Raw genomic sequence first — 110,898 nt, 5'->3', positions numbered from 1 at the left:
GACGCGTCGCTCGCCGGTTTCGAGCGGCAGGACGTCGTTGGCGCCGATCCGGATGACGCGGACGACCTGCCGGCCGCGCTCCCCCTCGATCCGGTAGATCACCGGATCGGCCACGGGCGGGCGCGGGATGCCGACGGCGACCGGGATCGACGGTTCGGCGCGCTCGAAGCGATAGTCCGGCTGGCTGGTCCGCACCGAAAGTCGCGGCGAGGGATCGTAGAACCCCGGCCAGTAGCCGCCGAGGCCATAACCATAGCCCGGACGATGGAAGCCGCGTCCGCGCGGGCCTCCCTGGAACGGCCGCCCCGGCATCGCCAACGGGCGAGCCTGCGCCGCCGAGGCCAGGGCCGGCGCTCGCACCCCCGCCGGAGCGGCGGGACCACCTGCGGGCCTCGCGAAGGCGCTCGAGCCCAGTGCCAGCAGGCCGCCCGCAATGCAGGCCAGACGGAAAACCGGGATGCCGACCATGTCGCTCCCCTCCTGTCCTTCGGAATCGCCGCTGGAAGGAGACGCTAGCCGCCTTATGCCGGGAAGGCGAGTCGGGCGCCGGATGACGGCGGAAAGCAGGCCTCACCCGTTAATGAGTCGTTAGTCTTACACCCTTTGGTGCAAGACCAAGTGCCTGCTTGAAGCTTGGGGGCTGTGGGCTCATTCGTTCCCCATCAAACTTGTCTTTTCTAGGGCCTTTGGTGAGTCGGCAACGCCCGGCTCCAACGCAAAGACCGCTGCAAGGCGGCGTGGAGGCGTAGCGGGTGGTCCGCTGCGCCGGGGGAACGAACTACGGGAGCGGATCATGAGCATTGCACAGGCATCGGGGGCCGCCGGCCCACGCCCGATGACCAAGGAAGAGAAGCGAGTCATCCTCGCCTCCTCCTTGGGCACGGTCTTCGAATGGTACGATTTCTATCTCTACGGCTCGCTCGCCGTGATGATCGGCGCGCATTTCTTCTCGGCCTTCGACCCGAACACGCGCGCCATCTTCGCGCTGCTCGCCTTCGCCGCCGGCTTCCTCGTCCGTCCCTTCGGCGCGCTCTTCTTCGGTCGCCTGGGTGACCTGATCGGCCGCAAATACACCTTCCTCGTCACCATCGTGATCATGGGCGCCTCGACCTTCCTGGTCGGCCTGCTGCCCAGCTACAACTCGATCGGCTGGATCGCCCCGGTCATCCTGATCATCCTGCGCATGCTGCAGGGCCTCGCGCTCGGCGGCGAGTATGGTGGCGCCGCGGTCTATGTCGCCGAGCACGCCCCTCCCGGCCGCCGCGGCTTCTACACCTCCTGGATCCAGACCACGGCGACGCTCGGCCTGCTGCTCTCGCTGATCGTCATCCTCGGCATCCGCACCACCATGGGCGAGGCCGAGTTCACCGCCTGGGGCTGGCGCATCCCGTTCCTGGCCTCGATCTTCCTGCTGGCGATCTCGGTCTGGATCCGCATGCAGATGCAGGAATCCCCCGCCTTCAAGAAGATGAAGGAAGAAGGCACCGGCTCGAAGGCGCCGCTCTCCGAGGCTTTCGGCCAGTGGAAGAACGCCAGGATCGCCCTGCTCGCGCTGTTCGGCCTCACCGCCGGCCAGGCCGTCGTCTGGTACACCGGCCAGTTCTACGCCCTGTTCTTCATCCAGAGCATCCTGAAGGTCGACCTCTACTCGGCCAACGTGCTGATCGCCTGGTCGCTCATCCTCGGCACCGGCGGCTTCATCGTCTTCGGCGCGCTGTCGGATAAGATCGGCCGCAAGCCGATCATCCTTGCTGGCTGCCTGATCGCGGCGCTGACCTACTTCCCGCTGTTCGGCGCCCTCACCAAGGCCGCCAACCCCGGCCTCGCCGCGGCCCATGCCAACGTCAAGGTCCAGGTCGTCGCCGATCCCGCCACCTGCGGCTCGGTCTTCGATCCGGTCGGCGTGCGCACCTTCACCCAGCCCTGCGACATCGCCCGCCGCACGCTCGCCACGCAGGCGATCGTCTACACCCAGGCTCCGGCCCCGGCCGGCACCCCGGCCAAGGTCACGGTCAACGGCAAGGAAGTCGCGATCGACGCCAGCTTCGCCGCCAACATCGCCAAGGAAGCCGTCGCTGCCGGCTATCCGGCGGCTGGCGACGCCCGCATCGTCAAGACCGGCTTCATGGGCGCGCTGTTCGGCGGCCAGTCGCTGACGGTCATCGCGATCCTGACCATCCTCGTCATCTATGTGACGATGGTCTACGGCCCGATCGCCGCCGCCCTGGTCGAGCTCTTCCCGACCCGCATCCGCTACACCGGCATGTCGCTGCCCTACCATATCGGCAACGGCTGGTTCGGCGGCCTGCTGCCGGCGACCTCGTTCGCCATGGTGGCCGGCACCGGCGACATCTACTACGGCCTCTGGTACCCGATCGTGATCGCGATGATGACCTTCGTCATCGGCATGCTCTTCGTGCCCGAGACCAAGGATCGCGACATCATGACCTACGACCACTGATCGGCTTTACGATCGGCCGGCACCGCCGGCTGCCGAGCCCCGCCCTCGTGGCGGGGCTTTTTTGTTGGAGACAGCAATGGGTCGGCACAGTCTCGGCGAATGCTTGAAGCCAGCGGAAGATGACCTGCCGACCGGAAGTCGATGCGACGCGCTATAGCGCCGGCTCTTCTTAACATCTGCGCCCTATAGAGTTTTCGACGCAGGCCATCGCTCTCTGCCAGCCTGCAGGAGGCTGCGCGTGAAGAACTTGATTGCCTGGTGGTGCTCGCTGTTCGGCTTGAAAGACAAAGTCTTGATCAATCTTGTGACGGCCATCGTAGCCGCGGGCACGCTGATCTGGGCGATCTCGACCGCACTGTCCTTCATCGTCGGTGTTCTCTTCACATGGAGCATCTGGCGCTGAAGCCAACGCAGAGGGAAGACGAAGTCGCCATCTCGGCAGCGAGCGGGAGTGGCAGCCGGAGCGCAGGCTGGCGGCAAGGCCGTTTCAGCCGAGCTGCATTCCGACGCCGCTCCAGCCTTAAGCGCCGCGTCCATCGCATCTTCGGCACGGTCTCGCTTGCTCTCGCGGCGCCGGGCTGGTACCGCAGCGCCGGAGCCGGCGTAGCACAGCGGTAGTGCAGCGGTTTTGTAAACCGAAGGTCGGGAGTTCGATCCTCTCCGCCGGCACCATGCTCCCCGGCTCATGCCGGAAAAATCCCAGACTGAGCCTAGCGATTATGCTGTGCGTGCCGGTTTCCGGCGCCATTCCTGTGCCCGCAGCTTTGGCAAGCTCGCTGGCGTTCGCGCCGCCCTGAAATCCTCACTGGATCACCCCTGATTACCAGCCGGCATTGGCGGTTGGGAGAGCGCTTTCGCGCGTCCGTTTCCAGCTCTCGCCTTGCGCCTTCTGTATCGGAATTATGGCGCAGCCATCTTTTCGCCTTGTGCCAAATCTAGATGCACCGGCGAGACGGTTCGGCCAGACCAGGATTTGGTGGCCTGAGCTTCCATTCCCCCTTGTAGAGTAGAGCATGCGTCGCGTTGTTTTGGCTGCACTCGTTGCGGCATCCGTACCCGTTTACGCCCAGGCGAACACCACCATCGATAAGGTCTCATTTCAACCGCAGGTCAAAGGACTAGCCTGCCTCCAGCCGGAAACCCTGGCGATGATCAAGGAGCTCGTTGCCCAGATCGGTCCGATCCAGATCACCTCGACCTGCGGCGGCCGCCATGCAAGGCGCTCCCAGCATTACCGCGGCAACGCGATCGACTTCCGCCCGCTCGCAACCTCGACCCGCAAGGCCGTCGCAGCCACCAAGGCTCTCGCGAGCACCGGCGGCGTCGGCTCCTACTCGAACGGGCTGATCCACGCCGATGTCGGCGATCGCGAAATCTCCTGGTACGGCCATAAGCGCGCCAGGAACCGGGTCGCCTACGCCGCCCGCAGCGGACGTTAGGCCCAAAGCACGACCGGCGCCTCTCGGCACCGGTCGATCACTTTCAGAACCTGACCTCGAGCCGCCCCTTGAGGGCGTGGTCCCTGGTGCGTTCGCCGATCGCTGCGGAGTAGGCGATGCCGACCGTCGTCGCCTTGCTGACGCGCCAGTCGAGGCCGGCCTCGGCGACGAGTGCGTTGCGGTCGATCTGCGCCGCGTAGACCCGGGCCGGGGTGGTGCCGGCGACGAAGCCGGTCAGCGCCTGCGGAGTGAGGTCGCCAAAGCCGTAGCGCCAGCCGACGAGGCCGCGAGCGAAGAGCGGCATGGCGCCGAGCTGCGCCTCGGCCCGCAGGCCGAGCGTGGTGAAGCCGAGCGACTGGTCCTGCGAGGCGACCCGCAGCGCCGCCGCCCCGCCCTGCTCGATCGCCGAGCCGGAGGAGACCCGCAGCAGGGCGATCTGGGCGAAGGGCTCGAGCGCGAAGCTCTGGAAGCGGAAGGCGTAGCCGAGCTCGGCGAAGGCCTGCAGCACGTCGGTATCACGCTCCGAGCGCAGCGTGTCGCCAAAGCCGCGGATCCGGACCTGGCGGGTCAGATTGGTCTCGCCGAAGGAATAGCCGACGCCGCCATCGAGCCGCCAATTGCCATGGCGCGCCCCGGCATAGATGAGGACATGGCCGCTCTCGAGCCGGCCGCTCGACAGCCGGGCATCGACGTCGAAATCCGAGCGGGTGTAGCCGCCGGCGATGCCGACCCTGAGCGAACTCAAGCCGCTGTCGTAGAGCTTCATGTCGGCGCCGACCACGGCGCCGCCGGTGCGGCGCGAGAGCGAAGCGGCATTGCCGTCGCCATCGGTGTTGGCATGGGCGCCGAACGCCTCGCCCCAGAGGGTGAAGCGCTCGTCGAGCCGCGGCGCCGGCATCACCACCGGGCCTTTGGAGCTCGGCAGATCGGCCGAGAAGCCGGCCGCGATCTCACCACCCGCAACCGGCAGCAGCGAGCCGCGCAGGCGCCCGAGCACCGCCTCGCGCACCAGCCGGCTTTCGCCGACCGCGACCGCGACGCCCTGGGCATGGGCCTCGCCCGAGAGCAGATCGAAGCCGGCCCGCGCCTCCGCCGCCGTCGCCGAGACCAGCGTGTCGTAGACGGGGTTGCCGACGCCGAGACGCTCCGCCGCATTGGCGATGTAGCCCTGGTTGCGGGTGACCGCGACGAAGGGGCGGTTGCCACCGCCATCCGGACCGAAGCCGGTGTCGTTGCGGGTCATGGTCAGCACCACATCCTGCGCGCCATGGACCAAGGTCGGCGTCAGGAAGGCGAAGTTCGACGAGACGCCGGCGAACTGACCGCTGACCCCGCCCGCGGCGGTGAGGATCGTATAGCTGGTCGCCGCCGCATAATTGCCGGCTGCGGCCAGCACCTGAACCGTGCCGCCCGACAGCGTCGCCAGCCCCGTGGCATTGATCCGGTCACCCTGGCCAGCCGCGTTGATCTCGAGTTGATAGACCGAGCCGGGCGCGAAGGCGACATTGCCGGCGACATTGAGCGTCCCGATCGAATTGCCGGGCGCCACCGTGCCGCCACCCGCGACCACGATGCCGCCGACCGTGCCGGTGCCGGCCAGGATGCCTGCGCCAACCGTCACCGCCGAATTGGCGATCGAGCCGTTCACCACCAGCGTCCCGCCAGCGATCGTCGTTGCACCGGAATAGCCGCTCGTTCCGCTGAGCGAAAAGGTCCCCGAGCCGGTCTTCGTCAGGCCGCCCGTGCCGTTGATCGCTCCCGAGAAGGTGGTGGAACTGCCATCGCCGCCCGTGCTCAGGGTGCCCGCGCCGAGCGCAACCGTGCCGCTGCCGGACAAGGAAGCAACCGTCTGGTTGAAACCCGCCAGATCGAGCACCGCACCGGATCCGACGGTGAAGGCCGAGCCGGCAGCGAAAGCGCCGACGGCCCCGGCCTGCAGCGTTCCACCCGCAACAGTCGTCGCACCGGTGTAGGTGTTGGCTCCGCCCAGCGTGAAGGTGCCCGCCCCCGCCTTGGTCAGACTGCCCGTGCCGCTTATCGCACCGGAAAAGCTGGTCGAGCTGCCGTCTGAACCGGTGGTGAGCGTGCCGGCGCCGAGCGTGACGGCACCGGCTCCGGCCAGCGATCCGATGCTCTGGTTGAGGCCCGCGAGATCGAGCACAGCCCCGGAAGCGACCGTGAAGGCCGAGGCCGCCGAGAGCGCGCCGGCCGCACCGGCCCGCAACGTCCCGCCCGCAACCGTCGTCGCGCCCGAGTAGCCGTTGGTGCCGCTCAGCGTGAAGGTGCCCGCTCCCGCCTTGGTCAGGCCGCCCGTCCCGGTGATCGCGCCCGCAAAAGTGGTGGAGCTGCCATCGGAACCGGTGGTGAGCGTGCCCGCGCCGAGCGTCACCGCCCCGGCGCCGGCGAGCGAGCCGATGCTCTGGTTGAAGCCGGCGAGATCGAGCGACGCGCCCGAAGCGACCGTGACGGCCGAGGCCGCCGAGAACGCGCCGGCAGCGCCGGCCCGCAACGTCCCGCCTGCAACCGTCGTCGCGCCGGTGTAAACATTGGCCCCGCTCAGGACCAAAGTGCCCGCCCCGGCCTTGGAAAGCGCCCCCGGCCCGGAAAGCGGCTGCGTCACGGCAAAAGCGTTGCCGGCATCGGCGATATCGAAGCCGCCGCCGGCGGTGCCGAGGACGACATTGCGCGAAAGCTGCGTCAGCGTGGTCCCGGTCACCTGCAGCACGCCGCCATTCAGCGTCAGCGCCCCCCCAGCGCCGAGATTGGCATCGGCCGCGATGCTGACGGCTCCGCCAGCGATCGTGGTCCCGCCTGCATAGGTGTTGGTCCCCGAAAGCGTCAGCGTGCCCGTGCCGGTCTTCACCAGCGAACCGCTGCCGCTGATCACGCCACTGACCAGCGTCGAGCTGTTGTTACCGCCGACCGTCAGCTCATTGGTGCCGAGCACATAGGAACCAGCGCCCGCGATCGAGCCGGCGCTCAGCCGGCCGTCATTGTTCGGCCCGGTGCTGAACGAGAAATCGGTGATCCCCCCGGAATTGGTCACCAGGGTCGCGTTTCCGCCCGTGGCGTTCTGGACGAAATTCAGACCACCATTGTTGACGATGACAGCATTTCCGGCCGTGCTGCTGTCGCGAAACGCAACGGTCTGGCCAGCATTATTTGTTATCTCAGCATTTCCAGCGGTACTATTATTGAAGAAGGTAAGAATATGTCCGTTCGTTATAGTTGCATTCCCGGCTGAACTTGATCCTTCGAACCGCAAGTCACCGGCACCAGTGACCGTGAGGGTCGCGTTCGCCGCGCTGCTGGTGTCATGGAAGATCATGAGACCGGAATTCGTGATGTTCGCAGTCCCGGCATTGCTCGAGAAATAGAAGTCCGCGTCAAATTGATTATTGATCGTCGCGTTGCCGGCCGTGCTCGAATCGACGAAGTGCATGATGTTCGAGTTCGTGATGTTCGAACTCCCGGCCGTCGCCGTGCCGCGAAAATTCAGGTTCCCGCCATTCGTGATGACCGCGTTGCCGGCACTGGCAGCAACCTGAAATTCCATGACGCTGACGCCAGCGGTGGGGTTGGCGAAGCTCTGCGTCTGGGCCGAATTGTTGACGATGCCCGCGCCGGTGAAGATCAGCCTGTTGTTGTTGGTGATCGTATAGACGTCGGCACCGGCATTGAAGGTGAAGCCGCCGAGCGTGGTGTTGCCGGCGTTGGTGAGCCCTGTCGCGGTCGACGTGCCGAAGAACCCTGTCCCGCTTGGAACCCCGACCGGGGTCCAGTTCGTGCCGGTCGACAACTCGCCGCCACCGGGAAGGGGACTACCGACCCAGGTCGCGTCCTGCGCCAGAGCACTCGTCATCGGCGCCAGGCTCAACGCCGTTCCCGCCAACAGCACGAGCCGCAGCTCCCTGCAACGAAGCATGCGATCCGATCGAGTTGAAGGCATGGGCGCTCCTCCTGACACTTACTTCTCCGACAGCGCCGGACCTTGACGCAACCGTAAAAACAGCACGCCGCGCACTTGCTTGCGCGGTGTTGCGAATAGCCCTCATGCGTAGGGTAAGGCAGCGACGTTCACCGTTCAGCTGCGCAGGATTAGGACGAGACGACCTCCGAACACCCGAGGATTATTCACGATAGTAGGACGATCGAACAACGTAACCCCCTCGTTGGAGGTAACAGCAAAAATTTACATCTTCTTAAAGCGGCGGATGGAGAGCATTCGCCGCACCGAATTGCCTCGCCGACAAGGCGGAGCGGGCATGATTTCGTTGCCGTTCCGCTCGATACCAAAAATCGCAGCGCCGATATCGTCCTGATCAGCTCTAACGGGGTAGCGGGCGCAGCATCCGGCACAAGAATGGGTACCCCGGCGCAACCGAACCCGCAGGACACACGATCTGGTGAGCCCCTCCGTCGCCGCAGGTTCGCCCGCACCGCGCGCCATCGTATAGCTCTGCCGCTCGAATCGCCCGGAGACGGATCCATGCCGAAGCTTTGCAAATTCACCTCGCCGATCGACGGCAAGCCCGTCTACGTCAATCCGGCCCAGGTCAGCGTCGTCTACACGCACAAGGGCGAGCCACCGGACACGATCATCGGCTTCGGCAAGGACTTCATGCTCGGCGTCAAGGAAAGCCTTGAAGAGACGGTCGCCATGCTCGACAAGGCAGCCGCCGACGAGACGGCAGGGAGCTAGGCTCCGGCCTCGCCGCAGAGGCCAGCCGGGCCGCCGCGCGGCCGGCGCGGCGAGCGCCGGCTTGGCGTACGGGCGCAACGGCCATAGGTTCCAGCTGAATCGGCCCGGAAATTGCTCGGCCGAAACAGCCCTGGCGCGGCAAGAACGGAGCGCTCGAAACGATGACCCCTGCCGAGCGGCGCGAGAAGCTCCTGGCTCTCGCACAGCAATGCGAAACCACCGGTCGCCCCGACCGCAATCTCGACACCGAGATCTACGAGGCGCTGGGCTTCACCGTCCGCCGCAAGCCGACGCTGCTGGCCGGGCCGCGCACGCCGCCGGGCGGCATCTACCAGCAGGGCGCGCTCTGGAAGGCGATCGGCAAGATCAGCGCCGAGATCGACGTCGCCGTCAGCGTGCTCAGGCAGAAGGCGCCCGACTGGAACTGGAGCCTGCACTCCATCGTCGCCGAGGAGCAGTCCTTCGAGGCGCTCGTCGCCGGCTCGAGCGGCCAGGGCGCGCTCGCCTCCCTCGCCCTCTGCGCCGCCCTGCTCAAGGCCTTTGCGGCGCGCGGCGGCAAGATCACGGAAAGTTGACCCTGCGCCAACCGGCGACGGTTGAAGCCTCCGCCCCTCCGGCTAGTTTGCTGCTCAGGCTGAGCCCAGCCCAGGACACGATTCCGGCTGGCGGGCAGCGCCACCGGGGGAGGCGTGCCCTCACTCACCGGTTGGAGCCCGTTCATGACCCGTTTGGACCTTTCGCGCCGCACTCTGATGGCGGGTGCCGGCGCGCTCGCAGCAGCTTCTTCCCTCGACCTGCCCTTCGGCATCGCGCCGGCCCATGCCCAAGGAGCGCCCGTGAACCAGAATCCCGGCTTCTATCGCTACAAGGTCGGCGACATCACCGTCACCGCCATCAATGACGGCTTCGCCAGGCGCCCACTCGAAGGCTTCGTCCGCAATGCCGAGCTCGCCGACGTCAAGAAGGCGATGGAGCAGGCCTATCTGCCGAGCGACGCGCTCTCGATCACCTTCACCACCCTCGCCATCCAGGCCGGCGGCAAGCTAACCCTGATCGACACCGGCAATGGCGATTCCGGCGCGCCGACCTCCGGCGCCTGGCAGAAGAATTTCCGCGCTGCCGGTTTCGACCCGAAGGATGTCTCCTCGGTCGTGTTCAGCCATTTCCACGGCGACCACATCAACGGCTTCCGGCTCAAGGACGGAACCGCCATGTTCCCCAATGCCGAGGTCATGGTCCCGGCCGCGGAATGGGCGTTCTGGATGGACGACGCCAAGATGAATGCCGCCCCGGACGCGATGAAGGGCGCCTTCGCCGGCGTGCGCCGCGTCTTCGGCCCGGTCGCCAAGGACGTGAAGCAGTTCGAGGCCGGCAAGGAGATCCTGCCGGGCATCACCGCGGTCGCCGCCCCCGGCCATACGCCCGGCCACACCGTCTTCGCGGTCGCCTCCGGCTCCGGCAAGCTGATGATCATGTCGGACACCACCAACCACCCGGCGCTGTTCGTCCGCAATCCCGACTGGTCGGCGGTCTTCGATATGGACGGCCCGCAGGCGGCCGCCACCCGCCGCAAGCTGCTCGACATGGTCTCGGCCGAGAAGATGCAGGTCGCGTTCTACCACGCGCCCTTCCCTGCCACCGGCCATATCGCCAAGGACGGCAACGGCTTCGAACTCGTCCCCGTGCAGTGGAGCAGCGCGATCTGAGGTCGCCGCGGCCTGCCACACGAACTTCCCGGCCGGGGCACTCGCCCCGGCCGTTTCTTTTCAGCGCCATGGCTCGCGATCCGCGGCTGGCCCATGCTATGGCAGGGCTCGACCGGCGGCAGGGAGGATGGCGCTAGGAATGGCACGGGTTTTCGCGCAGCGCGTGCGCTCGCCTGAAGTGTTTCCACGATGACCGAACGCAGTGGGACCATCGCCTTCGTCGCCAGCGAGACGCCGGAGGCCCAGGCCGCTCGCGCCAAGCTGGTCGAACGCTATGGCGACGCCGATCCGGCGGCGGCGGATGTCGTCGTCGCCCTTGGCGGCGACGGGCTGATGCTGCAGACGCTGCATCGCTTCATGGGCACCGCCAAGCCGATCTACGGCATGAATCGCGGCTCGGTCGGCTTCCTGATGAACGAGTTCAAGGAGCGCGGCCTGCGCAAGCGGCTCGAGGCGGCGCAGCGCAGCATCGTGCACCCGCTGGTGATGACCGCCATCGACCGCGACGGCCACAAGGTCGAGGCCCGCGCCATCAACGAGGTCTCGCTGCTCCGCCGCTCCTATCAGGCTGCGAAGCTGCGGCTTTCGGTCGATGGCCAGGTCCGGCTCGAGGAACTCGTCGCCGACGGCGTTCTGCTCGCAACGCCGGCCGGTTCGACCGCCTACAACCTCTCTGCCAACGGGCCGATCCTGCCGCTCGACGCGCCGCTTCTCGCGCTGACGCCGCTCTCGCCCTTCCGGCCGCGACGCTGGCGCGGTGCGCTGCTGCCCGATCAGGCGCAGGTGACGATCGAGGTGCTGGAGGCACAGAAGCGCCCGGTCAGCGCCGTTGCCGACCACATCCAGATCGACAACGTCGCCTCGGTCGCGATCGCGATAGACCGCTCGCTCGACCTCGTCATGCTGCACGATCCCGGACACAGCCTGGACGAGCGCATATTGCGGGAACAGTTCGGGTATTGAGGCTGCCGTCATTCCCGCGCGAAGCGAAGCGCAGCGCAGACCCGGGTGTCTCGGGAAGGCAAGGCGCAGGCCGGAGCCACTTCCGGCCTGAGATGCTCGGGCGAAGCCCGAGCATGACGCACTCTCGGCTACGCGACCTCGCGCAGGTCGCCGAGATCGAGTTCCACCAGGAACTGCGGATCGGCCTCGACCAGCAGCGCCAGAGCGGCATCGTCGGCAAGCGAATCGGCGAGCCCCCTCGCCTCCTCGCGGGCCGCTTCCGCATCGAGCCGGCGCAGCAGCGCCATCAGCGCATAGGATTCGGTGCCTTCGAGGCCATCGCAGGCGATCAGCACCTCGGCGAGCAAGGCCCGGTTGATGCCGCTCGCGCCGGAGGCGGCGGCATGGCCGCCGCGCTTCAGCGCTGCCACGACCGCGGCGAAGGCCGGCAGCAGCACGGCCGGCATCGCCGCCTTGCGATAGAGCGCCTTCAGCCCCGAGCCGTTCCTGTCCCAGAGCAACGCCCGTACGCGCGCCAGCGGCAGCTCGGACAGCGTCGCGAACGCGGCTTCCGCCAAAGCGGGCTCGCCACTCAGCAGCGAGCGCAGGATCACCCCCGGCGTCAGCCGTCCGTTCTCGCGCAAGCATTCGACGATCGCCGGCGCATCGCTGTCTTCGCCGCCGGCGGCGAGCGCCACCGCGACGCGCTCGGTCGCTTCCCGCGCGAGCCTTGCGCTGCGTTCCTCGGTCAGCCAACCGCAACCAGTGACGAAGGCGGCGAGCGCATCCGAGACCTTGGCCGCGATCGACTGGCGCAGGCCGGTCGGCAGGTCGAGTCGCGCCAGCAGCGCCTCGCGGATCGCCCCGGATTCGCCCTCGCGCTCGAAAATGCGTTCCAGCGAGAATTCCGGAATCTCGGCCGTCGGATTGGCGAGCAGCGCCAGCAGCGCCTCCTCGACACCGACCTCGGCGAGCGCCGCCGCGACGCTGACCGGCAGATGCGGCCGCTGCGCGATGGCGCGCTGGGCCAGCCCGTCGCCGACCGCCGCCGCATCGACGAGATCAGCCTCGCCGAGCACCGGCGACTGCGCCAGCAGCAGGGCGGCGATGTCGCTCTGCTCGGCGATCAGCGCGAGCACCAGGGTGCGCGGTGCGCCGGTCGCCCCGGCAAGCTCCTCGGCCAGCGCCCGCCTAACCAGCGGCGAAGGATCGTCGACCAGCGAGATCAGCGCCGTCTCGGCCTCGCGCCGGTCCTCCGGCGACATGGCCGAGCGCAGATAGGCACCGGCCAGGGCCGCGGCGCCGGCGGCACGCGCCTCGGCCGGAGCGGTACGGGCCCAGAGAAGAAAACGGCGTACGATCATCCGCGCCTGCCATGCGTCATGAAGGCGCTCAGATCGAGCGGGCCGCGGCGGGGCGAGGATGCCCGCGCCGCCTTGTCCGTCACCGTCGCGACTGCCGGCTGGCTGTCGGCGGCGAGTTCGCGTGGCCGCGCCGGCGGCAATGGCGCGCGCATCGCGATCGGCGCCGGGGAAGGAGCCTGGGCTTCGCCGGCCGCAGCCGGCTTTGCGGCGACCTCGCCCTCTGCCGCGGCGCTGCGGCGCGGAAAGTAGCGGGCGGCCGGATCGGCATCGATGGCGCGCGAGGCTTCGCCGCTGCGCGGCGTCGTCCAGAGATTGGCGACGGCCTTAGAGACCGGCGTGCGCGGCCCCTCGGTCGAGAACAGTCCGATCAGCCCCTTGGCGCGCCCCGGTGCCAGCGCGGCGGCGATCGGCACCACCGCCGGCTCGGACGCATAGGCCGTCGCGCTCGTCCCATTGGGACGGGCTTGTGCCAGCATGGCGCCGGTCGAGGCTGCGACCTGGGTGTTGGCATGGCTCGCGGCGAGCACGCCATAGACCTCCTGGACACTGCGCGCCCGGCCGCTCTTGTCGAAGAAGATCGCCTTGTTGGCCGCGGCCGCCTCCGGAAACTGGCTGGCGGCGGATCGGCCGGGATCGCTGCTCGCAGTCCGGATCAGGTCGCTGGCGCCGCGCGCGCCCAACACATGGGCGATGTAGAGCTCGCCGGCATGCGGCTGGCGGCCGAGCGCCGCGCCGAGCTGCTCGCCATTCTTCTGGGTCAGGGCACCGGCCATCACGGCAGCGACCTGCGGATCGTTGCGCAGTTGCAGGATTTTTTCGCGCATGGCGGGGTCGGCGACGGTCAGACGGCCATTCTCGCTTTCGCTGATCGCGCCGGCATAATTGGCCATGCCCTGCTTCGGGCCTTCCTGGCGCATGATCGAGAGCCAGGTCTGCTCGATAAACTGGAACAGGCCGGTCGCACTCGACGTGCGTGCCTTGGCATCCGGCTCGAGCGAGGATTCGCGTTGCGCCGTCTTCAGCAGATAGTCGAAACCGGCACCGGTCCGGTCGGCGCCCTCCTTGATGGCGCTGACGACCGGATTGGCGGGCGTTGTCTCGCGGGCGCTCGGCGTGCTGAAAAGGAACATGAAGACCACTCGGGCTGCAGCCGCCCCGGTCGGACGGAAGCACCTGAGAAGACTGGACCGATTATGGTAAGCGAACCGTTAAGGCGCCTGCCGTGAGCCGGCTGACGGACGCAGAAAAAGGCTTTGGGAGCAGGATGATGACGGAACCGAAACGACACCGGCGCGGTGGGCTCTATTTCGAGGACTTCACCGTCGGCGCCTCGATCGAGCATGGGCTGACCCGCACGGTCACGCAGATGGACAACATGTTGTTCTCCAACATGACCCTAAACCCGCAACCCCTTCATATTGATGCGCATTTCTGTGCGACAGAGACCGAGTGGGGCAAGCCGCTGATGAACTCGCTGTTCACCCTCGGCCTGATGATCGGCATCTCCGTCAACGACACCACGGTCGGCACCACCATCGGCAATCTCGGCATGACCGACGTGACCTTCCCTGCCCCGCTCTTTGAGGGCGACACGATCAACTGCGTCACCGAGATCGTCGCCAAGCGCGAGTCGCGCTCGCGGCCCGACGCCGGCATCGTCGAGTTCCACCACCGCGCCTACAAGCAGGACGGCACGCTGGTTGCCCAGTGCCGGCGCCAGGCCTTCATGAAGAAGCGGCCGGTCGACGGGGAGCTGGTCTGATGCGCTCCCTCCTGTTCGTACCCGGCGACAGCCAGAAGAAGCTGCAGAAGGGGCTGGAGAGCGGCGCGGATGCGCTGATCCTCGACCTCGAGGATTCGGTCTCGCTCGACGCCAAGCCGCAGGCGCGCGCGCTGACCCGCGAATTCCTGAACGAGGCCGGCAAGCTGGCGCGCCGGCCGCGCCTGATCGTGCGGGTCAACGCCCTGTCGACCGGGCTGACCGAGGCCGATCTCGACGCCGTCATGCCCGGCGCGCCGGACGCGATCATGCTGCCCAAGGCCGAGGGCGGCCCGGACCTCACCCATCTCGCCGCCCAGATCGCGGTGCGCGAGGCCGAATCCGATTTCGCCGACGGAGCGACCCGGATCATCGCCATCGCCACCGAGACCGGAAAGGGCATCTTCGCGCTTGGCAGCTATGCCGGCGCCAGCCACCGGCTCGCCGGCCTGACCTGGGGTGCCGAGGATCTCTCGGCCGATGTCGGGGCCGAGACCAACCGGCTGGAGAGCGGCGACTATACCGATCCCTACCGGATGGCGCGCTCACTCACTCTGTTTGCCGCCGCCGCCGCCCAGGTCGACGCCATCGACAGCGTCTTCACGGCCTTCCGCGACAGCGAGGGCCTGCGGGCCGAATGCCTCGCCGGCCGGCGCGACGGCTTCACCGGCAAGATGGCGATCCATCCCGCCCAGGTCGCCGTCATCAACGAGGTCTTCTCGCCCTCGCCCGAAGCGTTGGCGAGCGCCGAGGCGATCATCGCGCTGTTCGACGCCAATCCCGGCCTCGGCGTGATCGGCCTCGACGGCGAGATGCTCGACCGCCCCCATCTGATGCGCGCCCGCCGGCTCAAGGCGCGCGCGGACAGGCTGGGGTGATCCGGGCCGCCGTCAGCCGTCCCGCTCAGCGGAGGCGACGCAGGTCGTGACTGCGCCGCCTTCCGCCCGGAGCCGGACGCCACCGAAGATCAGCAGGCTGATCGCGGCGAGGACGCCGGCGCTGACGCCGCCATACAGCATCACCCAGCCGAAGCCGTCGACCAGTGCCGCATGCACCCCGGCGCTGGAGGGATCGTGCAGGGCCAGGACCGGATAGCCCTGCGGCAGCGCCCCGAGATTTCCGGCAGCGACCGAAGTCGCCAGCGCCTGCAGCTGCGAAGCGTCGAGCACGCCGGAGAGACCTGCAGGCAGCGACCGACGGATGCCCTCGACCAGGATCAGCCCCATCACCGGGATGTTGATCGCCAGCGCGATCAGGCGGGCGCTGATGTCGATGCCGGACGCCATCCCCGCACGGTTGCTCGGCACCGCGCCGGTTGTGGTGTTGGTCACCGCCGTATTGGTCAGGCCGAGCCCGATGCCGGCCAGCAGCGCGCCGGGCAGCACGGTCAGCCAGCCCGGCTGGGCAACCCCGCTGCCGAGCCACATCGCGATGAAGCCGGCGCCCATGGTCAGCATTCCGAGCGGAACGACCAGCTGCGGACCATGGCGGCGCAGCAGATGGTCCGAGATCACCGGCATCACCATGAAGGGCACGGTATAGGCCAGCAGCAGCAGGCCCGTCGCCTCGGCGCCGAGACCGAGCCCGCTCTGGAAGTAGATCGGCAGGTAGATGATGAAGGGCCAGTAGCTGAAGTTCATCGCGGCGCAGCCGATGATCGCGCCGCTGAAACGGCGGATCCGGAACACCGAGAAATCGAACATCGGCTGCGGCGCGCGCTTCTCAACGAGCAGGAAGGCGACGAAGCTGGCCAAAGCGAGGCCGGCAAGCCCGAGCGACAAGGGCAAGCCGAGTTCGGCGCCCTGCGTGATGACGAAGGCAAGCCCGAAGACCGCGAGGGTCAGCGTGACGATGCCGGCAAGGTCGAGCTGCTTCGCCTGCGGATCCCGCGATTCGCGGATGCCGAGCGCCGCCGGCACCAGTGCCAGCGCAGTCAGCGGCACATGGATGAGGAACACCCATTGCCAGCCGGCCAGCGCAGCGATCATGCCTCCGACTACTGGGCCGAAGCCGAGGCCGACGCCGCTGACGACGCCCCAGAGGGTGAAGGCCCTGCCGCGCTCGCGCCCGTCCGGAAACTGGTGCGAGATGATCGCGATCGCGCAGGTCAGCATCGCGCCGCCCGCCATGCCCTGCAGAAACCGGCCGGCGATCAGGATCGGCGCGTTCGGCGCCAGCCCGCAGACCAGCGATGTCAGGCCGAAGGCAGCGGTGGTCGCCATGAAGACGCGCTTGCGGCCAAAGCGGTCGGCGAGCGTCCCGGTCGCCATCAGCACCGCCGTGCAGGCGATGGTGTAGGCGTTCATGATCCATTGCAGGGCGCGGAAATCGGCCGGAAGCGTCGATTCCAGGATCGGCAGGATCACCGGAATGCTGGAAATCTCGAGGCCGAACATCAGCGAGGCAAGACAGACGCCGGCCAGCGCCGCCCTGTCTCGCGCATTGGAGGAGATCGTCATCGCAAGCACCTTTCGCGATCCGCCGCAGCGGCGGGATCGATGGAGGCACTGGGTCTAGGGGCAGTCCTGACATGACAGAAATGATTTAATTTCTCGTCTTTCAGTGACTGTGGTAATAAATCTTGATCATGGATTTTGCTCCCGAGCTTTTGCGCGCTCTCGTCGCGGTCGAGGAGGCCGGCGGCTTCACCCGCGCCGCCGAGCGCCTGCACCTGACGCAGTCGGCGGTCAGCCATCAGATCCGCCGGCTGGAGGAGCAGGTCGGCCGCCCGCTTCTCGTGCGCACGACGCGCAAGCTGGCGCTGACCGAGGATGGCGAGGATTTTCTGCGCCATGCGAGGCAGATCCTGCAGGCGCATGCGGCCTTGGCCCAGCGCTTCCAGATCTCGGCGCTCGCCGGCTCGATCCGCTTCGGCGTGCCGGAGAATTTCCTGGGCGACGAGCTGCCGCAGCTCTTGTGCCGCTTCGCCCGCGCCTTCCCGGCCGTCCGCCTCGAAGCCTCGGTCAGCGTCTGCCAGGATTTCAGCGCCAGGATCGACAATGGCGAGCTCGACCTCGCGGTCGCGATGCGCCGGGCCGGCGAGAGCGGCGGAACGGTGCTGCGGCGGCAACGCTTCGTCTGGGCCGCGTCCGATGACTTCGCGGTCCCGCCGGGGGCCTCGCTGCCGCTCGCGCTCTCCAATCCGCCCTGCCTCTGCCGCACGGTCGCGATCGAGGCCCTCGCCGATACCGGCATCGAATGGCACACCGGCTTCACCTCGGCCAATCTGCACGGCTTGCGCGCGGCGATGCTGGCCGGGCTAGGCGCCTCGATCATCGCGCATGACGAGCTGGAGCAAGGCATGAAGGTGCTCGGGCCCGATTATGGCCTGCCGCCGCTGCCGGACCTAGAATTCGCGCTGATCTGGTCGCCCGGCGGCAAGACGCCCTGCGCCCGCGAGCTCGGACGGCTGATCGGCGAAGCCGCACAAGGTCCTGGCGGCGCGACGTTGCGCCGGCTGCGGCCGGCCGCACGGGCTGGCAAGCCGGATTAAGCGCAGGCGCCAACCGATTCCGAAGATTCAGGCTTTGGCGATTGCGGCCCGGCCTCGCGGTCGTTGCCTCGCCCTGCCCCGGCAAGCCGTCACGGCGTCCTGATCTGCCGGCAGCTGCGCTGGCCCGAGGACAGGCAATCCTGCGCCTTCCCGGCCTGATGCAGCTCTCGCAGCAGCCAGAAGCCGAGGCCGAGCAGCGCCAGCACCGCGACGATGGCGAGCAGGTTGACGGTCATGCGCCAGTCAGGGTCCTGCTCGTCATCGGGCGGCGGCGTCATGCCCGCCTAGCCTCCGGGCGGCCGCGCGATTGAGAACAGCTCGGTAACCTCGGCATAGTCGGCATAGCCGCAGCGCGCGATCGGATTGGCGCCGGCGGTGTCGAAGCGGCCGTCGCGGACATAGGCCTCGTCGATGAAGACGCCGACCACCTGGCCGAGCACCATCCAGCGCGGCACCTCCTGCCCGTCGAGATCGCGCAATTGCTGCACCGAGAGCAGCTTGCATTCGAGCGCGGCCGGGCTCGCCGCGACGCGCGGCGGCTTGACGAAGCGCGACGGCGCCATTGCGAGCCCGGCATGGGCGTATTCGCTCTCCCCCCGCGGCAAGGGCGCCGAGGTCAGGTTCATCTGCTCGGCGAGCGCCCTTGTGACGAGGCTGCAGGTGAACTCGCCGGTCTCCTCGATGAAGGCCACCGCATCCTTCCGGTTCTCCGAGGAGAACATCACGATGTTGGGACGCGAGGAGATCGCGTTGAAGAAGCTGTAGGGCGAGAGATTGACCTCGCCCTTGGCGTTGAGGGCGCTGATCCAGCCGATCGGCCGGGGCGCCACGATCGCCTTGAACGGGTCGTGCTTGAGGTCATGCGGCTCGCCGCTGCTCGAATAGATCATCGCCGCGCTCACTGCCTGTAATGGCTGACGATGGCGGCAAGGTCCGGCCGCTCGCGATCGGCGGGCTTCGTGTCGGCCGTGCCGAGATGGACGAAGCCGGCGATGCGCTCGTCCGCCGCGACGCCGAAGGCGTCGAGCACGTCGCGGTCGAAGGCGAACCAGTTGGTCAGCCAGGAGCCGGCAAAGCCCATCGCCTCGGCGGCGACGAGCAGGTTGAAGCAGACCGCGCCGGCCGAGAGTTCCTGCTCCCAGAGCGGGATCTTCTCATGCTGGCGGGCGCGCGAGACCACGGCGATCACGACCGGCGCATGGGCGAGGCGCTTGGCCTCGAACGCGACCTTGTCCTCGGGCGCATCGGGATTGCGCTTGCGGAATACCTCGCCGACCAGCGCCGCGGCCTTGGCCTTGGCCTCGCCCGAGAAGACGATGAAGCGCCAGGGCACGAGCTTGCCATGGTCGGGCACCCGCGCCGCGATGGTCAGGAGTTCGGAAAGCTGGCGCTGATCCGGCCCAGGCGCGGCCAGAAATTGCGGCGGAACCGAGCGGCGGAGCTTGAGCAGGGCGAGCGTGTCGGTCATGAACGATCCAGGCAGGAGAGGATTGCAGGGCGAACGCCGCTGGCGGCCGCTCCTGAGTTAAGGTTTTGCCATGATGAGGACAAGCGAGCCTGCTCCTTCTCCGGCGCAAGGACGATGACGGCACGGCGCATGTTTCAAACCGAAGAGTTCAAACCTGGTGGCCGGCGGGCTGCCCGCAGCTGCGCGGTCGCCCTGCTGGCGGCTCTCGTCGCCCTGCCCGCGCTCGCGCAGACGCCGGCGCCTGCCCCCGGAGCGGCACAGGCTCCCGCCGCCAACAGCTTTCTCGGCACGCGCGCCGGGCAGGCAGCGCTGGCGCTGAGCGCGCAATTCTCGTCCGACCGCAAGCCGATCCGCTCCGGCCTGGTCTGGCGCGTGCTGGTCGAGACCGCGGACGGCACCCCGCCGCGCATCGTCGCCCGCTCCAACGATGCCGAGCCGGTGTTCCAGCTCGAGCCCGGCGTCTATCTGCTGCACGCCGCCTATGGCTTCGCCAGCGGCACCAAGCGCGTCACGCTCGGCCCGCAGGGATTGAGCGACAGGATCAGCATCAGCGCGGGCGCCCTCTCGCTCGCCGGCTCGATTGGCGAGACGCCGATCCCCCCGGCGCAGCTGACCTTCTCGATCTTCGTACCGCTCCAGGGCAATTCGGAAGGCCGCCTCGTCGTCAACAACGCCAAGGCCGGCGAGCTGATCCGCCTGCCCGAGGGCACCTATCACATCGTCTCGACCTATGGTGATTCCAACGCCATCCAGCGCTCCGACGTCCGGGTCGATGCCGGCAAGGTGACGCAGGCGACCCTGCATCACCGCGCCGCGATGGTGACGCTCAAGCTCGTCGCAGGACCGGGCGGCGAGGCCTTCGCCGGCACCGCCTTCAGCGTGCTCACCCCCGGCGGCGACGTCATCCGCGAGGCGATCGGCGCCTTCCCGCAGGTCATCCTGGCGGAAGGCGACTATGTGCTGATCGCCCGCCAGGAGGGGCAGGTCTTCTCACGCGAGTTCAAGGTCGAGGCCGGGCGCGACCGCGACATCGAGGTGATCGCCCGCTGATCGCGGGCTCGCCACAGCCTCAATTGGTCGGCTTGCCGTCCGGCCGCGTCCCGGTCAGCGCCGCCGCGATCCCGTCGGCGAGGCGCACGGCGAGGCAGCGATAGCCGGCATCGACGAGATGCAGGTCGCCATCCATGCCGACCAGTTCCTCCGGCGTGAACTGCTTGCTGCGCGACCAGGTCCGCATCATGCCGTAGCGCGGGAAGACCGCGACATTGTTCTCGGCCGCCGTCTTGGCCAGCACGGCGCGATAATCGTCGTATTTGGGATAGCGGCCCTCGCGCGGCAGCCATTGCAGGTCCATCAGCACGAGGTCGATTCCGGCACCCTGCACCTGGCGGATGCCCTTCTTCAGGATCTTCGCCAGCTTCTCCTCGCCGATATCGCGGATCGCATCGTTCACCGCCGTCTGCCAGATCACCAGCGAGGGCTTTTCGGCGATGACGTCGCTCTCCATGCGCAGCAGCATGTCATAGGCCGACTGGCCACCGACGCCCTTGTTGATCACCTGGATTTCGCGGCCCGGCAGGCGCCGGCGCAGTTCCGCCTCGAGCACGGCCGGATAACTGTTGTTGGCCTCGCTCGCGCCGGAGCCGGCGGTGGTCGAGGATCCCAGAGCGACGATGACAAGCTGGTTGGTCTCGGTCAGGGCCCGCTTCGCAGCGGGCAGGACGGGTGCGAAGGGATGCTGGCTGGCGCCGGCCCGGCAGCGCGCATCGTTCGCCGGGGCAAGCGGCTTCGGCGCCGCGAGCACCGGCGCGAAGGCAAGTGCGAAGGCGGCGGCGATCAGGCCGCGACAGGCTGCTCGCGAGGGGCGCCGGCGGCGCGAGCCGTAAGCGTCTTGTACCACGACAGAAACATTCCTAGCCCGGCCAGGATCGTAATCCCTGCGAAGTTTACAAGCAATTGTACCCACAGGACGAAGGAGGTCTCGGCCAGGATGATCTGTCCGGCGATGGCGAGCACGATGCCGGCGCAGAAGACTTCGAGGGAATGGCGCCCGATCACGGCGAGCCCGCCGCCGATCCGGCTGCGCAGCAGCGCCGAGCCCGGCCGCAGGTAGCGCAGCACCAGCCAGGCCAGCGCCAAGAGATGAACGACCCGCACGACCGCGAGGTTGGTCTTGTCGATGCCGATCTGTAGTCCGTCGACCCACTCGCCGAGCGCCGGGACGCCGGCGAGGAAGTTGCTGGTGGAGAGCTTCACAGCCGCTGCGAAGACGAGCACGCCCGCCGCCAGGACATCGAGCATGACGAGCCGCGGCACGCTCGCGCCGACCAGCGCCAGCCGGCCGAGCACGACGCCGAGGACGAAGATCACCTGCCAGGCGAAGGGGTTGAAGAACCAGCCGGCCTCCCCCGGATGGTTCGGCAGGTTCAGGCCGAAATGCGTCGCGACCTGCCAGACCGCCAGCGAGAAGATCACGGTCGGCAGCGGGCTGGTGCGCGCCGCGACGTAGATCAGCGGGAACAGCGCCAGCAGCACGATGTAGAGCGGCAGGATGTCGAGGTAATAGGGCTGGTAGGTCAGCCCGAGCGCATTAATCACCGCAGCCGGCGTGTCGCTGAAGAAGGGCTGGATGTTGATCGCTTCCATGTACAGCGAGTTCTGCGTGCGCACGATCGCGGTGGCGATGATGCCGCAGACCAGCACGAACAGCGCGAGATGCGCGATATAGAGCGTCCAGATTCGGGCGCCGACCTTGAGCGAGCCGACCAGCATGCCGCGCTGGTCGATCAGACGGCCATAGGCGAAGACGGCCGAGACGCCGGCGAGCAGCACGAAAATGTCGGCGGCGTCGGAGAAGCCGTAATTGTACGGCATCCATCCCGAGACGACGTTGCCCGGCATGTGATTGACGAAAATGATCAGCAGGATCAGGCCGCGAATGGCGTCGATGCGCAGATCGCGCCCGGGCAGAGCCGCTTCGCGCGGTCCCTTTCCGAACAGCATCAGGCGCCAGAAACCGCTCACGTCAACACCGCTCCGTCACAGGCTGAATCGGGAGGCCGTCAGCGCCTCGTTCATCTGACGTTCATCTTAACATTGTGTCACCGCCAAGGCTCCGCCGGCGGCGTTCACAACACTGTGCTCGCAGAGATGAACGCAGGCGCGGCCGGAGCGTTCCGGCGCGGTCAGTACGGCGGCTCGGCGTGAACCAGCTTGCCGTCGATCAGGAGGCGCTTGATCGCGGCCTGGCCGGAAGGCGCGACCGCGGCGATGATCTCGATGCGCTTGCGATCGGTGCGCTCGATCGCAAGCCCCGTGCCCTGCGGCACGAAATAGCTTTCGAGCCCGTAGGCGACGCGGATGGCGCGGGTACCGAGATTGCAGTCCGGCTCGCCATCGGCCCGGGCGAGGCAGCTTCCGGTCGAGGTGACGCGGCCCTCGATCACGCTCTCGCCCGGAACCAGCGCCGGCTTGGCGAGATAGATGCCCTTGGCCTCGGCGAAACCGTCGGCGCCAGGCGCCAGGCGGACATAGACGATCTGGTTGCGCGTCAGCGCCTTCTCGCCGTCGAGCGTCGCCGGGTCGAGCGTGCTGATCTTGTAGTTCAGGATCACGTAGTCGCCACGGAACAGGTCGCGCGGATCGACCGGTGCCGTCGCCAACCGGACCTCGGTGCCCGCGCGCAGGATGCGGGCCCGCGATTCGACCAGCAGCAGGATCAGGCCGCCGAGGATCAGGATCGCGGCGAGCGCCCGCCAGAGCACCGGCACGCGGCCGACGAGCTGGTCTGCGGCAGGAAGGCGGATCACGGCGACGCCTCCGTCGGCTTGGCGAATTTGGCGAGCAGCCGGCGCGCACCGCTGGCGAGCCCGATCAGGATCGCGCCTGCGGCAAGGAAGAACAGCGACTGGTCGAGCAGCGTGCCGATCGTCTGCCAGAGCAAGATCAGAACGGCGACGGCGAACAGGCCGGAGCCGGCGATGGTCAGCCGGCGCACCCCGCCGCCGGCTCCTGCGAGGACGAGCGCGATGGCGATCACCAGGATCAGCGTCGCGATCGCGATCTTGCCGAGGAGCGCGACGACACTGCCGCTCCAGAACACCACCGGCACCATCAGCGAAAGCAGCAGCGCCAGCGCAAGCGGCCAGACGAAGCGCCGCTCGCGCCCGAGCAGCGCAAGGCCCGTCAGCGCCGGGACGGCAAGCGCATAGGCGAAGTAGTTGAGCGACATCGCCGTGCCCGGCCGCGCCTCATGGGCATCGAGGATACGCACCAGCTCGACATTGAGCGTGACCAGAAGGCCGATCAGCCCCCAGGGCAGGCAGGCGGTCAAAAGGCCCGGCCCGCCCCGGTCGAGCGCGAAGGCGCCGAGCGTGACGAACAGCACGGAGAGCGCGAGGCCATAGGCGAGCAGGCCGTAATCGAAGAGGATGAAGCTGGAGCTTCCGGGCAGCGAGGCGAACCAGAGCAGCGCCGCAAGCACGGCGGCGTGGTGGACGAGCCGGTTCTGCCGCGTCCAGGCCAGCCACAAGGCCGGCAGGAAGGCGAGCCAGAAGCCGAAATGGACCTGGCCGTCGCCATCGAACCAGCGGCCGCCTGCCCAGGCGCAGATCGCGACCAGGGCGATGACCAGCGCGCCGTTCGAGCGCAGCAGGAAGGCGGCGACCAGCGCGCCGATCGCGATCAGCAGCGCCCCGCCCGGCCAATCGGTCGGCAGATGGTACATCTGCCCGACCAGCGCGACGCCGGCGGCGAAGATCAACGTGCCGCAGGTCGTGGCCGCATCGGCACCGCCGGTCGAGCCGCGGCTCTCCAGGCGGCCGGCGACGGTGAGCGAGCCCGCAAGGCCGAAGAGGATGAGGCCGAGCTTCACCAGCCGCGGCATCTCCTCCCAGTTCGCGGCGACAAAGGCGGAGACGCTGGCGGCGATCAAGAGGCCGCCGAACAGGCCGAGCAAGGCGTGGAGCCGGAAGCCACCGCCCTCCTGCGCCAGCGAACGGCGGATCGTGGCGGCACTCTCGGCGCTGACCAGGCCTTCGCCCACCCAGCGGATCAGATCGGCGTCGAGCCGCTTGCGATAGGAACCTGTCAGCATCGCCGCCTATTTGCCGTCATCTGAGGTGCTTTGGCGAGAGGTCGGAGGGGAGCTTGCGTCGAACCTTCGTACGGTCATCCCGGCCGTAGCGCAGCGAAGAGCCGGGATCCATGCCTGAACTGTTCTGGCATGGATCCCGGGTCTCCCTTCGGTCGCCCGGGATGACCAGCTCTTTTGAGCCTGAGGACGACGGTCTCGTCAGCCCGCCCGCGCCTTCTTGATGCGCGCGAGATCGGGCGGCGTCGCCTCTTCGGTCAGCGCCGCGATCACGGCGTCGAGGCTCATCACCGTCTGGGCCTGGCTGCCGAGACGACGCACGGTCACCGTCTTTTCCTCGGCTTCGCGCTTGCCGACGGCGAGGATGACCGGAACCTTGGCCAGCGAGTGCTCGCGCACCTTGTAGCTGATCTTCTCGTTGCGCAGGTCGGCGCGGGCGCGCAGACCGGCCGAGAGCAGCGCCATGGTGACGTCCTCACCATAGGCGTCCGCCTCCGAGGTGATCGGCGCGACGACGATCTGCTCGGGCGCCAGCCAGAGCGGAAAATGCCCGGCATGGTGCTCGATCAGGATGCCGACGAAGCGCTCCAGCGAGCCGCAGATGGCGCGGTGGACCATCACCGGCTGCTTCTTCTCGCCGTCCGAGCCGATATAGAAGGCGCCGAAGCGCTCCGGCAGGTTGAAGTCGACCTGCGTCGTGCCGCACTGCCAGTCGCGGCCGATGGCGTCGCGCAGCACATATTCGAACTTCGGCCCGTAGAAGGCGCCCTCGCCCGGGTTGATCTCGGTCTTGATCCGGTTGCCGGACTGCTTCGCGATCGTCTCCAGCACCCTGGTCATCACGTCTTCGGCGTGGTCCCAGACCGCGTCGGAGCCGACGCGCTTCTCAGGCCGGGTCGAGAGCTTGATCACCAGCTCCTCGGTGAAGCCGAAATCCTCGTAGACCGAGAGGATCAGGTCGTTGATCTTCATGCACTCGGCGGCGAGCTGCTCCTCCGTGCAGAAGATGTGCGCGTCGTCCTGGGTGAAGCCGCGCACGCGCATCAGCCCGTGCAGTGCGCCCGACGGCTCGTAGCGATGGACATTGCCGAACTCGGCGAGCCGGATCGGCAAGTCGCGATAGCTCTTCAGCCCGTGCTTGAAGATCTGGACATGGCCCGGGCAGTTCATCGGCTTCAGGGCGAAGACCTTGTGGTCGCGCTCCTGATCGCTCGGGTTCTCGAAGGCCGAGGCCGACTTCACCGCGAACATGTTGTCCTGGTACCAGCCCCAGTGGCCGGAGGTCTCCCAGAGCGACTTGTCGAGCACCTGCGGGGCGTTGACCTCCTCATAGTCGACGGCGAGTCGCCGGCGCATATAGGTCAGCACCTCCTGGAACAGCCGCCAGCCCTTGGAGTGCCAGAAGACGACGCCCGGCCCCTCCTCCTGGAAGTGGAACAGGTCCATCTCACGGCCGATGCGGCGGTGGTCGCGCTTCTCGGCTTCCTCGATCTGCTTGAGATGCGCGTCGAGGTCCTCCTGCTTCGCGAAGGCCGTGCCGTAGAGGCGGGTCAGCATCGGATTCTTCGAGTCGCCGCGCCAATAGGCGCCGGCCACCTTCATCAGCTTGAAGGCGTTGCCGACCTTGCCGACCGAGGTCATATGCGGGCCGCGGCAGAGGTCGATCCAGTCGCCCTGCGCGTACATCTTCAGGGTCTGGTCTTCCGGAATCGCGTCGACCAGCTCGACCTTGAAGGCCTCGCCCTTGTCACGGAAGAACTGCTTCGCCCGGTCGCGGCTCCACTCTTCCTTGGTGAAGGGTTTGTCGCGCGCGATGATCTCGCGCATCTTCTTCTCGATCGGCGCGAAATCCTCCGGCGTGAACGGCTCGTTGCGGAAGAAGTCGTAATAGAAGCCGTTCTCGATCACCGGGCCGATGGTGACCTGCGTGCCGGGATAGAGCTCCTGCACCGCCTCGGCGAGAACGTGGGCGCAATCGTGCCGGATCAGCTCCAGCGCGCGCGGGTCTTCGCGGGTCAGGAATTCGATCCTGGCATCGGCGGTGATCGGATCGGCGAGATCGACGATCGTGCCGTCGAGCGCCATGGCGACGGTGCGTTTCAGCAGCGAGGGGGAAATGCCGCCGGCGAGCTCCTTGCCGGTGATGCCGGAGGGGAATTCGCGCTTGGCGCCGTCAGGAAAAGTCAGGGAGATCGTCATCGATCGCGCTCCTGCTCACTCGGGGATACGAGCCCCGTAAGTCAAGGCCGGCTACGGATGCGATCTCGTTCCGCCGCCCGCAGCCGGATCCGCGTCGGAATCGAAGGCCAGATTTCCATTTTCAGGAGGCGCGTTGACGCCGCGCCAGCGGCCATAGGACCACGGCCTATACCAGGCGCTGTCCGGCGGCAATTCCTCGCAGACCAGATCGATGCCGGAAGTGCCGAGCGGCGTGCAGCGGCAGATGCGTGCAAAACCGACCCAGCCGCCGCGCCAGAGCCCATGGCGCTGGATCGCCTCGTCGGTATAGCTCGAACAGCTCGGCCAGTGCCGGCAGCCCCGCCCGACCAGCATGGAAAGGCTGAGCTGATAGCCCCGGATCAGCAGATGCGCGCCCCGCCTCGGGGCCAGCGCGATCATGCGTCGCCATGAAAGGCTTTTTTCAGCATGTTTAGGCAAGTATGACATGGCTTGCCTCAAGCGGCTTCACCGTCACCCGATTCCGCCTTCCGTAATAGTGGTCATGATGCGCGCTCGCTCCTTCGCAAACACCCTCGCCCTCTCCGGGCTGATGCTTGCCCTGGCCGCGGCCGCGCCGGCGCAGGCTCAGCAGCGACCTTACCTGATCTGGCTCGACGCCGCCAAAATCGACGTCGCCAAGGTGATCGGCCTGCCTCCGGGCCAGAACACGCCCGAAGCGAAGACCGAGTTCGAAGAGGTCCAGGCGATCGCCGCCGCCCGCACGCCGGAGCGCGAGAAGGCCGCCATCGCCGACCAGCACCAGACGCTGTCCGCGTTCCTGAACGGCATCGACCACGCCTATGTCGAGAACACCCATCGCGAGGTGCGCCTCCTGATGCGCGAGGCGCAGATCGAGCTCGGCATCCTGCTGAAGAGCGTCAACCGTCTGACCAATCGCACCCGTCCGTTCCTGATGTGGAGCAAGGTGCGCATCAAGCCCTGCCCCGGCGGACGCCCCAGCGGCACCTCCTTCCCCTCGGCCCATGCCGCGACCGCCGCCCTCTATGCGACCCTGCTCTCTGAAGCGGTTCCGGAACTCGCGGACAAGTTCGAGGCGCGGGTGAAATCCTACAATGAGAGCCGGCTCGTCTGCGGCTTCCATTTCCGCAGCGACCTCGAGGCCGGCGACAAGATCGGCCGCGTCGTCGGCAAGGCCCTGCTCGCCGACCCGACCTTCCGTGTGCGCTACAATGAGACGCTGCCGGAGATCCGCCTCGCCTTCGGCCTGAAATAGCCGGCTCAACCCGCCGCCATCTCGCGCCGCTTAGCCTCGATCTGGCCGATCGCGTCGACCACCGCGTCGAAGGTCAGCATGGTCGAGGCATGGCGGGCCTTGAAGTCGCGCACCGGCACCAGCACGGCAAGGTCGCCCCATTTTCCGTCCGGCGGCGCGGCGTTTTCCTTCAGGATCGCCCGCGCGCGCTCGCGGATCTCGCGCAGCTCCGCTGCCGTCGAGCCGACGACATGGCGCGCCATGATCGAGGAAGAGGCCTGCCCGAGCGCGCAGGCGCGCACATCGTGGCCAAAGCCGGTGACGACGTCGCCAGCCATGGTGAGATCGACCGTCACCGTCGAGCCGCACAGGCGCGAATGGGCCGTCGCGGTCGCGTCCGGTTCCGGCAATCGCTCGAGCAGGGGAATGTTTCCTGCCAATTCCAGGATGCGCTTGTTATAGACTTCGTTCAGCATCGGCCGCCCCGGCCGGGTCTGGAGTTGCCGGCTTTCGCACCCAATATAGAGTGCCGGCGCTCTTTCCGGGAGGGCGTCCGGTCTATTGGACGAGCAGGGCGAACTTGTCTGTCACGCCGGCCCGCATGAGCAGGCCGGCAAAACCGTAACGGGAGGCTCCACATGGACAATGTGGTTAAGTCCTTGTCCGTAGAGCGGGCGATCAGCCCCTCCGCAGGCAAGTTCATCATCAAGCAGCCGACGCAGGCCCAGGCCGAGGAGGCAGTCCGCACCCTGATCCTGTGGGCCGGCGACGATCCGTCGCGGGAGGGGCTGCTCGAGACCCCGGCCCGCGTTACCAAGGCCTATCGCGAACTCTACCGGGGCTATCAGGAGGATGCCGGTGAGATTCTCGACCGAGTCTTCGAGGAGGTCGACGGCTACCAGGACATGGTGCTGGTCCGCGACATCCCGTTCCATTCGCATTGCGAGCACCACATGGTGCCCTTCGTCGGCAAGGTCCATATCGGCTACTACCCGAATGGCGGGGTCGTCGGCCTGTCGAAGCTTGCCCGCGTGGTCGATGTCTTCGCAAGGCGCCTGCAGACGCAGGAGACGATGACCGCCCAGATCGCCCATGCGATCGAGACGTCGCTCAAGCCGCATGGCGTCGCCGTCCTCGTCGAGGCCGAGCACATGTGCATGTCGATGCGCGGCGTGCAGAAGCAGGGCTCCTCGACCCTGACGACGCAGTATACCGGCCGTTTCCGCGAAGCCGCGGAACAGGTCCGCTTCTTCACCATGGTGAAGTCCCCGGGGCTTTGATCACCCCGTCATTCCGGGCAAGCGCAGCGCAGTCCCGGAATCCATCGTAGAGTGCCGCCGCCCTTCGATGGATTCCGATCATCGCCGCGGAGCCTGTCCTTGGGCCGGCCAAAGGCCGGACCCGAGGGCGGCTCGTCCGGAATGACGACAAGAGCAGACGAACAATGCCGGCCCACCCAGGAAACTCAGCATGACCGCCTTCCCCACCCTTTCCGACAAGCGGGAGATCGAGGAAGGCGCCGTGCTGGCGCCGAAATTCGACCGCGACGGCCTCGTCACCTGCATCGCGACCGATGCGAAGACCGGCGAATTGCTGATGGTCGCGCATATGAATGCGGAGTCCCTGAAGCGCAGCATCGAGACCGGCGAGGCCTGGTACTGGTCGCGCTCGCGCGGCGAGCTCTGGCACAAGGGCGACACCTCGGGCCAGGTCCAGACCATCGTCGAGATGCGGGTCGACTGCGATCAGGACGCGCTCTGGATCAAGGTCAATGTCGGCGGCGATGGCGGCTGCTGCCACACCCACCGGCGCAGCTGCTTCTACCGCTCGGTGCCGCTGCGCGATGCGGCCGGCGCGCCCCTGACCTTCGCCTGAGGCGGGGCATTGGCAATCCTTAAACCAAGCTTTCATAATTATTTCAAAAGCGGCCGATAGCCGCTGTGATCTTCGGCGCCGTTCACCTTGCGCTCATCGGCTGGCACGATTCTGGAACCTCCACGGAGGACCGTGCCGATGATACTGGAGAACATCGCCAGGCGTGCTTTCGGTTTGGGCGGCGGTGGAGCTGCGATGAACGATCTCACCATCGAACCCGGGCTGCGCTACGGCCGGCCACGGATCGGACTGGCGCTCGGCGGCGGCGCGGCGCGCGGCTGGGCCCATATCGGCGTCATCGGGGCACTGGCTGAAGCCGGCTACGCGCCTGATGTGATCGCCGGCACCTCGATCGGCGCGGTCGTCGGCGGCTGTTTTTCCGCCGGCAAACTCGATGAGCTCACCGAATTCGCCCTCGGCCTGACCAAAAGGCGCGTCGTCGGCCTGATGGATTTCCACATCGGCGGCGCCGGCCTGATCGGCGGCGGCAGGCTGAAGCGCCTCCTGGAGCGCGACCTCGCCGGCGTGCAGATCGCCGATCTCCCGCAGAAGTTCGCGGCCATCGCGACGGAACTCGGCACCGGCCATGAAATCTGGCTGACGCGCGGCTCGCTGGTCGACGCCTTGCGTGCCTCCTACGCCCTTCCCGGCGTGTTCGACCCGGTCAAGCTCGGCGGCCGCTGGCTGATGGACGGCGCACTGGTCAACCCCGTGCCCGTCTCGGCGGCGCGCGCGCTCGGCGCCGATGTCGTGCTCTGCGTCAACCTGAACACCGACATGGGCGGGCGCGGCACCGTCATCCAGTCGCATGGCGCCGACCCGGACCCGGAAACCTTCGACCCCGAGCAGCCGCCCCCCGTCTCCGGCTGGTTCGGCGGCATGAAGGAGCGGGTGCGCGGCTTCGTCGGCCGCAACAACGACCAGCCCGGCCTCGCCGGCGTGATGATCGACGCCTTCAACATCACCCAGGACCGGATCTCGCGTTCGCGCCTCGCCGGCGATCCACCCGATGTGATGATCGGCCCCAAGCTCGGCCGCGTCGGCCTGTTCGACTTCCACCGCGCCGAGGAGGCGATCGCGCTCGGGCGCCAGGCGACCGAGCGCGCACTCGACGAGATCGCTGCCGTCATCGCGGCGAACCGGGTGCCGCTTTCCTGAGGCGGGCGCGTCGCGTTAGCGGCAGCCCGGGCCTTCAGGCCATCGCGATATAGTCGCGCATCGCCTTGCTCTCGGCCTCGATCTCGGCGACGCGATGCTTGACGATGTCGCCGATCGAGACGATCCCGGCGACGCGGCCGTCTTCCATCACCGGCACATGCCGGAAGCGGCCCGACGTCATGATCTCCATCAGCTCGTCGATGCTGGTCTCGCGCCGGCAGGTCACCACCTTGGCGGTCATGGCGCGCGAGACCGGGCTCGCCAGCGCCTCGGCGCCGCTGGCACCGATCGCCCGGATGATGTCGCGCTCGGAGAGGATGCCGAGCAGGCTGCCGTCGGCCCCGGTCACCACCACGGCGCCGATGCGCTTTTCGGCAAGCGTTCCGGCAGCTTCACCCAGCGTGCGGTGAGGCTGGAGCGAGACGACTTCGTGACCCTTGTTTCCGAGGATGTGAGCGACGTTCATCGAGTATTCCTCCGACGATAGGCGCCGCAAAGGGCGCGCACAGGCCACTGGAACCACTGCAACGCCGCCAGCCGACAGGTCGCCCCCATCCGCGATCCGGCGTTACGCTGGACCTGTTCGAATGTGGGCGAACTCTGCGGCGACGGCAAGGCGGTCCTGCGCGCCGGAAGGCGAGCGGGCCTCAGCGCCGGCGGACCGGCCCGCGGTCGAGCAAGGGGAAGAGCAGCAATCCGGCGACGAAGCCGCCGATATGCGCTTCCCAGGCGATGCTCGTCTCTTCGCCGAGGATCGGCACCAGCCCTGCCCCGAACAGGATGTTGGTGACGAACCAGATCACGATGAACAGCAGCGCCCGCGAATTGCGCCACAGGCTGCCGAGCGGCTCGGCCGGGATCGCCCGCACCGCCTCGTCATGGCCGAGCCCGCCGAAATGCACGCCGGGCGAGAAGACGAAGCGGATCGCCGCCGCCGTCGCACCCGAGACGCCGGCCGAGATGCCGACCAACGGCAGCACGTCGAGCTCGCGCGACCACCAGTGCAGCAGCGCGCCGGCGATAGTCGAAAGCGCGATCAGGTTGAGGAAGCGGCCGGTGCCGAGCCGGCGCGCCACCGGGCTGCCGAAGGCGGCGAGCCAGACGACGTTCGAGATCAGGTGCAGCCAGGAGCCGTGAAGCAGCCCGTAGGTCAGCAGCGTCCACAGATGCGCGCCGCCATCGGCGAGCAGCAGCCGCACCAGCTGCAGGCGCTGGCCGAACTCGACGCTGCCGGCGGTGCCGAGCGACTGGGCGAGTTCCTCGAGACGCTCCGGCGAGAGCCACAATGTCAGCCGCGCCGGCACGAAGGCGAGCCAGGACATCACGACGAAGTCGTCATAGGCGCTGAGCAGCTCGCGGGCGCCCTGCACCAGCACGAGCGCCGCGATCAGCCAGACCACGGCGGCCGGCAGGTTGAGGATGGGCTCGCTCGGCGGAGGGCGGAGACGGTCGTCTGGGTTCACGGACATCGGACCCTTCACTGGCTCAAGCGCGGGCTCCAGGCAATCGGAAAGGCAGCCAAAGGAAAAGGGGAGAGCGCGAGCCCTCCCCTTTCCTGCCCCCTGGCCGGTCGCGTCCCCACGCCACCCCGTCAGCCGGATGCCGACACGCAGCGCGCGACGGCGAATTCCGCATGCGATATAGATCGCATTTTACGCGGTTATCCACAATCCTAACGCTTTATTAACCCTAACAGACCCCCACCCGACGTTCTCGCCACGCTACGATGGCCAGACGGCACGCACTCTGCGTCCCTCGCTCAGCCAAGGACTCAAACGTCTCTGATTCGTACGGATGCGCCCCGATTTGGGACGTAACCCGCACAAATCGGAGGACGCAGGACCCGACTGGACAATGCTATGAAGAACCCGAGCACCCGCCTGGTTTTTAACTATTGGGACGAGCTGCGCGGCGAGCGCAACGCCCCGGAGCGCGGCGAGATCGAGCCCGGCGCCCTGCGCCACGCGCTGGCCGACACCTTCGTTCTGGAGAACGAGCCGATCGGCCCGGTCTTCCGGCTCGCCGGCACCAGGCTCTGTGCCCTGTTCGGGCGCGAGCAGCGTGGACGGGCCTTCGCCGCGCTCTGGCCGGATGTCGAGACCCAGGGCGAGATGCGCCGTCTGGTCCAGACCGTGATGGACGAGACCGCAGGTGCGGTCGCCGGCCTCTCGGCCGAGACCAGCGGCGGCGCGAGCGTGCACCTCGAACTGCTGCTGCTGCCGCTGCGCTATCGCGGCCGCACCCATGCCCGCGTGCTCGGCGCCCTCTCCCCGGCCGTCACCCCGGAATGGCTCGGCCTCGACACGCTGGATTCGATGCGGATGATTTCGCTCAGGATGATCTGGCCGGGAACCCCGTCGCCCCGCCATGTCGAGGCGCCCGTTGCCGGCCAGCGGCCGAAATTGATGCTGCTGCCCGGCGGCCGTGTCTGAAAAGGCTAACCAACTCTTAACCAGCGGGCCTCTAGGGTAACTCCGGTTAAGAACCGGAATCCGTCATGCTGACCGCGCTGAACAATCAGAGGAGAGCGGCCGCGCCTGTCGAACGCAGGCGTCATCAGCGCATGAAGGTCGTGCTGCTCGGCCGCTACATGCTGCCGAACCGCATGGAATATCCCTGCCAGACGACGGACATCTCCCCTGGCGGCCTGCACGTCACCGCTCCGGCCAAGCCGGCCACCGGCGACCGCGTCATCATCTACCTCGAGCATCTCGGCCGCATCGAGGGCCACGCTGTCCGCAACACGCCCGACGGCTTCGCCATGACGATCACCGCGACGAGCCGCAAGCGCGAGAAGTTCACGGCACAGCTGACCTGGCTCGCCAACCGCGACGAGCTCGGCCTGCCCGAGGATCGCCGCCATGAACGCGTCGTGCCGCGCAATCCGCGCTGCGTCGTGACGCTGGAGGACGGCACCGAGCATTCCGTGCGCCTGATCGACTTCTCGCTCTCCGGCGCCGCCTTCGCCTCCGACCACCAGTTCATCATGGGTGCGCCCGTGCGCCTCGGCAGCACGGCCGCCAAGATCGTCCGGCGCTTCGACGGCGGCTACGCCGCCGAGTTCCGCATGCCGCTCTCGGCCGACCTGCTCGACGAGAATCTCGAGCTCTGACCCGGCCGCGGCCCGCATGGCCGCATCGCTCCAGATAGCTCCATCGTCAGAACATCGGATCGCCAAGCCGCGCCCGATAGGGCGCTTTGCTGCCCAGCCGCGCGTCCTCGCCGGGCCGCGCCTTGGAGGTTGACGGCTAACCGCCTCGCCTCTCCCGCTGAGATCTCGATCGCCTCTGCCGTGCCGGCCTTGCGCCACCGACCTCCCGCGGCTGGTTAACAAATCCTTGCGCGAGCGCTCAAAATTATTACAATGAGTTTTATACTTGGTTTGTACTGAAATCCGCCGACAGAAGAAAAGCCGATTTAGATAAAATTGCTCGCTTTCACTTCAAGCGATCTCGATGGCCGCAAGTCAAAGTCATCCCCGGGACAGGAAAGGGGACGACATGCTTTCGAAGGTTCGGGGATATCGCAGCTGCCTGATCGCCGCTGCCATCGGATTGGCCGCCACTGCGGCGCAGGCCCAGTCGCAGAGCGCCGGGCTGCCGGTTGCCAGCGCGCCGATCATCGCCAATGGCGATGCCAGGGCGCCTTACGCCTGGACGGATTTCTGCAAGCGCACCCCGGCGGAATGCGCCGTGAACACCCAGGAAGACGATACGGTCGAGCTGACGCCGAAGCTCTGGAAGACGATCGTCGCGACCAATCTCAAGGCCAATCGCGAGATCGAGGCGGTCACCGACCAGGATCACTGGGGCGTCGTCGACCGCTGGGACATCCCGACCGACGGCAAGGGTGACTGCGAGGACTATGTGCTCCTGAAGCGCAAGCGCCTCGCCGAGGCCGGCGTGCCGCGCCGGGCCATGCGCGTCACCGTGGTGATCGACGAGGACAATGCCGGCCACGCCGTGCTGATGATCCGCACCGACCGCGGCGACCTGATCCTCGACAACAAGCGCAACGCGATCCTGCCCTGGAGCCAGACTGGCTACACCTATGTGAAGCGCGAGTCCCAGGCCCGTGTCGGCTGGACCTCGCTTGGTGGCCTGTCGACGCCGACCGTGGCCTCGCTGCGCTGAACTGAACCAGGCCGACGCTGGACGGGGACCACGGTCCGGCGCGGCTGAGAAGAACGGCAGCGATCGCCTTGCGCAATGCGCAAGTAGCTGCCGGAAAGATGGCGCGGCCCGGTCACGTCCCCACCCACCCGTCCCCGACCGGGCGACGTCTAGGGCCGGCCCCTTCCCCGGGGGCCGGCCCGCTTCGTTTTCACGCCCGGTCAATGCGCCCAGAGGTCGGGCGATAGCCCGGCCCGGTTCGATGCCTCGCGTTCGAGCCGGTATCTTCTCTGTGCCGGAGCTGGAATTTATGCCCGTTTTCCCCCAAATGGGGGGTGATTTCGGCCTGCGCGCGCCGTTAGCCTCGTCTCGGGGGAGACGGATATGGCAATCGGGCTTTTCAGTGTTGCAGTTGCTTCTGCAAGCTATGTCGCGTTCGGCACGGCCGAAGCGGGGGCGGCAATCGGTGTCTTCGCCTTTGCAGGGCTGTGGCTCGGCAAACGCGCGCTCTCCAGTTCCTGACCTGCGCGAGCCCCGCCGTCGAGGGCGAGAAGCACACGCCACGAAAGGCCCGGCGACGCCCTCGAAAACATCGGGCCGAAAAGCGGACTCCGCTCTTCACGATGCGTAAACGATGAGACGGATCGCCGGCGTGCATCCGAAAGAACGCTAGAGCCGGTTTCGATCAGATTGGATCAATCTGATCGGCGAATGCGCCTCTTACTTTAAGATGGGGCCGTTTTGCCGATCGGCTTGCGGCGCAAGCTGATCGGAACGGGCTCTGGGAGATCTAGATCCCGCCGCCGCAATCACTGGTCAGGATCTGGTCCATCGAGCGGGCGGGCTCGGCGCAGCCGGCCTCGCCGACCACCTTGGCCGGAACGCCCGCGACCGTGGTGTTGCGCGGCACCGCCGCCAGCACGACCGAGCCGGCCGCGACGCGGGCGCATTGCCCCACCTCGATGTTGCCGAGGATCTTGGCGCCGGCGCCGATCAGTACGCCCTTGCGGATCTTCGGATGGCGGTCGCCGCCCTGCTTGCCGGTGCCGCCGAGCGTGACGTCTTGCAGCATCGAGACATTGTCCTCGATCACCGTGGTCTCGCCGACGACGAGGCCGGTGGCGTGGTCGAGGAAGACGCCCTTGCCGATCTTCGCGGCCGGGTTGATGTCGGTCTGGAAGACTTCGGAGGAGCGGCTTTGCAGATAGAGCGCGAAATCGCGCCGCCCCTGGTTCAGCAGCCAATGCGCCAGGCGGTGGGCCTGGAGCGCGTGGAAGCCCTTGAAGTAGAGCACCGGCTCGAGCAGCCGGTAGCAGGCGGGGTCGCGGTCGAGCACGGCGACGACATCGGCGCGGATGCCGTGGCTGATCTCGGGATCGGCGGCGAGCGCCTCTTCGAAGGCCTGGTCGATCAGTTCGGCGGGAACCGCCGCATGGGCGAGACGTGCCGAGACGCGATGCGAGACCGCCTCCTCGAAGCTGCGCTGGTTCAGCACGGTCGAGAGGATGAAGCTGGTCATCGCCGGCTCGGCGGCGACCGCCTGCTCGGCCTCGCGACGCAGCCGCGACCAGACGGGATCGACCCGATCGAGCCCGGTAGCGGGATCACGGGCTTCGATGTTCGGGCGTCCCGATGGCATGGCGTTCTCCGCTACGGTGCGCTCGGCGAGCAATTATTCCGGCACGACGGCGTCGCGCAGAAGGAGATGGGCCTGCCTTCTAGCTGAATCAAGCCGTGAAGGACAAGAGTCGAAATGCGAACCGCCGCATGCAAGTCATTGACGGAGAATAATATTCTCCTACAGGAGAACGTTATTCTCCGGACCATGGGTCACGCCCGGCGCGACAGGAACTCCAGCACCGCCTGCTTGTGGGTCTTGTCGCCGACCGCCAGATTATGGTCGCGGCCGACGATGTCGAAGCTCTCTGCGCCCGGGATCAGCGCCGCCAGTTCCGGTCCGGAACCGGAGACATCGTCCTTGGTACCGACGCTGACCAGGGTCGGCACCGCGATCTTGCCGACCTGCTCGGCTGTGAGCGTCTGGCGGGTGCCGCGGATGCAGGCGGCGAGCGCGCGTAGGTCGCTGCCGGTGTTCTCGGCGAAGGCGCGGAACATGCGCTGCATCGGATCGGTCAGGTCGGCTAGCGAGGGCGCCTCCATCGCATCGGCGATACCGAGCGGCAGGCCGACGCCCTCGACGAGATGGATGCCGAGCCCGCCGAGCAGCAGCGCGCGAACCCGCTCCGGATGCGCCAGCGCCAGATGCGCCGAGATGCGGGCGCCCATCGAATAGCCCATCACATCGGCGCGCTCGATGCCGAGATGGTCCATCAGCCGACGGACATCCTCGGCCATGATGTTCGAGTTGTAGGCCTCGGGGTCGTAGAGCTTCTGGCTCTGGCCGTGGCCGCGATTGTCGAGCAGCACCACCCGGTGGCCGGCATGGGTCAGCGTCTTGCTCCACTGCGTATTCACCCAGTTGACCATATGGCTCGAGGCGAAGCCGTGGACGAGCACGATCGGATCGCCGGAACCGCCCTCGATGGTCGGTGCGAGGTCGAGATAGGCCAGGCTGACGCCGTCGGAATCAAATCGCTGCATGTCGTCGCGCCGTTCTTTCGAAAACTGTCCCCTGCTGTGCCATGCCGGGGCGGGTTTTGGTAGCCGCACCCGCCGGCATGGCAGCATGCAGCGGCGTCCCTGCCGCGCGCAGGCCGTCGTCCTCGGTATCTGGCTCAACTCTCTGGCCCTCGTCCTGAGGAGGCCCGAAGGGCCGTCTCGAAGGACGCTTCAGATGGCTCCCGAGCCTCCTGGACCATCCTTCGAGACGCCGCGGACGCGGCTCCTCAGGATGAGGGCTGGGAACTGCCCACGGCCGCAAGGCGCGGCGCACGCCCCTTCCCCAGCCCCGGCTCTCCGCCTAAGAGTTCACCCCATGAGCGAGCAAGCCACGGCCTCGGCCAAGATCCCCACCCCGGCAAAGACCTCCACCCCGGCCCGAGGCCGCATCGAACTGCTCGACCTGGCGCGCGGCATCGCCCTGCTCGCCATGTTCGTCTACCATTTCGCCTACGACCTCTCTTTCTTCCGCCTGATCCGCGTCGATGTCGTCTCCGATCCCGGCTGGCGGCTCTTCGCCCGGCTGATCGCCGGCTCCTTCCTGACGATCGTCGGCTTCAGCCTGATCCTGGCGACGCGAAACGGCCTGAACCGGCAGGCCTATGCGAAGCGCTTCGCCATGGTCGCCGGCGCCGCGCTCTTGGTCACGGTCGGCACCTGGTTCGCGATCCCCCAGAACTTCATCTTCTTCGGCATCCTGCACCACATCGCATTGGCGAGCCTACTGGCGCTGCCCTTCCTGCGGCTGCCGGCCCTCGCTCTGGCACTGATCGCTGCGGTCTGGTTCGCCCTGCCCTTCATCCTCGGCGGCGAGGTCTTCGAAACCGAATGGCTGTCCTGGCTCGGCTTCGGCCCCTGGCCCTACACCGCCGATTTCGTGCCGCTCTTCCCCTGGTTCGCCTGCGTCCTCGCCGGCATGGCGCTGGGCAAGCTCGCCCTGGCTAGGGCGCCCGATGGCGGTTGGACGCTCTGGCGCGCCAGATCGGCCCCGACCCGCCTCGTCGCGCTCGGCGGTCGCCACAGCCTGTTCGTCTATCTCGTCCACCAGCCGCTCTTCATCGGTGCGCTCATGCTTTTCATGCAGCTCTCCGGCCCCAAGCTGCCGGACGCCGACGCCGTGCCCTTCCTCGCCGCCTGCCAGCGCAGCTGCGTCGCGACAGGCACGCCGAAAGAGTCCTGCGAACGCGTCTGCTCCTGCTCGATGGAGGGGCTGAAGCGCGATGAGCTCTGGAGCCGCGTGCTCGCCGATGCCCTCACCTCGGAGCAGACCGAGCGCGCCCGCGAGATCGGGCTGGCCTGCGCCCGGGCCCGCTGAGGCCGGAAGGCAATGCTCTGGGATTATGGAGCCATCGCCGCGGCGCACTGGCGCGCCCGCGGGCGAGCGACTATCCTGCGCCGCAAATCGAGACGATAGAGAGCGACCATGGCCGACCACGGCACACCGCATTTCCACAACGATCCCGGCGTCGCCGTCATCCATGTCGGCGCGCGCGAGCTGATGTGCATCGGCGCCAAGCCGCCCTTCGACCATCCGCATGTCTTCCTCGACATGGGCTCGGATGACGAGATCATCTGCCCCTATTGCTCGACGCTGTTCAAATACGAGCCTTCGCTCGGCGCCGGTCACGGCAAGCCGGCGGAATGCGAGTACCACGACGCCCCCAAGGCGGCTTGAGGCGCTTCCCGCCGGGGGCGCGGCGGGACGTGAACGGCTGAAGCCATGTCTCCGATCCTGATCGCCGGCGCCGGCATTGGCGGCCTCACCGCGGCCATTGCGCTGGCGCGCCGTGGCATTCCCGTCGTCATCGCCGAGAAGCGCACCCGCTTCGCCGAGGCCGGCGCCGGCATCCAGGTCTCGCCCAATGCCGGCCGCGTGCTCGAGGCGCTCGATCTCGGCATCGCCTTGCGCCGTGCTGCCGTCCGGCCCGAATCTCTCGCGATCAGCCGCTGGCGGAGCGAGACGCCGCTGCTCAGCATGCCCTATGCGCCGCCGGCGCCGGGCGCGACGCCCTCAAGGGCGCTGAAGCGGGCCGATCTCCACCAGATCCTGCTCGATGCCGCCCGCACCTTGCCGAACATCCGCTGGCTGATCGGCCGCGGCCTGCTCGCCTGCGCCGAGACCGAATCCGGCATCACCGCGACGCTCGTCGCCGAGAACGGCCAGACCGAGACGGTCGAGGCCATGGGCCTGATCGGCGCCGACGGGCTCTGGTCGCAGGCCCGCCAGCTCACCGGCGACACCCGCGAGCCGCGTTTCACCGGCTGGGAGGCCTGGCGGACGCTGATTCCTTCCGCGGAAGTGCCGTCCGAACTGCGCCAGCCCACGGTTTCGCTGCGCCTCGGCAGCGCTCGCCATGCGGTCCACTATCCCGTGGCCGGCGGCAAGGAGATCAATCTCGTCCTGATCCGCGCCGCGCGCGAGGCTCGTCCGGGCTGGTCGCGCGACGGCAACGCAAGCGATATCGCGGGCATCGCCAATGGCGCGCCGATCGCGCTGCGCCATCTGGTCGAGGCCGCGCCCGCCTGGCAGGTCTGGTCGCTCTATGACCGCGAGCCGGCGGCGATGGCGAAAGGCCGCATCGCACTGCTCGGCGACGCCGCCCACCCGGTCCTGCCCTTCCTCGCCCAGGGTGCGGCACTCGCCATCGAGGATGCAGCGGTGCTGGCGCATGAACTGGCGAACGCCCTGCAGGCCGATGGCACCGCCTCGGTTCCCGCGGCCTTCGCCGCCTATGCCGCGGCACGACAGGGCCGGGCGACGCGCGTCCAGCAGGCGAGCCGCGACAATGCCCGCTCCTATCATCTCGGCCGGCCCTGGAGCTATGCCCGCGACATCGTGCTGCGCCGTCTCGGCCCCGAAGGCCTGCGCCAGCGCTATGCCTGGGTCTATGACTGGCCGCTTCCCGGCTGAAATTACGCCTGCCGCCCTCGTCAACGCCGCATTGGCTTCCTAGATTAGCGCCAACCGAACGAACGACGAGCCATGATCCGCATCGACCTGAACAGCCGCCTCAACCAGAGTACGGGCCGCCTGCCGCGCTGGGCGAGCTATCTCATCATGGCCGGAGCCTTTGCCCTCGGCGTGCTGCTGTTCCTGGTGGCAGCCAGCCTCGCCTTGATCCTGATTCCGGTCGTGCTGATCGGCGGCGCCATCGCCGCCTGGCAGATGCGCCGGCGCATGCGCGCCGCCGGCATCGATCCGCAGAACCCCTTCGGCCAGCAGCAGCCGGGCGCCGCGCAGGGCGAGATCGTCGACGCCGAATACCGCGTCATCGAGACGAACGAGCGGCGCTAGCCCCTAGCTCTGGGCGCGCCCGGCCAATTCCGCGCGCAGCCGGGCATTCTCGACCTCTAGCTCCTCCAGCCGCTGTCGCACCGGCGCGAGCGCCGGTGCCAGCTCTGCCTCGCTGAAGCGTGGGGTGATGTGCTGCGGGCAATTCCAGTCAAAGGCCTCGACCTTGATCGTCATGCCGCGCTCGGGCACGGCGCGGTAGCCCGGCACGATCAGGCGGCGTGCCAGTTCCGGCTCCGCCGCAAGATCGTGGAAGCGGGCGCGCCCAAAGATCTTCAGCCGCGCCTGGTTGCCATAGTCCATCAGGAACAGGCAGAGCCGGTCATCGGCGCTGAGATTGCCCAGGCTGAGATATTGCCGGTTGCCGCGCAGGTCGGCGAAGCCGAGCGTTGTCTCGTCGAGCACGCGCAGGAAGCCCTGCGGACCACCGCGATGCTGCAGATAGGGCCAGCCGGTTTCGGAGACGCTCGCCATGTAGAATGAGTCGCGAGCGGCGATGAAGGCAGCCTCGCTGCCGCCGAGCCGGTCGTGATGCGGCGCGCCCTCCTCCTGCCTGGCATAGGCACGGCGACTACCTTGGGTCTCCTGTGCCGCTCTGACGGCGGGCGTCGTCGCGATCTCGAGAAAACGATGGGTCATGGCGTTGGCCTCCAGACCCACCGAAATGATCATTCCCTCGACCGAGCACAATTTCCGCGCCGGGCAGTTCAGAATTCCGCCGGATGAGACAGTCGCTATCCCAGCATGCGCAAGGCGACGCCGGCGAGCGCGCAGCCGGCGAGCACCGTCATCATCCCCTGCTTGAAGCGCAGCATGGCCAGCATCGCGCCGGCGGAGAGCAGAGCCGCCCGCCAGTCCAGCGTCGAGAGCACCGGCAGGTCCGGCGAGAGCGGGCCTAAGCTGACGGGCCGGACCGTGCCGAACAGCACATGCAGCCCGAACCAGAGCGCAAGGTTCATGATCACGCCGACCACCGCCGCCGTGATCGCGGTCAGCGAGGCCGAGAGCACCCGGTTGCCGCGCAGCGCCTCGACATAGGGTGCGCCCAGGAAGATCCAGAGGAAGCAGGGCGCGAAGGTAACCCAAAGCGTCAGCAGAGCGCCGAAACTGCCGGCGACGAGCGGATCGAACCCGCCCGGAACCCGCGAGGCGGCGAGGAAGCCGACGAATTGCAGCACCAGGATCAGCGGCCCCGGCGTGGTTTCGGCAAGGCCGAGCCCGTCGACCATCTCGCCGGCGACGAGCCAGCCATAGCCCTCGACCGCCGCCTGCGCGACATAGGCCAGCACCGCATAGGCCCCGCCGAAGGTGACGACCGCCATGGCGCTGAAGAAGCTGCCGATCTGCGTGAAGACATTGTTCCCGCCTGCCAGAAGCCAGAGCAGCGCCACCGGGCCGAGCCAGAGCGGCAGCCAGAGCGCAAGCGTCCGCAACGCCCGGCCGGTCGAGGGCTTGGCGTGCTCCAGCTCTCCGCGTTCGAACATCAGGTCGACGACGCCCTTGAATTCGGGCGCGCCGTCCTTGCCGGCATGGCCGCCAGCCTCGAACAGCGCCGGCGCATAGAGGCTGCCGAGCCAGCCGGTCAGCCCGGCGGCGAGGATCACCAGCGGAAACGGCAGCTTGAACAGGAAGAGCGCGAGGAAGGCGGCGACCGCGATCGCAATCATCGCCCGGTTCTTCAGCGCCCGGCGGCTGATCCTGAGCCCGGCCTCGATCACCACGGCGAGCACCGCGGCCTTCACGCCGAAGAACACCGCATCGACAACCGGCACGCTGCGATAGAGCACGTAGAGAACGGACAGGCCCAGCATCACCAGCGCGCCGGGCAGGACGAAGAGCAGCCCCGCGATCAGCCCGCCGACCGTGCGGTGCAGCAGCCAGCCAACATAGATGGCGAGCTGCTGTGCCTCCGGCCCGGGCAGGAGCATGCAGTAGTTAAGTGCGTGCAGGAAACGCCGCTCGCCGATCCAGCGGCGGTCCTCGACCAGTTCCTTGTGCATCAGCGCGATCTGGCCGGCCGGGCCGCCGAAGGAGAGCAGCCCGATCTTCGCCCAGAGGCGGGTCGCCTCGCCGAGCGAAGGAATTTCGGCAGCAGCGGCCCTGCTTGCCTCATCGGTCGCGATCGTCATGGCCGCCCCCCTGCTCCTGCCGGCACGGACGGCCAGTTATGGGTTTCCTCGGTGGCATCGCGGCACCAGCGGTAGAACGTGTCATAGAGCAGCATGCCGGCATCGAGCTGTGCCAGATCATCGCGAAACATCCGCGACAATCCGAGCGACGCCGCGAGGAATCCAGCCGCCTGCGGCACGTCGTCGAGCCGGGCGGTGTCCGCCGCCCTGACGATCGCAGCGAGCTTGTCGAGCGCCGGCAGCGACAGGCCGAACTCCTCGATCATCGTGTCGAAGCTGCAGCGTTCGCCGCGATGGCTCCAGAACACGCCGTCTATGTCGAAGGGCGTCGCGCCGAAGCGCTCGGCCACGGCCTCGACCTCCGAGGCCGTCACGAACAGGAAGACGGCCTCAGGGTCGACGAAGCGGCGGATCAGCCAGGGACAGGCGATGCGGTCGACCTTCGGCCGCGCCCGCGTCACCCAGACGGTCCGGCCGGCGCCGTCGCGGGCCGGGAGCTTGCCGGCCTCGACCAGCGGCAGGCTGGCTTCCCGCCAGGCCTCGAAGCCGCCGACGAGAACTTCCGCCGAGATCCCTTCATGCCGCAGCCAGGCCGCGACGCCTTCGCTGAGCTTCAGCCCGCGCTGGCACGAGACCACGACCTTGTGGCCGGCATAGGCTCCGGCCCAGTCCGTGACATCGTCATGTCGCCGACGCTGCGAGGCCGGAAGCAGCCGCGCATCGGCGGCAAAGTCCTCATCGTTGCGGACATCGATCAGGACCGGCGCATCGGGCAGGCCGACGAGCCGTGATAATTGGGCAGCGCTGATCTGGATATTGGAAGACATGGCGTCCCTCCTGGAAGCTAGGAGACTGGACGCGATCCTTGGGCTGACGCCTCACGGGGTCGTCGCGAATGAACCCCTGCGGAATTTAGACCATGGCGACCGGGGGGCGTCAACGGCGTCGATGGCCAGCCCCCGCCGCCGTCATGCTCGCCCTTGTGGCGAGCATCCACGCCTTGGAGATCAAGCCGTCCGAGGGATGGCGGGGATGGTCGGGACAAGCCCGACCATGACGGAGAACTGTGCGTTTGCGGACGCCGCTCAGTCGATCCGGGAGACCAGGATCTTGTCGATCCGGCGGCCGTCGAGATCGACCACCTCGAAGCGCCAATGGCCCTTCTGGAAGCTCTCGCCGACATTCGGCAGGCGGTTCATCTCGGCGAGGATGAAGCCCGCCACCGTCTGGTAGTCGGCATCGCGCGGCACATGGATGCCGAGCTCATGCGAGAACTCGTCGACCTGCATCCAGCCGGCGACCAGATAGGAGCCATCGGAGCGCGTCACCACGGCCGGCTCGCTGTCGTCCTCTTCCTGGAAGGCGCCGGTGATCGCCTCCAGCACGTCGCTGGAAGTGATGATCCCCTCGAAATGGCCGTACTCGTCGAAGACCAGCGCCATGTGCACCGGCGAAGCGCGGATGGCGCGCAGCACGTCGAGCGCGCCGGTCGTGTCGAGCACCACCGGGGTCTGCTGGACCATGCTGCGCAATTCGCGGCCGTCGCCATCGGAGAAGGCGTCGAACATGTCCTTGACCGTGACGACGCCGATGATCGAGTCGGCCTCGCCATCCTGCACCGGCAGGCGCGAGCGACGCGTCGCGCGCAGCTGCGCCCTGATCTCCGCCGGGCTGTCGGAGAGGTCGAGATGCTCGACCTCGCGACGAGGCGTCATCAAGGCCCGCGCCGAACGGTCGGCGAGGCGCATCACGCCCGAGATCATCTCGCGCTCGTCGCGCTCCAGCACGCCGGCCGTCTCGGCCTCGGCGATGATGGTGCGGACCTCCTCCTCGGTCACCTTCTCCTCCGACTCGCCCTTCTGGCCGAGCAGGGCGAGAACGGTCTTGCCGGAGATGTCGAGCAGCCAGACCAGCGGCGAGCCGATCTTGGCGAGCAGCGCCATCGCCGGAGCGACGCGTGCGGCAACGCGCTCGGGGTCGCGCAGCGCGATCTGCTTCGGCACAAGCTCGCCGATGATCAGCGAGAGATAGGTGATCGCGACGACGACTGTGCCGACGCCGACGCCATCCGCGACCGCGTTGGAAAAGCCCTGCTCGTCGCGCAGCCAGTCGGAGAGGCGCGTGCCGAGCGTCGCGCCCGAAAAGGCGCCCGAGAGGACGCCGACGAGCGTGATGCCGATCTGGACGGTGGAGAGGAAGCGGCCGGGATTGTCGGCCAGGCGCTGGGCTGTCGCCGCGCCGCGGCTACCCTGATCGCTGAGAACCTTGAGCCTTGCTGGTCTGGACGAGACGACCGCGAGTTCCGACATGGCGAGCACACCGTTGATGACGGTGAGGACGACGACGATCAAAATCTCGGTTAACAACACCAGCTCGAAGGCTGCAGGGCCGCACTCGTTATCGGCCTGCTTCGCCAGCGCTTATAGAGCATCGCGCGGGAATGTATGTACCGGTTTTTCGCACGGGCGATGCGCTAAGCTTGGCGAGTCGATCACAGTTTCTCGCGCTCGATTGCTTCTGTCCCGATACGGCATGATTTGAAGCATCGTCCGGCGCCTGCGATGGGAGAACCGTAACTTGCCCGAAGCCGAAACCCGCCAGTTCGCGCCCTCCGCCCAGCGCAATCGCGATCCGATCCTCGCCGTTCTCCGCGAAACATTGCCGGCGAGCGGGCTGGTGCTCGAGATCGCCAGCGGCTCGGGCGAGCACGCCGTGCACTTCGCGGCCGCCCTGCCCGGCCTGTCCTTCCAGCCTTCCGACCCGAATGCCGAGGCACGTGCCAGCATCGACGCCTGGGCAAAGGAAGCCGCGCTGCCGAATCTGCTGCCCGCCCTGCCCCTCGATGCCGCGACGCCGGGCTGGCCGCTCGCCCGCGCCGATGCGGTGATCTGCATCAACATGATCCACATCTCGCCCTGGGCAGCGACGCAAGGTTTGATCGCCGAATCGGCGCGGCTGCTGCCGCCGGGCGGCCCGCTCTATCTCTACGGCCCCTATCGCCAGAGCGGCGTGCCACTCGTGCCCAGCAATGTCGCCTTCGACGAGAGCCTGCGCAGCCGTGATCCGCGCTGGGGCCTGCGCGAGCTCGACGAGGTCGCGGCCCTCGCGGCCGCCGCGGGCTTCGGGCCGCCAGAGGTCACGGCGATGCCCGCGAACAATCTCAGCGTCGTGTTCCGCAAGCGCTGATAGGACAGGGCTTAGCCGCCGTCGCAGCTGGTCTCCTGCACCGCGCAGATCCGGTCGAGCCAGGCGCGGAAGCGGCCCGGCTCCAGCCCGGCGCGCGCCGCCGGCTTGACCTCCAGCGCCTCCAGCACGTCGCTGCCGGCCGGCAGCGGCCCGTATTCGACCAGCACCCATTTGCCGCTGCAGCCGAGCAGCCGCCCGTTCTGGATGAAGGCGTCGCTGTCGAAAGCCATGCCGTCCCGCCCCGCGATGATCGCCGGGGCCTTGGCATCAGGCCGCTCGCGACCAGTATCGGCCTGCGACTTCACGGTGAGCTTGCGGCCGCTCACCCAGCCGCTGCCCTTGAACATCGGTCGCGCGGTAGCTTCGGTCAGCGCCTCGTTGTCGCGTGCCTTGCGGATCTGGAACCAGCCATCGCTGCCCGCCGTGACCTCGACCTCCACCATCGCCCGGATCGGCGGATCGGACTTGCTCTGCGTCACCGGCGGCAGCCGCCCGACAATCTTGTGCCCGACGCCGGGGCCGGCGCGGACATTGAGGCCTTCGGGATCGGTCTCGTTGACGAAGGCACCGAAAGAGCAGCGCGCCTGCCCGCCCGGCGGCAACAGGGCGCCGGGCTGCGCCAGCACCGGCGCGGCCGCGCCTAAAGCCAGGGCCAGCGTGACAATGGCGATGCCCCGGCGCCTGCCGGCTGCGGGGCGGGGCTCAGGCCGCGGCATTGACGAGCACATAGTAGAAGGAGTTCGGCTTGCCGACGGCCTTCAGGAAGTTGGCATAGCGGTTCTTTGGGATGGTCTGGCAGCCGGCCGACCAGGTGTTGGGCTCCAGCACGGTGTCGGCGCCGCCCTGATGGATATACATCGTCTTGCCGGCCCCCTTGGGATCGATCCGCTTCCTGTCCTGCTCTGTGAAGCGGCCGTCGCCATCCGTGTCGCGCTCGACGACTTGGTCGATCCCGACGATGAAGGCGCGGTTGCCGAGATGGCCGCCCCTCTTCTCGAAATACTGGTAGGTGCCTTCGGTCAGGCGTCCGGCATCCCGGATCCCGTCCTTGTCGATATCGTTGCCTTCGGTCTTGCTGAACTTCACGCCCCGGTAGCGCTTGTCCGTGGTGGTGCTGGCCCGCTGGGAATATTGCGCGCCGGGCTCGGTGCAGATCGGGAAGATCGCGAGATGCCGGAAGCGGCCGCAGCGACGCATGATCACCAGCGTGTCGTCATAGGAGCCCTTGCCGCGATGGGCGAGCGTGCTGCTCTCGGTGCGCAGCGACAGCATCACCAGCCGCCCGAAATTGAGGTCGAAGCGCGCGGCCGGCGAGGCGAAGCGCCAATAGATCGCCGCGTAGGAATCGAACTCCTGCTTCGGAGTCCGAAACTGCGGGCGCAGGCCCGCCGGGCGCCGGAAGCGCACATTCAGGATCTCGGAGTAGAGGTCGCGCGCGGCCGGCAAAGCGCGCAGCCGCGCCTCGGCGCGCGGGCTGAGCCGCGTCTCCACGACACGCCAGAGGAAGTCCTGCAGGGTTGGCGGAACCGCCGCGACGATGCTCTGCCAATAGGGCACGGCAATCGTGCGGTCCTGTTCGAGGCAACGGTTGAACTCACGCGCGAAGGTCGCGAAATCGAGACGACCGGTCAGGTCAGGGCGCCGCATGCTCATCGCCCGCCGCTCCTTGCCTCCGCTGCCCAGACTGGCCGGCCTTCCGCTCACGGCAGGCCGGTGTCGCCACGCCGGCGGCCGACAGCACGGCCAGCGTAACTTCTCAGGAGGATTGTCGGCTAGTGCGGCGCTTTCGCGGCGGCGCCGGCGTCACAGCACCATGGGCAGGACGAAGAAGCCGCCGACGACGACCACGACCAGCGCCAGCGCCGTCATCGGCAGGTGCTTCTCGATGAAGATGCGGATGTCGTCGCCGTAATAGCGCAGCGCCACCGCGATCATCGCGAAGAAGGTGACGCGGGAGATCACCATGCCGACGGTGAACTTCCAGAGATCGAAATGCAGGAAGCCCGACATGATCGTCACGATCTTGAACGGGATCGGCGTCAGGCCCTTGGTCAGCAGCACCCAGAACCAATAGTCCTGCGAGGTGTGGATCAGGTGCGCGGCCTTTTCCTGCAGGCCGTAGATGCCGATCAGCCAGGCGCCGACCGATTCATAGAGCAGCGCGCCGATCGCATAGCCGAGATAGCCGCCGGTCACGGCGCCGAGCGAGCAGACGCCGGCATAGAACCAGGCGCGGTCCGGACGCGCGATGCACATCGGGATCAGGAGCGGGATCGGCGGCAGCGGGCTGACCGAACTTTCGACGAAGGTGATGGCGAAGAGCAGCCAGGGCGCTGCGGGGTGCGACGCATAGGAGACGCACCAGTCGTAAGCACGCTTCAGCATGTAGTGTTCGACCGCTCCCGGACTCGCCCCTGGCGCATGGATGCTGTGCGCCGCATGCATCTACGCGATCCTGCGGCCGGACGCCAGAATTCTCTTAGGCGAATGTCAGCAGCGCGACCGTTTCGTGACGACAAATGGTCGGGGCGGCCCTGAAAGAACCACCCCGACATTCGTCTCAGGACAGGCGATCGAGCGCTTCGCCGATCTTGAGCTTGCGGGCTTCGGCGGCTGCCTTGCGCTCGCGATTCTCCTCGACGATCTCCTCCGGCGCGCGCGCCATGAAGTCGGCATTGCCGAGCTTGCGCTCGACCGTGGCGATGTCCTGGTCGAGCTTGGCGAGCTCCTTCTCCAGCCGCGTCCGCTCGGCGCCGAGATCGATGATCCCGGCGAGCGGCAGGGCCGCGATCTCGCCGCGCACGATGATCTGGGCGGACTGGCCGGGCGCCGCATCGGCGAACTGGATCACCGAGAGCCGCGCCAGGCGCTCGATCATCGGCGCCCAGGCCTCGACGGCGGCGCGGGTCGCGGCGCTCGGCTTGACCAGCACCAGCGGCACCTGCGCCCCGCCGGGGACATTGGTCTCCGAACGGACCGAGCGGATATCGGAGATCAGGTCGACGACGAAGCCGATCTCGGCCTCAGCCGCCTCGTTGACCAGCGCGCCGAGCTGCGGCCAGCGCGTCAGGCAGACCAGCGCATCCTCCCCGGCCGGAACCGGCCGCGGCGCGCCGTCACCCGCCTTCTGGGCCCAGAGCTCCTCGGTGAGGAACGGCATGAACGGATGCAGCAGCTGGCAGATCAGGTCGATGACATGCGCGACCGTCGCCTGCGTCTCGGCCTTGGCGGAAAGCGAGACCGCGTCAGTGCCCTCGCCCTGCAGCACCGGCTTCGACAGTTCGAGATACCAGTCGCAGAACTGGCCCCAGACGAAGCGATAGGCCGCGTCGGCCGCCTCGTTGAACTTGAAGCTCTCGATGCCGGCGGCGATCGCGTCGGCGGTGCGTGCCGCCTCGGAGAGGATCCAGCGGTTGAGCGGCAGCGCGACCCTGGCGGGGTCGAAGCCCTCGGCCCGCACGCAGCCGTTCAGCTCGGCGAAGCGGGCGGCGTTCCAGATCTTGGTCGCGAAATTGCGGTAGCCTTCGACGCGCGCGGTCGAAAGCTTGATGTCGCGCCCCTGCGCCGCCATCGCCGAGAGCGTGAAGCGCAGCGCATCCGCGCCATACTTGTCGACGAGCACCAGCGGGTCGATGACGTTGCCCTTGGACTTCGACATCTTCGCGCCCTTCTCGTCGCGAACGATGGCGTGGATGTAGACGTCCTTGAACGGCACCTCGTCCATGAAGTTGAGGCCCATCATCATCATCCGGGCGACCCAGAAAAAGATGATGTCGAAGGCGGTGACCAGCGTCGCCGTCGGGTAGTAGCGCCGAAGCTCGTCCGTCTCCTCAGGCCACCCTAATGTCGAGAACGGCCAGAGCGCCGAGGAGAACCAGGTGTCGAGCACGTCCGCATCGCGCGTCAGCGCGACCGGGCCGCCATAATGGCCGAGCGCCTGCGCCTGCGCGGCCGCCTCCGACTCGGCGACGAAGCACTCGCCGTCCGGCCCGTACCAGGCCGGGATCTGGTGGCCCCACCAGAGCTGGCGCGAGACGCACCAGGGCTCGATGTTCTCGAGCCAGTCGTTGTAAGTCTTGGTCCAGCTTTCCGGCGTAATCCTGGTGCGGCCGTCCTTGACCGCCTTGAGCGCGCGGTTGGCCAGCGGCTTGACGTCGACATACCACTGGTCGGTCAGCCAGGGCTCGATCACGACGTCAGAACGGTCGCCATGCGGCACGGTATGGGTGTTCGGCTCGACCTTGCGCAGGAGCCCGCGCGCCGCCATCAGGCCGACCACCGCCTTGCGCGCCGCGAAGCGGTCGAAGCCATGCAGCGCCAGCGTCTCGGCCTCGGGCGCAGCACCTTCCAGGAAGTCGGCATTGTCTTGAATCAGGATGCGAGCTTCGCCGTCCAGGATGTTGACGATCCTCAGCGAATTGCGCTTGCCGACATCGAAGTCGTTGAAGTCGTGCGCCGGGGTGATCTTGACCGCGCCGGTGCCCTTCTCCGGGTCGGCATAGTCGTCGCCGAAGATCGGGATGACGCGGCCGACCAGCGGCAGCACGGCATTCTTGCCGATCAGCCCCTTGAGCTTCTCGTTCTCGGGATGCACGGCGACGCCGGTATCGCCCAGCATCGTCTCAGGCCGGGTCGTGGCGACGGTGATGTAGGTCGCCGGGTTCTCCGCGTCGTAGGCGACGCCCTCGATCGGGTAGTCGAAATAGTAGAGATGCCCGTTCGGGTCCTTGGCCAGCGCCTTGTCGAGCTTGGCGGCGTCGAACGCCTCCTCGCCACCGCTCTGCCATTTGAACGAGCCGGTCTTCTCGACCTGCAGCACCTCGAGATCCGAGATCGCGGTCTGGAACTTCGGGTCCCAGTTCACCAGCCGCTTGGCGCGGTAGATCAACCCCTGCTTGTGCAGGGCGACGAAGACCTTGAGGACGGCGGCCGAGAGCCCCTCGTCCATGGTGAAGCGCTCGCGCGACCAGTCGCAGGAGGCGCCGAGGCGCTTCAGCTGGTTGACGATCGTGCCGCCCGATTCTTCCTTCCACTTCCAGACCTCGGCGACGAAGGCCTCGCGGCCCATGGTCCGCCGGTCCGAGCGGTTCTCGGCCGCGAGCTTGCGCTCGACCACCATCTGCGTCGCGATGCCGGCATGGTCGGTGCCCGGCTGCCAGAGCACGTCCTTGCCGCGCAGGCGCTCGAAGCGGCAGAGCACGTCCTGCAGCGTGTTGTTGAGCGCGTGGCCCATATGCAGCGAGCCGGTGACGTTCGGCGGCGGGATCACGATGCAATAGGGCTCGGCGCCGGGCGCAGCGCCCCGCCCTGCCCTGAAGGCGTCGGCCTTCTCCCACGCTTCGCTGATGCGCGCCTCGACGCTGGCCGGCTCGAATGTCTTGTCCATCATCGCTTTGCTCGAACGCCGAAAGGCCAGGGAACCTGCCCCGGCCGTTGAATAACGAAAGCCAAAAGGTCTGCCGCCTTAAGAGCGCATGCAGGGGCGGCGCGTCAACGTTTTCGACGCGATGCAGCCCTGCATCGGGCTCCGGTGAGCCTCAGGCGGCCTGCGATTGCAGGAACCAGAGCGCCTTGTCGAGCATGCGCGAATAAGCGGTCAGGAGATCGGCGGTGCCGGTGTCGCCGGCCTCGTCGCTCTTGTCGATCGCCTCGCGGACACTGTTGGCCGTCGCCGCATAGCGTTCGATCAGGGCGGCGAGATGATCGGCAACCGCGACGATCTCCGTCGGATAGGGTTTGAGATCGCTGCCCGCGGCGACCGCCTGCGTCGTTCCGAGCGCGATGCCGCCAAGCTGGGCGACCCGCTCGGCTACCGTGTCGACATGGCCGTCGAGCTCCTTGCGGAAGCCGTCGAGCATCAGATGCACGCCGATGAAGCCAGGCCCTTTCAGATTCCAGTGGGCCTGCTTCGTCGCGAGGGCGAGATCGATACCGTCCTGCAATCGCTCGTTCAGGAGGCCCATCACCTCGTTCTTGGCGTTGGAAGGCAGGTCGATGCGCGAAGCGGGCTTCTTCATGGCGGGTTCCTCGGAGGGGAGAGCGACAACGCTCTCCAAACGCATGAGCGCCGGGCCCGTTCCGTGACCGCGGCAAGCGACAGACATTGGCAGCGGAGATCGACATGGCGAAAGGAACCCGCGCGCCCTCCGTCCGTTGGGAAAGGCAGATCAAGGAGGACCCGAAAATGCCCCGCCACACCGACCAGGATCATGTCTGGGAGCTGATCGAGGAGATCGGCCTGTGCATGCTCGTCAGCCATGACGGCAGCGGCGACCGTTTCCACGCCCGCCCGATGAGCGCTCATGCCAGGCGCGACGAGGACGCGATCTACTTCCTCACCGACAAGCGCTCCCACAAGGACGACGAGGTCGAGATCAACGAGAATGTCTGCCTGACCTTCGCCGACAATGCCGCCTACAAGTACGTTTCGGTCAGCGGCACCGCGAACGTGCTCGACGACCGGCCGCGCGTCGAGGAGCTCTGGTCGACCGCCGCCCGCGCCTTCTGGGAGAGCAAGGACGATCCCAACATCCGGATTCTGCGGGTACGGCCAGCAACGGCGGAGTTCTGGGACAGCCCGGGCAAGATCGTCACCACGGTGAAGATGGTCGCGGCGGCCGTCACTGGTTCGCGGCCGGATCTCGGCGCCAACCGCAAGGTCGTTCTCTAACAGCGGGGGAGCAAGCCCATGAGACTACTGGTCCATCTCGTCGGCGCCTGGGTCGCCGCCGAAGCGGCTTCGGGCCGCTATCCCCGCCCGGTCTCGCTGGCACTGGGGGCACTGGTCTCGCGCCTCGGCCCGCCCACCGCGCTGATGGCGATCGCCGGCTACACCATCCAGCGCCTCTATGAAGGCGGTGTCTTCGACAACTACCGGCCGCGGACCATGCAGCGGGTCAAGGCACGCACGTCCAAGCGGCGTTAGGCCCCGGCGCGGCAGAAGCGAGACACTAGCGCGGCAAGACCACTGTCATGCCGAGACAAGCCGCGAAGCTCCTGGATCCATCGCAGGGAACTGCGCTCTACGATGGATTCCGGCACTTCGCTCCGCTTCGGTCGGAATGACGCTGCTTTTTCGGAAACGCTCAAGACGGACGGATCATCGGGGCGGGAGCCGCGACAATCCCGTCCAGCGGGCCGCCTCAGTGGCGCCCGCCGCGAGCGACGCGCTCGATTTCCGCGCGCACCAAGCGCTCGACCATGCCCGGCAGATTGTCGTCGAGCCAAGTCTTCAACATCGGCTTGAGCATGTCCTTGACCAAATCCTCGAGGGTCCGGGCATTGTTGCTCAGCACGGTGTTGGCGAGGGCGCCGAAGGCGTTATGCACGGCGGCACCGGCCTGATCGGAGATCAGTGAAGCCATGTCGAGCTGCGGCGGGGCAGCCGGCGCAGCCTGAATGGGTGGCGGAACGAACGCGACCGGTTGCGGCTCGGGTTGAACGGGCACAGGCGCGACGACCGCTGGCTCCGCAAAATCGACGTCATCGCTGGCGATCACCGGCGCAGGCTCGTCGATACGGCTCGCCTCCACGCCGAGATCGAGAACGTCGTCCTCGGGCTCAGCGGCAGGCTCGGGCTCGGGGACCGGCTCCGGCTCGGGAGCAGGGGCGAGCGCAACAGGCTCGGGCGTTATCTCGGCATCGGCCTCGGCAGGCGCGGCCGGCTTCTCGTCATCCGCGATGATCCGCCGGATGGAGGCGAGAATCTCCTCCATCGAGGGTTCATTTGGCTTGGGCTGCGCGCTCATGCTGAATCCGGGCCACTCGACCGGGGAACGCCCATGGAATCAGCGTGCCCCCGCATCATGAGTAGTTCACTGCTGAACCGGCAGGCAAGGCGCCGACGCGGCAGCCCACAGGAGAAATCCGGGGTGTTGCCGCCGCGCATGAATGAAAGCCGCGATCTGCCAGCCAGCTCCGGAACTCTGCCCGTGCCGGGAACGCTCCGCTCAGCGGCCGTCCGGCACCTGCGTGCCCCAGAGCAAGCCCTTGACCTGGTCGTAGTGCTTGCGGGCGTCATAGCGCTCCGCCTTCAGCTTCAGCGTGTCGGCCGAGAGCTTGCCGGTGGCCGAAAGCACCGCATAGGACGCGACGACGCGGTCGCGCTGCGCCGTCACCAGCGTCGAGCGGGCGATGACCAGTTCCTGCTGCGCGTTCAGCACGTCGAGCGTCGTGCGCTGGCCGACCTTGGCCTCCTCGCGGACACCGGCGAGCGCCGTCTCGGCCGCCTGCACCTGCGCTTGCGCCGCGGTGATCTGCGCCTTAGCCGCATCGAGCGCGCCCCAGGCCGAGACGACCGCCGCGCGGACCGTATCACGCGAGGTGTCGACGTCGATGCGCCGCTGCCCGGCCGTTTCCTTGGCCTGACGGGTACGTGAATAGACCTGCCCGCCTTCGTAGATCGGAATCGTCAGCGTGGCGACGGCGGTGGCGGACGAGCGGTTGTCGCCGAACAGCGTGTTGTCGTAGCGCTGCTGCACGATGCCGCGCACGCCGAGCACCGGATAGAGATCGGCCTCGGTGACCTTCACCTGCAGCTCGGCAGCATCGACGCCGTGCAGCGCGGCGATAATCGCCGGATGGCCGGTCAGCGCCGTATTGAGCGCCGCCGGCAGGGATTTCGGCAGGAGATTCTCGACCGGGCGGCCGGGCGAGAGCTGCTTCGGCTCGATGCCGACATTCTGCCGGAAGCGGGCGATCGAGGTCTTGAGGTTCGATTCGGCCAGGATCGCCTGCGACTGGGCCTGCGAGAGGCGCGCCTCGGCCTGGGCGACGTCGGTGCGCGTCACCTCGCCGACCTGGAAGCGATCGCGCGTCTGGCGCAGCTGCTCTTCCAGAACCTCGACGTTGTTGCGGTTGAGATTGAGGATCGCGGTATCGCGCAGCACGTTCATATAGGACGTCGCAGCGTCGAGCAGCACGTTCTGCTCGGTGTTGAGCAGCGTCGCGCGGGCGCCGAGCACCTGCGATTCGGCCTGGCTCACGGAGCTGCGGGTCTTGCCGCCGTCGAAGATGTTCTGGTCGACCTGGAGCCCGACGCCGCGCGGGTTGAGCCGCGAGGTGTTGTTGTTGTGAAAGGTCCCGTTCCGCGGGACGGACGGGACGCTGCTCTCGGTGATGCTGGCGCCGATATCGGCGGATGCGTTGATTCGCGGGCGATAGCCCGACAGGGCCTGCGGAACGTTCTCGTTGGTGGCACGGACGGCGGCGCGCTGGGAGTTAAGGGTCGGGTTGCCCGAGTAGGCGCGAGACAGCGCCGATTCCATGGTCTGTGCGACAGCCGGTGCTGCCAAGCCCGTGCCGAGGACGCAGACCAGCGCCAGGCGGCTCGCGGACTTTTTCAGGAATACGATCGTTTCAGTCACCGGACGCCTCTTGTAGCGGACTCTTGTCACGCCCAGGCATCGCCCCAGCCTCGGCACTCGTTTCAAATTTATATGCGCGACGAGCGATATCGCCAACGCCATGGGGGAGTTCGACGCCTTTCAATTCCCGAGTGCCGCAAAAATGAGACACTCCTTACGTTCCTGGAGGTGACGCCCGGAGGGCGGCACAAAATTCGCTTGATGCCTTCCGGAGCCCGCGGCGTCGGAAGTCATGCCGCCTCAGAACACGAATGCCTCGGCCTTGCGGAACTCGCGCAGGGCCGGCGCCGCAGCGTCGAACACCGGCCGGCCGGTCAGCGTGTCGCCGGCATGGCGGTAAAGGATCACACGCGCAGCGCGGCCGAGCCCCTCGATCGCGATCAGCCGCCCGCCGGGAGCGACATGGCCGAACAGGCTGCTGGGCTGCGTCTCACAGGCGCCGCCGACGAGGACGACGTCGAACTGCGCCTTGGCCGGAAGCTCGGCCAGCAGATTCGCCGCCGGCACGCCGGATTGTCCGAAGGCGACGCGCGCCAGTGCCAGCGCCGCCGCGTCGGGCTCGCAAAGGCTCGCCTGCGCCCCCATCGCCGCCAGCAGCGCCGCGCCGTAACCCGACCCGCCGCCATATTCGAGCGCGCGCTCGCCGGCCTTCAGCTCCACCGCCTGGATCATGCGGGCGACGACCATCGGGGCCATCAGGGCGCGTGTCGTGCCCGGCAGCGCGACCGCCTGGTCGAGATAGGCAAGATGGGCGAGCTCGCCCGGCAGGAAGACCTCGCGCGGCACGCTGTCGGCTGCGGCGAGCACGGCACGGTCTGTCACGTCATAGGTGCGCAGCTGGCAATCCACCATCATGCGACGCAGATCCGCGAAGCTCGACATGCTCAAAATCTCCGAATGACGGCGCGAGGCCGTGCCGCCGGGTTTTGGGCGAGGCCGCCGCAAAAGGCAAGGCCGTCCCGGGCGGTGCATTGGGGGTACGCTTCGGAGCGAGAACGATTGCCTCGCTGATCGGACGCCGGCCGCATGGGATACGGGAAAGAACCTGACCCCGCACCGCCTGCCCCGATCCGGCCTCAAGCAAGGCGCGGCGCAGACTTGCCGACCTCGCCGGAACGGAGCGATTCGGTCGCATCGAGACTGGGCCAGGAACCCCGCCCGCGCCCGCGGCGATCACGGCGCGGCCGACTCGGACCCGCCCGCCTGCCCTAGCCATGCCTGCGCGCCGCCGCAGCCGCCCTGCCGAAACGCGCGGATGGAGTCCGGCGCAGCTTCCCCGCGAAGCCGAGAGATCGGCGAAAGCCGCCAGACCCTGGCGAAATGGCCCGGATAGGAACAATCCTAAGTAAAGCGACACCGTTCGCTTTACGGCTCGGCCGGACACTGCCCCTCGCAACAGAGGAGCGGCAGATGGTTCTTACGGTACTCGGAATTCTGGGCTTCCTGGCGCTCGGCTATGCGCTCTACGTCGCAGCCGCGCCGGAGAAGGTCGCCGCCGCGCCACAGAAGGCGCTCATCAGCTAGGCGAAACGCCCTGCCGGACAAAGCCTGCGAGGCCAGTTCGGCAACCTGGTATCGCCTTGCGATCGCCGGAACGCCAAACCCGGCTCGGCAATCCAGTTCGGGCAGCCGCCGCGTCTCAACGAACTCGCGCACGAGCATTGGCGCAGATCTCAGCCGTTGCTCGCGCTGCGCGATCGGTGCGGCTTCGAAGCCTTGCGCCCGTTCGATACCCCCGGGAACCTGACCGGCGGATCATGGCTGGGCTTCACGGACCATTGCCCCTGCGAATGGCGGCGGCAGGCGGCCGCTATTCGCCAGGAGGTCCAGCACCTTCCTGGCCCCCGCATAGCTGAGATGCCCCGCGTCGCGGTACAGCGCAACCCCTTCGAGGATGGCGTGGCAGAGCCGTTCATCGCAGATCGCATCGGAGAGGCGGATGTTTTTCGCCCCGGCCGACACCGCAGCGCTCACGAGACTGTCGATGGAGGCCGAATAGGCGCGATAGGTCGGCGCCGACGAGCCGCAACGCGAGGGCTCGCCGACCATGAACCGACCGTCGAGGACCATGAACTTGCCGGCGGCGGTGCGCTCGCTGCAGAGGACCTGCCCGTCGGTAACTCCCGGCGGCGGCGTGACCACGAGGACGTTCTTGCCGGCCGCCGTGAGGTCGGTGACGACCTGGCGCAAATGCTGCTGCGCGTTTTCCAGGCTGGAGGCCTCGACCGTCAGCTCGCCATTGCCTTGCCGCTGGATCATCTGGAAACCCGGCACCGAGTACTGCCAGAATGACGCGGCCAGGATGACCGTGCTGACGGAGCTGGGACCGAGCGCGAACGTCCTGACGGCATCGTTGAATGCGAGGCATTTCTCCGTAACCAGCCGGGCACTGTCCTGCGCGGGATTATACGGGGCATACCCGATGAATGGCGGGCACCCGCTATAGGCCGCCTGCACCATTCCGCCCTTCAGATGTGCCGCAGCCCCCGATGCGAAGACCATCGCATAGGAATCGCCCCAGACGAGGGTTTCGGGCCGGGGCGCGGTCTGGCACGCCGCCCTGCTCTGGAAAACATGGGTGTCGCACGACCGATCGAGGCCGTAGTTCGGCCGGCGAAGATGGGCCCAGTCGGCCCCGGCCACCGAATGGGCCTGTGCGCCGAGCTGGATACCGACCAGTCCCAAGGCCGCGACGAGCGCTCCTGCAGCGTAGCGCCTGGCGGGAACCTTCATCCGCCGGAAGGGCTGCTCCACGAAGAAATACATCAGGCAAGCGATAGCGACCGCGACAAGCAGGCCGCCCACGCGCGCATTCGGGTCCGGAGGTGCCGTCCAGACGCTGTTCATGAAGACGACGATCGGCCAGTGCACCAGATAGAGCGAGTAGGAGATGTTACCGATGAGGGCGAGCGCCCTCGTCAGCGGAAACCGGGACAGGCCGGCGTGGTTGACCAGGATCACGACCAGGGTCGCCGCGCAGACGAGCAGGGCATCGACGCCCGGATGCGGCCATCCCGTGCTCTTCACCGCCAACAGCGAAATGGTCGCTAGGGCCGGAGCCAATGCCCAGGAAAGGCCGCGCAGGCGGGCACCGCGTGCGACGAGCAGGGCCCCCCACGCTCCCATCAGCAATTCCCAGGCTCTCGTCGGGAGCAGATAGAACGTCGCCGTTGGAAACTTCCACGACAGGGCGATGCAGGCGCCGAAGCTCGCAAGGCCGAGAACGACAATCCCCGCCGGCCAGGCCCTGCGCGGCAGGACGAGAAGGACAATCGGAAACAGGAGATAGAACTGCTCTTCGATCGCCAGCGACCACATGTGAAGCAGTGGCTTGAAGCCGGCGGCGACCCCGAAATAATCCACCTCACGCCACAGCACGAGGTTGATGGTGTAGGTGAGCGCCCCGATCGTCTGCCGCGTCAGGGCGGCCATCTCGATCGAATTCAGAAACCAGATCGCGCCGATCGACGTCAGCAGGATCGTCGCATAGGCAGCCGGCAGCAAGCGCTTCGCTCGCCGGAGATAGAACTCGGTGATCGAGAAGCGGCCGTCGGCAATCTCGCGCGTGATCAGCCCGGTGATCAGGAAGCCGGAAATCACGAAGAAGATGTCGACGCCGAGAAACCCCTGCGTGAACGGGCCGAGCTTGAAATGATCCAACAGCACGAGACTGACCGCGACGCCTCGCAGCGCTTGGATATCTGTACGAAAGGAGCTCATAGCCAGATCTGGAGAGAGGGCCGCCGAATAGTCTGATTAGCTGCGCTCGGCCAGATTGCAAGGACCGGGAGATCGCGCAGTATCGCAGCGATCCATCGACGGAAAAACGCTCCGGCGCAGCGGATAAGCTGAGCGGTTCTTACCTGCTGGAGCGCGACGCAAAGCAGTCCATCCTTTGCCAGGAAGCGCGGAAAGGACACGACCGGAATCGATCCTGGCCGCCATCGGATCGGAAACGCCGCAGCAGACTGCGCTCTGCATGGAGAAGGCGGCTCGCCGCAGCCTGGGCCGGCGCCAACGGCGGTCGCTCAGGAAAGGGATAGGAACGGAAACGAAATCGTCACGCCCGCAGTCAGGCGAAACTCGGGCGCAACACCACGCCCAAAGCGTTCGGGAGATCGGCCCGGCGCATGAAAAAACGTTTGGAGGCCTCGCCCGGAATCGAACCGGGGTGCAAGGATTTGCAGTCCTCTGCGTAACCACTCCGCCACGAGGCCTTCCGGGAGATCACGCGGGCGTGATCTCCATAGCGCCGCCTATAACCACATGGCGGGCGCGTCCGCAACCGAAACCGACACGACAACCACAGCGAAAATGCGGCGCGACGTCACGATGACGATTTGCCGGCATGTTGCGTCGCAAAGGGCTTGCACCCGGCGAGCGTCGTCGCTATACGCCCCCCATCGGTCCCGGATAGCTCAGCGGTAGAGCAATCGACTGTTAATCGATTGGTCGCAGGTTCGAATCCTGCTCCGGGAGCCAACAGTTTCAAGGGCTTAGTCGAGAGATCGGCTAAGCCCTTTCTGTTTCGCGCCCACGGCGCCCTCCAGCCTCTCAAATCCCCGCATTTTCCGCTTTTCCGCCTCTCGGAGGCAATGCCGCCTGACCCCGGCGCCCCCGGTCCCCGGTTGCGCGTCAGGCTGCCGCGGGCGCGAGTCGCCCGCCGTCCGGCTCGAATCGCGACACGAGGCAGGCCGACGCAAGTCCAGGGCGACGGGTAATCATCTGGATTCGCCGGCAGCGGGACGCGCTCGGCCGCCCGATTTCGCGACACGGCGCGCGCCGGTACGATTCGTCCGTCGAAAGCCGCTTGCGAACGGCGGGCGCTTGCTCCCCGCTCAGCTTGGGGCCAGCGACGCCATGCGCTATCAGCGCCGGGAACGAATGGGAGGCCAGCGCGTGGCGTATACCGACGAACTCGAGCCGCTGATCGCGCTGGAACAGGACCTGCGCCGCAGAATCGCCCTGCAGATCGCGGCGGAGACCGGCGCACCGGCACGCCCTTCGCCCACCGAGGACGAGCTGGCGGCCGCCGACGAGGCTATCGCCGGCTGGGTCGAGGCCGGCGAAGACGAGCAGGACATGCGCGCCTTCCGGCCGATCGGCCCGCTCCAGGCCCTGCTCGCCGACCATCAGGCGATCTTCGAGCGGATCCTCGACATCCGCGATCGCCGGCTGTCCTGACGCCGCGCCCTCCCGCGGCGACGGCTCTCAGCCGGGCCTGGAGTGGAGATGCTTCAGGTCAAGAAATCCAACGCCATTCCGGCCACAGCGAAGCGGAGCGCCGGAATCCATCGTGGGGAACCGAGCCTTACGATGGATCCCGGAGCTGCGCCGCTTCACGGCTTGTCCGGGATGACGCGGTTTTCCGCGCGAATCCAACCAACGTTAGAGCGTGCGCAGCGTCTTCAGCGCCGCCGCGACGCTGTTCTGGTAATGCGCGACATCGACGCCCTGCGCGATCACCGAATAGCCGAGCTCGCGCACCCTTTTCGACCAGCCGAGATCGCCGGCCATCAGCCCGGCCGCCTTGCCCTTCTCGCGGGCGCTGCGCCCGACATGGCGGAGCGCCGCCTCGAAATCCGGATGATCGAACTGGCCGGGAATGCCCATGAAGTTCGAAAGGTCGAAATGGCCGACCCAGAGCACGTCGATTCCCGGCACCGCCGCGATCGCTTCGGCATTCGCGACACCCTGCGGGCTTTCGATCTGCGCGATGATCACCGTGCGGGCGGCAGCCCTGGCGATCTTGTCGATGGGCGAGCCCGGCAGATAGTCGTCATGTGCCACCCCGAAGGCGGCGCCGCGATGCCCGTTCGGCGGGTAATGCGCGCACGAAGCGATCAGCCGCGCCTGCTCGTCCGTGTTGACCATCGGCACCATCACGCCATGCGCGCCGACATCGAGCGCCCTCGCGATCAGGCTGTATTCCGTGGTCGGCACCCGGATGATCGGCGCGATCGAGAGCCCCCGGCAGGCGGCGCAGAGCATCCGCATCGTCTCGAAGCTGGTGGCGGCATGCTCCATGTCGAGCAGGATGAACTCCGCCCCGGCGGCCGCCGCGATCGCCGGCAGCCCCGGCACGAAGAATTCGAGGGCCATCGTCCCCGCCACCAGCTCGCCCGACTGGATCCGCGCCTTCAGCCCGCTTGCACCGCTCATCCGATTCCTCCCCTTGCAATGGAATACGCCCATCTGAGCGCATCCAGCGCCCGGCGCCGCATTGCTAACTCGGCAAGGGGCACCCGACGCGAACGCAAGGCGGCGACGGCCGCACCGACATGGCGGCAGTGTCCGGCCGGTTCAGGTGTAGGAATCGGGAATCAGGATCGGGCTGGTGCGGACGGCGGGAATCGAACCCGCACACCATCTCTGGCGAGGCATTTTAAGTGCCTTGCGTCTACCAGTTTCGCCACGTCCGCGCCGGGACACGGTTAGCCTTCTGCGTGCGCGGCCACAAGGGCAAGCGCTGCATGCCTGCCTTCGGAACCGACCCGTCATCCTGGACAAGCCGCGAAGCGGCGCAGCTCCGGGAGCCATCGTAAGGCTGCTGCGCTCTACGATGAATCCCGGGGCAAGCTCGGGATGACGGCACTTGTTGGGAGTCGTTGGTGAGTATCGCCGGGGTCAGCGCCGGCGGCTCGGCTTGTACCATTCGACGCCATCGGGATCGACATAGAGCCCAGGCGCGACATCGGAGCCGATCTTCTTCTCCTCCATCGGCACGCGCACCGTGTCGTCGCGGTCGCCGCGGCGGATATAGGGACCGCTCGCCTGGGCGTGGCCGCGCGAGCCATCACCGCCGCCGATCACGGAGCGCCGCCCGGCGACCTTGTCGTCGAGCGCCGCGACCTTCCGGGCCGAGAAGGCGATCTTCGCCGAGCCCTCGACGATCGGCAGCGCCTTGCTGGCTGCCCCCTCGCCGCTGACGCGGATGCCGACGAAGCGCGGCACATAGGTCGCCCCGCCACCGCCGCGCGCCAGCGCGTCCCAGCCACCGGTGGTCGAGACCTGGGCGCCGCAGCGCTTATGCGCACGCTCGCACGCCGCCCGCGAGGCATAGCGCGGCGCCTTCTGCTCGAATTCGGCGCGGGCATTGCGATAGGCAAACTCGCACTGCTCGGCCGAGAGCTTGCCGGCTTCAATGCATTCGTCGCGGCGCACATAGGTCTGCCCGACAGCCTGCGCCGCGAGATCGGCCGACGAAAGCGCCAGCCCGAACGCGAACAGCGAGGCCATCCTGATCATGGCGACGGGAAGGAACAGCAGCATGGCCCCTCTGAGATCATGCGATTGTGGCGTTACAGCAGCGGCCGCATCGTGATCGCGAGCTCGCGCGTCGCGCCATAATCGATCTTGCCGTTGCCGAGCACCGGGATGGCCCGGGTGACGAGCAACGCCTTCGGCATCCACAGTTCCGGGAAGCCCTGGAGCTTCGCCTCGTCCTGCAGCGCCTTCTTGTCGCCATCCGGCTTTTCGGTGACGAGCACGAGCTGCTCGCCCTTGCGCAGGTCCGGCAAGGCGACGACGACGTGGTTGAAGCCCGGCCACAGGCCGGAAATCATCGATTCGACCGCCGCCAGCGAGACCATCTCGCCGCCGAGCTTGGCGAAGCGGCGCGCCCTGCCCCTTATGCTGACGAAGCCGTCCTCGATCGCGACGATGTCGCCGGTATCGTGCCAGCCGCCCTCGGGCGGGGCGAGCGTGCCCGGGCTGTCGGCGTTGAGATAGCCCAGCATCACATTGGGCCCCTTCACCATCAATCGGCCGCCCTCATGGATGCCTTCGACCGGCTCCAGTCTCGCGGTGATGCCGGGCAGGAGCCGCCCGACCGTGCCTTCGCGCATCGCGCTCGGCGTGTTGACCGCCAGCACCGGCGCGCATTCGGTGCAGCCATAGCCTTCGAGGATGGTGGTGCCATAGGGCTGCCACAGCGCCCGCGTCTCCGGCTTCACGCGCTCCGCGCCGGCGACGACATAGCGCACGCACTTGAGGTCGCCCTCGCTCGCGGCACGGGCATAGCCTTGCAGAAAAGTGTCGGTCGCGAGCAGGAAGGTCGCGCCGGTTTCGGCGATTAGCCGCGGCACCTGCTTGTAGTGCAGCGGGCTCGGATAGAGCACGACCTTCATTCCGTGCAGCAGCGGCACCAGCATCCCGGCGGTCAGCCCGAAGGAATGGAAGGCCGGCAGCGGGTTCATGAAGATGTCGCGCTCGGAGATGGCGCCCTGCGCGTGCTGGAAGACCTGCCGCGCATTGGAGACCAGATTGGCATGGCTCAGCACCACGCCCTTGGGCTTGCCCTCGGTGCCGGAGGTGAAGAGCACGACCGCCGGATCATCCGGTGCGGCGGCGTAGCGCCGGTGGATCAGGCCGGGCACCAGCGAGGCGAGCGCGCCGAGCGCCTTGTCGAGGCTGGTCAGCTCCTTGCGGACATCCTCGAGATAGATCACCCGCCGGCCCTGGCCGATCGCCTCGATCACCTCGTCGAGCTTGGCCTGGTCGATGAAGCGCTTCGAGGTGACGATGGTCGAGAGCGGCGCGACCTCGCAGGCCGCCTTCAGGTTCTTCGTCCCGGCGGTGAAGTTCAGCAGCGCCGGCACCCGGCCATAGGCCGACAGGCCGAACAGGGTGACGGCCATGCCCTGCATGTTCGGCAGGAGGAGGCCGACCTTCTCGCCGGCTTGCGTCTGCGCCGCGAGCTTGCGGCCGAGCACGAAGGCTCCGAGCACCAGGCGACCGAAGCTGATCGGCTGGCGCTCCGGATCTTCGAGCGCGATCCGTGCCCTGCCATGGCGTGAGACGGCGGCGAGCAGGGCCGAGAACAGCGTGGTGCGCGCCCCTTCCGCGTCGAAGGGCTCCGCCCCGAATTCCGTGGCCGCCATGCTCCGTCCTGCTCCCGGCTGCGTTTCCTCTGGCGCCACCCTAAGGCGGGATGGCTTGCGAGGGAACGGCGCAGGCGCCGGTCAGCGCATCGGCGGGGCGTAGAGCACGCCGCCCATGTTCCAGAGCTGGTTCAGCCCGCGCGGAATGCCGAGCGGCGAATTCACCCCGAGATTACGCTCGTAGATCTCGGAATAGTTGCCGGTCGCCTTCACCGCGCGGATCGCCCAGGCATCGTCGAGGCCGAGCGACTTGCCGAAGCCGCCCTCCGCCCCGGTGAGGCGGCGCACATCCGGCTTGGTCGAGGCGGTCGCCTGGTCGGCATTGGCCGAGGAGACGCCGAGTTCCTCGGCATTGACCAGGGCGAAGTTCACCCATTTGACGATGGTGAACCACGGGAAATCGTCGGAGCGCGTCACCGGGCCGAGCGGCTCCTTCGAGATGACATCGGGCAGGATCACCGCATCGCCCGGCTTCGACAGTTTCAGCCTTTCGGCATAGAGCGCCGACTGGTCGCGGGTCAGCACATTGCACTGGCCGGACTGGAAGGCGGCGAGCGCCTCGGCGGCACTCGGAAAGGCCTTCTCCTCGATATCCATCGAATTGGCGCGGAAGAAGTCGCCGAGATTGAGCTGCGTCGTCGTCCCCGCCTCGACGCAGACCTTGGCCTTGTCGAGCGAAAGCGCGCCGTCGACGCCGAGCGAGCGCGCCACCAGGAAGCCCTGCCCGTCATGATAGGTCACGCCGGCGAAGGCGAGGCCGAGCTCGGCCTCGCGGCCGAGCGTCCAGGTCGAATTGCGCGAGAGCAGGTCGACCTTGCCGGCTTTCAGCGCCTCGAAGCGCTCGCCGGCCGAGAGCGGCGTGAAGTTGACCTTGCCGGCATCGCCAAGCACGGCGGCCGCGACCGCCCGGCAGAAATCGACGTCGAACCCGGCCCAGCGGCCTTGCGCATCCTTCTCGGAGAAGCCGCGCAGGCCCTCGCTGACGCCGCATTCCAGCGTGCCGCGCTGCTTGACCTTGTCGAGCGTGCCGGCAGCGGCAGGCAGCGCGACGAGGCTCGCGGCGAGCACGGCGAGCGCCGCTGGCTGGAGACGAATTCGGAACGCGCCTGGCATGGGAACCGCTCTCCTGATTGATGAATGGCGTCCGGCCCTAAGGGCCGGTCAGATCGTCGCCTTGTGGCGGACCACGACCTTGGTCCCGAGCGGAACGCGCGAATAAAGGTCGATGATGTCGCCATTGGCGAGCCGGAAGCAGCCCGACGAGATCGACTGGCCGATGGTCTCCGGCTGGTTGGTACCGTGGACGCGGAACACGGTCGAGCCGAGATAGAGCGCGCGCGCGCCCATCGGATTACCCGGGCCGCCGGCCATGAAGCGCGGCAGATAGGGCTGGCGCTGCAGCATCTCCGGCGGCGGGCGCCAATCCGGCCACTCTGCCTTGCGGCTGACCTGGACGAGGCCCGACCACTGGAAGCCCTCGCGGCCGACGCCGATGCCGTAGCGCAGCGCCCGGTTGTTGGGCTGCACGACATAGAGGAAACGGTCGGCGCTGTGGATCACCACCGTGCCCGGCGCCTCGTTCGAACGGAAGAACACCATCTGGCGGGCATAGGGCCCTTCCGTGATGGTAACCTCCTCGGTCGAGACCCGGCCCGGCTCATCGCCGACATCCATCGTCTCGGCGGGGGGCGTCATGCCCTTGCCCTGCGCCTGGACGGCGGCCGGAAAGGCCAGCGCCAGCAGCAGTGCCGCGGCGCTGAGGCCGCCAAGAATCCGTGTCGTATCGGGCTTTTTCATACAGGGCCGAGCCTCGCTGGTTTCAGGCGCCGCAGCGGACGTAAACGAAGGTGCCGTAGCGGCGGTTCGCATCGGGATCGACGAAGCGCATCGTCAGCATCGTATCGGTCGCCGAGAGGATCTCGCGGTCCTGCGGGTCGCCAGCCGGCGCCTCGAAACCGAGGAAGTTTCTGCCGCCCGGCCCGCCCTTCAACCGCAATTCATAGGGTTTCGGGTCGTCGGCGACATGCATCATCACGCCGTCGGTCGGCCCCTTGGAGATGGTATAGGGCTGCGAGCAACCGGCCTTGGCCTGCGCTTCGGTGCGCTTGCGGTCCTTCTCGGTATGGAAGGAGGCGATGCCCCAGCGGCCAATCAGGCGCTCGCGCGGAATGGTGGCAGGTCCCGCGGCGCCCGCAGCGGCAACGCCGCTGCCCGGTCCTTCGCTGGTCGAGCCGCAGCCGGCGAGCAACAAGGCAGCGCCGAACAGGCAGGCGCCCGTCGCTGCCCTGCGTCTGAGCATCCTCACAGAACTTGCAGCGCTGTCCCCGTCTGCCGACAGCCACGCCTCCGCCACTGGGTATGACGACGCTCTACGCATGCTTGGCCCCCCCGCTCAGCCCTATCATGGTCTCGGCTTTCCGCCGCGGTCAACGGTCGGTTCGGCCCCGAAGCTTTCGCCCGGCCGAATGAGCGCGTCCTCGCCGCCGCCGCATGGTCATCTCACCGCCCCGCCCTGGCGAGCGGCGCATGGCGGCGATGCGCCGTCCGCCGGCCTTCGAAAATTAACCGAGACAGCACCAAAAAGCCGAATGAAACCAATCTCTTCGGAAAGTGAAGCGCTCGACCCTGCGAGGATTGCCAACAAGCGATTCAGCACTTGCCGATTTGCACGTTGAGATCGCTCTGCCCGCTCGCTATCTCCTGATGCTCAGAGCTGGGAAACGCCGCCTTGTCCGCCGATCGCAACCGCCTCACCGCCCTCATCGCCCTCGCAGCGGCCTCCCTGACCAGTGCCGCTCCGGCGCAGGCGAACTTCCTCGAAACCCTGTTCGGCATCGCGCCGCGGCAGGTCGTGGCGCCGGTGCCCGAGCGCGAGCCGCTGCACATGACCGTCCGCCCACGCGCGCCGAAGGACGGCAAGCCCGGTGTCGCGGCCAAGGATGCGCCGCCGACGCCGCGTGTCGCGCCGATGGAATATGCCAGCGACCCGTACTGGTACCTCAAGGACCCGACGCTGAAGAAGGGCGACATCATCGTGCTCGACGGCCGCGTCGTCGTCTTCAACGGCGGTGAGCGCAGCTACAGCAGCTTCCTGTCGATCAAGGAGAGCCGGCTGCTCTCCGAACGGTCCAAGAAGCAGCTCAAGCTCATGGTCTCGACCCCGATCGACAACCACACGGTCTGGGAACCGGCCGAGATCATGAAGAGCAATGGCGCGATGACGACCGTCGAGGTCTCCGAAAGCGCCCGCTGAGCCGCGGCTTTTCCCCACCAGGGGCTGCCAACCAATCCCTTGAAACCATCTGCTCACCGGTCCCGACGAGCGGAGATCGTTACACCAGATAGCGCCTCGCCAGGCCGGCCTCGGTGCGCAGCACTGCCGCCTCGCTCGTCCGCCCCAGGCGCTCCAATTCCGCCGCTGCACTCTCGCGCTCGTCAATCTCGGCCTGCAGCGCAAGGCGCACATCGGCGCAGCTCAGGAAGAGCCGCTCGACCTCGGCCGTCCCGCCGCGGAACTCATGCCTCGTCATCGGCCCGCCTCCCGCATCGGCGGCCGGCGCCTCGGCATTGTCGATCGCGGCGATGAGCGTCCTGACGACCCGCGCCTCGCAAGCCCCGCCCTGCTTCAGCGCCGCGCGCAGATCGGCGAGCAGACGGGCCTTCATCGCCGCTCCGGCATCCTCCAATGGCTCAATTCTCGACACCACAATAATCCCGGTTGCTACCTATAATTCCCTAATATACAGAATTACGGAATCAATTGGGAACAATCAATGTCTGAAAGCCTCGTGACCGTCGAGCAGGCGGCGGTGGAGCTGAACCTCCATCCCAAGACCGTGCTCCGCTACATCCGCGAGGGCCGCCTGCCCGCGACCCGGGTCGGAAAATCCTATCGGATCGCGCGCTCGAGGCTCGACGCCTTCGCCGGTATCGCTGGCGGCCAGCAGAGCGCGGCGGCCGAAGCCCGGGCGACCTGCATCGTCGACATTCCCGACATCGCCTTGGAGAAAGCCGAGCGAATCGCCACCTTCCTTCAGGCCGTGGCGCTGACCGGAGATGCCGATACGCCGCCCCTGCACCTCGAAACCGTGTTCGACCCGCAAGCCAAGAAGCTGAAGGTGGTGCTGATCGGCGACCCGTCCAATGTCGGCCGGATCCTGGAGATGCTGCAGTTGCAAAGGGGGAACCGGCCGTGAGCGGCGCCTACCGCAAGGCCGGCACCGCCGCGGCCGTGCAGGCGCATTACCGACAGATTCTCGACCAATGCCCCGTGCCTTGCGTCGAGCTGCACGTCGCGACACGCCAAGGCTCGACCTTCGTCCTCGCCTGCGGACCGGAAGATGCGCCTCCCGTCGTGCTGCTCCATGGCTCCCAGGCCAATTCGGCAGCCTGGCTGCTCGATGTCCCGCTATGGTCGACGAAGTTCCGGCTCTTCGCGGTCGACATGATCGGCGAGCCCGGCCTCAGCGCACAGGTCAGGCCGGCGCTTGCCAGCGATGCACATGCTCTCTGGCTCGACGATGTCTTCGCGGCGTTGGGATTGTCGCAGGCGGCACTCGTCGGCATGTCGCTGGGCGGCTGGCTGGCGCTCGACTACGCCAGCCGGAGGCCGGGATTTGCGCAGGCGCTGGCGCTGATCTGCCCCGCGGGCATCGGCCGTCAGAAGAATTTCCTGCCGAAGGCGCTGCCGCTCCTGCTGCTCGGGCGATGGGGCAAACGCAAGGCGCGGGAGCTGGTGTTGGGGCCCTTTCCGAAGGTGCTGCCGGAAGCGGTGCGGCCGCTCGCGGAGTTCATGGAGCATATCGGCAGGGTCGTTCGGCCGCGCATGGTCGCCATCCCCTGCCTGAGCGATACGCAGCTCGCCGGGCTCGGCGTGCCGGTGCTGTCGATCATCGGCGGCCGGGACGCCCTGCTCGACTCCCGCGATACGCAGGAGAGGCTGCGGTGCAACGTTCCCCAGGCCGAGGTCTGCTTCATCGAGGGCGGCTATCACTTCCTTCCGGACCAGACGGCCCGCGTCATGGGCTTTCTGGAGCGGGCCCTCGCACCCTCCTGAAGGGTGGGACGGCCGTGCATCGGCCCGCGACTGAGCTTCGAAGGCCGCGAGGGCGCGCTCGAACGCTGGCCGCGCCGCGCGGACCGCGCTCAGGTCGGAACGTAGCTCAGCCTGATCACGCCCTCGCCGACGGGCTCGCTGGCCACCAGACGGAGTCCCGGCCGCGGCCCTGCGAAGAATGGCATGCCGCGCCCCAGCACGACCGGGTGCAAATAGAGCCGGTATTCGTCGATCAGCCCGAGCTCGGTCAGGCTTTGCGCCAGTTCCGGCCCGGAGACGGCGATCTCCCCGGCAAGCCGCGCCTTCAGGCCACGGACCACCGAAGCGAAGTCCGCTTCGACGAGCGTCGCATTGGGACCGACAGATTTCAGCGAGCGCGAGACCACCCATTTCGGCTGCTTTCGCCACGCCATCGCGAAGTCGCGCCGTTCCGCATCCCAGGCAGGATCGTCCTCGTCCCAATACCGCATCGTCTCGTACATGCGGCGGCCGTAGATGCTGGCGGCAAGGCCGCGCACATGCTCGGTCCAATGGCGAAACAGCACCGGGCCCACCTGCATCTCCGGGTGGAGATCGACATAGCCGTCCAGGGACTGATTCATGCCAAAAACGATCTTCGCCACGCTGCTGGCCTCCCTGCGAGGGTGTTCAGAATAGAGCGCGGCGTGGTCACGCAAAAGTGACACTGGAACGCCTGCTCCGCCGTCCTCTCATGCGCGCCAGCACCGCGATTAGCCCGCCGCCGCTGCCGTGAAGACCGCAAGCTGCGCCGCGAAGGCGCGCTTGAACGCCGGCCTTGCCTCCGCGCGGGCGACATAGGTGGCAAGGTTCGGATGCTCCTCCAGCAGGCCAGAGCCGTGCAGCCTACGCAGCACCGTCACCATCAGGAGGTCCCCGGCGCTGAAGGCGCCGTCGAGCCAGTCCGCCTCGCCGACCCGCCGCGAGAGGTCGCCGAGCCGCTTGCGGATGATGCTCTCCAGGGCCTGCAGCCGCTGCTCGTACCAGGGCTGATCACGTTCGAGGATCGCCGCGAGAGAGCGGTCGAAGATCTGCGGCTCCATCGTGTTGAGCGCCGCGAACATCCAGGCGATCGCGCGCGAGCGGGCATTCGGATCGCCCGGCAAAAGGCCGGCATGGCGCTCGGCGATATGCAGCACGATCGCCCCCGACTCGAACAGGGCGAGGTCGCCCTCCTCGAAGCTCGGGATCTGCCCGAAGGGCTGAAGCGAGAGATGCGCCGGCTCGCGCATCGCCTCGAAAGACAGGAGCCGAACCTCATAGGGCTGGCCGACCTCCTCCAGAGCCCAGCGGACTCGCATGTCGCGGGCGAGCCCCCTGCCCCGGTCGGGCGAGCGTTCGAAGGCGGTGATGATGGCGGTCATCCTCTGCTCCCGACTATTGCCTCGTGCCCGCTGGGCGAAGCGTCCGGCGGCCAAAGGACGAACCGGCACGGCAATTCCCGACAACCCGCCTCTTCCTTTTTTCGAGCGCGAGAACGCGCCTCGCCGCCGGATTCTACCTTTTCCGGCGGGTCAAAGGCCCGTCAGGCATCCTGGCACAGGCTCCGGTCGAACGCGCGCTCTTGCGCCGCACAACTTCACCTCTTTCATCCGAATTTAACTTTCTGGTAAGAGCTTGGGGATTCCTTGCCGGAGATGACGGACCGCCTACCGAGGCAGCCCCGATCCCGTAATCAGGAGGTTGCCGCATGAAGCGGACCGAGATCGCTGCAAACGCTACCCGTCTCTCCGGCAAAAGCCGCCACGGTCGCAAGGCGATCCCGCTCCTGGTTTCACTGGCAGCCCCGGTCCTCGGCGCCTGCAGCATGACCCCGGTCGAGACCGCTTCGACCACGGCGCCCAGCACCACGCCGAAGCAGACCCACGAGGTGCGCAAGCGCGCCATCGCCCTGGCCAAGGCCGATCCGCGCGAGAAGGAATGCCTCGTCCGCGCGATGTATTTCGAATCGAATCGCTCCAGCGAATCCGGCCTGCTCGGCGTCGGCACGGTGGTGATGAACCGCGTGGGCGCGCCGCGCTATCACGACACGATCTGCGGCGTCGTCGGCGCCCCCAAGCAATTCGCCTCCGGTGTGCTGACCCGCCCGATGTCAGCGCGCGACCTGCCCAAGGCCGAGGCCGCCGCCGAAGCCATCCTCGCCGGCAAGCGCAACGAGGCGGTCGGCAACGCCAAGCATTTCCACATGGCGGGCCTGCGCTTCTCCTACCCCAACATGCACTATGTGACGGTGGCCGGCGGCAACGCCTTCTACGTCAAGGGCGAGCGCCCGGAGCGCCGCCGCATCGAGGAGCCGAGCTCGCAGGTCGCCGCGCTTTCCGAGCCCGCGCCGCTCGCCACCAGCGCCACCTCGGCTTCGACCTCCTTCGCCAGCGCGCCGCTCGCTTTCGCCCCGGCCGCCCCGGCTACCGCGATCGCCCTGCCCACGAGTTCGGCCTCCTATGTCGTCGCCAATGCGACGCTGCCACCGAGCCGCCCCTACGATCTCGGCATGTCCCGCAAGACCGCGCAGGCCTTCATCGCGCCGCCGAAGAGCGACGCCCGCATCGCGGCGCTGATGCCGCCCTCCCGCCCGCTGCGCGGCACCCTCGCGCAGGACTGACGCGCGCCTAACGCCGCAAGCGCTGGCCGCTCCGTCATGGTCGGGCCTGTCCCGACCATCCACGTCGTCCTTCACGAAGCGCGGTGTTCAAGCCGTGGATGCTCGCCACGAGGGCGAGCATGACGGATCGGCGATCTCAGCCGAACGCACCGATCTCGTGCTGGATCGCGCCTGAGATCTCGCGCAGCAGCGCAAAGCACTGCCGCATCGGCTCGATCACGTCGCGGTGCAGCGCCGCATAGGCGCCGCCCTCGCGCGGCCCCGGCGGCTCGCCGAAATCAAGGCCGAGCGCCGCGTCGGGATTGAGCGGGAAGATCTCGCCTAGCATCACTAGCGCCCCGTTCATGTCGAGCCTCAGGATGCGTTCGAGCAGGAGCTCGCGCGTCACCCCGGCATGCGGCCGGAAATCCGGGATATGCGTCGCCGAGAGCCAGATCCGGTGCAGCAGCGAAAGGCGCAGCGTGTGCAGGGCGACCAGCCGCACTGGCATCGCCGGCGGCTCGCCCGCCGCCTCCTTCAGCTTCAGCCGGTCCGAGGCGAAGCGCCAGAACAGCCGCCTGAGAGCCGGCGCGAGATCGAGCCGCGCCAGCGCCTCGGCGACGGCGAGCAACTCGTCGCGCCGCCCCTCCCGCTCCGTCCGCCTCGCCCGGTCGAACCAGGAGCCGGCATCGAGCGTGTCGAGATAGGCGCGCAGCACATCGAGATCGCTGTTCGCCATGGCATGGGCCGCGAGGCGATAGGCCCGGCCGAAGCGCTCCGAACTCTCGCGCATGCTCGCAAACAGCTCGGGCGCCCGCCCCGCCGCCTGCCCGATGCCGTGCACGCTGTTCGCCAGCCAGCCGAGTTGCTGCAGGATGGCGTTGTTCGGGATGGCCCGCAGTTCCCTGGGATGGCGGATCACCGTGGGGCCGCCGGCATCGCTCTGCCGCGCCGCCGGGCGCGAGCCGGTCTTGTCGAGCAGCGAGGGACCGAAGGTGCCGATCAGCGCGGCATAGCCGGGATCGTCGACGAGATGGGTCATCTCCTCGCGCACGGTCTGGAAGAACTCGGTGGCGAAGTCCGGCTCGGCATAGATCGGATCGTCATCGCCCGCAGTTGCGTCGGCGAACATCGCCTCGGCGATGCGCGCCACCGTCGCCCCGGCGAGCCCGCTGGTGCCGAACAGCAGGTAGCCGTCGCTGCCCTGGAAGCTGGTCTCGCGCGTCACCTTGACGCCGGCCTTGGCGAAGGCGCGCCGCGGCCATTCCGGATCGAGATAGGCGAGCCGGTCCTTCAGGCTGTCGGGATGGGCGCCGCGCCCGGCCGACTCGCCATGCGTGTCGAAGATGACGAGCTCGATATCGGTGAGGCCGTAGCGCTGCAGCAGCTCCAGGATACGACTGCGCAACCGCTCGACCCAGAAGGTCGCCGCGACCTGGCCGATATAGCGGCCGGAATCGGAATAGCCGAACTGGACGCAGAGCCTGCCATGGCGCTTGAGATAATCGCGCCAATGCGGGCTGCGCAGCGCCTCGTCGATGATGCGCGGGCCTTGTTCGAGCGCGTCCGAGGTCTCGAACAGCGGGGAGATCTCGACGAGATCGGCGATGCCGAAGCGCTTCGCCAGATAGAGCGCTGACAAAAGCGTGTAGCCGGTCTCGGTCTCGGCGATCAGGAAGCGCACCGGCCGCGAGCCGTCGACATGCTTCACGATCTGCGCGACCATCATCATCATCCGCGCCGCCGAGGCGCGCTCGACCGCGAGCGCCCCGAAATCGACCGGCGTCGGTTGAGCCTTAGCCAATGCCTGGTTCGCGGCGGCCAGGAAGGCGCGCCTTTGCGCCGGCTGGGCCGGGTCCTCGTCGAGCGGGATCACGCCGCGCATCGCATTGTGGAGCTGCGAGGCGTTCAGCCGGAAATGCGGCAGCGCGATCGAGACGCCATGGGCGATGACGCCGGCCCGCGCCAGCACCAGCGCGCTCGCGATCGCCTCGTCCTCGGCCAGCACGATCGCCTTGTCGAGCGCCGCCACGAGCTTTGACGAATCCGGCAATGCCGCCTCGCGCTCGCCGACCAGCGCCAGCGAGAAAGCCTGCAGGGCCGCGATCTCCGGCTTGCTGTTCAGGGGCGGGCAGAGCGCAAGCTGCCGCTCGACCGCTGCGAGCGCGCCCTCGACCAGCGCCCTCACCTCGGCGGCTGCCGGCGCTTCCGGCAGCTTCTCCAGCAGGCGGAAGAACTGGCCGCGCTTCGATTCCAGCCGGTAGCGCAGCGTGTCCCACCAGCCGATGTCGGTGCGCCCGTCAGTGTCGCAGCCGACCCAGGAGGCGAGCTGCAAGGCGCGTGGACTGAGCTCGCGCCAGCGCTGCGGCCAGCGTGCCCGGGCCTCTTCGAGGAAGGCGGCGTTCAGCCGGTCGATCGCGTCGCGGGCATTGCGCACCGCAAAGCGCGCCTGCTCGAACTCGTCCTGCAGGGTGATCGCCGCATCCGGCCGGAAGGAAAGATCGGCCGACCTCAGCACCGCCGCCTCGCCCGCATTCGAGACGAGTTCGGCCAGCGCATGCGCCACCGCCCGGCTCATGCCGAAGGTCGGATGTGCGGTGAAGACGGCCGCGAAGCGCACGCGGGCCAGCGCCGCGCCATAGGCCTCGAAGGGCTGGGCCGAAGCGCTCGCCTCCTCGCCGACGCGCCGCGCCAGCGCCGCATAGGCTTCGGCCTCTTCGCGCTCCAGCCCGACATAGGAGGCGACGCGCGCCGCCCGGTCGGCGAGCGCGGCGCGGCCGAGCTGGCGGATCAGCGCCGCGGTGTCGGCGAGCGTCACCTCGCCGCGATCCATCTTGCGGGTCAGCCAGAGCGTGACGCGTAAGACCGGGTTGCCGAACGGGTCCTCGCGCGCATCCGAGCGCGCCTGCACGATCGCCGCCGACAATTCGCTCGCCAGCGCCGTTGGCGACAATTCCTCCGCACCGGCCACGCCGCTCTCCGTCTTTTTAAATCGTTTGATGAGGCGGCTCACAGGTGAGCAGGATTCCAATTCTACCGCAACCGCGAAAAGCAATGCGGCGCTGCAGCAGCGAGCATTGCCGCACGAGCGCAGGGAACCCCTCCCCCTTGCGGGGAGGGGCAGGGCTGGGGGGTGGAAAGTCGGGCAGAGCGCGCCGAGCGATGCACTGGCCGGCCTCTACCAGCAGCCGCGCACCCGGTCGGGCGCCCCCCCCATCCCCAACCCTTCCCCGCAAGGGGGAAGGGAGGAGCCAGACCGACCGGCGTGGCGCTGAGGAAACCATGCAGGAGAGGATTCCCAGCGCCTTTCCCGTCATGGTCGGGCTCGTCCCGACCATCCACGTCTTCCTTTGCGTCGTGCGACGTTCGAGACGTGGATGCTCGCCACGAGGGCGAGCATGACGCCGAGACACCGGGCACAACCCGCCGAACAATCCCCGCCTCCAAAACCTCGCTTATGCTTCTCCCCGTCCCGCCCGAACCGAGGGGGCTTCGCGAGGCATCATGAGGCCGGGCGGGAGAGCGGTCTTCGTGGCGAAAGGGCCTTGCGAGCCCGAGCGAGCGCGCTCCGCAAAGGTGCGATCCACTTTTGCGGCCGGCCTGCCCGCTCCACCGCGGAGGGGTTTTCGTCGATGGGAGAGGCCCTCCCAGTCCTGCCGGACGTAACCAGACGGCGAAGACACCATAGAGAACCGCGCGCGGGATCGGGAGGCGGCCAATGGCGCTGCTTCGACAGAAGACATCGACATTCGGCACGCAGCCGTCGACTGCGACGCCGCCCGGCCCCGCGCCCTCCCTCGGACGGCGTTCCCTTCAGACCCTCACGGTGGAAGCCGGCGGGAGGCACGCGCATGCCTCCCTACGCACTGCCTTTGCCCTATGCGCGTGTCGTCCCGGGCGACCGCAGGGAGACCCGGGATCCATGCCTGAACCTCTTTCGGAAGGGCTCAGGCATGGATCCCGGCGCTCCGCTTCGCTACGGCCGGGATGACACGCGGTTCCCTCGAAGCGCAGTACGCCCTAGCCTGCCCCACCCCGACGCCGAGCCCCCATGAGACGAAGCAGCCCGCCCCGCCTGCCCGCGCCCTATCTCCGGCGCATCTGGCTCGACCGCGCCGCGGTGCCGGACCCTGCGGCCTATCCTGGTGCCTGCCCTTCCTGCGCGAGGACTTCGCGCTGTCCTTCGACCGGGCGATCACCATCATCGTCGGCGAGAACGGCACGGGGAAATCGACGCTGCTCGAAGGCATCGCCGCGCTCGCCGGCTATGACGAGGCCGGCGGCGGCAAGGGCTACCGGCCGGTCGACCATGCCGAAGCGGTCGAGGCGATGGGTGGCCGGCTCGCGGGCGCCCTGAAGGCAAGCTGGCTGCCAAAGGTCACCGATGGCTGGTTCTTCCGGGCCGAGAGCTTCTTCTCGGTGGCGCGCTATCTCGATCATGCGGCCCGCAGCTCCGGCCATGCGCCGCCCGATTTCCTCTCCCATTCGCATGGCGAGGGTTTTCTGCGCTTCTTCGCGGAGCGCTGCCAGCGCCGCGGCATCTTCATCTTCGACGAGCCGGAATCGGCACTCTCCCCGGCCCGCCAGATCGAGTTCCTCAAGCTGCTGCGCCGCATGGACCGGCTCGGCCAGTGCCAGGTCATCATGGCGACGCATGCCCCGATCCTGATGGCCTATCCCGGCGCCCGCCTGCTGGGCCTGAGCCAATACGGGCTCGATCCCGTGACGATCGAGCAGACCCAGCATTTCCGGATCATGCGGGAGTTCTGCGCGGACCCGGCGACGTTCGTGGAGACGATGATGGAGGAGTGAGGACGGCGCCCTATCGACGCAACTCGAAGACAACCCAGCGTGAAATGGCCGCTTTCGACCCATTTCTTACATATGCGCCAAAGCTACGGGCGCTCAAGCAGCCGTATTGGCGGCAGGGGTATTGGGCTTGGCCTTCCCGAACTCGATGTCAAACGTCTGCTTAAGTTTGAACTCCTTGACCATGAGCGCATGCCACCGCTTTGCTGTGTCGGCGCCAATCTGTTTGCAATCATCGGCGTATTCGAGCAGCGCCACGACTATGCCGTCTGCTTCGATGAGGCGAGGCATGAACCACTCCCGCTCCTCTGATGTCATAAACGTAGTGCCCACGCTGCTCCCGCACTCTATCTTTGCGCCAAAGCGAGCTAGGAGCTTTTCTCTCGTCACAGAATACAATGAGACTAAATCAGTTACCGATGCATGCAGACGATCCAACGCTGCGACATCGTTGAAGAGGGTATCATCCAAGGACAAAACCAGCCCCAATTCGTCCGCAGTAAAGCTAACTTTCTCGGGAGTTGGAGCAATCGGACGGACCAACAAAGCTGGGTGAGCTGTCTCATCGCCATTTGCTTTCGCCAACTCTTCGCGGAGGTCCCTGCTGATGGTATGGCCATCAGACAAAATACGGGTTAATTTGACAAAGAAGGCGAATGCCAACGCTTTTCTCTTTTCTTGCCTATCCTCGTTTCGCTGCTCAGCGGCTTTGTTGAGGTTGCGCTGATGGAGAACGATATTGATGAAGCCAGACAAGGCCGAGCCAACGACTGCACCACCAAAAATACTGAGCCAGTTTAGGCTCGACGCAGCTTGAGCCACGGAAACAGCTTCACCTGCCATCGATTCCCCCAAAGGCGCAGACGCCTGATCGTACGATTAGACTATCGAGCAGGTGCCGCCTACTCACCCCAACGTCCGCTCCCGACCCACATCAGCCATCTCATCTCGCACAACACCGTATCCACCAGCAGCGAAGACACCCCTGCGCAGCAATGCTAAACCCGCCTCACCACCAACCTCCACCACGCCCGAGTCCCCGCCTTGCCCAGCTCCCTCTCCTCCGCCCGCCTCCAGGCAGCCGTTGAATTCGCGCAGGCGCATGACTCGCCTTGGCCGCGCAGCATGTTCTATCCGGACGGCGCCTATGTCGGGAATCGCGAATGGGACGAGAAAGGTCCCTGGACTGAGATCGTCGGCCCGGTCGAGCCGCGCGGCGGGCCGGCCGGCATCGTGCTGAAGGGCGGCAAGCTCGCCGCCGAATGGGGCGATGTCGAGCGCGCCGACATGACCTTCTCGATCGCCAAGAGCTATCTTTCGGTGCTGGCGGGCCTCGCCGTCGCCGACGGTCTGATCGCCGATATCGACGAGCCCGTGGGCAGAAGCGTTGACGGGCCGCATTTCGCGAGCCCGCACAATGCCAGGATCAGCTGGCGCCACCTGCTCAACATGAACAGCGAATGGCAGGGCGAGATCTTCGGCAAATCCGACCAGGTCGACCACTTCAGGCAGATCGGCGTCGGCGCCGACAACAGCCGAAAAGGCCAGCGCCGCGAGCTCGGCGAACCCGGCAGCCTCTACGAGTACAACGATGTCCGGGTGAACGCGCTCGGCTATGCGCTGCTGCGCCGCTTCGGCCGGCCGCTGCCGCAGGTTCTGCGCGAGCGCATCATGGACCCGATCGGCGCCTCGCAAGGCTGGCGCTGGGAGGGCTACGAGACCTCATGGGTCGAGATCGACGGTGAGCGCATGCAGTCGGTCCCCGGCGGCGGCCATTGGGGCGGCGGCCTGTTCATCAGCGCCCGCGACCATGCCCGCTTCGGCCAGCTCGTCGCCCAGAAGGGCATTTGGGACGGGCGCGAGCTGATCCCCTCCGCCTGGCTCGAACAGTCGCTCAAGCCCTCGCCGACCCTGGCGAATTACGGCTTCCTCTGGTGGCTCAACGCCAACCCGAAGCTGCCGGCGAGCAGCTTCAGCGCACAGGGCGCCGGCAACAACCTGATCTGGATCGACCCCGAGCACGACCTCGTCGCCGTGCTGCGCTGGATCGACAAGGCCGCGATCGACGGGTTCCTCGAGCGGCTCGTCGCGGCGGTGGAGTAGCCCCCCTCTCCCCTCCGGGGGAGAAGGTTCCCCGCACCCGTCATCCGCCGGCGGCGCATGACGTTGCGTCCATGCACCCAGCGAGCAGCGCCCTCGCCTGCCCGCCCTTGCCGCGGCTCCCGCCCCCGCCCATAGAGCCGGCTCTCTTCGCCGGAAAGCCGTCGCGTGACCAAGACCATCCCCCTCACCTCGCGGCCCGCCTTCGGCCTCGCCTGCGGCCTGCTCTGCGCCGTGATCTGGGGCGTGCAATCGGTGGTCTCGCGCCAGTCGGTCGCCGACGGGCTCTCGGCCGGCGACGTCACCATCCTGCGCTTCCTCGCGGCCTCGCTGGTGATGCTGCCCTTCGCGGTGAAGCGCCTGAAGCCCTTCCCGGTCGGCAGGCTCGGCTGGAAGCGGGCGCTGGTGCTGACCGCCCTGGTCGGGCCGGCCTACAGCCTGATCCTGGTCGGCGGCGCCCATTTCGCGCCGGCCCTGCATTCCTCGGTGATCTCGCCGGGGCTGATCCCGGTCTGCACCGCGATTCTCGCCTGGTTCGTGCTCGGCGAGCGCGCCGGCAAGGCCCGGCTCATCGGCCTTGCCCTGCTCGTGCTCGGCATCGCCGTCTTCGCCTTCGAGGCTCTGTCCAACACGCCGACGCGCGCGGGCGCCTGGATCGGCGACCTGCTCTTCGTGCTGATCGCGCTGCTCTGGTCGGTGTTCGGCGTGCTCTGCCGGCGCTGGGGAGCGGATGCGGTCGAGGTCACCATGGCGACCTGCCTGTTGTCGCTCCTGCTGCTGCCGCTGCTCGCGCTCGTGCAGCCGGTCAACCTGATGCAGGTGCCGCTCTCGGCGATCGCGCTGCAGGCGCTCTACCAGGGCGTGCTGGTCGGCGCGCTGGCGCTGTTCCTCTACACCCAGTCGGTCGCGACGCTCGGTGCCGGCGGCGCGGCCCTGTTCCTGCCGCTGGTCCCGGCGGTGACCGCCATCGCCAGCTTCGCCCTGCTCGGCGAGAAGGCCTCGGCGCAGGAGATCGCCGGCATGGCCATCGCCATCACCGGCATGGTCGTGGCGCTCAGGGCTCCGAGCGCGGGCTGAGCGGCCCTTCCGCAGTCACTCCGGGAGGCCTGGGCCCGGAACCGATGGACACCCTGCAATTCCAGCCCGTCATGCTCGCCCTTGTGGCGAGCATCCACGTCTTGAACACGACACTCGACCGCTGAAGGCGTGGATGGTCGGGACAAGCCCGACCATGACGAAATGAGGCGTGTTCATGGGTTCCGGGATCGCCGCTGAGCGGCGCCCCGGAACGACAGGACACATCTTCAGCCCTTATGGCCCTTGGCGATCGGCTCGACATAGGACAGGGCCATATCCCAGGGGAAATAGATCCAGGTGTCCTGGCTGACCTCGGTGACGAAGGTGTCGACCACCGGCACGCCCGCCGGCTTGGCGTAGACCGTGGCGAAATGCGCGTTCGGCAGCATCTCGCGCACGACGCGGGCGGTCTTGCCGGTATCGGTGAGGTCGTCGACGACGAGGACGCCCTTGCCCTTGCCGTCGCCGATGGCGAGGATCGAGGGCGCGATCTCCTTCATCACCTTGAGCTCGGTCTGGTTCTTGTAGTCGTGATAGCTCGCGACGCAGACCGTCTCGATCATCCGCAGGCCGAGCTCGCGGCAGATGATCGCCGCCGGCACGAGCCCGCCGCGGGTGATGCAGACCATCGCCTCGAACGGGCCGGCATCGGCCAGGCGCCAGGCGAGCGCCCGGGCGTCGCGATGGAACTGGTCCCAGGAAACGGGGAAAGCCTTGTTGGTCGGTTCGGCCATGGCGGGGCGGTCCTGCGGAAAACGTGGCTGGTTTTTCCGCAAAGCGCATCCGGCCGGCGCGCGCAAGTGCAAACCGGTCGCTTGTCCCCGCTGCGATGGCCGCAGCGGGTCCGATCCCTGCCGGCCGGGATGGCTGACCCGGCCGGCTCGGGGTCCTAGAACTCCGCCCAGCCGTCGGCGCCGCCGCTGCCGACCCGTACCGCCGTGCGGGCGAGCGGCCTCGCGGCCGGAGCCGCCGCGGGCTTCGCGGCCGGCAGCATGGCGCGCAGATTCGCCACCATCTCGTCGGCCGGGCTGCGCGCGCCGAGCCGGAACGCCCCGACCAGCGCCGCCAGTGCCTGCGTCTCGCCCTGCAATTCGCGCGAGAGCCGGGAGCTGGCATCGGCCATCATCGAGTTCTGCTGGGTCATCTCGTCCATATGCGCGACGGTCCGCGCCATCTCGTCGACGCCATTGGCCTGCTCGACCGCGGCGCTGGAGATGTCGGCGATCGTGCCGGCGACCCGGGTCGCGGCGCTGACGATCTCCTCCAGCGTCTTGCCGGCCTGCTGCACCAGTTTCACGCCGGAGCGGACCTGCTCGCTCGAATTGCCGATCAGCTCCTTGATCCCGTTGGCGGATTCGCTCGAACGCTTGGCCAGCGCCCGGACCTCGGACGCGACCACGGCAAAGCCCCGGCCGGCATCGCCGGCACGGGCCGCCTCGACGGCGGCGTTGAGCGCCAGCAGATTGGTCTGGAACGAGATCTCGTCGATCATCGAGATGATGTCGGCGATCGCGGTCGAGGCCTGCTCGATCCGCCCCATCGCCGTGACCGCATCGGCGACGATGGCGCCGCCGCGCGAGGCTACGGTCTTGGCCTCGTCGCCGAGCGCCGCCGCCTGGCGCGAATTGCCGGCGCTGGTCTTGATCGAGGCGGCGAGTTCCTCGGTGGTCGCCGCGGTCTGCTGCAGGCTCGACGCCTGCGCCTCGGTCCGCTCGGCGAGGTTGACGCTTTCCGAGGCGATCCGGTCGGCCGCGGCCGCGACCTTTCCGGAGATCCCGCCGACGGTGCTGATCACCTGCGCCATGTTGTCGAGGAGCTCGTTGATGCCGTTGCAGAGATCGGCGACCTCGCCCTCCTTGCCCGCCATCGGGATGCGCTGGGTCAGGTCGCGGTCCTTGGCTCGGCCGATCACGCCCTGCGCCTCAGCTACCGCCTGGGCGAGCTGGCGCGCCGCCTTCTGCTCGCTGATGTCGGTAGCGTATTTCACCACCTTGGTCGGCTGCCCCTTGGCATCGAAGATCGGGTTGTAGCTCGCCTGGATCCAGATCTCGCTCCCGCCCTTGCCGAGGCGCAGATACTGGCCGGCATCGTATTCGCCGCGGCCGAGCTTCTGCCAGAAGCCGCGATATTCCGGCGAAGCGCGATAGGCCGGCTCGCAGAACATGCCGTGATGCTGGCCCCTGATCTCGGCGAGCGAATAGCCGGTGACGGCGAGGAAATTATCGTTGGCGTCGAGGATCGTGCCGTCGAGCGAGAACTCGATCACCGCCATCGCCTTGCGGATCGCCTCGAGTTGCCCGGCCATGTCGGCTTCGCGGTTCTTCTGCCCGGTGATCACCGTCGCGAACTTGATCACCTTCACCGGCCTGCCGCCGGCATCGAGGACCGGGTTGTAGCTCGCCTCGATCCAGAGCTCGCTGCCATCGGCGGCGACCCGCATGAACTGGCGGGCCTGGTATTCGCCGCGCGCCAGCTTCGCCCAGAACTCCCGGTAGTCGGCGCTGGCCGCTTCCTGCTTCGTCACGAAGAGGCTGTGGTGCCGTCCACGCACCTCATCCAGCGTGTAGCCCATCGCCTTCAGGAAGTTCTCGTTGGCGTCGAGAATTGTTCCGTCCAGCTTGAATGAAATCACCGCCATCGAGCGGCTGAGCGCCGCCATCTCACCTTCGAGCTCGCGGCGCGAGGCGCCGCCCATGAATGGATTTAGCCGCATGCCCGTCCCCTTGCATTCAGCCCCACGGAGCGCATCCGTAGACAAAAAATAGACGACGGCGGTTTACAGGCCGATAAAAACGGCCACGATTACATGGATAACACAATTGTGATCAGAAAAGCGCGGGAACTAATACTGAAATAGAGACAGTACTCCGTAGTGACTATTCAGATTCGACGACAAAACGCCGGAGGACAGACACGTCCATTCACAAGACAAAATTCGAGCAGCAAGCACGCTCGTAAACTTTAGATTCTTTAAAAATCTTCCAAACTAGGCACTCGCAGGACATAAGCGCGCCTTATACGCCGAACCGGCGTCCGTTCCCCTGCGCAACCTGAAATTATTCCGGCATCGCCTGCCGATCCCGGCTCAAGCCTTCAGGCGCGCCCGCTCCGCCTCGACCATCGCCTGCACGGCGGCGACCGCGGCCATCAGCTTCTCCGGGTCGCGCGAGCGCACCACGAGATTGGTGTCCGGCCCGGTTTCCGACCAGAACGGATAGGAGCCGATCGTGGTATCCGGATGGGCGGCGGCGATGGCCGCGAGCGGGGTCCCGATATCGCCTTCGCGCAGGCCGGCACGCACCGTCTCGGAGAGGATCTTGACTCCGGTCTTCAAGGTCGGCGCGACGACGTCGAGCATCGCCTGCATGATCGCCGGCACGCCGGCCATGACATGGACATTGCCGATCCGGAAGCCCGGCGCCTTCGACACCGAATTGGCGATCAGGTCGGCCCCGGCGGGAATGCGCGTCATGCGCATCCGGGCCTCGTTGAGCTGGTCGGGCGGGAAGCGCTCGGACAGCATGGCGACGGCCCGCGGATCGTAGTCGATCGGGACCCCGAAGGCACAGGCGACGGCATCGGCGGTGATATCGTCATGCGTCGGGCCGATACCGCCCGTGGTGAAGACATAGGTGTAGCGCGAGCGGATCGCGTTCAGCGCCGAGACGATCTCGTCCATCAGGTCCGGCACGACCCGGACCTCGCGCAGCTCGATGCCGATATTGGTCAGGAATTCGGCGATGTAGCCGATATTCTTGTCCTTGGTGCGCCCCGACAGGATCTCGTCGCCGATCACCAGGATCGCGGCGGTGACCGGTGGCGCGAAGGTCTTGGTCGACGGCGCGGTCATGGGCATGTCCCAGGTTGGGCAGGCGCGAAGGCGCCTGCTGCGAATCCCGGAAATATGCGCCTCGCTGCCATACGCTCAAGCGGCGCGCCTTGCGGGGCGGTCATGCGCGCCAGGCTGGATCAGGAGGCCTTGCGCTCGTAGACGAGGTTGAGCCGGGTCTGTGCCAGCAGGCGATACCCCTTGGCTTCCAGCAGCGCCGGAAGATCGACCTGCCAGCGGGCGCGCGAATCCTCGATGATGATGAAGCCCGGCCAGAGCGCCTCGGGCGCGTCCTGCAGGAAGGGCTCCAGGATCAGGTCCTCGGCTCCCTCGACATCGAGCTTGATCGCATCGAGCTTCTCATAGCCCTCGCTCTGCATCAGTGCGAGCAAGGTCGTCGCTGGCACCCGTACCGAGGTCGAGGTGCTGGAACGCAGAAGACGGACGCTCGATTCACCCTTGTTGGCGGGGTCGAGGAAGAGCGTCAGCTCGCCCGGCTTGTCAGCTAGCGCACAGGCCACGGCCTTGATCGTGCCGAAGGGGTTGCGGGCGATGTTGTAGGTCAGCCGCGCGAAGATCTCCGGCTGCGGCTCGACGGCGAGGATGCGCGCCCGGCGCCCGGCCTTAGCGGCGACGAACAGCGAGTAGGCCCCGATATTCGCGCCGATATCGATGAAGCAGAAACCCTCGCCGATGCGCGCGGCCAGCAGCTCCCGCTCGCGTGCGTCGAAATATTGCGGCGTGAACAGCACGCGCTTCTCGCAGACATTGCCGTCCGGGTAGAGCCGCATCTGGGCGCCCAGCGCCTCGATGTCGACCGGACGGCCCTTCAGCGCCTTGAGCCCCAGCCGGCGCAGCGCGAAGGCGAACTTGCGCCCGAGAAAGGAGCCGGAAGCGCGGCGCGTGCGCGCGATGATCCGCGCCACCAGCCCCTGCGGCGCGAAGGTCCCGTAGGGCTGTTCCTCGCCCGAAGATGTTTCATTGAGTGCCATCGGCGCGCTGATACACCCCACAGCGCTTGCGCGCCAGCCGCCGAATGCTGACGACTGCAGGAGAGACTTGCACCTGGCCGGGTTCTGGTCGCTGATGGAGCGAGGCGCGGCCTTTCGTACCGAACCGGCAACGACGCCGCCACCAAGGAGGGTCGCCATGCTGAAATGCGCCTTTGCCCTTGTTGCTGCCCTGTTGCTGGCCTCGTCAGCTCAGGCCCAGGTCGAGCCTTTTCCGCCCGGCTTCAGGACACAGGAGATCGCCACCAACGGCACGACGCTGCATGTCCGCATCGGCGGCAGCGGGCCGGCGGTCGTCCTGCTGCACGGCTATGGCGAGACGGGCGACATGTGGGCACCGATGGCGGCCGACCTGGCTCGCGAGCGGACCGTGATCGTACCCGACCTGCGCGGCATGGGGCTTTCCGCCCAGCCTTCGGGAGGATTCGACAAGAAGAATCAGGCACACGATATCGCCGGCATCCTCGACAAGCTCGGCATCGCCAGGACGGAGCTCGTCACCCACGATATCGGCAACATGGTCGGCTTCGCCCTTGCCACCCAGTACCGCGACCGAGTCTCCCGCTTTGTCCTGATCGATGCACCGCTTCCCGGCGTCGGCCCCTGGGAGGAGATCCTCAAGAACCCGCTGCTCTGGCATTTCCGCTTCGGCGGCCCGGATATGGAGCGCCTGGTCGCCGGGCGCGAGCGCATCTATCTCGACCGCTTCTGGAACGAATTCTCCGCAACCCCGGCCCGCTTCAGCGAAGCGGCGCGCGAGCATTACGCGGCACTCTACGCCCGGCCGGGCGCGATGCACGCCGGCTTCGCCCAGTTCGCCGCCTTCGATCAGGATGCGATCGACAACCGGGCCTTCCTCGCGCAACAGGGCAAGCTCGCCATGCCGGTGCTGGCACTGGGCGGCGAGAAATCGTTCGGGCTCACCATGGCGGAGGTCATGCGCTTCGCCGCGTCCGATGTCAGCGAAGGTATCGTCCCCGATTCCGGACACTGGATCATGGAGGAGAACCCCGGGGCGACCGTAGCCACCGTGCGCGCATTCCTCATCGGCAAGCCCTGACCCACGATCGCCATCGGCCTGGGGCCGCCCCCCTCCATCCCGCGGCTGCGACCGCATGAGCCGGCACCGAGGGGCTGGAACGCTTGCGCGCACCATCAAACGCAATAGATAAGAAGCTCAAGGAGTGCCCCTTTCGACATGACCCTCGACGAATCGATCGCGCGCGTGAGACGCGAAGCCGCCATCAAGCTGCACGGCGCCGAGGCCTTTCACGGCATGCGCAAGGCCGGGCGCCTGGTCGCGCAGGGCCTCGACATGCTCGCCGACGAGGTTCGGCCGGGCGTGACGACCCAGCGACTCGACGACCTCGCCTTCCAGTTCGCCATGGACAACGGCGCCTATCCGGCGACGCTGTTCTATCGCGGCTACACCAAGTCGATCTGCACCTCGATCAACCATGTCGTCTGTCACGGCATTCCCGACGACAAGCCGCTGCGCGAAGGCGACATCGTCAACATCGACTACACGCTGATTCTCGACGGCTGGCACGGCGATTCCAGCCGGATGTTCGGCGTCGGCGAGATTCCGCGCCGGGCCGAGCGGCTGATCGAGATCACCTATGAGAGCCTGCTGCGCGGCATCGGCGCCGTGCGCCCCGGCGCAACCACCGGCGACATCGGCTTCGCCATCCAGCGCTATGCCGAGGGCGAGCGCTGCTCGGTGGTACGCGATTTCTGCGGCCACGGCCTCGGCGAGGTCTTCCACGACGCGCCGAACATCCTGCACTATGGCAGCCCCGGCGAAGGCGCCGAGCTGAAGCCCGGCATGCTCTTCACCATCGAGCCGATGATCAATCTCGGCAAGGCCAGCGTGAAGGTGCTCTCCGATGGCTGGACGGCCGTGACGCGCGACCGGTCGCTCTCGGCTCAGTTCGAGCACACGGTCGGCGTCACCGACGATGGCTGCGAGATATTCACGCTCTCACCCGCCGGCCGCGACAACCCGCTCGCGCCCAGGTAACGCGACCCAAGAGAGCGCCTCGCCAAATGGCCGGGCGCTCGCGCTACAGCCCGAGCGTCGTTTCGAAGGTGCGCGCGAAGCGTTTCGTCGCGACCTCGCGCGCATGCAGCTCGTCATACCATTCGTCGGGTTTGACCGCCTTGCGCAGGTCGACATAGACGATGGCCCCGTTCGAGCTGTCGGCGAGTTGCTTCAGCCTGATATTGAAGGCGTCGAGCATGACCTTGACGATCGCCCGGCAGAGATCGGCCTTATAGACCGGATCTAGCCCCAGGAAATCTTCCATGGTCCGGCCGAGCCAGGCGCCGTTTTTCTGCGGCAGAACGCAGGCATAGCCATGGACCGCGAGCCTGGTCGCGGGCGAGGTCCTCTTCACGATCGCGGCGATCTCGCGATAGAGCGCCATGACGCGGTCGAGCGCATCGACGAAGGCATCCTTGACGTACCAGGCAGCGTCACCCGGCGCGGGATGGCCGACATCGTACTGCCGCACGAAATCCTGGATGCGGCCGCCGCCGACGATGTCGTTGCCGCCGCCCGAGAACAGGAAATGTTTGAAGGCCTTCGTCTTCAACGGCTCGACGAACTGGCGCGCCGCCACCATGTCCTCGAGCGTGTCGCCCCATTGGGCGAGCGTCACGATCTTGTGCCTTTCGCCGAGGAAATCGACCAGGGTGCGCGGATAGATCAGCGGCAGATCGAACCAGGAATCGCCCTCGGCCAGGATGGTCGCGCCGGCCGCGGCGGCTGCCACAGCTCCCTTCGGCGTCGTCGCCTTGTGCGCGAAGGCGCCGGCGGTCGCGGCCCGCAAGGGGTCGAGAATGTCGATATCGCGCGCCAGCGCGGTCGCGATCGCAGTGGCGGACTGTGCGAGCCCCGCGGTGTCGACCGTCCGGCTGTTCAGCTTGAGCCCCGGCAGGAACGGCGAGCCTGCCGCAGGATCGATGACGAAATAGCGCTTGGCCTGCTCGCGAGAGAGCTCGCCATTCTGGACCTGCGCCACGAGACGCGACAGCAGAAGCTTCCTTGCCATTGTCCGCCCTCTGGTATTGGTTTGGGGATAGCCAACCAGACGCTACGTCACGTGTCAAAAAAATTGCAGAACGATAAAATTGACAACCAGGAGCCGCACCATCTCGGTCATCGCGAGCGGCTGCGCCACCGCTTCCTTGAAGGTGGCGATGGCGCCCTGCCCGATTACGAGCTGCTGGAATTGCTGCTCTTCCGCTCGATCCCGCAGCGCGACGTCAAACCGCTCGCCAAGCAGCTGATCCAGCATTTCGGCTCCTTCGCCGAGGTCATCGGCGCCCCGGTCTCGCGGCTGACCGAGGTCAAGGGCATCGGCGAGAGCGTCGCGCTCGACCTCAAGATCGTCGAGGCCTCGCTCAAGCGTGCGATGAAGGGCCAGGTCGCCAAGAAGCCGGTGCTGTCCTCCTGGTCTTCGGTGATCGACTATTGCCGCCTCGCCATGGCCTTCGCCGAGCGCGAGCAGTTCCGCATTCTCTTCCTCGACAAGAAGAACGCGCTGATCGCCGACGAGGTGCAGCAGACCGGCACCGTCGATCATACGCCGGTCTACCCCCGCGAAGTGATGCGCCGGGCGCTGGAACTCTCGGCTACGGCTTTGATTTTAGTGCATAATCATCCATCCGGCGACCCGACACCGTCCGGCGCCGACATGCGCATGACCCGCGAGCTCGTCGACATCGCCAAGCCGCTCGGCATCGCCATCCACGACCACATCATCGTCGGCCGCGACGGCCATGTCAGCTTCAAGGGGCTCGGGCTGATCTGACGAGGGCGGCTATGTGGCCGTTCCGGCTCAGCCCGATGCGGCGGCGCGCGCCGACTGCAGCGCCCGCGGACGGCGCTTGCGGAAGCGTCGCCTCGCCCAGATCACGAGGCCCGTACCCCACAACCCGATCAGGACGACCGACAGCAGCGCGTTGAAGACGGTTCCCAGCAAGGCATGCCAATTGCCCTCGTGCAGCGCACGCGGCCAGTTCGCTGGCGCCGGCTGCAGCCCGTCCCGGGTGACGGCATAGGTCGTCAGCCGGTTGCCTTCGTAGATCCGGGCGACCAGCCGCCCGCCCCGCATCCGCAGCGAGGTCAGGCCGGCGAGGTCGTGATCGCGCGCGATGGCCGAGACAGCGGCGCTGATCGGCAGGCGCTCGCCGCGCGGCCCGGCAGGCCCGCCGCCGGTTCCGAGGCCCATGACGATGAACAGCCCCGTCAGCGGGCTCAGCACGACGAGCGGCAGGGTGAGCCAGGCCATTCCGGCGTGCCAGCCGCCGAGCGTGTTGCGCAGCCGCGGCCAGCCCATGGCGATGCCGAGCCCGGCAAGGCCGATCATCGCAACGGTGCTGGCCGTGACCAGCCAGCCGAGATCCAGGAGCAGCCGCTCGTGCAGGCCGCGCGCCCAGCCGAACCATTCGGCAAGCCCGTCGGTCTCGACCTCCTCACCGCTGGAAAGGCCGACATCGACCGTTCCGTCCTCGCCCACACCGGAGAGGCGGACCAACTGGTCATAGGTGCGAACCGAGAGGCCGGTCGCCTTGCCGTCCGGGTCGTAGCGGTCGAGGAAACCGAGCAGACGCGCTTCTGTCAACGCCGTCGCCGGCGCCTGGCGTTGCGCCAGCGGCTCGACCGACAGCACCAGCCCCGAGACGATGATCCCGAGCAGAGGCAAAGCGAAGACGAGAGTGATCCAGCGGTGCAAGCGGAGCAGATAGGGCTTCAGTCCCATATTGGAATCTTTCTAATCTGTCACCGCCGCGACCTTGCGCCCATCGCGCTGGACGCACAAGCGGCGCCGACGCCGCAGCCGCCCTGCGCAATCCACCTGCAATCCCGGGCATGACTACTGATCCGCATGCGGTCTGCCGGGGCAGACCGAACCAGAGCGCGAGGTACCAGGATGGCGAGAAACTCTGTGCCGTGCGCCGGCGGGCGGAAGCCGGATCTCTACGGAACGAAACCCGCGTTCCATGTCTTCACCAATGGCGCAGGCGCGAGGCGCTGCGGCCAAAGGATCGGATTTTCATGTTCAAGATCGAGCAGACGGCCTACCCGGTCGCTCAGACTATTCTAGGTGAACTCGCCACCACCCACGTCGCCATCGCTGCCGCGCTGGACGGAACAATCGACGCGGAACTGTGGCTGGACCAACAGGCGAAGCCCGAGATCGCGCTCGTCGCCAATGGCGACGCCTATTACCTGGCCGGCAACGCGAGCTGCCACGCCGAAACCCTGGCCGGCATCCGGCAGATCATCCCGGACTGGGCCTATCTCTTCGTCGAAGAGCCATGGCTGGCGCAGCTCGGGCAGGTGTGGAGCAATGCGTTCGCCATCGAGCACCCACGAATCCGCATGGGGCTGCCTCCGAATGGATCAGTAAAGCCGTTCCTGCTGCCCGCAGGCTTCGAGCTCGCGCCGATCGATCGCGCCTTGTTCGCCCGAGCGCCCGGCAATCTCGACACTTTGGAGGGCGAGCTCGAGGGCTGGCAATCTCCCGAAGCCTTCTTCGAAGCCGCGATCGGCTACTGCGTGCTTCACAATGGAATCATCGTCAGTCACAGCCTGACGGACAGCGTCAGCGGCACGCGCTGCGAGGTCGGAGTCGGGACGGTTGCGGGATTCCGTAGACTGGGCCTCGGGCGGGCCGCCGCCTCCGCAACCGTCGCGGAATGTGTCAGACGCGGCCATCACGCCGTCGAATGGCACAGCCACGCCTCGAACCGAGGCTCGCTGGCGATCGCTGCCGCGATCGGCCTCGTCGAACGCGACCGCCACACCGCGCTCAGTTGCAGCCTGCCCGCCGAAAATGCGGGCGATCTGGATCCGGGGCACTGCCTGGAGCTGGCGCATCATTTCGAGAAGGCCAGCGAGGCCATCGACTGGTGCCGCTTCCATGCGGCGGGAGCCTGGGCCCTAGCCGGCGAGCACGAGCGCGCGCTCGAGAACGCACGCCTCCTGATCGAGGGTGGCTGGGAGGGCGAGGCCGAATGGCTGGAGGAGTTCTGGGCGCTTCGGTCGCTCGGTGACGACCCGGCCTTCCACACCCTGCTGTCACGTCAGCGCGCCCAACAGGACGGCTGAGCGGCGATTGCAAAGCCCGGCCGCCTCGAAGGATGCGGCCGGGCAACCGGCTGGGCGGGCCGAAAGCCCCAGGGCGGCTACTGGCCCTGCCCTTCCGTGAAGACCGCGCCGAACTCCTTCATCCGGGCGATATAGTAGGCGGGGTCGATGATGCCGTCGGGAAAATAGAGGCCGGGCTTCAGCGCCTCGCCCCCGACAATCCCGAGCGCGCGTTCGGTCGCGAGCGCGACGCCGAGCGCCGTCAGCGGCGCCTGCCCTTGCGGATGCACGACCGTATGGCGGCGCCTGCCGCGCTCGCCGGATTGCAGCACGCCGTCGAGCGCGATCACGCTCTCGGTCGAGAACGGTTCGCCGCGCCGGCGGCTGGCCGAGACGTCGAAGGCGAGATCGAAGCGGATGTTCTTCGCGCCGGTCGCGTTGGCGAGGCTGAGCACGTCGAGCGGGCCATAGGCGGTGGCCGGCAGCTCGACGCCATCGACGCTGCGATAGCGCGCCGCGGCCTCCTCGCCCGCGATCCAGGTGAAACGGCCGTCCTTCACCGTCAAGGCCGCCGAGCCCGCCTGCGTGATGCGCTCATAATCGGCCAGCGCCGCCTGCCCGCCCATGTCCTGCTCGTCGAGGAGCACGCCGATATGGATGCTGTCGACCGAGCGGAAGGCCTTGGCGTATTCCAGCGTCGGGAACAGCGCCGCGCCGGCAAGCCATTGGCTGGCGAGCACCACCGGCGCCGCCTGCGGCGCATGGATGAAGCGAGCCGCTTCGATCCCGATCTCGAAGGCGCCGCTGGAGACGCTGAGATGCGGGATGCCGTGGCGCTGGGCAAACCGCAGCGCATTGCTCCAGTCGTCCTTGACGAAGACGATGACCGCGCTGAAGCGCGCCTCCGCCGGCAGCCCGAGATCGGGCTTGGAAAGATCGGCCGGGAGCGCCTGAACGCCGAGCCTGTCCGCGACCGCCCGGGCCTTGGCGAGATCGCGGCCGGCGATCGTCACCGGCAGGCCCGGATGCAGGCGGCGGATCATCGCGGCGGCCTGTGCGCCGACGACGCCGGAACCGCCGATGACGAGGACGGGGTGTTGAAGCTGGGGCATCTTTGGTCTCCTGGCGAGGCCCGCCACTCGAAGGCTGGCATTACTACTAAAGGTAACTTACTATAAGTAGGAATGCGTTTTCCCTCTTGTCAAGCGGGCCTTGGCGGGGATTCTTGAATCGCCATGCCAGCGACCTTCGCCCTCGCCTCCACCCGCAAGCTGCCGAAGCAGGAGCGCCGCGAGCAATTGCTCGACTGCGCCCAGGCGATGGTGCGTGAAAAGGGCACCGAAGCGCTTACGCTGGCGCGCGTCGCCGAGCGGGCCGGGGTCAGCAAGCCGGTCGCCTATGATCATTTCGGCACGCGCGAGGCGCTGATGGTCGAGCTCTTCCGGCGGATCGACGACAGGCAGACTGAGCAGCTGGAGGACACGCTGAAGGCGACGGCCCGCCGGCCCGACGCCATCGCCGCGACGATCGCAGCCGCCTATATGAGCTGCGCCCTGGAGGTCGGTACCGAGTGGCACGCACTCTCGGCGGCCCTGAAGGCCAGCGAGGCGATGGACGCTGTCCAACGTGAGCTGGTCGAGCGCTATGTCGGGATCTGGCGCAAGACCTTCCTGCCCTACGCGCCCCATCTCGCTGCGTCCGAGCTCGACTTGCGCTGCATCGCGATCCTCGGCGCCGCCGAGGCGATCTCCGTCGAAATGCTCCGTGGCCGCATCGCCGAGCCGCAGGCAGCTGCGGGCCTTGCAGCCTTGATCACGGCTGCAATCGGCGCCCCGCCCGCACTCCCCGGCTGAGGCAGGCCGCAAGAGCCTCGGCGATCCCCTGAACGGCGGACATGTCTGCGGAAGATGGCTCGGCGGCTTCTCCCGGCCGGACGCCATCGCGATTCAGCGCCGCCGGAACTGCCCAAGAATCCGGCAGAGACTTGTCTAAGCCAATGGCAGCAGGCCCCTTCCCCAACCGGAGCGAATGCGCATAGGCTACCTGAAACAGGGGGAAGAAGCCTGCATGGCGGCGTTCGACGAGATGACGGGGGGAGAAGGCGGACTACGCTCGGCCTATACCGAGCTCGACCGCTGGTTGAAGGAAGCACCACCGGAAATGCTGGCCCTGCGCCGCTCGCAGGCCGAACTCTTCTTCCGGCGCATCGGCATCACCTTCGCCGTCTATGGCGACGAGGAATCGACCGAGCGGCTGATCCCCTTCGACATCATCCCGCGTGTGCTGACCAAGCCGGAATGGACCAAGCTGGAAAAGGGGCTGCGCCAGCGCGTCACCGCGCTGAACATGTTCCTCGCCGATGTCTACGGCAAGAAGGAGTGCCTCAAGGCCGGCATCATCCCGGCCGACCTGGTCTATCGCAATGCCTGCTACCAGCTGCAGATGGTCGATTTCCAGGTGCCGCACGGCATCTACTGCCATATCGCCGGCATCGACATCGTCCGCGTCGACGCCGACACCTTCTATGTGCTGGAGGACAATGCCCGCACACCGTCCGGCGTCTCCTACATGATGGAGAACCGCGAAGTGATGCTGCGGCTCTTCCCGGAGCTGTTCTCGACCCACCGCGTCGCCCCGGTCGACAACTATCCCGACCAGCTGCTCGCGACCTTGCGCTCGGTCGCGCCGCGCACCGCCTCTTCCGACCCGACGATCTGCCTTCTGACCCCTGGCCAGTACAATTCGGCCTTCTACGAGCACTCGTTCTTGGCCGACAAGCTCGGCGTCGAGCTGGTCGAGGGCTCGGACCTGCTGGTCAAGGACGATGTCGTCTACATGCGCACGACCCAGGGGCCGAAGCGCGTCGACGTGATCTACCGGCGCATCGACGATGATTTCATCGACCCCCTGGTCTTCCGCGGCGATTCCGTGCTCGGCGTGCCCGGCATCATCGGCGCCTACAAGGCCGGCAACGTCACCCTGGCCAATGCGGTCGGCACCGGCGTCGCCGACGACAAGGCGGTCTACAGCTACATGCCGGAGATCGTGAAGTTCTTCACGGGCGAGGAGCCGATCCTGAAGAACGTCCCGACCTATCGCTGCCGCGAGCCCGAGGCCAACGCCTATGTGCTCGACAATCTCGAGAAGCTGGTGGTCAAGGAGGTCAACGGCTCCGGCGGCTACGGCATGCTCGTCGGCCCCCATGCCAGCAAGGCGCAGATCGAGACCTTCCGGCAGAAGCTCAAGCTCCAGCCCGAGGGCTTCATCGCCCAGCCGACGCTGGCCCTCTCGACCTGCCCGACCTTCGTTTCCTCCGGCGTCGCGCCACGCCATGTCGACCTGCGCCCTTACGTGCTCTCGGGCGCCAACGGCATTTCCTGCGTGCCCGGCGGGCTGACCCGCGTCGCGCTGCAGGAGGGGTCGCTCGTGGTCAATTCGAGCCAGGGCGGCGGCACCAAGGACACCTGGGTGCTCGACGCATGAGAATGACCGTTTTCACCTGTCTCCGAGTCCTCCCGGAATCCCGGACCTGACCATGCTTTCGCGCACCGCCGACAGCCTTTACTGGGTCTCGCGCTATGTCGAACGGGCGGAGTATCTCGCCCGCATCCTCGATGCCACGACCCGCCTGACCAACCTGCCCTCCGCCTATGGCGGCGCCGGCACCGAATGGCAGAGCGCGGTCGCCACGGCCGGCTGCGAGGACGCCTTCGCCCTCGCCTATGACGAGGCGAACGAACGTAATGTCTGCGAGTTCCTCACCTTCAACCCGGACAATCCGTCCTCGATCCGCAACTGCTTCGCCCTCGCCCGCTCGAACGCCCGTGCGGTCCGCACCGCCCTGACCTCGGAAATGTGGGACGCGCTCAACAGCGCCTGGCTCGAACTCCAGCGCTTCGAGCGCCAGCGCATGGACCGCGAGGAGTTCGCCCGTTTCCTCGACTGGGTGAAGAACGTCTCGCTGGTCTTCGACGGCTCGGCCTACCGGACGATGCTGCGCGATGACGGCTACTGGTTCTCGCGGCTCGGCGTGCATGTCGAGCGCGCCGACAACACCGCCCGCATCCTCGACGTGAAGTATCATCTGCTCCTGCCCGAAACCGAGCAGGTCGGCGGCTCGCTCGACTACTTCCAGTGGACGACGATGCTGCGCGAGGTCTCGGCGCTGACAGCCTATCACTGGGTCTATCGCGAGGCGGTGAAGCCGGTGCTGATCGCCGACCTGCTGATCCTCAACAAGCGCATGCCGCGCTCGCTGGCGAGCTGCTATGAGAGCATCTCGCGCTTCCTCGACCAGATCGGCGATGCCTATGACCGCCATGGCCCGGCCCAGCGCCAGGCCCGCAAGACCCTGGCGAGCTTGGCGAACATGCGGATCGACGCGGTGATCCAGCGCGGGCTGCACGAGTTCATCGAGGACTTCATCACCGAGAACAACCGCCTTGGTGCGATCATCGTCGACCAGTATCTGCAATAGGCTTTCCGCCACCGACGGAACCGAGGACCTCCAGCAGCCGCCATGCGTATCCGGATTTCGCACAGCATCGCCTACGCCTATGCCGAGCCGGTGCGCCAGCTCCGGCAGGTGCTGCGGCTGACGCCCCGCGACCATGACGGCCAGCATGTCATGTCCTGGCGAATCGAGCCAAACATCGACGGCCGGCTGCGCTCCAGCCAGGACCCGTTCGGCAATCTCGTCCACGACTTCTCGGCTGATGGACCGATCGAGAATTATGCGATCGAAATCAACGGCATGGTCGAAACCGTTGATCTCGCGGGCGTGATCCGCGGCGTTGCCGAGAAGGTGCCGCCCGCCGTGTTCATGCGCGACACCAGATTGACCGAGCCGAGCGCCGCGCTGCGCGACCTCGCCGCCGAGGCGGCAGCCGGGGGCGGCAGCGATTTGTCGCGCCTGCACGCGCTGATGGAGACCGTGCACGAGACGATCGTCTGCGTGCCGACCGGTGAGCACGTCGGTATCGGCGCCGGCGCCTGCCTGGAAGCGGGCGAAGGCATCCCGCAGGATGTCGCGCATGTCTTCATGACCTGCGCCCGCTCGCTCGGCGCCCCCGCTCGCTACGTCTCGGGCTATGTCGCGGAATCGGAGACGCTTCCCCATGCCGGCGGGGCCCATGCCTGGGCCGAGGCCTATCTGCCCGATTATGGCTGGATCGGCTTCGACTGCGCCAACGGGCTCTGCCCGATCGACACCCATATCCGCGTCGCCGCCGGGCTCGACTATTCCGACGCGGCGCCCGTCCGCGGCGCCCGCACCGGCGGCAATGGCGAGAGCCTGCTGATCGAGGTCCGCGCCCAGGCGGCGAAGCCGCGCTTGCAGGGGCAGTAGCGCGGGCTGCAAGGCTCCGCCTCGGATCGTCGCATTGTCGCTGAAGCAGCGGCCTGATACCAGCCGCTGTGCTGCGCCGCACCTATGGCCGCGTACGCCCCGCTCAGGAGACCCGTCACGTGACCTATTGCGCCGGCATTCTCGTTCAGGACGGTCTCGTGATGATCGCCGACACGCGCACCAATGCCGGGCTCGACGACATCTCGACCTTCCGCAAGCTCCACGTCTTCTCCTGGCCGGGCGAGCGCACCCTGGCGCTCGCCACCGCAGGCAATCTCTCCCTCACCCAGTCGGTCGTCAGCCTGCTGCACGAGGGTGTGCCCAATCCGGAAACCGGCGAGCCCGAAACCCTGCAGAACGCGCCCTCGATGTTCCGCGCCGCGCAACTCGTCGGCCGCGCGGTCCGCATCGTGCGCGAGACCGATGGCGAGGCGCTGCGCGAGGCCGGCGTCAAATACGACATGTCGCTGCTGTTCGGTGGCCAGATCATCGGCCAGCCGATGCGGCTGTTCATGATCTACTCGGCCGGCAACTTCATCGAATGCGGCATGGATGCGCCCTTCCTGCAGATCGGCGAGCACAAATACGGCAAGCCGATCCTCGACCGCGCCGTGACCTTCAAGACCCATCTCTACGATGCGCTGAAGGTCGGGCTGATCTCGATGGACTCGACCATGCGCTCCAATCTCGGCGTCGGCCTGCCGATCGACATGATCGTGCTGCGCCGCGACGCGCAGGGGCCGGAACTCAACCGCCGGATCGAGGCCGGCGAGCCCTATTTCCATGACCTGCGCGAACGCTGGTCGGCCGCCTTGCGCGCAGCGCATATGGCGATTCCCCGCCCGCCTTACGAACCTTCGGAACCCTGAGCCCACCCGGGGCTTGCAGATGGCGGCCCACTCGCCTGACGAAAACATTCACAAAACCAGATACATATCTGGCTTTTCTGCGGGTGACCCGGCCAAGATCCATCCCCGCAGCGGCCTGTCCTGCTCGGGCTGCCGCGGGGTACATTTTGCTGCCCTGGGCACGAAATCTTGTGATTTCGTGGCGCCGATGGAAACCGGATGGCAAGATTCGCCTGACAGAGTGGACCATCTGCGTGCGCCCGGACAGGTGGAGCATTTTGCCGCTTTTTGCTCGATTGCCGAATTCGGAATCGTCTGCACGCATGCTGACGGGCACGGTGGCGACGCTGGCATGCGCTTTCGCGCTCGCCGCGGCGGCCGCGATCAGCGTCATCCTCGCCATCACGATCGACGCCAACCACCTCGAGGCCGAAAGGCAGCGTGACCGTATCGAGGCCGCGATCGAGAACCAGGTCCGCCTGCGCCGGCAGCGCCTCGACAATCTGCGCGATGCCGGGCTGCTCCAGCCCATTTTCAATGCCAACCTGCCGCGCCCGGCGCTGCAATGGGCCTTCACCCGGCTCGCCAATCGCTTCCTCGATCTCGACGGCGTCTATCTCGTCAGCGCCACCGGTCAGGTCCTGGCCGGCGTCGAAGGCGGCGTTTCGGCCGGCCAGGCCGGCTATGAAGGCTTGCGCCATTTCGCCCGCGATCTGCCCGGAGCAGCTGCCGCCACGCCGCCACACCAGCCGGCAGCGACCAACGGGCCGCTGCGGGCCTTTCTCAGTTTTGACGGCCAGGAGACGCTCGGGCTCGTCATAGCGGACATCAGAGCCGGCGGCGCGCAAGGCGAAAAGGCATCCGCCCCTGACGGCGCGGCCTACATCGTCGGCTATCGCCGCACCACCCAGCCGCTGATGGATGAACTGGCCCGGCAGTACCGGATCGCGGGTGTCCGGGTCGTCACCCGGCAGCCGCCAGATGCCCTGCTGCGCCGGGACATCGCCTCGCCCGACGGTGCCGTCAGGGCTTGGCTGACCTGGACCCCGGACCGGCCTGGGGACACGATGATGCGGCAGTTCTTCTGGGCGCTGGCCGGGGTCGGGCTGCTCTTCATCGGAATCTTCGCCTACGTCTTCTTCCGCCTGCGCCACGCAGGAACCCAGATCACCCTTCGCGAACAGCAGATCCAGCGCCTCGCCGGGCAGGACGAGCTCTCGAACCTCCCCAACCGCCGCACCTTCGATCTCAGGCTCGACCAGGAACTCGCCCAGCTCGGCCGCACCAAGAGCGGGCTCGCCATCCTGATGCTCGACCTCGACCGCTTCAAAGCGGTCAACGACACCTATGGCCACAATGCCGGCGACGAGCTGATCCGGCAGGTGGCGAAGCGGCTCACCACCATCCTGCGCCTCGGCGACACCGTCGCCCGACTCGGCGGCGACGAATTCGGCATCATCCAGACGCATATGCACGAGGCCGGTGCCAGCGCCGTGCTCGGCCAGCGCATCCTGGACGCCCTCACCTCCCCCTTCGAGATCGGCGGCGTCGCCGTCACCATCGGCTGCTCGATCGGCATCGCCCATGCCCCGCAGGACGGCGCCGACCGCGGCACGCTGATGCGCCTCGCCGACACCGCGCTCTACCAGGCCAAGAACGAGGGCCGGAACCGCTACTCCTTCTTCGAGCCGCAGATGAACCGGGCGCTCCAGGTCAAGCGCATGGTCGAGGAAGACCTGCGCAACGCGATCAACCGCGACGAGCTCTTGCTGCACTACCAGCCCCAGGTCTCGATCGACGGCGCCACCATCGTCGGCGTCGAGGCGCTGGTGCGCTGGCCGCACCCGGTGCACGGCATGATCCCGCCCTCGGAGTTCATCGGCATCGCCGAGGAGCGCGGCCTGATCATGCCGCTGAGCGAATGGGTGCTGCGCCGCGCCTGCGAGCAGGCGCTGAAATGGCCGGGCATCAAGCTCGCCGTGAACGTCTCCCCGATCCAGTTCCGTCACAAGGACTTCGTGGCGAGCGTCATCCGCATCCTCGACGAGACCGGCTTCGACCCCGCGCGGCTCGAGCTGGAACTGACCGAGGGCGTCGTGGTCGAGGACGCGGACGCTGCCGAGAACGCCATGATGGACCTGCGTGCCCATGGCATCGGCCTGGCGCTCGACGATTTCGGCACCGGCTATTCGAGCCTGATCTATCTGCGGCGCTTCGCCTTCGACAAGATCAAGATCGACCGCTCCTTCCTCGAATACATGGAGACGACCGGGGAATCCGCCATTCTGGTGCATTCAGTCGTGCATCTCGGCCGTGCGCTGGGCCTGCGCGTCTGCGCCGAGGGCGTCGAGACCACCGAGCAGCATCGTTTCCTGCAGGCCGTCGGCTGCCACGAATTGCAGGGCTTCCTGTTCTCCAAGGGCGTCCCGCCGCGCGAGATCGACCGGCTGCTGGCGCTCGACCTGCCCTTCGAGAAGCAGCTCGCCGCCTGAGCGTCACCCTAGGCGCCTTCAGAACAGGCTGGCGATCGAAGCCACCAGCGCGTAGGCGAAGCCGGCAGAGAGTGCGAGGCCGATCGCCCCGACCACCGCCCCGCCGACAATCAGCACGCCGTCGCGCTCGACCAGCCCGAGCCCGACCAGGCAGACCGCGAGGCCGAGCGGGATCTGGCCGATGAAGGGCGCCGCGACCACCAGCCCGAGCGCCAGGACGAGCAGCACCACGCCGAGCAGGACCAGGGCGAACGGCCCCCGCAGCATCATCAGGCGCGGCTTAGAGAAGCGTTCGAGCCGGATCAGCGGCGGCAAAGCGCGTGAGACAGCCCGCGCGAGATCGGCCTGGGCGATGCTGCGCCGAAGCAGGCGCTGCGGCAGCCAGGGCGTCGTGCGGCCCATCAGCATCTGCGCCGCGATGAAGGCCAGGACCAGGCCGCAGACCAGCGGGATCGGCGGCGGCATCGGCAGGCAGTTCGGCAGGCCGAGCAGGACGATCAGCAGCGCATAGGCCCGGTCCCGCAGCGCCGCGACAATGTCGCCGACAGCGATGCGCGGGCCGGGAAGGCTGGCGAGCGCATGCAGCAGGCCGGAGGTGCGCAGGGGAGAGGACACGCTATATCGCCAAGCGAAGGGCTGGGCCTGCGCCCTAGCATGGCGGGCGCAGGCCCAACAACCCCGCGCCGGCGCACGGCTTCAATGCAGGGTCAGCACGCCGTTGACGCTGACGATCTCGGCCGGGCGGATCAGGCGCGAATGCGCCACCGTCACCGAATGCAGCGGCCCTTCCAGCTCTCGCCGCCAGAAATCCAGGAAGGCCCGCAGCTCGGGAAAGCGCGGCGCCAGATCGTATTCCTGCCAGATGTAACTTTGCAGGAAAGCCGGATGATCCGGCAGGCGGTAGAGGATGTTGGCGGTGGTCAGACCGTAGCCGGCGAACTGGCGAATGAAATCTTTGGATGCCATGACACGATGCACTCCTCTGCGAAAAGAAGGCTGGCCGATGTCATCAGGCTGCACCGCCATAGTTAACAAAAACTTGCAAGAATTTCATCTGCTGCCAGACTTCCTCTCCGTAGCGTGATCGGCCGTTCTCAAGAGCCGAGGGGGCGTAGGCGTGGCGTGGGGCGTCGCCGAGGGGGCGAGAGGGCTTGCAGGGTCCGTCATGGCCGTGACGGCTGCCCTCGCTTCTGCACCGGCCTTGGCCGACAGCGCCCTGCATGAGCGCACCCCGCTCTCGATGGTGATCTTCGCCTCGCTCGATGCCGACCGCAGCAAGGTGCACGGCTCCGTCGGTTTCACGCGCGCCTTCGGACAAGGCGGGCTCGATGCCAGCGGTTTCCGGCTCGGGCTGAAATGGGGCGAGAGCATCGAGCCGGCCGAGCACAGCCCGGCGCGCGGGCGCATGGTCAAGACCGAGGCCCATGCCATGCTCGGCTATGAGTGGCGCATCGGCGACCTCTTCATCGCCCTGTCTGCGGGGCCGGAGCTGGAGGCGGTCTTCAGCGAAACGAGAACCCGCACGAGCTTCAGCGACAGGATCGGAGGGCGAATCCAGCTCGATCTTTGGGCGACGCCGCTGGACAACCTGCTGCTACAGGCGAATGCCTACGCCGCGACGCTGGACCGGCGCTTCTGGCTCAGGCTCGCGCCGGGCTGGCAGCTCTCGCAAGGGCTCTATCTCGGGCCTGAAATCGAGTTCTACCGGCAGCAAGACTATCATAAGCTCAGACTGGGCTTGCATCTTACTGGTGTGCGGCTGTTTGGCCTGAACTGGCGCGTCGCCGCCGGTGCACAGAAGACCAGCGACCAGCCTAACGCCGCCTATGCAACGCTGGGTGTCTACTGGAAGCGCTGAATGCGACCGAAGGGAGCCGAGCTCTATGATGGATCCGGCACTCCGCTTCGCTGCGGCCGGAATGACGTAGGACCCGAGCCTGCATCGGCGCTAAGAAGTTGGCCCCACGCCGGTCAGCGCCTTCAACGCCTCGGGCGTGTCGACGTCGATCGCGATGGCGGGATCGTCGAGCGGGACCTCCTCGACGGCGTCGCCCGCGGCCTCGAGCAGGCGCCGCGCGCCCTCGTCGCCTGACAGTCCAGCGACATCCGCAAACAGCGCCCGCGACAGCAGCACCGGATTGCCGCGATGCCCGAGCAGGGTCGGCACCACCGCGACCGCGTCCGGCCGGTCGGCAAAGGCCTGGGCCAGCCGGTCGATCACGCCGGGGGTGACGTTCGGCATGTCGCCGAGCGAGACGACGACGCCCTGCGCCTCTGCCGGCAGCGCCGCGACCCCGGCCTTCAGCGAGCTGGCGAGGCCGTCGGCGAAGGCGGGATTGCGGACGAAGCCGACATCCAGCCCCGCCAACGCGGCCCGTACCTCAGCCTCCTGATGGCCGACCACGACGAGGACCGGTGCGGCCCGCGAGGCGATCTGCGCCTGGACCGCATGGCGCACCAGCGGCTCGCCGCGGACAGGCTGGAGCAGCTTGTTGTCAGCGCCCATGCGGGTCGAGCGGCCGGCGGCCAGCACCAGCCCCGCGACCGGCGCAACCGCGGCATGACCGGGTGCGCGCGGCTGCGGCCGCGAGATGATCTCCATCAGGAGGCCACCCACCCCCATGCCCTGGATGTCGGCGCGCCGTACCGGCATGCCGGCGAGGCAGCGCTGCAGCACCCAGTCGAAGCCGTTCTCCTTGGGCGAGCGGGCACAGCCCGGAGCACCGATCACCGGCTTGCCGTCGAGCTCGCCGATCAGCATCAGGTTGCCGGGATCGACCGGCATGCCGAGATGCTCGATGCGCCCGCCGGCCTCGACCAGGGCCTGCGGCACCACATCGCGCCGGTCGGTGATCGCCGACGCCCCGAAGACCACGACGAGATCGGCCGGCCCGGCGGCAGCCTCGCGGATCGCCCTGGCGAGCGGCGGGCTCTCATGCGGCACGCGCTGCTCCAGCACGATCTCGCCACCGGCCGGCTCGAGCCGCTCGACCATCACCCGCAGGGTCTTGTCGACCACCGAGGGCTTGAGGCCGGGCAGCAGCGTCGAGACCACGGCGACGGATTTCAGCTTGTACTCGGTGACCGCGATCGGCCTGCCCGTTCCCAGCCGCTCCAGTGCCTCGGCGATCTGCCGTTCCTGCACGGCATAGGGAATGATCTTCACCGTGCCGACCATCTCGCCGGCGACGACCGCCTTCAGCGCCGGCAGCGTCGCGACCGTGATCGCCTCGTCGATGCCGTTCAGCACGTCGATCAGCGCGGTGTCGATGGTCAGCACCCCGGCGGCGGCCGCGAACAGGTTGACGCGGCCGGTGAACGGCGCCTCGGTCACCACCGCGCGCCCGGCGATCGCCCGCGCCAGTTGCTCGGCGGCGGTGTTCTCGTCGATATCGCCGGGCTCGAGCTGGACGGCGACGATCTCGGTGAGGCCGCCCGCAGCCAGCTTCTCCGCATCCTGCACGCTGATCGTCGCGCCCTTGCGGACGATCGCATCGCCAGCGCGCACCGTATGGGCCGCGACGCTGCCCGCCGCTTCGGCGATCGGAATGGAGCCGAACTTCATGGGCAGGTACTCATACGGGCAATCATGCAGGCTTGCGGCGTGGGCCGCGCAGGGTGGCGACGATCTCGCTGAGGATCGCGAGCGCGATCTCGGCCGGCGAGACGGCGCCGATGTCGAGCCCGATCGGGGCGTGGATACGCGCGATCTGCGCCTCCCCGAAGCCAGCCGCCGCGAGACGCTCCAGGCGCCGGCTATGCGTCTTCCGGCTGCCGAGCGCGCCGATGTAGAAGCAGTCGGAGTTGAGCGCCGCGACGAGCCCGGGATCGTCGATCTTCGGATCGTGCGTCAGCGCGACGAACGCCGTATAGGCGTCGAGCGGCTGGCGCTTCAGCGCCTCGTCCGGCCATTCCGCCAGCAGCGTGACCTCGGGAAAGCGCTCCTGCGTCGCGAAGGCGGTGCGCGGGTCGATGACGGTGACGTCGAGATCGAGCAGCTTCGCCATCGGCGCCATGGCCTGCGAGATATGCACGGCGCCGGTGACGATCAGGCGCGGCGGCGGCGCCTGCACGGTCAGGAAATAGGCGACGCCGTCGACCTCGACCGAGCCGCTCTTGCCGGTGCGCAACTGCCTGTCGATCAGCTCGGCGAGCGGATCCTGCTGCAGCTCGGCAGCCTTGACCAGTCTTTGCGCGCCCGAGCCGGTGTCGGTGACCAGCACCGCGGCGCGCCGCGCCGCACGCTCCGCATTGAGCGCCGAAAGCAGCGACAGCTCCATGGCTCAGCCCTTGTCCACGGCGAGCTTGACCCCGAGCCCGATCATCATGCCGCCGCCGAGCCAGCGCCCGATGCCGAAGCCGGCGCGGCTCGCCTTCATCGTCTTCATCACCAGCGAGGCGCCGAACACGGTGACGAGGTCGGCCGAGGAGAAGGAGAAGTTGACGATCGTGCCGAGGATCAGGAACTGCGCCCAGACCGGCAGCGAAGCCGTGGGGTCGACGAACTGCGGCAGCAGCGCGATGAAGAACAGCGCGACCTTGGGGTTGAGGATCTCGACGATGAAGGAATCGACCAGCGCCCGCTTCACCGTCTTCGGCGGCGCCACCGGCTGGTCCGCGGCCGAGCCGAGCTTCGAGCGGATCATGCCGATGCCGAGCCAGACCAGATAGAGCGCGCCGGCGATCTTCACCGCAAGGTAGAGCTCGGGCACATGCTTGAACACCGCCGACAGGCCGAAGGCCGCGGCGAAGACGTGGACATAGCAGCCGAGATGGATGCCGAGCATCGCCATCAGCCCGGCCTTGCGGCCATGGGCGATGGTCTGGGCCGCGGTGTAGAGCAGCGCCGGGCCGGGGAAGTAGGCGACCAGCAAGGTCAGCGTCGCGAAGGCGGCGAGGGTTTCCCAGGAGGCCATCAGTTCGTTTCCTTGCCGCGGACCGGCTCTACAAAGACTTTGATACGCCCGCCGCAGGAGAGACCGGCCTTCCAGGCCGTCTCGTCGGCGACACCGAATTCGAGCGTGCGCGGGCGGCCATCAGCGATCACCTCGCCAGCCTCCTCGACGACGGCGCCTTCGACGCAGCCGCCCGAGACCGAGCCGAGGAAATTGCCTTCATTGTCGATGACGAGATGCGAGCCGACCGGACGCGGGGCCGAGCCCCAGGTTTCGATCACAGTGGCGAGCGCGACGCCACGCCCGGCCTTGGCCCAGGCCTCAGCGGTGGCGAGGATGTCGGTATCGGTGCTGATCATGCTGTCGACCCCTCCCCGGCGCATTTACACGCAGCGCGAAACATTGCCCGTATCATACGCGCCGGCGCGCAACGAGACTCAGCTACTTAAGCATACCCGCCGCGGCTTTCGAGCATGCTATGGGCGAAATCACCTCCGCATCCCAGGCCTCGGCTCGAACCTGGCCCCCCCTGCACCGAAGATGGCACATTCCATGGACGGCATCGTTCTTCTGCACGGCATTGCGCGGCGGTCGGGCTCGCTCGCCAGCCTCGAGCGCCAGCTCCGTTCCGCGGGCTATGCGACGCTGAATCTCGATTACCCGGCCCGCCAGACCGGTCTGCGGCAGATCGCAGAAGAAGTGCAGCAGCCGATCGCGGCGTTCGCAGGCGGCCTGGACGGCCGGCTGCATTTCGTCACGCATTCCATGGGCGGACTGGTCGCACGCGCCCTTATCGCGCAGCAGCGCCCGGAACGTCTCGGCCGTGTCGTGATGCTGGCGCCCCCGAATGAAGGCAGCGAGATCGCCGACCTGCTGCGCGGCAACCCGCTCTACCGGGCGTTCTTCGGCCCGGCCGGCGCCGAGCTCGTGACAGCGCGGCCGGACGAACTGCAATCCCTGCTCGGCGAAGTCGACTATCCGCTCGGTGTGATCGCCGGCGACCGCTCGCTCTATCCGATATCGTCGCTGCTCCTGCCGGGACCGAATGACGGCCGAGTCTCGGTGGAGCGCACGCAGGTCGCGGGCATGAGCGATCACATCACCGTGCACGCCACCCATCCGCTGATCATGCGCAATCGCGAAGCCGTCAGGCAGGTCCTGCACTTCCTGGCGCAGGGGCGGTTCGAGAGAGCGAGCGCCGCCACCGTACCGACCGAAGCGGCTGCGCCTTAACCCGCCTTCTTCAGCCACTGGCGCGGATCGCCGGCCTGCCGCGCGCCGGGCGAAAGCGCGGCGCAAAGATCGGCCATCGCCGCGAGATTGTGGATCGGGCGGAAAGAGTCGACATGCGGCAGCATCGCCCGGATACCGCTCGCCCGCGCCTCGAAGGCATCATAGCGCAGGAGCGGGTTGAGCCACACCAGCTGGCGGCAGGAGCGCTGCAGCCGGTCCATCTCGAAGCCGAGTTCGTCGTCGAGATGGCGCTCCAGCCCGTCGGTGAACAAAAGGACGACGGCACCACCGGAGAGCACCCGGCGCGACCATGTGCGGTTGAAGGCGTGCAGGGCCGAGGCGATGCGCGTGCCGCCCTCCCAGTCCGGCGCTGCCCTGCCCGCCAGCGCCAGCGCCTCGTCGGGATCGCGGGCGCGCAGGCTGCGGGTGACATTGGTCAGCCGCGTGCCGAAGACGAAGGAATGCACGCGCCGGCGCTGCTCGGTGATGGCGTGCAGGAAATGCAGGAAGATCCGCGAGTATTCGGCCATCGAGCCGGAGATGTCGACCAGCGCCACCAGGGGCGGATGCACCTGTGCCCGTTCGCGAAAGGCGAGATCGATCGAGGCGCCGCCGCCTCTCAGCGAACGGCGGAAGGTGCGGCGCGGATCGATCCGCGCCCCGGCATGCGCAGCCTGGAAGCGCCGCGTCGGCACCGCATCATTGGGGAGCCTGAGCTCGGCGATGAGCTGGCGCGCCCTCGCGATCTCGGCGGCGCTCATCTGGGCGAAGTCCCGCGATTTCAGGGTCTCGCGCTCCGATACGGTCAGCCGCGCCGACAATTCCGTCAGCTCCACCGGCGGCGGCTCCTCCTCCGCGGGCGGCGGCGCGAAGGCCTCGGCGACGCGCAAGGCTCCCGCCTCGGGCTTCTCCGGCGGCGCATCGACCCGCGGCGTCACCGGCGACATCTGCGCCATCAGCTTCTCGATCAGCCCGCGCCGGCGCCAGAACAGTCGAAACGCCTGGTCGTAGACCGCTGAATCCTCGTGCTTCTTCACGAAGATCGCATGCAGCGCCCAGTAGACGTCCTCGCGGCCGCCGAGCGCGCCATCCGCCAGCGCCTCCACCGCCTCGACCACCGCGCCCGGCCCGACGCGCAGGCCGGCGATCCGCAGGGCGCGTGCGAAATAGGCGACGTTCTCGGGCAGCTTGCCGGTCACTGTTCAGCGTCCCCTGAAGGGCGCGCAGCTATCCTTCTCCCGGATGGGAGAAGGTGGCGCGGAGCGCCGGATGAGGGCCTGCCGTTTCCGCAGAAGGAGCTGCGGCAGCCGCCTCGCCCCGACGAGCCCCCCCGGTCCCTCACCCCTGCCCCTCTCCCACCCGGGAGAGGGGTTCCCCGCGCCTCTCATTCCGGCGGTGACCTTCACTTCCCCGTCTCGGTCATGAACACCTTCTGCGCCACGACCCATTTGCCGTCGACCTTGAGGAAGGAGAGCAGGTCGGTGAAATAGCGCGGCGGCATCTGGCACTTGACCTTGACCAGCGCCATGGACGGCCCGACGAGGTCGATCGCCAGCACATGGTCTCCGCGCTCGAGCCCGGCCTCCTTCGGCGATTTGCGGCCACGCACCGCCTCGAACCAGTTTTCGCGCGGCACGACCTTCAATTCGCCGTCGAGCGACTGGGTCAGCGCGCTGGTCGGATGGAAGACCGAGGCGAGCTTTTCGACATCGCCCTCATAGAGCCCGTCGAGATAGGTCCAGGTCGCAGCCTCGATCGCCTTGATGTCGTCGTTCATCGCTCACTCCGTCATGCTCGGGCTTGTCCCGAGCATCCACGTCTGGCGGCGCGGATGCAGGGAAAGACGTGGATGGCCGGCACAAGGCCGACCATGACGATGCATTACCCCCGCGCCGCCTGTTTCGCCTGGTCGAGCAGTTCGCCGACCTTCGAGCCCTGCATCGCCTGGATGTCGTCCTGGTACTTCAACAGCGCGCCGAGTGTGTCGGAGACGATCGCGGGATCGAGCGCCACCGCATCGAGCTCGACGAGGGCACTCGCCCAGTCCAGCGTCTCTGCGACGCCCGGCGCCTTGAACAGCTCCTCCTTGCGGATCGCCTGCACGAAGGAGACGACCTGCTTCGCCAGTTTGGCCGGCGCGGCAGGCGCCTTCGCCTTCAGGATGGCGAGCTCGCGAGCGGCGTCTGGATAGCCGACCCAGTGGTAGAGGCAGCGGCGCTTCAGCGCGTCATGGATCTCGCGGGTCCGGTTCGAGGTCAGGATCACGATCGGCGGCTCGGCCGCCTTGACCGTGCCCAGCTCGGGAATCGTGACCTGCGCATCGGCCAGCACTTCCAGAAGGAAGGCCTCGAAGGCCTCGTCGGTGCGGTCGAGCTCGTCGATCAGCAGGATCGGCGCGCCGCCCTCCTGCGGCTCCAGCGCCTGCAGGAGCGGACGCTTGACGAGATAGCGCTCGGAGAACAGGTCACTCTCCAGCCGCTCGCGATCGCCCGCGAGGCCGCCGGCCTCGGCGAGGCGGATCGCCATCATCTGCCCGGCATAGTTCCACTCGTAGACGGCCGAGGCGAGATCGAGCCCCTCATAGCATTGCAGGCGGATCAGCCGGCGCCCGAGCCCGGCAGCCAGCACCTTGGCGATCTCGGTCTTGCCGGTGCCGGCCTCGCCTTCGAGCAGCAGCGGTCGCTTCATCCTGAGCGCCAGGAACAGCACCGTCGCCAGGGCCCGGTCGGCGACATAGCCCTGCGCCTGCAGCAAAGTCAGGGTTTCGTCGATGGAAGTCGGCAGCGAAGGCTTCATGAGGTCCCGGTCTTGGCAGATGTCGAAGCGGCACCAGTCTCGCAAGGCCGGTTTGACCTGTCACGATCCTTAGTCCCTAAGGGACTTCAAGGATAGCGAGCGGAGATTCCGGCGTGCTCGGCGCAATGTACATCGTCGCGATCATCGTCGAAGCCATGTCGGCTGCATTGGCGGCCGGCCGCCGCAGCATGGACTGGGTCGGCGTCTGCATGCTCGGCAGCATCACCGCGCTCGGCGGCGGCTCGGTGCGCGACATGCTGCTCGGCCACTACCCGCTGAGCTGGATCAAGAATCCACACTACCTGCTGATCACGGTGGCCGCGGCCCTCTTCACCATCTTCATCGCCCGCTTCATGTACCGGCTGCGCAAGATCTTCCTTCTGCTCGACGCTGTCGGCCTCGTGCTCTTCACCGTGATCGGCTGCAATGTGGCGCTGGAGATGCATCAGCCCTTCATCATCGTGATCACCGCCGGGCTGATCACCGGCTGCGTCGGCGGCGTGCTGCGCGACATGCTCTGCGCCGACATTCCCCTGCTCTTCCGCAGCGAGCTCTATGCGACGGTCTCGGTCATCACCGGGCTGATCTATGTCGGCGGCCTCAGGGTCGAGCTGCCGCACGACCTCGTCACCATCCTCGCAATGGCCGTCGGGCTGGTGCTGCGGATCATGGCGCTGCGCTTCAACTGGAGCATGCCGAAATTCGTCTACACGCGCGACCTGCATTGAGGACTCGCGCTAGGTCATCCTGCTGACAGCTTCTGGCCCGAAGCTCTGCAGGATCGCGGGCGGAGGAAAGACAATGACCAGCATCGCAGAACTCGCCACCGACTTCGTCGCCCTGCTCAAGGATGGCCGGCACGAGCAGGCCGCGAGCGCCTACAACGCCGACGACATCGTCAGCTACGAGAACATGCCGGGCCCGATGGAAGTCTGCCGCGGCAAGGACGCGGTCCGGCAGAAGGGCGAGTGGTGGGTCGCCAATCACGAACTGCACGACTTCACCACCGAAGGCCCGTACCTCAACGGCGAGCAGTTCGCCGTGACCTTCTACTTCGACGTCACCGTCAAGGAGAGCGGCGAACGCCGCAAGATGCACGAGGTCGGCCTCTACACGGTGAAGAACGGCAAGATCGTCGAGGAGCGGTTCTTTTATTGAGTTGACGCCGCCCGAAAGACGATCCGCGAGTTGCGCCCTCTCCCCCTGCGGGAGAGGTTTGGCGTGAGGGATCGCGCGACGCATCGTCGTCCTGGTCGGGCTTGTCCCGACCATCCACGTCTTCACTTCACTGATCGAGCGCCGTGTTCAAGACATGGATGCTCGCCACAAGGGCGAGCATGACGGGTAAACCTGCGCGCCCCCTCATCCGGCCCTTCGGGCCACCTTCTCCCGCAAGGGGAGAAGGGAGCGGCTGGCCCGCTCACGCCTTCCCGGTCGCCTGTGCCACCGCCTGCTTCGCCATCACGCCGATCAGATGGGCGCGGTATTCGGCATCGGCATGCATGTCGGCATTGATGCCCTTGGCGGGATGCTTCAGCCCGTCGAGCGATTTCGCGGTGAAGCGCGCCTTCAGCGCCGCCTCCGCCTCCGGCCAGCGGAAGACGCCGCCCTCGCCCGCCCCGGTGACAGCGACCGCGATCTCGCTGCCGCGCTTGGCGACGAAGACGCCGACCAGCGCATAGCGCGAGGCCGGATTGCGGAACTTGGCGTAGCCCGCCTTCGACGCCAGCGGGAACGAGACCTTGGTGATGATCTCGCCCTCCTCCAGCGCGGTCTCGTAGAGCCCGGTGAAGAACTCGGCCGCACTAAGCTTGCGCTGGTTGGTGACGATCGTGGCGCCGAGCGCCAGCAGCGCAGCGGGATAATCGGCCGCCGGATCGTTGTTGGCGACAGAGCCGCCGATCGTGCCGCGATGGCGCACATGCGGATCGCCGATATGGCTGGCGAGGTAAGCCAGTGCGGGAATCGCCTCCTGCACATCCGGCGAGGCCGCGACCTCGGCATGGGTGGTCATCGCGCCGATCACGACATTGCGGCCCTTGCGGGCGATGCCCTTGAGGTCGGCACAGGAGGAGAGATCGACCAGCGCGGCGGGCGAAGCCAGGCGCTGCTTCATCGTCGGCAGCAGGGTGTGCCCGCCGGCGAGCAGCTTGGCGTCTTCCTTCTTGGCGAGCAGGCCGGCGGCCTGCCGGGCGCTGGTCGGGCGGTGATAGGTGAAAGCGTACATGGGTAT

The 110,898-nt window shown here is 67.4% G+C and carries 107 protein-coding genes, 4 tRNA genes and 1 pseudogene (1 of these 112 cut by a window edge); 50 read left to right on the top strand and 62 right to left on the bottom strand.

Annotated elements, in window-relative coordinates:
- Positions 1 to 468, bottom strand: partial view of a hypothetical protein gene (locus DK26_RS00835; protein ID WP_066467364.1) — the 5' portion only. 18 nt of this gene lie to the left of the window's left edge; only the first 468 of its 486 coding nucleotides appear in the window; it begins with the start codon at positions 466 to 468; the stop codon falls past the left edge of the window.
- Between the two features lie 325 nt (positions 469 to 793).
- Between DK26_RS00835 and DK26_RS00830 the strand changes: the two genes are divergently transcribed.
- From DK26_RS00830 to DK26_RS00820, 4 genes are all read left to right on the top strand, one after another.
- A complete protein-coding gene (locus DK26_RS00830; RefSeq protein ID WP_066467359.1) occupies positions 794 to 2,461 on the top strand; it encodes an MFS transporter in 1,668 nt (555 codons plus the stop codon).
- Positions 2,462 to 2,699: 238 nt separating this feature from the next.
- A complete protein-coding gene (locus DK26_RS28815; protein ID WP_157089440.1) occupies positions 2,700 to 2,864 on the top strand; it encodes a hypothetical protein in 165 nt (54 codons plus the stop codon).
- Between the two features lie 194 nt (positions 2,865 to 3,058).
- Positions 3,059 to 3,133 (top strand) — tRNA-Thr (locus tag DK26_RS00825).
- A 476-nt stretch (positions 3,134 to 3,609) separates the two neighbouring features.
- Complete coding sequence (locus DK26_RS00820; protein WP_066467357.1) at positions 3,610 to 3,900, top strand: DUF882 domain-containing protein; 291 nt, start codon at positions 3,610 to 3,612, stop codon at positions 3,898 to 3,900.
- 43 nt (positions 3,901 to 3,943) lie between these two features.
- Here the strand turns inward: DK26_RS00820 and DK26_RS00815 are convergent, their stop codons facing one another.
- Positions 3,944 to 7,825 carry an autotransporter domain-containing protein gene (locus tag DK26_RS00815; protein WP_184231756.1) on the bottom strand — a complete coding sequence of 1,294 codons (3,882 nt, stop codon included), beginning with the start codon at positions 7,823 to 7,825 and terminating at the stop codon, positions 3,944 to 3,946.
- A 564-nt stretch (positions 7,826 to 8,389) separates the two neighbouring features.
- Here DK26_RS00815 and DK26_RS00810 point away from each other — a divergent pair.
- From DK26_RS00810 to DK26_RS00795, 4 genes are all read left to right on the top strand, one after another.
- Entirely contained in the window at positions 8,390 to 8,602 is a 213-nt protein-coding gene (locus tag DK26_RS00810; protein ID WP_066467353.1) for a hypothetical protein, read from the top strand.
- A gap of 161 nt (positions 8,603 to 8,763) precedes the next feature.
- Complete coding sequence (locus DK26_RS00805; RefSeq protein WP_066467351.1) at positions 8,764 to 9,177, top strand: hypothetical protein; 414 nt, start codon at positions 8,764 to 8,766, stop codon at positions 9,175 to 9,177.
- 144 nt (positions 9,178 to 9,321) lie between these two features.
- Positions 9,322 to 10,308, top strand: coding sequence for an MBL fold metallo-hydrolase (locus DK26_RS00800; protein WP_083532877.1), 987 nt, complete (start codon positions 9,322 to 9,324; stop codon positions 10,306 to 10,308).
- Between the two features lie 189 nt (positions 10,309 to 10,497).
- Positions 10,498 to 11,271 carry an NAD kinase gene (locus tag DK26_RS00795; protein WP_066467349.1) on the top strand — a complete coding sequence of 258 codons (774 nt, stop codon included), beginning with the start codon at positions 10,498 to 10,500 and terminating at the stop codon, positions 11,269 to 11,271.
- A gap of 128 nt (positions 11,272 to 11,399) precedes the next feature.
- On the opposite strand, the gene DK26_RS00790 is transcribed toward DK26_RS00795, so the two are convergent.
- The gene (locus DK26_RS00790; protein ID WP_066467347.1) at positions 11,400 to 12,614 is read right to left on the bottom strand and encodes a DUF2336 domain-containing protein; all 1,215 of its coding nucleotides are present in this window, start codon (positions 12,612 to 12,614) and stop codon (positions 11,400 to 11,402) included.
- A complete protein-coding gene (locus tag DK26_RS00785) occupies positions 12,611 to 13,744 on the bottom strand; it encodes a hypothetical protein (protein ID WP_083532876.1) in 1,134 nt (377 codons plus the stop codon). Before DK26_RS00785 ends, DK26_RS00790 begins: the two co-directional genes overlap by 4 nt.
- A 137-nt stretch (positions 13,745 to 13,881) precedes the next feature.
- Here DK26_RS00785 and DK26_RS00780 point away from each other — a divergent pair, with 137 nt between their 5' ends.
- Positions 13,882 to 14,376: a MaoC family dehydratase gene (locus DK26_RS00780; protein WP_066467416.1), complete on the top strand. Its 495-nt coding sequence runs from the start codon at positions 13,882 to 13,884 to the stop codon at positions 14,374 to 14,376.
- Positions 14,376 to 15,251: a CoA ester lyase gene (locus DK26_RS00775; protein ID WP_066467345.1), complete on the top strand. Its 876-nt coding sequence runs from the start codon at positions 14,376 to 14,378 to the stop codon at positions 15,249 to 15,251. Before DK26_RS00780 ends, DK26_RS00775 begins: the two co-directional genes overlap by 1 nt.
- 12 nt (positions 15,252 to 15,263) lie before the next feature.
- On the opposite strand, the gene DK26_RS00770 is transcribed toward DK26_RS00775, so the two are convergent.
- Complete coding sequence (locus DK26_RS00770; RefSeq protein ID WP_066467343.1) at positions 15,264 to 16,832, bottom strand: MFS transporter; 1,569 nt, start codon at positions 16,830 to 16,832, stop codon at positions 15,264 to 15,266.
- Positions 16,833 to 16,960: 128 nt separating this feature from the next.
- Here DK26_RS00770 and DK26_RS00765 point away from each other — a divergent pair, with 128 nt between their 5' ends.
- Positions 16,961 to 17,866 (top strand): LysR family transcriptional regulator, encoded by a 906-nt coding sequence (locus DK26_RS00765; RefSeq protein WP_066467339.1) that lies wholly within the window; start codon positions 16,961 to 16,963, stop codon positions 17,864 to 17,866.
- An 89-nt stretch (positions 17,867 to 17,955) separates the two neighbouring features.
- Here DK26_RS00765 and DK26_RS00760 read toward each other — a convergent pair whose 3' ends face one another.
- The 3 genes from DK26_RS00760 to DK26_RS00750 are packed head-to-tail and all read right to left on the bottom strand — an operon-like array spanning position 17,956 to position 19,334.
- On the bottom strand, positions 17,956 to 18,144 hold the full coding sequence (locus DK26_RS00760) for a hypothetical protein (RefSeq protein WP_066467337.1): 189 nt from the start codon (positions 18,142 to 18,144) through the stop codon (positions 17,956 to 17,958).
- Positions 18,145 to 18,150: 6 nt separating this feature from the next.
- On the bottom strand, positions 18,151 to 18,756 hold the full coding sequence (locus tag DK26_RS00755) for a flavin reductase family protein (RefSeq protein ID WP_066467335.1): 606 nt from the start codon (positions 18,754 to 18,756) through the stop codon (positions 18,151 to 18,153).
- Positions 18,757 to 18,764: 8 nt separating this feature from the next.
- Positions 18,765 to 19,334, bottom strand: a complete 570-nt coding sequence (locus DK26_RS00750; RefSeq protein WP_066467334.1) for a nitroreductase — start codon at positions 19,332 to 19,334, stop codon at positions 18,765 to 18,767.
- Positions 19,335 to 19,463: 129 nt separating this feature from the next.
- Here DK26_RS00750 and DK26_RS00745 point away from each other — a divergent pair, with 129 nt between their 5' ends.
- The gene (locus DK26_RS00745) at positions 19,464 to 20,384 is read left to right on the top strand and encodes a hypothetical protein (protein WP_083532875.1); all 921 of its coding nucleotides are present in this window, start codon (positions 19,464 to 19,466) and stop codon (positions 20,382 to 20,384) included.
- A 19-nt stretch (positions 20,385 to 20,403) separates the two neighbouring features.
- On the opposite strand, the gene DK26_RS00740 is transcribed toward DK26_RS00745, so the two are convergent.
- The 6 genes from DK26_RS00740 to yidD form a co-directional block, all read right to left on the bottom strand.
- Positions 20,404 to 21,234, bottom strand: coding sequence for an SGNH/GDSL hydrolase family protein (locus tag DK26_RS00740; protein ID WP_066467333.1), 831 nt, complete (start codon positions 21,232 to 21,234; stop codon positions 20,404 to 20,406).
- Positions 21,171 to 22,358, bottom strand: coding sequence for an OpgC domain-containing protein (locus DK26_RS00735; protein WP_066467330.1), 1,188 nt, complete (start codon positions 22,356 to 22,358; stop codon positions 21,171 to 21,173). Before DK26_RS00735 ends, DK26_RS00740 begins: the two co-directional genes overlap by 64 nt.
- A 161-nt stretch (positions 22,359 to 22,519) precedes the next feature.
- Positions 22,520 to 23,143 carry a GDYXXLXY domain-containing protein gene (locus DK26_RS29230; protein ID WP_066467328.1) on the bottom strand — a complete coding sequence of 208 codons (624 nt, stop codon included), beginning with the start codon at positions 23,141 to 23,143 and terminating at the stop codon, positions 22,520 to 22,522.
- Positions 23,140 to 24,429, bottom strand: coding sequence for a DUF2157 domain-containing protein (locus DK26_RS00725; RefSeq protein ID WP_066467326.1), 1,290 nt, complete (start codon positions 24,427 to 24,429; stop codon positions 23,140 to 23,142). Before DK26_RS00725 ends, DK26_RS29230 begins: the two co-directional genes overlap by 4 nt.
- Positions 24,430 to 24,627: 198 nt before the next feature.
- Positions 24,628 to 26,625, bottom strand: a complete 1,998-nt coding sequence (gene thrS / locus DK26_RS00720) for a threonine--tRNA ligase (protein WP_066467324.1) — start codon at positions 26,623 to 26,625, stop codon at positions 24,628 to 24,630.
- A 51-nt stretch (positions 26,626 to 26,676) separates the two neighbouring features.
- On the bottom strand, positions 26,677 to 27,045 hold the full coding sequence (yidD, locus tag DK26_RS00715) for a membrane protein insertion efficiency factor YidD (protein ID WP_066467322.1): 369 nt from the start codon (positions 27,043 to 27,045) through the stop codon (positions 26,677 to 26,679).
- Between the two features lie 103 nt (positions 27,046 to 27,148).
- On the opposite strand from yidD, the gene DK26_RS00710 reads away from it, so the two are divergent.
- Positions 27,149 to 27,880, top strand: coding sequence for a phosphatase PAP2 family protein (locus tag DK26_RS00710; protein ID WP_066467321.1), 732 nt, complete (start codon positions 27,149 to 27,151; stop codon positions 27,878 to 27,880).
- A 5-nt stretch (positions 27,881 to 27,885) separates the two neighbouring features.
- Here the strand turns inward: DK26_RS00710 and DK26_RS00705 are convergent, their stop codons facing one another.
- Positions 27,886 to 28,335 carry an iron-sulfur cluster assembly scaffold protein gene (locus DK26_RS00705; RefSeq protein WP_066467319.1) on the bottom strand — a complete coding sequence of 150 codons (450 nt, stop codon included), beginning with the start codon at positions 28,333 to 28,335 and terminating at the stop codon, positions 27,886 to 27,888.
- 162 nt (positions 28,336 to 28,497) lie between these two features.
- Between DK26_RS00705 and folE the strand changes: the two genes are divergently transcribed.
- From folE to DK26_RS00690, 3 genes are all read left to right on the top strand, one after another.
- Positions 28,498 to 29,139 carry a GTP cyclohydrolase I FolE gene (gene folE / locus DK26_RS00700; protein WP_066467318.1) on the top strand — a complete coding sequence of 214 codons (642 nt, stop codon included), beginning with the start codon at positions 28,498 to 28,500 and terminating at the stop codon, positions 29,137 to 29,139.
- Between the two features lie 190 nt (positions 29,140 to 29,329).
- Positions 29,330 to 29,734: a phosphoribosyl-AMP cyclohydrolase gene (hisI, locus tag DK26_RS00695; protein WP_066467317.1), complete on the top strand. Its 405-nt coding sequence runs from the start codon at positions 29,330 to 29,332 to the stop codon at positions 29,732 to 29,734.
- 195 nt (positions 29,735 to 29,929) lie between these two features.
- A complete protein-coding gene (locus DK26_RS00690) occupies positions 29,930 to 30,892 on the top strand; it encodes a patatin-like phospholipase family protein (protein ID WP_248309832.1) in 963 nt (320 codons plus the stop codon).
- A 34-nt stretch (positions 30,893 to 30,926) separates the two neighbouring features.
- Here DK26_RS00690 and DK26_RS00685 read toward each other — a convergent pair whose 3' ends face one another.
- Both DK26_RS00685 and DK26_RS00680 read right to left on the bottom strand, forming a co-directional pair.
- Positions 30,927 to 31,358 (bottom strand): CBS domain-containing protein, encoded by a 432-nt coding sequence (locus tag DK26_RS00685; RefSeq protein WP_066467313.1) that lies wholly within the window; start codon positions 31,356 to 31,358, stop codon positions 30,927 to 30,929.
- Between the two features lie 181 nt (positions 31,359 to 31,539).
- Positions 31,540 to 32,361 carry a rhomboid family intramembrane serine protease gene (locus DK26_RS00680; protein ID WP_066467310.1) on the bottom strand — a complete coding sequence of 274 codons (822 nt, stop codon included), beginning with the start codon at positions 32,359 to 32,361 and terminating at the stop codon, positions 31,540 to 31,542.
- Positions 32,362 to 32,751: 390 nt separating this feature from the next.
- Here DK26_RS00680 and DK26_RS00675 point away from each other — a divergent pair, with 390 nt between their 5' ends.
- From DK26_RS00675 to DK26_RS28810, 4 genes are all read left to right on the top strand, one after another.
- Entirely contained in the window at positions 32,752 to 33,324 is a 573-nt protein-coding gene (locus tag DK26_RS00675; RefSeq protein WP_066467308.1) for a PAS domain-containing protein, read from the top strand.
- A gap of 65 nt (positions 33,325 to 33,389) precedes the next feature.
- A complete protein-coding gene (locus tag DK26_RS00670) occupies positions 33,390 to 34,004 on the top strand; it encodes a PilZ domain-containing protein (RefSeq protein WP_066467307.1) in 615 nt (204 codons plus the stop codon).
- A gap of 388 nt (positions 34,005 to 34,392) precedes the next feature.
- A complete protein-coding gene (locus DK26_RS00665) occupies positions 34,393 to 35,025 on the top strand; it encodes a transglutaminase-like cysteine peptidase (RefSeq protein WP_066467306.1) in 633 nt (210 codons plus the stop codon).
- Positions 35,026 to 35,388: 363 nt separating this feature from the next.
- Positions 35,389 to 35,526 (top strand): hypothetical protein, encoded by a 138-nt coding sequence (locus DK26_RS28810; RefSeq protein ID WP_157089438.1) that lies wholly within the window; start codon positions 35,389 to 35,391, stop codon positions 35,524 to 35,526.
- 268 nt (positions 35,527 to 35,794) lie between these two features.
- Here DK26_RS28810 and cysE read toward each other — a convergent pair whose 3' ends face one another.
- On the bottom strand, positions 35,795 to 36,643 hold the full coding sequence (gene cysE / locus DK26_RS00660; protein ID WP_066467305.1) for a serine O-acetyltransferase: 849 nt from the start codon (positions 36,641 to 36,643) through the stop codon (positions 35,795 to 35,797).
- A gap of 191 nt (positions 36,644 to 36,834) precedes the next feature.
- Entirely contained in the window at positions 36,835 to 37,605 is a 771-nt protein-coding gene (locus tag DK26_RS00655; protein ID WP_066467303.1) for an alpha/beta hydrolase, read from the bottom strand.
- A 334-nt stretch (positions 37,606 to 37,939) separates the two neighbouring features.
- On the opposite strand from DK26_RS00655, the gene DK26_RS00650 reads away from it, so the two are divergent.
- The 4 genes from DK26_RS00650 to DK26_RS00635 all read left to right on the top strand — a co-directional run bounded on the left by DK26_RS00650 (position 37,940) and on the right by DK26_RS00635 (position 40,918).
- Entirely contained in the window at positions 37,940 to 38,938 is a 999-nt protein-coding gene (locus tag DK26_RS00650; RefSeq protein ID WP_066467301.1) for a heparan-alpha-glucosaminide N-acetyltransferase, read from the top strand.
- Between the two features lie 108 nt (positions 38,939 to 39,046).
- The gene (locus DK26_RS00645; RefSeq protein WP_066467298.1) at positions 39,047 to 39,298 is read left to right on the top strand and encodes a zinc-finger domain-containing protein; all 252 of its coding nucleotides are present in this window, start codon (positions 39,047 to 39,049) and stop codon (positions 39,296 to 39,298) included.
- A gap of 45 nt (positions 39,299 to 39,343) precedes the next feature.
- Positions 39,344 to 40,534, top strand: coding sequence for an FAD-dependent monooxygenase (locus DK26_RS00640; RefSeq protein ID WP_066467296.1), 1,191 nt, complete (start codon positions 39,344 to 39,346; stop codon positions 40,532 to 40,534).
- Positions 40,535 to 40,606: 72 nt separating this feature from the next.
- Positions 40,607 to 40,918 carry a hypothetical protein gene (locus DK26_RS00635; RefSeq protein WP_066467294.1) on the top strand — a complete coding sequence of 104 codons (312 nt, stop codon included), beginning with the start codon at positions 40,607 to 40,609 and terminating at the stop codon, positions 40,916 to 40,918.
- A 3-nt stretch (positions 40,919 to 40,921) separates the two neighbouring features.
- Here the strand turns inward: DK26_RS00635 and DK26_RS00630 are convergent, their stop codons facing one another.
- From DK26_RS00630 to DK26_RS00615, 4 genes are all read right to left on the bottom strand, one after another.
- On the bottom strand, positions 40,922 to 41,554 hold the full coding sequence (locus tag DK26_RS00630) for a pyridoxamine 5'-phosphate oxidase family protein (protein WP_066467406.1): 633 nt from the start codon (positions 41,552 to 41,554) through the stop codon (positions 40,922 to 40,924).
- A 95-nt stretch (positions 41,555 to 41,649) separates the two neighbouring features.
- Positions 41,650 to 43,044, bottom strand: coding sequence for a chromate efflux transporter (chrA, locus tag DK26_RS00625; protein ID WP_066467292.1), 1,395 nt, complete (start codon positions 43,042 to 43,044; stop codon positions 41,650 to 41,652).
- Positions 43,041 to 43,871 (bottom strand): sulfurtransferase/chromate resistance protein, encoded by an 831-nt coding sequence (locus tag DK26_RS00620; protein WP_066467290.1) that lies wholly within the window; start codon positions 43,869 to 43,871, stop codon positions 43,041 to 43,043. The genes chrA and DK26_RS00620 overlap by 4 nt, the downstream gene beginning before the upstream one ends.
- A gap of 258 nt (positions 43,872 to 44,129) precedes the next feature.
- Positions 44,130 to 45,395 (bottom strand): hemolysin family protein, encoded by a 1,266-nt coding sequence (locus DK26_RS00615; RefSeq protein ID WP_066467283.1) that lies wholly within the window; start codon positions 45,393 to 45,395, stop codon positions 44,130 to 44,132.
- A gap of 226 nt (positions 45,396 to 45,621) precedes the next feature.
- Here DK26_RS00615 and DK26_RS00610 point away from each other — a divergent pair, with 226 nt between their 5' ends.
- On the top strand, positions 45,622 to 46,230 hold the full coding sequence (locus tag DK26_RS00610) for a DUF938 domain-containing protein (RefSeq protein ID WP_066467281.1): 609 nt from the start codon (positions 45,622 to 45,624) through the stop codon (positions 46,228 to 46,230).
- 11 nt (positions 46,231 to 46,241) lie between these two features.
- On the opposite strand, the gene DK26_RS00605 is transcribed toward DK26_RS00610, so the two are convergent.
- The 5 genes from DK26_RS00605 to dps form a co-directional block, all read right to left on the bottom strand.
- Positions 46,242 to 46,856: a hypothetical protein gene (locus tag DK26_RS00605; protein ID WP_157089436.1), complete on the bottom strand. Its 615-nt coding sequence runs from the start codon at positions 46,854 to 46,856 to the stop codon at positions 46,242 to 46,244.
- A gap of 76 nt (positions 46,857 to 46,932) precedes the next feature.
- Positions 46,933 to 47,883 (bottom strand): hypothetical protein, encoded by a 951-nt coding sequence (locus DK26_RS00600; protein ID WP_066467277.1) that lies wholly within the window; start codon positions 47,881 to 47,883, stop codon positions 46,933 to 46,935.
- A gap of 150 nt (positions 47,884 to 48,033) precedes the next feature.
- The gene (locus tag DK26_RS00595; protein ID WP_066467276.1) at positions 48,034 to 48,615 is read right to left on the bottom strand and encodes a DedA family protein; all 582 of its coding nucleotides are present in this window, start codon (positions 48,613 to 48,615) and stop codon (positions 48,034 to 48,036) included.
- Between the two features lie 175 nt (positions 48,616 to 48,790).
- Positions 48,791 to 51,619 (bottom strand): valine--tRNA ligase, encoded by a 2,829-nt coding sequence (locus DK26_RS00590; RefSeq protein ID WP_066467275.1) that lies wholly within the window; start codon positions 51,617 to 51,619, stop codon positions 48,791 to 48,793.
- A 148-nt stretch (positions 51,620 to 51,767) separates the two neighbouring features.
- Positions 51,768 to 52,247 carry a DNA starvation/stationary phase protection protein Dps gene (gene dps, locus DK26_RS00585; RefSeq protein ID WP_066467273.1) on the bottom strand — a complete coding sequence of 160 codons (480 nt, stop codon included), beginning with the start codon at positions 52,245 to 52,247 and terminating at the stop codon, positions 51,768 to 51,770.
- 167 nt (positions 52,248 to 52,414) lie between these two features.
- Between dps and DK26_RS00580 the strand changes: the two genes are divergently transcribed.
- Positions 52,415 to 52,900: a pyridoxamine 5'-phosphate oxidase family protein gene (locus tag DK26_RS00580; protein ID WP_066467403.1), complete on the top strand. Its 486-nt coding sequence runs from the start codon at positions 52,415 to 52,417 to the stop codon at positions 52,898 to 52,900.
- A gap of 18 nt (positions 52,901 to 52,918) precedes the next feature.
- Entirely contained in the window at positions 52,919 to 53,155 is a 237-nt protein-coding gene (locus DK26_RS00575; RefSeq protein WP_066467271.1) for a hypothetical protein, read from the top strand.
- Positions 53,156 to 53,372: 217 nt separating this feature from the next.
- On the opposite strand, the gene DK26_RS00570 is transcribed toward DK26_RS00575, so the two are convergent.
- From DK26_RS00570 to DK26_RS00550, 5 genes are all read right to left on the bottom strand, one after another.
- The gene (locus DK26_RS00570) at positions 53,373 to 53,978 is read right to left on the bottom strand and encodes a DUF2497 domain-containing protein (protein ID WP_083532870.1); all 606 of its coding nucleotides are present in this window, start codon (positions 53,976 to 53,978) and stop codon (positions 53,373 to 53,375) included.
- Between the two features lie 201 nt (positions 53,979 to 54,179).
- Complete coding sequence (locus DK26_RS00565) at positions 54,180 to 55,595, bottom strand: TolC family outer membrane protein (protein WP_248309831.1); 1,416 nt, start codon at positions 55,593 to 55,595, stop codon at positions 54,180 to 54,182.
- A gap of 240 nt (positions 55,596 to 55,835) precedes the next feature.
- Positions 55,836 to 56,477, bottom strand: a complete 642-nt coding sequence (locus tag DK26_RS00560) for a hypothetical protein (protein WP_066467266.1) — start codon at positions 56,475 to 56,477, stop codon at positions 55,836 to 55,838.
- Positions 56,478 to 57,350: 873 nt separating this feature from the next.
- Positions 57,351 to 59,315: an acyltransferase family protein gene (locus DK26_RS00555; protein WP_066467264.1), complete on the bottom strand. Its 1,965-nt coding sequence runs from the start codon at positions 59,313 to 59,315 to the stop codon at positions 57,351 to 57,353.
- A gap of 423 nt (positions 59,316 to 59,738) precedes the next feature.
- A tRNA-Cys gene (locus tag DK26_RS00550) sits at positions 59,739 to 59,812 on the bottom strand.
- 190 nt (positions 59,813 to 60,002) lie between these two features.
- Here DK26_RS00550 and DK26_RS00545 point away from each other — a divergent pair.
- Positions 60,003 to 60,077: transfer RNA gene (locus DK26_RS00545), tRNA-Asn, on the top strand.
- Positions 60,078 to 60,455: 378 nt separating this feature from the next.
- Complete coding sequence (locus DK26_RS00540; protein ID WP_157089435.1) at positions 60,456 to 60,779, top strand: hypothetical protein; 324 nt, start codon at positions 60,456 to 60,458, stop codon at positions 60,777 to 60,779.
- Between the two features lie 204 nt (positions 60,780 to 60,983).
- Here the strand turns inward: DK26_RS00540 and DK26_RS00535 are convergent, their stop codons facing one another.
- The 7 genes from DK26_RS00535 to DK26_RS00505 all read right to left on the bottom strand — a co-directional run bounded on the left by DK26_RS00535 (position 60,984) and on the right by DK26_RS00505 (position 66,776).
- Positions 60,984 to 61,757, bottom strand: a complete 774-nt coding sequence (locus DK26_RS00535; RefSeq protein ID WP_066467257.1) for an aldolase/citrate lyase family protein — start codon at positions 61,755 to 61,757, stop codon at positions 60,984 to 60,986.
- Positions 61,758 to 61,930: 173 nt separating this feature from the next.
- Positions 61,931 to 62,017: transfer RNA gene (locus tag DK26_RS00530), tRNA-Leu, on the bottom strand.
- A 205-nt stretch (positions 62,018 to 62,222) separates the two neighbouring features.
- Complete coding sequence (locus tag DK26_RS00525) at positions 62,223 to 62,867, bottom strand: DUF1190 domain-containing protein (RefSeq protein WP_066467256.1); 645 nt, start codon at positions 62,865 to 62,867, stop codon at positions 62,223 to 62,225.
- Positions 62,868 to 62,896: 29 nt separating this feature from the next.
- The gene (locus DK26_RS00520) at positions 62,897 to 64,477 is read right to left on the bottom strand and encodes an AMP-binding protein (protein ID WP_066467254.1); all 1,581 of its coding nucleotides are present in this window, start codon (positions 64,475 to 64,477) and stop codon (positions 62,897 to 62,899) included.
- A gap of 81 nt (positions 64,478 to 64,558) precedes the next feature.
- Positions 64,559 to 65,590 carry an amino acid ABC transporter substrate-binding protein gene (locus tag DK26_RS00515; RefSeq protein WP_066467253.1) on the bottom strand — a complete coding sequence of 344 codons (1,032 nt, stop codon included), beginning with the start codon at positions 65,588 to 65,590 and terminating at the stop codon, positions 64,559 to 64,561.
- Between the two features lie 48 nt (positions 65,591 to 65,638).
- A complete protein-coding gene (locus DK26_RS00510; RefSeq protein WP_066467252.1) occupies positions 65,639 to 66,274 on the bottom strand; it encodes a L,D-transpeptidase in 636 nt (211 codons plus the stop codon).
- Between the two features lie 22 nt (positions 66,275 to 66,296).
- Positions 66,297 to 66,776, bottom strand: coding sequence for a hypothetical protein (locus DK26_RS00505; protein ID WP_066467251.1), 480 nt, complete (start codon positions 66,774 to 66,776; stop codon positions 66,297 to 66,299).
- Positions 66,777 to 67,205: 429 nt separating this feature from the next.
- Between DK26_RS00505 and DK26_RS00500 the strand changes: the two genes are divergently transcribed.
- Positions 67,206 to 67,730: a hypothetical protein gene (locus DK26_RS00500; RefSeq protein WP_066467249.1), complete on the top strand. Its 525-nt coding sequence runs from the start codon at positions 67,206 to 67,208 to the stop codon at positions 67,728 to 67,730.
- Positions 67,731 to 67,809: 79 nt separating this feature from the next.
- Here the strand turns inward: DK26_RS00500 and DK26_RS00495 are convergent, their stop codons facing one another.
- Complete coding sequence (locus tag DK26_RS00495) at positions 67,810 to 68,142, bottom strand: hypothetical protein (RefSeq protein ID WP_157089434.1); 333 nt, start codon at positions 68,140 to 68,142, stop codon at positions 67,810 to 67,812.
- 108 nt (positions 68,143 to 68,250) lie between these two features.
- Here DK26_RS00495 and DK26_RS00490 point away from each other — a divergent pair, with 108 nt between their 5' ends.
- A complete protein-coding gene (locus DK26_RS00490; RefSeq protein WP_066467245.1) occupies positions 68,251 to 68,673 on the top strand; it encodes a helix-turn-helix domain-containing protein in 423 nt (140 codons plus the stop codon).
- Positions 68,670 to 69,533, top strand: coding sequence for an alpha/beta hydrolase (locus DK26_RS00485; protein WP_083532867.1), 864 nt, complete (start codon positions 68,670 to 68,672; stop codon positions 69,531 to 69,533). The genes DK26_RS00490 and DK26_RS00485 overlap by 4 nt, the downstream gene beginning before the upstream one ends.
- A gap of 89 nt (positions 69,534 to 69,622) precedes the next feature.
- On the opposite strand, the gene DK26_RS00480 is transcribed toward DK26_RS00485, so the two are convergent.
- Both DK26_RS00480 and DK26_RS00475 read right to left on the bottom strand, forming a co-directional pair.
- Complete coding sequence (locus DK26_RS00480; protein ID WP_066467244.1) at positions 69,623 to 70,156, bottom strand: dihydrofolate reductase family protein; 534 nt, start codon at positions 70,154 to 70,156, stop codon at positions 69,623 to 69,625.
- 108 nt (positions 70,157 to 70,264) lie between these two features.
- Positions 70,265 to 70,915 carry a glutathione S-transferase family protein gene (locus DK26_RS00475; protein WP_066467240.1) on the bottom strand — a complete coding sequence of 217 codons (651 nt, stop codon included), beginning with the start codon at positions 70,913 to 70,915 and terminating at the stop codon, positions 70,265 to 70,267.
- A 326-nt stretch (positions 70,916 to 71,241) separates the two neighbouring features.
- On the opposite strand from DK26_RS00475, the gene DK26_RS29225 reads away from it, so the two are divergent.
- Positions 71,242 to 72,153, top strand: a complete 912-nt coding sequence (locus DK26_RS29225) for a cell wall hydrolase (RefSeq protein WP_066467239.1) — start codon at positions 71,242 to 71,244, stop codon at positions 72,151 to 72,153.
- A 136-nt stretch (positions 72,154 to 72,289) separates the two neighbouring features.
- Here DK26_RS29225 and DK26_RS00465 read toward each other — a convergent pair whose 3' ends face one another.
- Positions 72,290 to 74,965, bottom strand: a complete 2,676-nt coding sequence (locus DK26_RS00465) for a phosphoenolpyruvate carboxylase (RefSeq protein ID WP_157089443.1) — start codon at positions 74,963 to 74,965, stop codon at positions 72,290 to 72,292.
- A 1,218-nt stretch (positions 74,966 to 76,183) separates the two neighbouring features.
- Here DK26_RS00465 and DK26_RS00460 point away from each other — a divergent pair.
- Positions 76,184 to 76,944, top strand: a pseudogene (locus DK26_RS00460) (AAA family ATPase).
- 93 nt (positions 76,945 to 77,037) lie between these two features.
- Here the strand turns inward: DK26_RS00460 and DK26_RS28800 are convergent.
- Entirely contained in the window at positions 77,038 to 77,784 is a 747-nt protein-coding gene (locus tag DK26_RS28800) for a hypothetical protein (RefSeq protein WP_157089433.1), read from the bottom strand.
- A 282-nt stretch (positions 77,785 to 78,066) separates the two neighbouring features.
- Between DK26_RS28800 and DK26_RS00450 the strand changes: the two genes are divergently transcribed.
- A complete protein-coding gene (locus DK26_RS00450) occupies positions 78,067 to 79,044 on the top strand; it encodes a serine hydrolase (RefSeq protein WP_083532881.1) in 978 nt (325 codons plus the stop codon).
- Between the two features lie 165 nt (positions 79,045 to 79,209).
- On the top strand, positions 79,210 to 80,118 hold the full coding sequence (locus DK26_RS00445; protein WP_066467235.1) for a DMT family transporter: 909 nt from the start codon (positions 79,210 to 79,212) through the stop codon (positions 80,116 to 80,118).
- A 227-nt stretch (positions 80,119 to 80,345) separates the two neighbouring features.
- On the opposite strand, the gene gpt is transcribed toward DK26_RS00445, so the two are convergent.
- The 4 genes from gpt to DK26_RS00425 all read right to left on the bottom strand — a co-directional run bounded on the left by gpt (position 80,346) and on the right by DK26_RS00425 (position 84,939).
- Positions 80,346 to 80,852 carry a xanthine phosphoribosyltransferase gene (gpt, locus tag DK26_RS00440; protein WP_066467233.1) on the bottom strand — a complete coding sequence of 169 codons (507 nt, stop codon included), beginning with the start codon at positions 80,850 to 80,852 and terminating at the stop codon, positions 80,346 to 80,348.
- Positions 80,853 to 81,007: 155 nt separating this feature from the next.
- The gene (locus DK26_RS00435) at positions 81,008 to 82,831 is read right to left on the bottom strand and encodes a methyl-accepting chemotaxis protein (RefSeq protein WP_248309830.1); all 1,824 of its coding nucleotides are present in this window, start codon (positions 82,829 to 82,831) and stop codon (positions 81,008 to 81,010) included.
- 372 nt (positions 82,832 to 83,203) lie between these two features.
- The gene (locus DK26_RS00430) at positions 83,204 to 83,968 is read right to left on the bottom strand and encodes a molybdopterin-binding protein (protein ID WP_066467230.1); all 765 of its coding nucleotides are present in this window, start codon (positions 83,966 to 83,968) and stop codon (positions 83,204 to 83,206) included.
- Positions 83,969 to 84,087: 119 nt separating this feature from the next.
- Entirely contained in the window at positions 84,088 to 84,939 is an 852-nt protein-coding gene (locus tag DK26_RS00425) for an FkbM family methyltransferase (RefSeq protein WP_083532866.1), read from the bottom strand.
- Between the two features lie 157 nt (positions 84,940 to 85,096).
- On the opposite strand from DK26_RS00425, the gene DK26_RS00420 reads away from it, so the two are divergent.
- Complete coding sequence (locus DK26_RS00420; RefSeq protein ID WP_066467228.1) at positions 85,097 to 86,017, top strand: alpha/beta hydrolase; 921 nt, start codon at positions 85,097 to 85,099, stop codon at positions 86,015 to 86,017.
- Positions 86,018 to 86,155: 138 nt separating this feature from the next.
- Positions 86,156 to 86,977 carry a type I methionyl aminopeptidase gene (map, locus tag DK26_RS00415; RefSeq protein ID WP_066467227.1) on the top strand — a complete coding sequence of 274 codons (822 nt, stop codon included), beginning with the start codon at positions 86,156 to 86,158 and terminating at the stop codon, positions 86,975 to 86,977.
- Between the two features lie 43 nt (positions 86,978 to 87,020).
- Here map and DK26_RS29550 read toward each other — a convergent pair whose 3' ends face one another.
- Positions 87,021 to 88,010 (bottom strand): hypothetical protein, encoded by a 990-nt coding sequence (locus DK26_RS29550; RefSeq protein WP_066467225.1) that lies wholly within the window; start codon positions 88,008 to 88,010, stop codon positions 87,021 to 87,023.
- A gap of 63 nt (positions 88,011 to 88,073) precedes the next feature.
- Here DK26_RS29550 and radC point away from each other — a divergent pair, with 63 nt between their 5' ends.
- Entirely contained in the window at positions 88,074 to 88,772 is a 699-nt protein-coding gene (gene radC, locus DK26_RS29545) for a DNA repair protein RadC (RefSeq protein ID WP_248309829.1), read from the top strand.
- 27 nt (positions 88,773 to 88,799) lie between these two features.
- On the opposite strand, the gene DK26_RS00400 is transcribed toward radC, so the two are convergent.
- Positions 88,800 to 89,723 carry a PepSY-associated TM helix domain-containing protein gene (locus DK26_RS00400; RefSeq protein WP_066467223.1) on the bottom strand — a complete coding sequence of 308 codons (924 nt, stop codon included), beginning with the start codon at positions 89,721 to 89,723 and terminating at the stop codon, positions 88,800 to 88,802.
- A 296-nt stretch (positions 89,724 to 90,019) separates the two neighbouring features.
- Between DK26_RS00400 and DK26_RS00395 the strand changes: the two genes are divergently transcribed.
- A complete protein-coding gene (locus DK26_RS00395; RefSeq protein ID WP_066467221.1) occupies positions 90,020 to 91,075 on the top strand; it encodes a GNAT family N-acetyltransferase in 1,056 nt (351 codons plus the stop codon).
- A 77-nt stretch (positions 91,076 to 91,152) separates the two neighbouring features.
- Here DK26_RS00395 and DK26_RS00390 read toward each other — a convergent pair whose 3' ends face one another.
- On the bottom strand, positions 91,153 to 92,166 hold the full coding sequence (locus DK26_RS00390) for a saccharopine dehydrogenase (protein ID WP_066467219.1): 1,014 nt from the start codon (positions 92,164 to 92,166) through the stop codon (positions 91,153 to 91,155).
- 123 nt (positions 92,167 to 92,289) lie between these two features.
- On the opposite strand from DK26_RS00390, the gene DK26_RS00385 reads away from it, so the two are divergent.
- From DK26_RS00385 to DK26_RS00360, 6 genes are all read left to right on the top strand, one after another.
- The gene (locus DK26_RS00385) at positions 92,290 to 92,907 is read left to right on the top strand and encodes a TetR/AcrR family transcriptional regulator (protein WP_066467217.1); all 618 of its coding nucleotides are present in this window, start codon (positions 92,290 to 92,292) and stop codon (positions 92,905 to 92,907) included.
- Between the two features lie 214 nt (positions 92,908 to 93,121).
- Positions 93,122 to 94,537 carry a circularly permuted type 2 ATP-grasp protein gene (locus tag DK26_RS00380; protein WP_157089432.1) on the top strand — a complete coding sequence of 472 codons (1,416 nt, stop codon included), beginning with the start codon at positions 93,122 to 93,124 and terminating at the stop codon, positions 94,535 to 94,537.
- A 52-nt stretch (positions 94,538 to 94,589) separates the two neighbouring features.
- On the top strand, positions 94,590 to 95,531 hold the full coding sequence (locus tag DK26_RS00375) for an alpha-E domain-containing protein (RefSeq protein ID WP_066467209.1): 942 nt from the start codon (positions 94,590 to 94,592) through the stop codon (positions 95,529 to 95,531).
- Between the two features lie 42 nt (positions 95,532 to 95,573).
- Entirely contained in the window at positions 95,574 to 96,401 is an 828-nt protein-coding gene (locus tag DK26_RS00370) for a transglutaminase family protein (RefSeq protein WP_066467207.1), read from the top strand.
- A 119-nt stretch (positions 96,402 to 96,520) separates the two neighbouring features.
- Complete coding sequence (locus tag DK26_RS00365; protein WP_066467205.1) at positions 96,521 to 97,270, top strand: peptidase; 750 nt, start codon at positions 96,521 to 96,523, stop codon at positions 97,268 to 97,270.
- A 302-nt stretch (positions 97,271 to 97,572) separates the two neighbouring features.
- Complete coding sequence (locus DK26_RS00360) at positions 97,573 to 99,741, top strand: EAL domain-containing protein (protein WP_066467204.1); 2,169 nt, start codon at positions 97,573 to 97,575, stop codon at positions 99,739 to 99,741.
- 18 nt (positions 99,742 to 99,759) lie between these two features.
- On the opposite strand, the gene DK26_RS00355 is transcribed toward DK26_RS00360, so the two are convergent.
- Together DK26_RS00355 and DK26_RS00350 are read right to left on the bottom strand one after the other, a co-directional pair.
- Positions 99,760 to 100,356, bottom strand: coding sequence for an exopolysaccharide biosynthesis protein (locus DK26_RS00355; RefSeq protein ID WP_066467203.1), 597 nt, complete (start codon positions 100,354 to 100,356; stop codon positions 99,760 to 99,762).
- Between the two features lie 81 nt (positions 100,357 to 100,437).
- On the bottom strand, positions 100,438 to 100,707 hold the full coding sequence (locus tag DK26_RS00350; protein ID WP_066467202.1) for an usg protein: 270 nt from the start codon (positions 100,705 to 100,707) through the stop codon (positions 100,438 to 100,440).
- A 199-nt stretch (positions 100,708 to 100,906) separates the two neighbouring features.
- Here DK26_RS00350 and bcsS point away from each other — a divergent pair, with 199 nt between their 5' ends.
- Positions 100,907 to 101,599: a cellulose biosynthesis protein BcsS gene (gene bcsS, locus DK26_RS00345; RefSeq protein WP_066467200.1), complete on the top strand. Its 693-nt coding sequence runs from the start codon at positions 100,907 to 100,909 to the stop codon at positions 101,597 to 101,599.
- 90 nt (positions 101,600 to 101,689) lie between these two features.
- Here bcsS and DK26_RS00340 read toward each other — a convergent pair whose 3' ends face one another.
- The 4 genes from DK26_RS00340 to DK26_RS00325 are packed head-to-tail and all read right to left on the bottom strand — an operon-like array spanning position 101,690 to position 104,995.
- Positions 101,690 to 103,306: a molybdopterin-binding/glycosyltransferase family 2 protein gene (locus DK26_RS00340; protein ID WP_066467198.1), complete on the bottom strand. Its 1,617-nt coding sequence runs from the start codon at positions 103,304 to 103,306 to the stop codon at positions 101,690 to 101,692.
- 22 nt (positions 103,307 to 103,328) lie between these two features.
- The gene (locus DK26_RS00335) at positions 103,329 to 104,021 is read right to left on the bottom strand and encodes an XdhC family protein (RefSeq protein WP_066467197.1); all 693 of its coding nucleotides are present in this window, start codon (positions 104,019 to 104,021) and stop codon (positions 103,329 to 103,331) included.
- A gap of 3 nt (positions 104,022 to 104,024) precedes the next feature.
- Positions 104,025 to 104,657, bottom strand: coding sequence for a LysE family translocator (locus DK26_RS00330; RefSeq protein ID WP_066467195.1), 633 nt, complete (start codon positions 104,655 to 104,657; stop codon positions 104,025 to 104,027).
- Positions 104,657 to 104,995 carry an XdhC family protein gene (locus DK26_RS00325; protein WP_066467193.1) on the bottom strand — a complete coding sequence of 113 codons (339 nt, stop codon included), beginning with the start codon at positions 104,993 to 104,995 and terminating at the stop codon, positions 104,657 to 104,659. The genes DK26_RS00330 and DK26_RS00325 overlap by 1 nt, the downstream gene beginning before the upstream one ends.
- Here DK26_RS00325 and DK26_RS00320 point away from each other — a divergent pair.
- A complete protein-coding gene (locus DK26_RS00320; protein ID WP_349236315.1) occupies positions 104,994 to 105,869 on the top strand; it encodes an alpha/beta fold hydrolase in 876 nt (291 codons plus the stop codon). The two genes, DK26_RS00325 and DK26_RS00320, sit on opposite strands and share 2 nt — an antisense overlap.
- On the opposite strand, the gene DK26_RS00315 is transcribed toward DK26_RS00320, so the two are convergent.
- From DK26_RS00315 to DK26_RS00305, 3 genes are all read right to left on the bottom strand, one after another.
- Entirely contained in the window at positions 105,866 to 107,068 is a 1,203-nt protein-coding gene (locus tag DK26_RS00315) for a VWA domain-containing protein (RefSeq protein ID WP_066467191.1), read from the bottom strand. The two genes, DK26_RS00320 and DK26_RS00315, sit on opposite strands and share 4 nt — an antisense overlap.
- A gap of 203 nt (positions 107,069 to 107,271) precedes the next feature.
- On the bottom strand, positions 107,272 to 107,646 hold the full coding sequence (locus DK26_RS00310) for a nuclear transport factor 2 family protein (protein ID WP_066467190.1): 375 nt from the start codon (positions 107,644 to 107,646) through the stop codon (positions 107,272 to 107,274).
- 104 nt (positions 107,647 to 107,750) lie between these two features.
- Complete coding sequence (locus DK26_RS00305; protein WP_066467189.1) at positions 107,751 to 108,665, bottom strand: MoxR family ATPase; 915 nt, start codon at positions 108,663 to 108,665, stop codon at positions 107,751 to 107,753.
- Positions 108,666 to 108,790: 125 nt separating this feature from the next.
- Here DK26_RS00305 and DK26_RS00300 point away from each other — a divergent pair, with 125 nt between their 5' ends.
- Both DK26_RS00300 and DK26_RS00295 read left to right on the top strand, forming a co-directional pair.
- Entirely contained in the window at positions 108,791 to 109,393 is a 603-nt protein-coding gene (locus tag DK26_RS00300; protein WP_066467188.1) for a trimeric intracellular cation channel family protein, read from the top strand.
- A gap of 73 nt (positions 109,394 to 109,466) precedes the next feature.
- Positions 109,467 to 109,823, top strand: a complete 357-nt coding sequence (locus DK26_RS00295; protein ID WP_066467187.1) for a nuclear transport factor 2 family protein — start codon at positions 109,467 to 109,469, stop codon at positions 109,821 to 109,823.
- A 262-nt stretch (positions 109,824 to 110,085) separates the two neighbouring features.
- On the opposite strand, the gene DK26_RS00290 is transcribed toward DK26_RS00295, so the two are convergent.
- Positions 110,086 to 110,892 (bottom strand): xanthine dehydrogenase family protein subunit M, encoded by an 807-nt coding sequence (locus DK26_RS00290; RefSeq protein ID WP_066467185.1) that lies wholly within the window; start codon positions 110,890 to 110,892, stop codon positions 110,086 to 110,088.
- Between the last annotated feature and the right edge of the window lie 6 nt (positions 110,893 to 110,898).

The sequence above is a fragment of the Allobosea sp. WAO genome, assembly GCF_001509835.1.
Taxonomy (GTDB): Bacteria; Pseudomonadota; Alphaproteobacteria; order Rhizobiales; family Beijerinckiaceae; genus Allobosea.
This window is presented reverse-complemented; position numbering and strand designations above follow the sequence as displayed.

Bases quoted from the DNA above. Each gene is read 5' to 3' on its own strand.
- DK26_RS00830 (WP_066467359.1), top strand. From the start codon at position 794: ATGAGCATTGCACAGGCATCGGGGGCCGCCGGCCCACGCCCGATGACC.
- DK26_RS00820 (WP_066467357.1), top strand. From the start codon at position 3,610: ATGATCAAGGAGCTCGTTGCCCAGATCGGTCCGATCCAGATCACCTCG.
- DK26_RS00815 (WP_184231756.1), bottom strand. From the start codon at position 7,825: ATGCTTCGTTGCAGGGAGCTGCGGCTCGTGCTGTTGGCGGGAACGGCG.
- DK26_RS00810 (WP_066467353.1), top strand. From the start codon at position 8,390: ATGCCGAAGCTTTGCAAATTCACCTCGCCGATCGACGGCAAGCCCGTC.
- DK26_RS00805 (WP_066467351.1), top strand. From the start codon at position 8,764: ATGACCCCTGCCGAGCGGCGCGAGAAGCTCCTGGCTCTCGCACAGCAA.
- DK26_RS00800 (WP_083532877.1), top strand. From the start codon at position 9,322: ATGACCCGTTTGGACCTTTCGCGCCGCACTCTGATGGCGGGTGCCGGC.
- DK26_RS00795 (WP_066467349.1), top strand. From the start codon at position 10,498: ATGACCGAACGCAGTGGGACCATCGCCTTCGTCGCCAGCGAGACGCCG.
- DK26_RS00790 (WP_066467347.1), bottom strand. From the start codon at position 12,614: ATGATCGTACGCCGTTTTCTTCTCTGGGCCCGTACCGCTCCGGCCGAG.
- DK26_RS00785 (WP_083532876.1), bottom strand. From the start codon at position 13,744: ATGTTCCTTTTCAGCACGCCGAGCGCCCGCGAGACAACGCCCGCCAAT.
- DK26_RS00780 (WP_066467416.1), top strand. From the start codon at position 13,882: ATGACGGAACCGAAACGACACCGGCGCGGTGGGCTCTATTTCGAGGAC.
- DK26_RS00775 (WP_066467345.1), top strand. From the start codon at position 14,376: ATGCGCTCCCTCCTGTTCGTACCCGGCGACAGCCAGAAGAAGCTGCAG.
- DK26_RS00770 (WP_066467343.1), bottom strand. From the start codon at position 16,832: ATGACGATCTCCTCCAATGCGCGAGACAGGGCGGCGCTGGCCGGCGTC.
- DK26_RS00765 (WP_066467339.1), top strand. From the start codon at position 16,961: ATGGATTTTGCTCCCGAGCTTTTGCGCGCTCTCGTCGCGGTCGAGGAG.
- DK26_RS00760 (WP_066467337.1), bottom strand. From the start codon at position 18,144: ATGACGCCGCCGCCCGATGACGAGCAGGACCCTGACTGGCGCATGACC.
- DK26_RS00755 (WP_066467335.1), bottom strand. From the start codon at position 18,756: ATGATCTATTCGAGCAGCGGCGAGCCGCATGACCTCAAGCACGACCCG.
- DK26_RS00750 (WP_066467334.1), bottom strand. From the start codon at position 19,334: ATGACCGACACGCTCGCCCTGCTCAAGCTCCGCCGCTCGGTTCCGCCG.
- DK26_RS00745 (WP_083532875.1), top strand. From the start codon at position 19,464: ATGTTTCAAACCGAAGAGTTCAAACCTGGTGGCCGGCGGGCTGCCCGC.
- DK26_RS00725 (WP_066467326.1), bottom strand. From the start codon at position 24,429: ATGCTGACAGGTTCCTATCGCAAGCGGCTCGACGCCGATCTGATCCGC.
- thrS (WP_066467324.1), bottom strand. From the start codon at position 26,625: ATGACGATCTCCCTGACTTTTCCTGACGGCGCCAAGCGCGAATTCCCC.
- yidD (WP_066467322.1), bottom strand. From the start codon at position 27,045: ATGATCGCGCTGGCCCCGAGGCGGGGCGCGCATCTGCTGATCCGGGGC.
- DK26_RS00710 (WP_066467321.1), top strand. From the start codon at position 27,149: ATGATGCGCGCTCGCTCCTTCGCAAACACCCTCGCCCTCTCCGGGCTG.
- DK26_RS00705 (WP_066467319.1), bottom strand. From the start codon at position 28,335: ATGCTGAACGAAGTCTATAACAAGCGCATCCTGGAATTGGCAGGAAAC.
- folE (WP_066467318.1), top strand. From the start codon at position 28,498: ATGGACAATGTGGTTAAGTCCTTGTCCGTAGAGCGGGCGATCAGCCCC.
- hisI (WP_066467317.1), top strand. From the start codon at position 29,330: ATGACCGCCTTCCCCACCCTTTCCGACAAGCGGGAGATCGAGGAAGGC.
- DK26_RS00690 (WP_248309832.1), top strand. From the start codon at position 29,930: ATGAACGATCTCACCATCGAACCCGGGCTGCGCTACGGCCGGCCACGG.
- DK26_RS00685 (WP_066467313.1), bottom strand. From the start codon at position 31,358: ATGAACGTCGCTCACATCCTCGGAAACAAGGGTCACGAAGTCGTCTCG.
- DK26_RS00680 (WP_066467310.1), bottom strand. From the start codon at position 32,361: ATGTCCGTGAACCCAGACGACCGTCTCCGCCCTCCGCCGAGCGAGCCC.
- DK26_RS00675 (WP_066467308.1), top strand. From the start codon at position 32,752: ATGAAGAACCCGAGCACCCGCCTGGTTTTTAACTATTGGGACGAGCTG.
- DK26_RS00670 (WP_066467307.1), top strand. From the start codon at position 33,390: ATGCTGACCGCGCTGAACAATCAGAGGAGAGCGGCCGCGCCTGTCGAA.
- DK26_RS00665 (WP_066467306.1), top strand. From the start codon at position 34,393: ATGCTTTCGAAGGTTCGGGGATATCGCAGCTGCCTGATCGCCGCTGCC.
- DK26_RS28810 (WP_157089438.1), top strand. From the start codon at position 35,389: ATGGCAATCGGGCTTTTCAGTGTTGCAGTTGCTTCTGCAAGCTATGTC.
- cysE (WP_066467305.1), bottom strand. From the start codon at position 36,643: ATGCCATCGGGACGCCCGAACATCGAAGCCCGTGATCCCGCTACCGGG.
- DK26_RS00655 (WP_066467303.1), bottom strand. From the start codon at position 37,605: ATGCAGCGATTTGATTCCGACGGCGTCAGCCTGGCCTATCTCGACCTC.
- DK26_RS00650 (WP_066467301.1), top strand. From the start codon at position 37,940: ATGAGCGAGCAAGCCACGGCCTCGGCCAAGATCCCCACCCCGGCAAAG.
- DK26_RS00645 (WP_066467298.1), top strand. From the start codon at position 39,047: ATGGCCGACCACGGCACACCGCATTTCCACAACGATCCCGGCGTCGCC.
- DK26_RS00640 (WP_066467296.1), top strand. From the start codon at position 39,344: ATGTCTCCGATCCTGATCGCCGGCGCCGGCATTGGCGGCCTCACCGCG.
- DK26_RS00635 (WP_066467294.1), top strand. From the start codon at position 40,607: ATGATCCGCATCGACCTGAACAGCCGCCTCAACCAGAGTACGGGCCGC.
- DK26_RS00630 (WP_066467406.1), bottom strand. From the start codon at position 41,554: ATGACCCATCGTTTTCTCGAGATCGCGACGACGCCCGCCGTCAGAGCG.
- chrA (WP_066467292.1), bottom strand. From the start codon at position 43,044: ATGACGATCGCGACCGATGAGGCAAGCAGGGCCGCTGCTGCCGAAATT.
- DK26_RS00620 (WP_066467290.1), bottom strand. From the start codon at position 43,871: ATGTCTTCCAATATCCAGATCAGCGCTGCCCAATTATCACGGCTCGTC.
- DK26_RS00600 (WP_066467277.1), bottom strand. From the start codon at position 47,883: ATGAGCATGCGGCGCCCTGACCTGACCGGTCGTCTCGATTTCGCGACC.
- DK26_RS00595 (WP_066467276.1), bottom strand. From the start codon at position 48,615: ATGCTGAAGCGTGCTTACGACTGGTGCGTCTCCTATGCGTCGCACCCC.
- DK26_RS00590 (WP_066467275.1), bottom strand. From the start codon at position 51,619: ATGATGGACAAGACATTCGAGCCGGCCAGCGTCGAGGCGCGCATCAGC.
- dps (WP_066467273.1), bottom strand. From the start codon at position 52,247: ATGAAGAAGCCCGCTTCGCGCATCGACCTGCCTTCCAACGCCAAGAAC.
- DK26_RS00580 (WP_066467403.1), top strand. From the start codon at position 52,415: ATGCCCCGCCACACCGACCAGGATCATGTCTGGGAGCTGATCGAGGAG.
- DK26_RS00575 (WP_066467271.1), top strand. From the start codon at position 52,919: ATGAGACTACTGGTCCATCTCGTCGGCGCCTGGGTCGCCGCCGAAGCG.
- DK26_RS00570 (WP_083532870.1), bottom strand. From the start codon at position 53,978: ATGAGCGCGCAGCCCAAGCCAAATGAACCCTCGATGGAGGAGATTCTC.
- DK26_RS00560 (WP_066467266.1), bottom strand. From the start codon at position 56,477: ATGTCGAGCTTCGCGGATCTGCGTCGCATGATGGTGGATTGCCAGCTG.
- DK26_RS00555 (WP_066467264.1), bottom strand. From the start codon at position 59,315: ATGAGCTCCTTTCGTACAGATATCCAAGCGCTGCGAGGCGTCGCGGTC.
- DK26_RS00540 (WP_157089435.1), top strand. From the start codon at position 60,456: ATGCGCTATCAGCGCCGGGAACGAATGGGAGGCCAGCGCGTGGCGTAT.
- DK26_RS00535 (WP_066467257.1), bottom strand. From the start codon at position 61,757: ATGAGCGGTGCAAGCGGGCTGAAGGCGCGGATCCAGTCGGGCGAGCTG.
- DK26_RS00525 (WP_066467256.1), bottom strand. From the start codon at position 62,867: ATGCTGCTGTTCCTTCCCGTCGCCATGATCAGGATGGCCTCGCTGTTC.
- DK26_RS00520 (WP_066467254.1), bottom strand. From the start codon at position 64,477: ATGGCGGCCACGGAATTCGGGGCGGAGCCCTTCGACGCGGAAGGGGCG.
- DK26_RS00515 (WP_066467253.1), bottom strand. From the start codon at position 65,590: ATGCCAGGCGCGTTCCGAATTCGTCTCCAGCCAGCGGCGCTCGCCGTG.
- DK26_RS00510 (WP_066467252.1), bottom strand. From the start codon at position 66,274: ATGAAAAAGCCCGATACGACACGGATTCTTGGCGGCCTCAGCGCCGCG.
- DK26_RS00505 (WP_066467251.1), bottom strand. From the start codon at position 66,776: ATGCTCAGACGCAGGGCAGCGACGGGCGCCTGCCTGTTCGGCGCTGCC.
- DK26_RS00495 (WP_157089434.1), bottom strand. From the start codon at position 68,142: ATGAAGGCCCGTCTGCTCGCCGATCTGCGCGCGGCGCTGAAGCAGGGC.
- DK26_RS00490 (WP_066467245.1), top strand. From the start codon at position 68,251: ATGTCTGAAAGCCTCGTGACCGTCGAGCAGGCGGCGGTGGAGCTGAAC.
- DK26_RS00475 (WP_066467240.1), bottom strand. From the start codon at position 70,915: ATGACCGCCATCATCACCGCCTTCGAACGCTCGCCCGACCGGGGCAGG.
- DK26_RS29225 (WP_066467239.1), top strand. From the start codon at position 71,242: ATGAAGCGGACCGAGATCGCTGCAAACGCTACCCGTCTCTCCGGCAAA.
- DK26_RS00465 (WP_157089443.1), bottom strand. From the start codon at position 74,965: ATGGATCGCGGCGAGGTGACGCTCGCCGACACCGCGGCGCTGATCCGC.
- DK26_RS28800 (WP_157089433.1), bottom strand. From the start codon at position 77,784: ATGGCAGGTGAAGCTGTTTCCGTGGCTCAAGCTGCGTCGAGCCTAAAC.
- DK26_RS00450 (WP_083532881.1), top strand. From the start codon at position 78,067: ATGTTCTATCCGGACGGCGCCTATGTCGGGAATCGCGAATGGGACGAG.
- gpt (WP_066467233.1), bottom strand. From the start codon at position 80,852: ATGGCCGAACCGACCAACAAGGCTTTCCCCGTTTCCTGGGACCAGTTC.
- DK26_RS00435 (WP_248309830.1), bottom strand. From the start codon at position 82,831: ATGCGGCTAAATCCATTCATGGGCGGCGCCTCGCGCCGCGAGCTCGAA.
- DK26_RS00430 (WP_066467230.1), bottom strand. From the start codon at position 83,968: ATGACCGCGCCGTCGACCAAGACCTTCGCGCCACCGGTCACCGCCGCG.
- DK26_RS00425 (WP_083532866.1), bottom strand. From the start codon at position 84,939: ATGGCACTCAATGAAACATCTTCGGGCGAGGAACAGCCCTACGGGACC.
- DK26_RS00420 (WP_066467228.1), top strand. From the start codon at position 85,097: ATGCTGAAATGCGCCTTTGCCCTTGTTGCTGCCCTGTTGCTGGCCTCG.
- map (WP_066467227.1), top strand. From the start codon at position 86,156: ATGACCCTCGACGAATCGATCGCGCGCGTGAGACGCGAAGCCGCCATC.
- DK26_RS29550 (WP_066467225.1), bottom strand. From the start codon at position 88,010: ATGGCAAGGAAGCTTCTGCTGTCGCGTCTCGTGGCGCAGGTCCAGAAT.
- DK26_RS00400 (WP_066467223.1), bottom strand. From the start codon at position 89,723: ATGGGACTGAAGCCCTATCTGCTCCGCTTGCACCGCTGGATCACTCTC.
- DK26_RS00395 (WP_066467221.1), top strand. From the start codon at position 90,020: ATGTTCAAGATCGAGCAGACGGCCTACCCGGTCGCTCAGACTATTCTA.
- DK26_RS00390 (WP_066467219.1), bottom strand. From the start codon at position 92,166: ATGCCCCAGCTTCAACACCCCGTCCTCGTCATCGGCGGTTCCGGCGTC.
- DK26_RS00385 (WP_066467217.1), top strand. From the start codon at position 92,290: ATGCCAGCGACCTTCGCCCTCGCCTCCACCCGCAAGCTGCCGAAGCAG.
- DK26_RS00380 (WP_157089432.1), top strand. From the start codon at position 93,122: ATGGCGGCGTTCGACGAGATGACGGGGGGAGAAGGCGGACTACGCTCG.
- DK26_RS00375 (WP_066467209.1), top strand. From the start codon at position 94,590: ATGCTTTCGCGCACCGCCGACAGCCTTTACTGGGTCTCGCGCTATGTC.
- DK26_RS00370 (WP_066467207.1), top strand. From the start codon at position 95,574: ATGCGTATCCGGATTTCGCACAGCATCGCCTACGCCTATGCCGAGCCG.
- DK26_RS00360 (WP_066467204.1), top strand. From the start codon at position 97,573: ATGCTGACGGGCACGGTGGCGACGCTGGCATGCGCTTTCGCGCTCGCC.
- DK26_RS00350 (WP_066467202.1), bottom strand. From the start codon at position 100,707: ATGGCATCCAAAGATTTCATTCGCCAGTTCGCCGGCTACGGTCTGACC.
- bcsS (WP_066467200.1), top strand. From the start codon at position 100,907: ATGGCCGTGACGGCTGCCCTCGCTTCTGCACCGGCCTTGGCCGACAGC.
- DK26_RS00340 (WP_066467198.1), bottom strand. From the start codon at position 103,306: ATGAAGTTCGGCTCCATTCCGATCGCCGAAGCGGCGGGCAGCGTCGCG.
- DK26_RS00335 (WP_066467197.1), bottom strand. From the start codon at position 104,021: ATGGAGCTGTCGCTGCTTTCGGCGCTCAATGCGGAGCGTGCGGCGCGG.
- DK26_RS00330 (WP_066467195.1), bottom strand. From the start codon at position 104,657: ATGGCCTCCTGGGAAACCCTCGCCGCCTTCGCGACGCTGACCTTGCTG.
- DK26_RS00320 (WP_349236315.1), top strand. From the start codon at position 104,994: ATGCTGTCGACCCCTCCCCGGCGCATTTACACGCAGCGCGAAACATTG.
- DK26_RS00325 (WP_066467193.1), bottom strand. From the start codon at position 104,995: ATGATCAGCACCGATACCGACATCCTCGCCACCGCTGAGGCCTGGGCC.
- DK26_RS00310 (WP_066467190.1), bottom strand. From the start codon at position 107,646: ATGAACGACGACATCAAGGCGATCGAGGCTGCGACCTGGACCTATCTC.
- DK26_RS00305 (WP_066467189.1), bottom strand. From the start codon at position 108,665: ATGAAGCCTTCGCTGCCGACTTCCATCGACGAAACCCTGACTTTGCTG.
- DK26_RS00300 (WP_066467188.1), top strand. From the start codon at position 108,791: ATGTACATCGTCGCGATCATCGTCGAAGCCATGTCGGCTGCATTGGCG.
- DK26_RS00295 (WP_066467187.1), top strand. From the start codon at position 109,467: ATGACCAGCATCGCAGAACTCGCCACCGACTTCGTCGCCCTGCTCAAG.
- DK26_RS00290 (WP_066467185.1), bottom strand. From the start codon at position 110,892: ATGTACGCTTTCACCTATCACCGCCCGACCAGCGCCCGGCAGGCCGCC.